112 protein-coding genes, 8 pseudogenes and 1 riboswitch are annotated in these 115,343 nt (G+C 33.9%); of the genes and pseudogenes, 33 read left to right on the top strand and 87 right to left on the bottom strand.

Annotated features, from left to right (window positions below; translation table 11 throughout):
• Positions 1 to 1,801 (bottom strand): Cna B-type domain-containing protein (locus VF726_RS16490; protein WP_440170207.1); only part of this gene is annotated, 1,801 nt, incomplete at its 3' end.
• A gap of 1,237 nt (positions 1,802 to 3,038) precedes the next feature.
• On the opposite strand from VF726_RS16490, the gene VF726_RS16495 reads away from it, so the two are divergent.
• Positions 3,039 to 3,623: a TetR/AcrR family transcriptional regulator gene (locus VF726_RS16495; protein WP_440171403.1), complete on the top strand. Its 585-nt coding sequence runs from the start codon at positions 3,039 to 3,041 to the stop codon at positions 3,621 to 3,623.
• 353 nt (positions 3,624 to 3,976) lie between these two features.
• On the opposite strand, the gene VF726_RS16500 is transcribed toward VF726_RS16495, so the two are convergent.
• From VF726_RS16500 to VF726_RS16515, 4 genes are read right to left on the bottom strand one after another with little or no spacing between them, the layout of a single operon-like run.
• On the bottom strand, positions 3,977 to 4,555 hold the full coding sequence (locus tag VF726_RS16500) for an HAD-IA family hydrolase (RefSeq protein ID WP_440170209.1): 579 nt from the start codon (positions 4,553 to 4,555) through the stop codon (positions 3,977 to 3,979).
• Positions 4,556 to 4,578: 23 nt separating this feature from the next.
• Positions 4,579 to 5,160 (bottom strand): kinase, encoded by a 582-nt coding sequence (locus tag VF726_RS16505; RefSeq protein ID WP_440170212.1) that lies wholly within the window; start codon positions 5,158 to 5,160, stop codon positions 4,579 to 4,581.
• Entirely contained in the window at positions 5,160 to 5,702 is a 543-nt protein-coding gene (locus VF726_RS16510; protein WP_440170214.1) for a GNAT family N-acetyltransferase, read from the bottom strand. The genes VF726_RS16505 and VF726_RS16510 overlap by 1 nt, the downstream gene beginning before the upstream one ends.
• A 14-nt stretch (positions 5,703 to 5,716) precedes the next feature.
• Positions 5,717 to 6,100, bottom strand: coding sequence for a VOC family protein (locus VF726_RS16515; protein WP_440170216.1), 384 nt, complete (start codon positions 6,098 to 6,100; stop codon positions 5,717 to 5,719).
• A gap of 283 nt (positions 6,101 to 6,383) precedes the next feature.
• Between VF726_RS16515 and VF726_RS16520 the strand changes: the two genes are divergently transcribed.
• Entirely contained in the window at positions 6,384 to 6,632 is a 249-nt protein-coding gene (locus tag VF726_RS16520; RefSeq protein ID WP_440170219.1) for a DNA alkylation repair protein, read from the top strand.
• A 333-nt stretch (positions 6,633 to 6,965) separates the two neighbouring features.
• Here VF726_RS16520 and VF726_RS16525 read toward each other — a convergent pair whose 3' ends face one another.
• Positions 6,966 to 7,502, bottom strand: a complete 537-nt coding sequence (locus VF726_RS16525) for a DUF2812 domain-containing protein (RefSeq protein WP_440170222.1) — start codon at positions 7,500 to 7,502, stop codon at positions 6,966 to 6,968.
• A gap of 7 nt (positions 7,503 to 7,509) precedes the next feature.
• A complete protein-coding gene (locus VF726_RS16530) occupies positions 7,510 to 7,827 on the bottom strand; it encodes a PadR family transcriptional regulator (protein ID WP_440170223.1) in 318 nt (105 codons plus the stop codon).
• Between the two features lie 204 nt (positions 7,828 to 8,031).
• Between VF726_RS16530 and VF726_RS16535 the strand changes: the two genes are divergently transcribed.
• From VF726_RS16535 to VF726_RS16545, 3 genes are read left to right on the top strand one after another with little or no spacing between them, the layout of a single operon-like run.
• A complete protein-coding gene (locus VF726_RS16535) occupies positions 8,032 to 8,961 on the top strand; it encodes an AAA family ATPase (protein WP_440170225.1) in 930 nt (309 codons plus the stop codon).
• Positions 8,958 to 10,124, top strand: coding sequence for a DUF58 domain-containing protein (locus VF726_RS16540; RefSeq protein WP_440170228.1), 1,167 nt, complete (start codon positions 8,958 to 8,960; stop codon positions 10,122 to 10,124). Before VF726_RS16535 ends, VF726_RS16540 begins: the two co-directional genes overlap by 4 nt.
• Positions 10,096 to 11,205: a DUF4018 domain-containing protein gene (locus VF726_RS16545; RefSeq protein WP_440170230.1), complete on the top strand. Its 1,110-nt coding sequence runs from the start codon at positions 10,096 to 10,098 to the stop codon at positions 11,203 to 11,205. The genes VF726_RS16540 and VF726_RS16545 overlap by 29 nt, the downstream gene beginning before the upstream one ends.
• 56 nt (positions 11,206 to 11,261) lie before the next feature.
• Here the strand turns inward: VF726_RS16545 and VF726_RS16550 are convergent, their stop codons facing one another.
• The 4 genes from VF726_RS16550 to VF726_RS16565 form a co-directional block, all read right to left on the bottom strand.
• Positions 11,262 to 12,719, bottom strand: a complete 1,458-nt coding sequence (locus VF726_RS16550; RefSeq protein WP_440170233.1) for an MFS transporter — start codon at positions 12,717 to 12,719, stop codon at positions 11,262 to 11,264.
• 549 nt (positions 12,720 to 13,268) lie between these two features.
• Positions 13,269 to 15,659, bottom strand: a complete 2,391-nt coding sequence (locus tag VF726_RS16555; RefSeq protein ID WP_440170235.1) for a glycosyltransferase — start codon at positions 15,657 to 15,659, stop codon at positions 13,269 to 13,271.
• Complete coding sequence (locus VF726_RS16560) at positions 15,643 to 17,160, bottom strand: glycosyltransferase family 2 protein (protein ID WP_212958016.1); 1,518 nt, start codon at positions 17,158 to 17,160, stop codon at positions 15,643 to 15,645. Before VF726_RS16560 ends, VF726_RS16555 begins: the two co-directional genes overlap by 17 nt.
• A gap of 334 nt (positions 17,161 to 17,494) precedes the next feature.
• Positions 17,495 to 18,712 carry an aspartate aminotransferase family protein gene (locus tag VF726_RS16565; RefSeq protein WP_440170237.1) on the bottom strand — a complete coding sequence of 406 codons (1,218 nt, stop codon included), beginning with the start codon at positions 18,710 to 18,712 and terminating at the stop codon, positions 17,495 to 17,497.
• 234 nt (positions 18,713 to 18,946) lie between these two features.
• Between VF726_RS16565 and VF726_RS16570 the strand changes: the two genes are divergently transcribed.
• Positions 18,947 to 20,356, top strand: coding sequence for a catalase (locus tag VF726_RS16570; protein ID WP_440171405.1), 1,410 nt, complete (start codon positions 18,947 to 18,949; stop codon positions 20,354 to 20,356).
• Between the two features lie 123 nt (positions 20,357 to 20,479).
• On the opposite strand, the gene VF726_RS16575 is transcribed toward VF726_RS16570, so the two are convergent.
• From VF726_RS16575 to VF726_RS16585, 3 genes and pseudogenes are all read right to left on the bottom strand, one after another.
• Positions 20,480 to 21,007: a hypothetical protein gene (locus VF726_RS16575; protein WP_440170239.1), complete on the bottom strand. Its 528-nt coding sequence runs from the start codon at positions 21,005 to 21,007 to the stop codon at positions 20,480 to 20,482.
• A gap of 113 nt (positions 21,008 to 21,120) precedes the next feature.
• Positions 21,121 to 22,875: an adenine deaminase C-terminal domain-containing protein gene (locus tag VF726_RS16580; RefSeq protein ID WP_440170241.1), complete on the bottom strand. Its 1,755-nt coding sequence runs from the start codon at positions 22,873 to 22,875 to the stop codon at positions 21,121 to 21,123.
• Positions 22,876 to 23,158: 283 nt separating this feature from the next.
• Positions 23,159 to 24,036 (bottom strand): annotated as a pseudogene (locus VF726_RS16585) (LysR family transcriptional regulator).
• A gap of 125 nt (positions 24,037 to 24,161) precedes the next feature.
• On the opposite strand from VF726_RS16585, the gene VF726_RS16590 reads away from it, so the two are divergent.
• The gene (locus VF726_RS16590; RefSeq protein WP_440170244.1) at positions 24,162 to 24,737 is read left to right on the top strand and encodes a sugar O-acetyltransferase; all 576 of its coding nucleotides are present in this window, start codon (positions 24,162 to 24,164) and stop codon (positions 24,735 to 24,737) included.
• 144 nt (positions 24,738 to 24,881) lie between these two features.
• Here VF726_RS16590 and VF726_RS16595 read toward each other — a convergent pair.
• The 9 genes and pseudogenes from VF726_RS16595 to VF726_RS16635 form a co-directional block, all read right to left on the bottom strand.
• Positions 24,882 to 24,983: pseudogene (locus VF726_RS16595) on the bottom strand (DUF3902 family protein); the annotation flags it as partial.
• A 104-nt stretch (positions 24,984 to 25,087) separates the two neighbouring features.
• Complete coding sequence (locus VF726_RS16600) at positions 25,088 to 26,254, bottom strand: serine hydrolase domain-containing protein (protein WP_440170247.1); 1,167 nt, start codon at positions 26,252 to 26,254, stop codon at positions 25,088 to 25,090.
• A gap of 232 nt (positions 26,255 to 26,486) precedes the next feature.
• Positions 26,487 to 26,993, bottom strand: a complete 507-nt coding sequence (locus VF726_RS16605) for a DUF3902 family protein (protein WP_440170249.1) — start codon at positions 26,991 to 26,993, stop codon at positions 26,487 to 26,489.
• 255 nt (positions 26,994 to 27,248) lie between these two features.
• Positions 27,249 to 27,977: a signal peptidase II gene (locus VF726_RS16610; protein ID WP_440170251.1), complete on the bottom strand. Its 729-nt coding sequence runs from the start codon at positions 27,975 to 27,977 to the stop codon at positions 27,249 to 27,251.
• Positions 27,978 to 27,992: 15 nt separating this feature from the next.
• Positions 27,993 to 29,102 (bottom strand): DUF58 domain-containing protein, encoded by a 1,110-nt coding sequence (locus VF726_RS16615; RefSeq protein WP_440170253.1) that lies wholly within the window; start codon positions 29,100 to 29,102, stop codon positions 27,993 to 27,995.
• Positions 29,099 to 30,031 (bottom strand): AAA family ATPase, encoded by a 933-nt coding sequence (locus VF726_RS16620; protein ID WP_440170256.1) that lies wholly within the window; start codon positions 30,029 to 30,031, stop codon positions 29,099 to 29,101. The genes VF726_RS16615 and VF726_RS16620 overlap by 4 nt, the downstream gene beginning before the upstream one ends.
• Positions 30,032 to 30,176: 145 nt before the next feature.
• A complete protein-coding gene (locus tag VF726_RS16625) occupies positions 30,177 to 30,470 on the bottom strand; it encodes a putative quinol monooxygenase (protein ID WP_440170258.1) in 294 nt (97 codons plus the stop codon).
• Between the two features lie 46 nt (positions 30,471 to 30,516).
• Positions 30,517 to 31,155, bottom strand: a complete 639-nt coding sequence (locus tag VF726_RS16630) for a nitroreductase family protein (RefSeq protein ID WP_440170261.1) — start codon at positions 31,153 to 31,155, stop codon at positions 30,517 to 30,519.
• An 18-nt stretch (positions 31,156 to 31,173) separates the two neighbouring features.
• Positions 31,174 to 31,602, bottom strand: coding sequence for a MarR family winged helix-turn-helix transcriptional regulator (locus VF726_RS16635; protein ID WP_100910167.1), 429 nt, complete (start codon positions 31,600 to 31,602; stop codon positions 31,174 to 31,176).
• 264 nt (positions 31,603 to 31,866) lie between these two features.
• On the opposite strand from VF726_RS16635, the gene VF726_RS16640 reads away from it, so the two are divergent.
• A complete protein-coding gene (locus VF726_RS16640; protein ID WP_440170265.1) occupies positions 31,867 to 33,810 on the top strand; it encodes a GTP-binding protein in 1,944 nt (647 codons plus the stop codon).
• A gap of 46 nt (positions 33,811 to 33,856) precedes the next feature.
• Here VF726_RS16640 and VF726_RS16645 read toward each other — a convergent pair whose 3' ends face one another.
• Together VF726_RS16645 and VF726_RS16650 are read right to left on the bottom strand one after the other, a co-directional pair.
• The gene (locus tag VF726_RS16645; protein ID WP_242275700.1) at positions 33,857 to 34,501 is read right to left on the bottom strand and encodes an alpha/beta hydrolase; all 645 of its coding nucleotides are present in this window, start codon (positions 34,499 to 34,501) and stop codon (positions 33,857 to 33,859) included.
• Positions 34,502 to 34,522: 21 nt separating this feature from the next.
• A complete protein-coding gene (locus VF726_RS16650; protein WP_410491001.1) occupies positions 34,523 to 34,990 on the bottom strand; it encodes an NUDIX hydrolase in 468 nt (155 codons plus the stop codon).
• A 193-nt stretch (positions 34,991 to 35,183) separates the two neighbouring features.
• On the opposite strand from VF726_RS16650, the gene VF726_RS16655 reads away from it, so the two are divergent.
• Entirely contained in the window at positions 35,184 to 35,975 is a 792-nt protein-coding gene (locus VF726_RS16655; RefSeq protein ID WP_000449122.1) for a DUF4240 domain-containing protein, read from the top strand.
• 59 nt (positions 35,976 to 36,034) lie between these two features.
• Here VF726_RS16655 and VF726_RS16660 read toward each other — a convergent pair whose 3' ends face one another.
• Positions 36,035 to 37,072, bottom strand: a complete 1,038-nt coding sequence (locus VF726_RS16660; protein WP_440170270.1) for an SDR family oxidoreductase — start codon at positions 37,070 to 37,072, stop codon at positions 36,035 to 36,037.
• Positions 37,073 to 37,299: 227 nt separating this feature from the next.
• Here VF726_RS16660 and VF726_RS16665 point away from each other — a divergent pair, with 227 nt between their 5' ends.
• Positions 37,300 to 38,055 carry a CPBP family intramembrane glutamic endopeptidase gene (locus VF726_RS16665; RefSeq protein WP_440170272.1) on the top strand — a complete coding sequence of 252 codons (756 nt, stop codon included), beginning with the start codon at positions 37,300 to 37,302 and terminating at the stop codon, positions 38,053 to 38,055.
• A 220-nt stretch (positions 38,056 to 38,275) separates the two neighbouring features.
• Here the strand turns inward: VF726_RS16665 and VF726_RS16670 are convergent, their stop codons facing one another.
• Genes VF726_RS16670 through VF726_RS16685 form a run of 4 tightly spaced genes read right to left on the bottom strand, consistent with a single transcriptional unit; the run spans position 38,276 to position 41,073 of the window.
• Positions 38,276 to 39,214 (bottom strand): serine hydrolase domain-containing protein, encoded by a 939-nt coding sequence (locus VF726_RS16670; protein WP_440170274.1) that lies wholly within the window; start codon positions 39,212 to 39,214, stop codon positions 38,276 to 38,278.
• 24 nt (positions 39,215 to 39,238) lie between these two features.
• The gene (locus VF726_RS16675) at positions 39,239 to 40,129 is read right to left on the bottom strand and encodes an AraC family transcriptional regulator (RefSeq protein ID WP_440170277.1); all 891 of its coding nucleotides are present in this window, start codon (positions 40,127 to 40,129) and stop codon (positions 39,239 to 39,241) included.
• Positions 40,130 to 40,177: 48 nt separating this feature from the next.
• A complete protein-coding gene (locus VF726_RS16680) occupies positions 40,178 to 40,648 on the bottom strand; it encodes a GNAT family N-acetyltransferase (protein WP_440170279.1) in 471 nt (156 codons plus the stop codon).
• 17 nt (positions 40,649 to 40,665) lie between these two features.
• Positions 40,666 to 41,073, bottom strand: a complete 408-nt coding sequence (locus VF726_RS16685) for a DUF3980 domain-containing protein (RefSeq protein WP_440170282.1) — start codon at positions 41,071 to 41,073, stop codon at positions 40,666 to 40,668.
• 96 nt (positions 41,074 to 41,169) lie between these two features.
• Here VF726_RS16685 and VF726_RS16690 point away from each other — a divergent pair, with 96 nt between their 5' ends.
• On the top strand, positions 41,170 to 41,622 hold the full coding sequence (locus VF726_RS16690) for an NUDIX hydrolase (protein WP_440170285.1): 453 nt from the start codon (positions 41,170 to 41,172) through the stop codon (positions 41,620 to 41,622).
• A gap of 33 nt (positions 41,623 to 41,655) precedes the next feature.
• Here VF726_RS16690 and VF726_RS16695 read toward each other — a convergent pair whose 3' ends face one another.
• Entirely contained in the window at positions 41,656 to 42,567 is a 912-nt protein-coding gene (locus VF726_RS16695) for a DMT family transporter (RefSeq protein ID WP_440170287.1), read from the bottom strand.
• 124 nt (positions 42,568 to 42,691) lie between these two features.
• On the opposite strand from VF726_RS16695, the gene pdxR reads away from it, so the two are divergent.
• Positions 42,692 to 44,134: a MocR-like pyridoxine biosynthesis transcription factor PdxR gene (gene pdxR, locus VF726_RS16700; RefSeq protein WP_429602100.1), complete on the top strand. Its 1,443-nt coding sequence runs from the start codon at positions 42,692 to 42,694 to the stop codon at positions 44,132 to 44,134.
• 81 nt (positions 44,135 to 44,215) lie between these two features.
• On the top strand, positions 44,216 to 44,656 hold the full coding sequence (locus VF726_RS16705) for a YaiI/YqxD family protein (RefSeq protein WP_440170290.1): 441 nt from the start codon (positions 44,216 to 44,218) through the stop codon (positions 44,654 to 44,656).
• A 76-nt stretch (positions 44,657 to 44,732) separates the two neighbouring features.
• Here the strand turns inward: VF726_RS16705 and VF726_RS16710 are convergent, their stop codons facing one another.
• The 10 genes and pseudogenes from VF726_RS16710 to VF726_RS16755 form a co-directional block, all read right to left on the bottom strand.
• Positions 44,733 to 45,047, bottom strand: a complete 315-nt coding sequence (locus tag VF726_RS16710; RefSeq protein WP_440170293.1) for a DUF3892 domain-containing protein — start codon at positions 45,045 to 45,047, stop codon at positions 44,733 to 44,735.
• A 63-nt stretch (positions 45,048 to 45,110) separates the two neighbouring features.
• Positions 45,111 to 46,106 (bottom strand): sensor histidine kinase, encoded by a 996-nt coding sequence (locus VF726_RS16715; protein WP_440170295.1) that lies wholly within the window; start codon positions 46,104 to 46,106, stop codon positions 45,111 to 45,113.
• Positions 46,103 to 46,774, bottom strand: coding sequence for a response regulator transcription factor (locus tag VF726_RS16720; RefSeq protein ID WP_440170298.1), 672 nt, complete (start codon positions 46,772 to 46,774; stop codon positions 46,103 to 46,105). Before VF726_RS16720 ends, VF726_RS16715 begins: the two co-directional genes overlap by 4 nt.
• A gap of 34 nt (positions 46,775 to 46,808) precedes the next feature.
• Positions 46,809 to 47,795: an alpha/beta fold hydrolase gene (locus VF726_RS16725; protein ID WP_440170300.1), complete on the bottom strand. Its 987-nt coding sequence runs from the start codon at positions 47,793 to 47,795 to the stop codon at positions 46,809 to 46,811.
• Between the two features lie 105 nt (positions 47,796 to 47,900).
• Complete coding sequence (locus VF726_RS16730) at positions 47,901 to 48,725, bottom strand: DUF2785 domain-containing protein (RefSeq protein WP_440170302.1); 825 nt, start codon at positions 48,723 to 48,725, stop codon at positions 47,901 to 47,903.
• Positions 48,726 to 49,002: 277 nt separating this feature from the next.
• On the bottom strand, positions 49,003 to 49,545 hold the full coding sequence (locus VF726_RS16735) for a GrpB family protein (RefSeq protein WP_440170304.1): 543 nt from the start codon (positions 49,543 to 49,545) through the stop codon (positions 49,003 to 49,005).
• A gap of 44 nt (positions 49,546 to 49,589) precedes the next feature.
• A complete protein-coding gene (locus VF726_RS16740) occupies positions 49,590 to 50,258 on the bottom strand; it encodes a hypothetical protein (RefSeq protein WP_440170306.1) in 669 nt (222 codons plus the stop codon).
• Between the two features lie 105 nt (positions 50,259 to 50,363).
• On the bottom strand, positions 50,364 to 51,107 hold the full coding sequence (locus VF726_RS16745) for a metallophosphoesterase family protein (RefSeq protein ID WP_440170308.1): 744 nt from the start codon (positions 51,105 to 51,107) through the stop codon (positions 50,364 to 50,366).
• A 13-nt stretch (positions 51,108 to 51,120) separates the two neighbouring features.
• Positions 51,121 to 52,059, bottom strand: a pseudogene (locus VF726_RS16750) (aminoglycoside phosphotransferase family protein).
• 14 nt (positions 52,060 to 52,073) lie between these two features.
• Complete coding sequence (locus VF726_RS16755; RefSeq protein ID WP_440170311.1) at positions 52,074 to 52,871, bottom strand: VOC family protein; 798 nt, start codon at positions 52,869 to 52,871, stop codon at positions 52,074 to 52,076.
• A 98-nt stretch (positions 52,872 to 52,969) separates the two neighbouring features.
• Between VF726_RS16755 and VF726_RS16760 the strand changes: the two genes are divergently transcribed.
• Entirely contained in the window at positions 52,970 to 53,980 is a 1,011-nt protein-coding gene (locus VF726_RS16760; RefSeq protein ID WP_440170314.1) for a sulfite exporter TauE/SafE family protein, read from the top strand.
• A 39-nt stretch (positions 53,981 to 54,019) separates the two neighbouring features.
• On the opposite strand, the gene VF726_RS16765 is transcribed toward VF726_RS16760, so the two are convergent.
• Positions 54,020 to 54,469 carry a GNAT family N-acetyltransferase gene (locus tag VF726_RS16765; RefSeq protein ID WP_440170316.1) on the bottom strand — a complete coding sequence of 150 codons (450 nt, stop codon included), beginning with the start codon at positions 54,467 to 54,469 and terminating at the stop codon, positions 54,020 to 54,022.
• Between the two features lie 385 nt (positions 54,470 to 54,854).
• A riboswitch (Lysine riboswitch) is annotated at positions 54,855 to 55,046 on the top strand.
• 112 nt (positions 55,047 to 55,158) lie between these two features.
• Here VF726_RS16765 and VF726_RS16770 point away from each other — a divergent pair.
• From VF726_RS16770 to VF726_RS16780, 3 genes are all read left to right on the top strand, one after another.
• Positions 55,159 to 56,625 carry an amino acid permease gene (locus VF726_RS16770; RefSeq protein WP_440170319.1) on the top strand — a complete coding sequence of 489 codons (1,467 nt, stop codon included), beginning with the start codon at positions 55,159 to 55,161 and terminating at the stop codon, positions 56,623 to 56,625.
• A 114-nt stretch (positions 56,626 to 56,739) separates the two neighbouring features.
• On the top strand, positions 56,740 to 57,045 hold the full coding sequence (locus VF726_RS16775; protein ID WP_440170322.1) for an iron-sulfur cluster biosynthesis family protein: 306 nt from the start codon (positions 56,740 to 56,742) through the stop codon (positions 57,043 to 57,045).
• Positions 57,046 to 57,078: 33 nt separating this feature from the next.
• Positions 57,079 to 57,849: a DNA alkylation repair protein gene (locus VF726_RS16780; RefSeq protein WP_440170324.1), complete on the top strand. Its 771-nt coding sequence runs from the start codon at positions 57,079 to 57,081 to the stop codon at positions 57,847 to 57,849.
• 156 nt (positions 57,850 to 58,005) lie between these two features.
• Here the strand turns inward: VF726_RS16780 and VF726_RS16785 are convergent, their stop codons facing one another.
• A complete protein-coding gene (locus VF726_RS16785) occupies positions 58,006 to 58,779 on the bottom strand; it encodes a MerR family transcriptional regulator (protein ID WP_440170326.1) in 774 nt (257 codons plus the stop codon).
• Positions 58,780 to 59,119: 340 nt separating this feature from the next.
• Here VF726_RS16785 and VF726_RS16790 point away from each other — a divergent pair, with 340 nt between their 5' ends.
• Complete coding sequence (locus VF726_RS16790; protein WP_440170329.1) at positions 59,120 to 59,881, top strand: class I SAM-dependent methyltransferase; 762 nt, start codon at positions 59,120 to 59,122, stop codon at positions 59,879 to 59,881.
• Positions 59,882 to 59,924: 43 nt separating this feature from the next.
• Here the strand turns inward: VF726_RS16790 and VF726_RS16795 are convergent, their stop codons facing one another.
• Positions 59,925 to 60,788 carry a PhzF family phenazine biosynthesis protein gene (locus VF726_RS16795; RefSeq protein ID WP_440170331.1) on the bottom strand — a complete coding sequence of 288 codons (864 nt, stop codon included), beginning with the start codon at positions 60,786 to 60,788 and terminating at the stop codon, positions 59,925 to 59,927.
• A gap of 209 nt (positions 60,789 to 60,997) precedes the next feature.
• Positions 60,998 to 61,171: a hypothetical protein gene (locus tag VF726_RS16800; RefSeq protein WP_440170334.1), complete on the bottom strand. Its 174-nt coding sequence runs from the start codon at positions 61,169 to 61,171 to the stop codon at positions 60,998 to 61,000.
• Between the two features lie 251 nt (positions 61,172 to 61,422).
• On the opposite strand from VF726_RS16800, the gene VF726_RS16805 reads away from it, so the two are divergent.
• Positions 61,423 to 62,055, top strand: coding sequence for a cephalosporin hydroxylase family protein (locus VF726_RS16805; protein ID WP_440170336.1), 633 nt, complete (start codon positions 61,423 to 61,425; stop codon positions 62,053 to 62,055).
• 34 nt (positions 62,056 to 62,089) lie between these two features.
• Here VF726_RS16805 and lepB (VF726_RS16810) read toward each other — a convergent pair whose 3' ends face one another.
• A complete protein-coding gene (lepB, locus tag VF726_RS16810; protein WP_440170339.1) occupies positions 62,090 to 62,611 on the bottom strand; it encodes a signal peptidase I in 522 nt (173 codons plus the stop codon).
• A gap of 83 nt (positions 62,612 to 62,694) precedes the next feature.
• Entirely contained in the window at positions 62,695 to 64,848 is a 2,154-nt protein-coding gene (locus VF726_RS16815) for a peptidoglycan D,D-transpeptidase FtsI family protein (RefSeq protein WP_440170341.1), read from the bottom strand.
• A 248-nt stretch (positions 64,849 to 65,096) separates the two neighbouring features.
• On the opposite strand from VF726_RS16815, the pseudogene VF726_RS16820 reads away from it, so the two are divergent.
• A pseudogene (locus VF726_RS16820) lies at positions 65,097 to 65,679 on the top strand (hypothetical protein).
• 55 nt (positions 65,680 to 65,734) lie between these two features.
• On the opposite strand, the gene VF726_RS16825 reads toward VF726_RS16820, so the two are convergent.
• From VF726_RS16825 to VF726_RS16865, 9 genes are all read right to left on the bottom strand, one after another.
• On the bottom strand, positions 65,735 to 66,472 hold the full coding sequence (locus tag VF726_RS16825; RefSeq protein WP_440170343.1) for an NAD-dependent protein deacylase: 738 nt from the start codon (positions 66,470 to 66,472) through the stop codon (positions 65,735 to 65,737).
• A 181-nt stretch (positions 66,473 to 66,653) separates the two neighbouring features.
• Positions 66,654 to 67,352 carry a YaaW family protein gene (locus tag VF726_RS16830; RefSeq protein WP_440170346.1) on the bottom strand — a complete coding sequence of 233 codons (699 nt, stop codon included), beginning with the start codon at positions 67,350 to 67,352 and terminating at the stop codon, positions 66,654 to 66,656.
• A gap of 250 nt (positions 67,353 to 67,602) precedes the next feature.
• A complete protein-coding gene (gene pcp / locus VF726_RS16835; RefSeq protein WP_440170349.1) occupies positions 67,603 to 68,250 on the bottom strand; it encodes a pyroglutamyl-peptidase I in 648 nt (215 codons plus the stop codon).
• Positions 68,251 to 68,265: 15 nt separating this feature from the next.
• Positions 68,266 to 69,228: a DUF979 domain-containing protein gene (locus tag VF726_RS16840; RefSeq protein WP_440170351.1), complete on the bottom strand. Its 963-nt coding sequence runs from the start codon at positions 69,226 to 69,228 to the stop codon at positions 68,266 to 68,268.
• 1 nt (position 69,229) lies between these two features.
• The gene (locus VF726_RS16845) at positions 69,230 to 69,925 is read right to left on the bottom strand and encodes a DUF969 domain-containing protein (RefSeq protein WP_440170353.1); all 696 of its coding nucleotides are present in this window, start codon (positions 69,923 to 69,925) and stop codon (positions 69,230 to 69,232) included.
• A gap of 21 nt (positions 69,926 to 69,946) precedes the next feature.
• Positions 69,947 to 70,708 (bottom strand): 5-oxoprolinase subunit PxpA, encoded by a 762-nt coding sequence (pxpA, locus tag VF726_RS16850; protein WP_440170356.1) that lies wholly within the window; start codon positions 70,706 to 70,708, stop codon positions 69,947 to 69,949.
• Positions 70,709 to 70,726: 18 nt separating this feature from the next.
• A complete protein-coding gene (locus VF726_RS16855; protein ID WP_440170359.1) occupies positions 70,727 to 71,716 on the bottom strand; it encodes a biotin-dependent carboxyltransferase family protein in 990 nt (329 codons plus the stop codon).
• Positions 71,707 to 72,420: a 5-oxoprolinase subunit PxpB gene (gene pxpB / locus VF726_RS16860; RefSeq protein ID WP_440170362.1), complete on the bottom strand. Its 714-nt coding sequence runs from the start codon at positions 72,418 to 72,420 to the stop codon at positions 71,707 to 71,709. The genes VF726_RS16855 and pxpB overlap by 10 nt, the downstream gene beginning before the upstream one ends.
• Before the next feature lie 14 nt (positions 72,421 to 72,434).
• Positions 72,435 to 73,187 (bottom strand): IclR family transcriptional regulator, encoded by a 753-nt coding sequence (locus VF726_RS16865; RefSeq protein ID WP_440170365.1) that lies wholly within the window; start codon positions 73,185 to 73,187, stop codon positions 72,435 to 72,437.
• A gap of 252 nt (positions 73,188 to 73,439) precedes the next feature.
• On the opposite strand from VF726_RS16865, the gene VF726_RS16870 reads away from it, so the two are divergent.
• Positions 73,440 to 73,850: a hypothetical protein gene (locus tag VF726_RS16870; protein WP_440170368.1), complete on the top strand. Its 411-nt coding sequence runs from the start codon at positions 73,440 to 73,442 to the stop codon at positions 73,848 to 73,850.
• A 74-nt stretch (positions 73,851 to 73,924) separates the two neighbouring features.
• Here the strand turns inward: VF726_RS16870 and tnpB are convergent, their stop codons facing one another.
• The 4 genes from tnpB to VF726_RS16890 all read right to left on the bottom strand — a co-directional run bounded on the left by tnpB (position 73,925) and on the right by VF726_RS16890 (position 77,858).
• On the bottom strand, positions 73,925 to 75,052 hold the full coding sequence (tnpB, locus tag VF726_RS16875) for an IS200/IS605 family element RNA-guided endonuclease TnpB (RefSeq protein WP_440170371.1): 1,128 nt from the start codon (positions 75,050 to 75,052) through the stop codon (positions 73,925 to 73,927).
• Between the two features lie 560 nt (positions 75,053 to 75,612).
• On the bottom strand, positions 75,613 to 76,446 hold the full coding sequence (locus VF726_RS16880) for a DNA alkylation repair protein (protein WP_440170374.1): 834 nt from the start codon (positions 76,444 to 76,446) through the stop codon (positions 75,613 to 75,615).
• 159 nt (positions 76,447 to 76,605) lie between these two features.
• The gene (gene lepB, locus VF726_RS16885; protein ID WP_440170376.1) at positions 76,606 to 77,157 is read right to left on the bottom strand and encodes a signal peptidase I; all 552 of its coding nucleotides are present in this window, start codon (positions 77,155 to 77,157) and stop codon (positions 76,606 to 76,608) included.
• A 23-nt stretch (positions 77,158 to 77,180) separates the two neighbouring features.
• The gene (locus tag VF726_RS16890) at positions 77,181 to 77,858 is read right to left on the bottom strand and encodes a copper homeostasis protein CutC (RefSeq protein WP_440170379.1); all 678 of its coding nucleotides are present in this window, start codon (positions 77,856 to 77,858) and stop codon (positions 77,181 to 77,183) included.
• A 174-nt stretch (positions 77,859 to 78,032) separates the two neighbouring features.
• Between VF726_RS16890 and VF726_RS16895 the strand changes: the two genes are divergently transcribed.
• On the top strand, positions 78,033 to 78,509 hold the full coding sequence (locus tag VF726_RS16895; RefSeq protein WP_440170382.1) for a hypothetical protein: 477 nt from the start codon (positions 78,033 to 78,035) through the stop codon (positions 78,507 to 78,509).
• 56 nt (positions 78,510 to 78,565) lie between these two features.
• On the opposite strand, the gene spoIIP is transcribed toward VF726_RS16895, so the two are convergent.
• Together spoIIP and VF726_RS16905 are read right to left on the bottom strand one after the other, a co-directional pair.
• Complete coding sequence (spoIIP, locus tag VF726_RS16900) at positions 78,566 to 79,696, bottom strand: stage II sporulation protein P (RefSeq protein WP_440170384.1); 1,131 nt, start codon at positions 79,694 to 79,696, stop codon at positions 78,566 to 78,568.
• 255 nt (positions 79,697 to 79,951) lie between these two features.
• A complete protein-coding gene (locus tag VF726_RS16905) occupies positions 79,952 to 80,644 on the bottom strand; it encodes an ArsR/SmtB family transcription factor (RefSeq protein ID WP_440170386.1) in 693 nt (230 codons plus the stop codon).
• A 69-nt stretch (positions 80,645 to 80,713) separates the two neighbouring features.
• Between VF726_RS16905 and VF726_RS16910 the strand changes: the two genes are divergently transcribed.
• On the top strand, positions 80,714 to 81,184 hold the full coding sequence (locus VF726_RS16910) for a DinB family protein (protein ID WP_046959855.1): 471 nt from the start codon (positions 80,714 to 80,716) through the stop codon (positions 81,182 to 81,184).
• 197 nt (positions 81,185 to 81,381) lie between these two features.
• Here VF726_RS16910 and VF726_RS16915 read toward each other — a convergent pair whose 3' ends face one another.
• From VF726_RS16915 to VF726_RS16950, 8 genes and pseudogenes are all read right to left on the bottom strand, one after another.
• Positions 81,382 to 82,530 (bottom strand): acyl-CoA dehydrogenase family protein, encoded by a 1,149-nt coding sequence (locus tag VF726_RS16915; RefSeq protein WP_440170390.1) that lies wholly within the window; start codon positions 82,528 to 82,530, stop codon positions 81,382 to 81,384.
• Positions 82,531 to 82,682: 152 nt separating this feature from the next.
• Complete coding sequence (locus VF726_RS16920) at positions 82,683 to 83,315, bottom strand: YdcF family protein (protein ID WP_000662223.1); 633 nt, start codon at positions 83,313 to 83,315, stop codon at positions 82,683 to 82,685.
• Between the two features lie 331 nt (positions 83,316 to 83,646).
• Positions 83,647 to 84,234: a GNAT family N-acetyltransferase gene (locus VF726_RS16925; protein ID WP_440170394.1), complete on the bottom strand. Its 588-nt coding sequence runs from the start codon at positions 84,232 to 84,234 to the stop codon at positions 83,647 to 83,649.
• A gap of 428 nt (positions 84,235 to 84,662) precedes the next feature.
• Positions 84,663 to 85,991, bottom strand: coding sequence for a YjiH family protein (locus tag VF726_RS16930; protein WP_440170396.1), 1,329 nt, complete (start codon positions 85,989 to 85,991; stop codon positions 84,663 to 84,665).
• Between the two features lie 112 nt (positions 85,992 to 86,103).
• On the bottom strand, positions 86,104 to 86,982 hold the full coding sequence (locus VF726_RS16935; RefSeq protein WP_440170398.1) for an aminoglycoside phosphotransferase family protein: 879 nt from the start codon (positions 86,980 to 86,982) through the stop codon (positions 86,104 to 86,106).
• A 3-nt stretch (positions 86,983 to 86,985) separates the two neighbouring features.
• Positions 86,986 to 87,498, bottom strand: coding sequence for a GNAT family N-acetyltransferase (locus VF726_RS16940; protein ID WP_440170400.1), 513 nt, complete (start codon positions 87,496 to 87,498; stop codon positions 86,986 to 86,988).
• A pseudogene (locus VF726_RS16945) lies at positions 87,479 to 87,948 on the bottom strand (DUF2691 family protein). The gene VF726_RS16940 and the pseudogene VF726_RS16945 overlap by 20 nt, the downstream one beginning before the upstream one ends.
• 159 nt (positions 87,949 to 88,107) lie before the next feature.
• Entirely contained in the window at positions 88,108 to 89,289 is a 1,182-nt protein-coding gene (locus VF726_RS16950) for a YhgE/Pip domain-containing protein (RefSeq protein WP_440170402.1), read from the bottom strand.
• 170 nt (positions 89,290 to 89,459) lie between these two features.
• Here VF726_RS16950 and VF726_RS16955 point away from each other — a divergent pair, with 170 nt between their 5' ends.
• Positions 89,460 to 90,077: a TetR/AcrR family transcriptional regulator gene (locus VF726_RS16955; protein WP_440170404.1), complete on the top strand. Its 618-nt coding sequence runs from the start codon at positions 89,460 to 89,462 to the stop codon at positions 90,075 to 90,077.
• A gap of 21 nt (positions 90,078 to 90,098) precedes the next feature.
• On the opposite strand, the gene VF726_RS16960 is transcribed toward VF726_RS16955, so the two are convergent.
• Both VF726_RS16960 and VF726_RS16965 read right to left on the bottom strand, forming a co-directional pair.
• Entirely contained in the window at positions 90,099 to 90,809 is a 711-nt protein-coding gene (locus VF726_RS16960) for an NAD(P)H-dependent oxidoreductase (RefSeq protein ID WP_440170406.1), read from the bottom strand.
• Between the two features lie 19 nt (positions 90,810 to 90,828).
• Positions 90,829 to 91,704: a DMT family transporter gene (locus VF726_RS16965; RefSeq protein ID WP_440170409.1), complete on the bottom strand. Its 876-nt coding sequence runs from the start codon at positions 91,702 to 91,704 to the stop codon at positions 90,829 to 90,831.
• A gap of 120 nt (positions 91,705 to 91,824) precedes the next feature.
• Here VF726_RS16965 and VF726_RS16970 point away from each other — a divergent pair, with 120 nt between their 5' ends.
• Entirely contained in the window at positions 91,825 to 92,691 is an 867-nt protein-coding gene (locus VF726_RS16970; RefSeq protein ID WP_440170411.1) for a LysR family transcriptional regulator, read from the top strand.
• Between the two features lie 52 nt (positions 92,692 to 92,743).
• Here VF726_RS16970 and ppsA read toward each other — a convergent pair whose 3' ends face one another.
• Positions 92,744 to 95,350: a phosphoenolpyruvate synthase gene (ppsA, locus tag VF726_RS16975; protein ID WP_440170414.1), complete on the bottom strand. Its 2,607-nt coding sequence runs from the start codon at positions 95,348 to 95,350 to the stop codon at positions 92,744 to 92,746.
• A gap of 446 nt (positions 95,351 to 95,796) precedes the next feature.
• Here ppsA and VF726_RS16980 point away from each other — a divergent pair, with 446 nt between their 5' ends.
• From VF726_RS16980 to VF726_RS16990, 3 genes are all read left to right on the top strand, one after another.
• A complete protein-coding gene (locus VF726_RS16980) occupies positions 95,797 to 96,459 on the top strand; it encodes a DUF1796 family putative cysteine peptidase (RefSeq protein WP_440170416.1) in 663 nt (220 codons plus the stop codon).
• Between the two features lie 193 nt (positions 96,460 to 96,652).
• Positions 96,653 to 97,510 (top strand): MBL fold metallo-hydrolase, encoded by an 858-nt coding sequence (locus VF726_RS16985; protein ID WP_440170418.1) that lies wholly within the window; start codon positions 96,653 to 96,655, stop codon positions 97,508 to 97,510.
• Positions 97,511 to 97,798: 288 nt separating this feature from the next.
• Positions 97,799 to 98,275, top strand: a complete 477-nt coding sequence (locus VF726_RS16990) for a YndM family protein (RefSeq protein ID WP_440170420.1) — start codon at positions 97,799 to 97,801, stop codon at positions 98,273 to 98,275.
• A 34-nt stretch (positions 98,276 to 98,309) separates the two neighbouring features.
• Here VF726_RS16990 and VF726_RS16995 read toward each other — a convergent pair whose 3' ends face one another.
• Positions 98,310 to 98,825: a DUF3231 family protein gene (locus VF726_RS16995; protein ID WP_000512133.1), complete on the bottom strand. Its 516-nt coding sequence runs from the start codon at positions 98,823 to 98,825 to the stop codon at positions 98,310 to 98,312.
• Between the two features lie 293 nt (positions 98,826 to 99,118).
• Positions 99,119 to 99,331, bottom strand: a complete 213-nt coding sequence (sasP, locus tag VF726_RS17000) for a small acid-soluble spore protein, SasP family (RefSeq protein ID WP_000184021.1) — start codon at positions 99,329 to 99,331, stop codon at positions 99,119 to 99,121.
• A gap of 246 nt (positions 99,332 to 99,577) precedes the next feature.
• Between sasP and VF726_RS17005 the strand changes: the two genes are divergently transcribed.
• Together VF726_RS17005 and VF726_RS17010 are read left to right on the top strand one after the other, a co-directional pair.
• Positions 99,578 to 100,711: a zinc-dependent alcohol dehydrogenase gene (locus VF726_RS17005; RefSeq protein WP_440170423.1), complete on the top strand. Its 1,134-nt coding sequence runs from the start codon at positions 99,578 to 99,580 to the stop codon at positions 100,709 to 100,711.
• 222 nt (positions 100,712 to 100,933) lie between these two features.
• Positions 100,934 to 101,777, top strand: a pseudogene (locus VF726_RS17010) (manganese catalase family protein).
• Between the two features lie 65 nt (positions 101,778 to 101,842).
• Here VF726_RS17010 and VF726_RS17015 read toward each other — a convergent pair.
• Positions 101,843 to 102,069, bottom strand: a pseudogene (locus VF726_RS17015) (YolD-like family protein).
• A gap of 186 nt (positions 102,070 to 102,255) precedes the next feature.
• Between VF726_RS17015 and VF726_RS17020 the strand changes: the two are divergent.
• Both VF726_RS17020 and VF726_RS17025 read left to right on the top strand, forming a co-directional pair.
• On the top strand, positions 102,256 to 102,909 hold the full coding sequence (locus VF726_RS17020; RefSeq protein WP_440170426.1) for a CPBP family intramembrane glutamic endopeptidase: 654 nt from the start codon (positions 102,256 to 102,258) through the stop codon (positions 102,907 to 102,909).
• A gap of 423 nt (positions 102,910 to 103,332) precedes the next feature.
• Positions 103,333 to 104,283 carry a nucleoside hydrolase gene (locus VF726_RS17025; RefSeq protein WP_440170428.1) on the top strand — a complete coding sequence of 317 codons (951 nt, stop codon included), beginning with the start codon at positions 103,333 to 103,335 and terminating at the stop codon, positions 104,281 to 104,283.
• Between the two features lie 119 nt (positions 104,284 to 104,402).
• On the opposite strand, the gene VF726_RS17030 is transcribed toward VF726_RS17025, so the two are convergent.
• The 9 genes from VF726_RS17030 to VF726_RS17070 all read right to left on the bottom strand — a co-directional run bounded on the left by VF726_RS17030 (position 104,403) and on the right by VF726_RS17070 (position 113,139).
• Positions 104,403 to 104,582, bottom strand: a complete 180-nt coding sequence (locus tag VF726_RS17030) for a hypothetical protein (protein WP_440170431.1) — start codon at positions 104,580 to 104,582, stop codon at positions 104,403 to 104,405.
• Positions 104,583 to 104,709: 127 nt separating this feature from the next.
• Positions 104,710 to 105,075 (bottom strand): YxeA family protein, encoded by a 366-nt coding sequence (locus tag VF726_RS17035; protein ID WP_440170432.1) that lies wholly within the window; start codon positions 105,073 to 105,075, stop codon positions 104,710 to 104,712.
• 130 nt (positions 105,076 to 105,205) lie between these two features.
• Entirely contained in the window at positions 105,206 to 105,541 is a 336-nt protein-coding gene (locus VF726_RS17040; protein ID WP_440170435.1) for a YxeA family protein, read from the bottom strand.
• Between the two features lie 38 nt (positions 105,542 to 105,579).
• Complete coding sequence (locus VF726_RS17045) at positions 105,580 to 107,409, bottom strand: ABC transporter permease (protein ID WP_440170437.1); 1,830 nt, start codon at positions 107,407 to 107,409, stop codon at positions 105,580 to 105,582.
• A gap of 16 nt (positions 107,410 to 107,425) precedes the next feature.
• A complete protein-coding gene (locus VF726_RS17050; RefSeq protein WP_440170439.1) occupies positions 107,426 to 108,187 on the bottom strand; it encodes an ABC transporter ATP-binding protein in 762 nt (253 codons plus the stop codon).
• Between the two features lie 437 nt (positions 108,188 to 108,624).
• On the bottom strand, positions 108,625 to 109,647 hold the full coding sequence (locus tag VF726_RS17055) for a sensor histidine kinase (RefSeq protein ID WP_440170442.1): 1,023 nt from the start codon (positions 109,645 to 109,647) through the stop codon (positions 108,625 to 108,627).
• Positions 109,644 to 110,315, bottom strand: coding sequence for a response regulator transcription factor (locus VF726_RS17060; RefSeq protein ID WP_423117840.1), 672 nt, complete (start codon positions 110,313 to 110,315; stop codon positions 109,644 to 109,646). Before VF726_RS17060 ends, VF726_RS17055 begins: the two co-directional genes overlap by 4 nt.
• 81 nt (positions 110,316 to 110,396) lie before the next feature.
• On the bottom strand, positions 110,397 to 112,382 hold the full coding sequence (locus VF726_RS17065; RefSeq protein ID WP_440170445.1) for an FtsX-like permease family protein: 1,986 nt from the start codon (positions 112,380 to 112,382) through the stop codon (positions 110,397 to 110,399).
• Complete coding sequence (locus VF726_RS17070; RefSeq protein WP_440170447.1) at positions 112,372 to 113,139, bottom strand: ABC transporter ATP-binding protein; 768 nt, start codon at positions 113,137 to 113,139, stop codon at positions 112,372 to 112,374. The genes VF726_RS17065 and VF726_RS17070 overlap by 11 nt, the downstream gene beginning before the upstream one ends.
• Positions 113,140 to 113,389: 250 nt before the next feature.
• Between VF726_RS17070 and VF726_RS17075 the strand changes: the two are divergent.
• Positions 113,390 to 113,645, top strand: a pseudogene (locus VF726_RS17075) (alpha/beta hydrolase); the annotation flags it as partial.
• 273 nt (positions 113,646 to 113,918) lie between these two features.
• Here the strand turns inward: VF726_RS17075 and splB are convergent.
• Positions 113,919 to 114,947 carry a spore photoproduct lyase gene (gene splB / locus VF726_RS17080; protein WP_440170449.1) on the bottom strand — a complete coding sequence of 343 codons (1,029 nt, stop codon included), beginning with the start codon at positions 114,945 to 114,947 and terminating at the stop codon, positions 113,919 to 113,921.
• A complete protein-coding gene (locus VF726_RS17085) occupies positions 114,944 to 115,207 on the bottom strand; it encodes a transcriptional regulator SplA domain-containing protein (protein WP_087981106.1) in 264 nt (87 codons plus the stop codon). Before VF726_RS17085 ends, splB begins: the two co-directional genes overlap by 4 nt.
• Positions 115,208 to 115,343: the final 136 nt, after the last annotated feature.

Raw genomic sequence — 115,343 nt, forward strand, 5'->3', positions numbered from 1 at the left:
TTGGTGCATTATTATCGTTCCATGTTTTTGTTCCTTCTACTTTCGTTTGGCCTACCTTCGTATTTGTGATGTCATAACCGTTTACTTCTGTTTGATATCCATCTACTGGTTGTTCTTTCACTTCATACTTGTAGACTTTTCCTTCCCCATCATACGCAGCTAAATTTGTAAATGCGTATTTCCAACTTGTTGCTTCACTTACTTCTTGCGTTGTGATGACTTGATCATTTTGTAGAAGATCTACTTGAATTTTTTCCGGACGATCTTTTGCGTTATTGTCTTTCCATGTTTTTGTTCCTTCTACCTTCGTTTGGCCTACCTTCGTATTTGTGATGTCATAACCGTTTACTTCCGATTGATATCCTTCGACTGGTTGTTCTTTCACTTCATACTTGTATGTTTTTCCTTCTTCGTCGTATGCCGCTAAGTCGGTAAACGCATATTTCCAATTCGTTGCTTCACTTACTTCTTGCGTTGCGATGACTTGATCATTTTGTAAAAGGTCTACTTTGATCGTTTTCGGACGTGCGTGTGAATTATTATCGTTCCATGTTTTCGTTCCCACAATGGATGTTGTTTTCATTTCATTCGAAATTGGCAACTTAACTCCATTTACAGCATTTTCTTTAACCTCAAAGTTTACCTTTACTTGTGGATCAAACGTAACATAGTCCGGTGCCGAAACTTCTTGTACATAATATTTACCTGGTTGTAAATTAGAAATTTCAATTATCCCTTGACCATTTGTTGTATGTTTATCCCCAATTTGTTCTCCCGACTCTTGAAACAACTTAAACGTAACATTCGGGATTACTTTTTCTTCATGACCTTTAATGTACTTAACAATTCTTAACGTTCCTTTTCGAGGTAAATCACCTTGAGCGCCGCCTTCTGATGTTATGTTTTTAACCTTAGCACTTCCAGATTCAGAAACTGGTTGTTTATATAACACTTGATAATCCACTTGATAATCATTCTTAAAAAACTCTTGTGCTTTCCCGCTATCCGTTATAGTAGCTTTATAAAAAACTCCAAAAGATTTAGCACTGCCAGCATTCTTATAAATTACGATTTTAAATGCATTACCCCCGTTAAATTGAACAAATCCATACCCTTGCTCTTGAAACTGCTGAACCGATAGTCGTTCGTTATTATTAACTGTTATTTCAAAACTATCTTTAATTAATGTTTGTCCCTCTTCTAAACTATCAGAAACAACAATATCGCTACCTAAGTATTCTTTATTTGAGTTAATCCCTAGAAACCAACGTACCCTATCAGTAGCTTCCGGAAGAATATCACCTGTTTTATAAAAAAACGGATACTCTCCAGGACTTGTACCACCACTTGGTCCTTTAATTGTAACGGATTGTTTCTCTAGATTTGTTCCTAAATTTGTTTCAATTTCTTTTGTTTGATCTACTTCTACATTAGTAGCTTGAACTGTAAAGTTAAAATGGCCTCTAATATTATGAAGTTTCTCAACCACATCATTAAATGAACATGTAACATTACTAGAATTAACTTTACACGTAGCAAAATTATTACCTTGCTCATCATTTAATGGGATCGTTGCATTAAACCCTTTTAGTTCTTTTGGAAGTGCTAATGTTAAAGTATCTCCAGACTTCATATTATTTCCCGATTTATCGCTAAAGGTTACGTTTATTCCAGTACGTTCTCCATATCTTAGTTCTGTTTTGTTAATTGTAAAATTATCTACAAAACCTGTTGTATTTAACTCTTGTGCATTTGCTATTATAGGTAATACACTCTGACCAATTGTGAACAGCAATATCATCAAAATCGAAAAAATCGACGTTACTTTTTTAAAATAATAGTAATAGGTAAACCTTTGATACTATCTCCAGCTTTTCCCCTACCCCACACCGTGCATGCAACTTTCATCGCACACGGCGTTCCATCTAATAAAAGAACTGCCTATCACGCTCTTTTTATTAGACTTAGGGCCTTCCCTCCACTCTTTATTATCAGAGTTTCATTGGTAATACACCCCTACTGCCATCCCTATTCATAACTCTTTCACAGCTTAATATATATCTGATTCCCAAGTTATTACTAAATCGTTAGGGACTTCTGACGTTCCGAAACTGTTAGGTATATAAAACTATACTTAGATTCTACCTTTACCCCGATTACCACTTAAAATTCAGTTAAAACAACCCTTTAGCTTTATCCATCACAAACCGTATGATATTTGCTTTGGAGGTAATATATTTTTACCCATTTCTAGGAATTGATTTACGAGGTGTACATTCGGTAGTTCGTCATTGATTACTCAAATTCTAATCATATATAGCTCCCTATCCGCATCACTTTCGCAGTATGTTTAACCTTTCCTCAGCATAATCTGTTAGGGCTACTCGATGCGACTTCCCCCCGCTTCACACACATTTGTTGCCAATCATGCATGAGGGAGTATTAATAGCCATCTAGTCATGGGATTTGTTTGGGTATCCCACCGTGGTCTCACAGTTCCAGTTGTAACTGACAACCGTTAGTCCAGACAATCCCTCGATTATGAAATCGATTTCTGCCTAACGTCACGCACCATACTTAATCTCTTCTCCTATTTCTTGCATCCTTATTTTAATTTAAAGTAGCAATTGTTATTTAGCTCATATTAGGGGAGTTTTTAGCCCCTAATCAAAATATTAAACTCTTATCCTAAAATTAAATGAATCGTTTCATTCGTTTTCATTGTGATTACACTATAAATACCAAATATTAATTCTGTATTTTTTTATACTGATTATTCACATATAGTAATACCTCGAGAATATCCAGATTTTCAAAATTGTTATACCATTATTCTATTATTTTGGTATTATAGTTAAGGAATTACAAAACTATTTTATTTAAAGCAATAGCTACTGCTTTTTAAATTACTCTATTGAAATTAATATATTTTTATATAAAGCGCTTTATACCCCAATAGTATATATTGCTTATTTTGAAAAAAGAAGATTCAATTCTGGCTAATTGTATACTTAATCTACAAAAAAGGAGAATTGTCGATGAAAAAGGAAGGAAAACAAACCGATTTACGTATTAGACGGACACACAAATTATTAGTAGAGGCTTTAGTTGAATTAATGATACAACCTAAACAAAAATATAGTTCTCTTACTATTAATCAAATTTGTGAATACGCAATGGTACATCGAACTACATTTTACAAACACTTTGAAGATAAAGATGCATTATTGGCATTTACATTGAAGCACTATCAAGAGGAGGCTTTTAAAATACCACTTTCCGTTCGGCTAACTAAACCTTTTCAAGTATTAGAACAAATTTTTAACCACGAAAAATTTGGTAAAGTACTTGAGTCACAAATGAACGATGAATTATTTATAAATAGGATGTATTATCATAATCGGGATATTCAGATACAAGAAAACCAAGAATTAAAACGCCTTTGTAAAAATCATACAATTCCAATTGAATTAATTATCACTTATCATTCAGGTGTACTTACAACTTTAACTGCATGGTGGTTCCAAAATAGAAATAGTGTTTCAGCAGAAGAAATGGATAAATACTTTCATCAATTAATTAGCCAAGATATTTTTCAACTAGATAAATATAAATTATTATAAATAAAAATACATATCCAATTTAACAATTTCTTATACTAATTAATTCTTTCTGTAATTAAAAAAATAAGTCAATTCGAGTATTTGATATGCTAAAAAGAATGAGAAAATTAGTTACAGATATAGAAAAGTAGTATTTCTACAAGTTAGAAATACTACTTTTCTTCTTTATATTGCTACATAAATTTATTAAATTTATTCTTAGTTTTTTAATATTAAATCAAGATTAATAACTTACATATAATAATAGATAGGGCAATTCCTTATAAATATGAACCCGAGTGATTAACATTACTTTTTATGCTTTATTTATACATAGAAAAGAATTTTGATAGTAGAAGCAATTATTACCCAATCTATAAAATAAACTCTCTATCACTCACTACCTTAAAAAATTCCGAGTAATGCGATAAAGAATAATCCGCTACATCGCAATTCCCTTGAAACATGCATGTTGAAATACCTAATTCTTTTGCAGGTATTAAATCTAATTCTCTATCACCAATAGCTAAATCAATATTGTGCTTTTCATGCAAATAATCATAAGATAAAGCATTCGGTTTTCGGGGAAAACCATCGTCAATTGTAACCATGTCTACGAAGTATTTGTCCCAGCCGTAATGATTTAATATAGATAATACCCCCGCTCTATCTTTATGAGTCATAATTACATTTTTATCGGCAAACTTTAAAACCTCTTCCACTTTTTCAAATGGTTTTATATCTTCTATCATAATGCGACTCTCTAATACATCAATTTCACTCAATTGCTTTTTAGTTATTTTATAATAATTAACTGCGTGTGAAAATGAGATCTTTAACTTTGTATAGATTTCTTCTTTACTTATTTCCTTCCCTAAAACTTGAGAAAGAATCTTTGTATAAACTGGATACGTATCAAATAACGTCCCATCAAAATCCCATAAAATATTCATTCTGCTCACCTTCTATTTTCCAATCATTGTATGACTAAATCCGCCCGATCCTTCGGCAATTCCGTTTCTAAATAATATTCCTCTGCCTTCCAATACCTATTCTCAAACTTTGAAAGGTTTTTCTGCGTTTCCTCACTCTCGCGTAGAAATCTTGTCTCTCTTGGACAATCCAAATACACCATATAATGAAAGAAATCTTTCCATTCTTTTCGCTGAAGAAAAACCCCTTCAATTACAATTACGCCTACTATAGGAATCTGTACTTTTTTTATTTCGCATGAGTCTGTCTCATCACTATAAAACGGTAAATTTAGTTTTGTTTCATTTTGTAACTTTCTAAAAAACTTCTGCCGAAGCCACTCAATATCCCATTGCAAATAATAATACTCATACCACTCTTCAAATCCTGTATCATAGCGTCTATTTCGCTCCACTATATGATCATCAATATGAAAAATATGAAACGGAATGCTTTCCTGTTTCATTTTTTCTTTTAAGTTTGTTACAAATGTTGTTTTTCCTGAACGACTTAAACCATCTATACCTAAAATAAATCGATTTTCTTTATGTTTCTTCATAACATTTATAATTTCACTCATACTCATTATTTCTTCCACTCTTCTTTTAATATCGAGTATAAATTCGTATCATGAGCCATTCCATTTTGAATCATATGTTTTCGAAGTAATCCTTCTTCTTGAAACCCTGCTTTACTTAATAATTTTTGAGAAGCTTTATTTTCTACATATACAACAGCAGCAATTCTTATCAGTTGCAGCGTATCAAACCCGTAAGTTAAAATCGCCTGTAACGCTTCCGTTGCATACCCTTTTCCCCAATATGTATCGTCTAATTCATAACCAATTTCAGCTCGCTTATGATGATTATTTATTAAATGAAATCCACACGTTCCTATTAATTGGCCCGTCCCTTTTTTCTCTATTCCCCAGCGAAATACACTGCCCTCTTCATAACGATTTTTAAACGTTTGAATTGTTGTTTTCGCTTGCTCAATATTTTCGAAAGAATCCATTCCGAAATAACGTATAACAGGTTCTTTCGAAAAATAACGGAACATCGCTTCTGCATCTAACAATGTTAGTTCTCTTAATACTAAACGTTCTGTTTCTAGTTTCGGAAACCCCATCACTTTTTCTCCTTTTATTCTAATAAACTGCAAATTTCAATATAATTCCCATCTGGATCGGCAATATATGCGATGGTTTGCCCCCACGGTTTCACAATTGGTTCAACTAAAATCTTAATACCTTGTTCTCTAAATTGTTCGATTGTTTCTTGTACATTTTCAACAACGAATCCCAATTCAAAATGGGAAGATTGTAACTCGCCTTCTGTAAGTGGTAGTCCCGTTAATTCTTTCACGTCTTGCCGCGTATTCATCGCTAATATGGTAGTACCCGTATTAAATTCAATATATGTACCATGCTCTGCTTTTATCGGTAACTGTAATACATCTTTATAGAATCTTAGACATTCCTCAAACTTTTCTACATATAAAATGATGTACTTCATTTTCAAATCCATTATTAATCCCCCTTTATATCCATCCCTAAAATTTCGACAAAAGCCTCATAAAAACCTTGTTTCCTATAGTAACGAGCACAAAAAAATGAGGCCGATTTCTCGGCCTCCCAGCTTATTGGCATAAAACAGGAGATTTGGTTTGGACATAACCAGTTCGTATCTTTATTATATTTTATTTTTTCTGAATTTTAAATACTTTAAATACCCATTTATATTGAGAAAGTTTTTTTGCTTGCATAAAATTAAAGAGTTTAAGAAATGCTACAAATGGAGGTGTATACATATGGAACCAATGCTATGTCCCAGTTGTAAAACGAACCGTACTCGCTTTAATATTCTTGAGCAACAAGTAAAACCAGTCAAAATAAATCCACAAACTGGTCAAGTAGAAGAAGAATACACAAATGAAACGATGAATGCTTTTCATATGGCCTATCAAGGACCAACATACAGAGTTCAATGCGCTGTATGCGGACTCGTTGAAAACCCGGAACAATTTATTAAACCTGCGCAAAATCAGTCTTTTTCTTAAACATTATTATTACCCCCTACCGATTTTTTGTAGGGGGTTTTTCGATTTAATATGTTAATTAAAAAATGTTTTTCTTCCTTATTATAAGTTACAGCCCACACCTCTTTAGTCACCTTTTATTTTTTTAATCTTCGATATGAATCATTTTTTCTTCATTTATTATTTTTGGGTTATCTTTGTGAGGTTGATCTTCGTAACAGTTAATTCTGTACCTTTATATAGATTTTTATTATATAAAAAAGAGTCAACAAAAATGCAATTATATAGAAACAAAAGAAGTTAGTCCCGGTATTTCTCCCTAAAACATTAACTTCTTTTTAACTCTACTTTTTATTATAATATTTCACTTTTTAATTCCTTAATTTTCCAAGAGAGTCTTATAAAGAAGTATATCCACATACAACTTGTAAGACCTGTCATAACTTTCGCCCAAATTGGCACTCTTGATTCCATTGGGCTTAAAAATAGGTTATACATTGATGGTAATATACTTGCTGATATAATAACAAGGAATAGCAATAACTCATTTAGTTTTTGTACTCTCGTCTCCTTTTCTGAGTAAATATCAGGCAATTCATTTACCTCTTCTACTTCTTTACAAAAATAATTCCAACTTGTGAAACTCGTTACGCGTTTCCAACCTGACATTTCATATATTTCGAAGTACTCTTGTTGTTGTTCTTTTGAATCTCTATAAACCAATCTAAAATCAGCTTTATATATTACATCTTTTGGCTCCGTTTTCTTAAACGTATACATTACATTATACTTTTGTAGCGCCCAGCCTTGTTGATGCATCTTTCTTAAAAAAGCTTCCTCTTTTTCTAAACTCCATCCCGCAAAAAATTTAAATACCCTTTTAGTCTCCATCTTCCATTCACTCCCCTAATATACTATTTCCATTCCTTACAGATCTCTGCAACCTGTTATACTCTAGCTCTAACACTTCTCTACCAAATCGCGTTAACTCATAGCACTTCTTTCTATCTGTAGAGGCCACTTCAACTATTAACTTCTCTTTTAGTAACTTTGTCGTATTCCCGTATAAAGTTCCAGGACCGAGCTTTACTTCCCCATTTGTCATCTCTTCTACCATTTGCATAATTCCGTATCCGTGCATTGGTTTCACTAGTGATAAGAGTATGTAATACGTTGCCTCTGTTAACGGAATATATTTTTTAGCTTTCGCATTCATTATAACCACCTCCGATACATCGCTTTATGATATATCGACTCGCGATACATCGTATATCGATATTGTATAATTACATTCCAAAATATGCAAGTATAATTTAATAATCGGATATTTATTTCTTTGAATTGAAAAATCATATCAATTTTCTGAATAATTTGTTAAAATATAGAAATATCCGTTTATATTTTGAAAGGAATGATACATATGATACATAAATTGAAAGAAAATATAGGATCCGTTTTTGTCGGTAAAGAAGATGTTATAGATTTATTACTCGTTTCATTGCTTGCTGATGGACATGTACTACTTGAAGATGTGCCTGGTACGGGGAAAACGTTACTTGCGAAAACACTTTCTAAAAGTATAGGTGGTAAGTTTTCTCGCGTTCAATTTACACCGGATGTACTTCCGAGTGATGTAACAGGTATCGAATATTTCAATCCGAAAACGAGTGAATTCGAGTTAAGACTTGGACCAGTCATGACCAATATTTTGCTTGCGGATGAAATTAACCGCGCAATGCCGAGAACACAGTCTAGTTTATTAGAATCAATGGAAGAACGACAAGTAACGCTTGAAAAGCGATCTACTCCTCTTCCGAAACCGTTCTTTGTTATTGCGACGCAAAATCCAATTGAATCACAAGGAACGTTTCCTCTACCAGATGCACAGCTTGATCGTTTTTTAATGACCATTTCAATTGGCTATCCGTCTCCAGAGGATGAACTGCAAATGATGCGACGTTTTCGGAGTGATGTACCACTAGAAAGCGTCAAACCTGTTATTTCTTTAGAAGAGATTTTAGAAGCACAGAAACGAGTAAAAGAAATTTTCGTATCAGAACCGTTAGAACATTACATTATTAAACTTGCTCATGCGACAAGAAATCATGATTACATCGCTAACGGTGTAAGTCCACGTGCCACACTTGCTTTAGTGCGCGCCGTACAGGCGTTAGCTTTTTTACGAGGAAGAGAATATTGCACACCTGAAGATATACAATTTTTAGTTCCTTCTGTTTGGAATCACCGCATTGTCTTATCAATGGAAGGCGCATTACGTACGACAAAAAATGAAATTATACAAAGGATTTTAAAAGAGATTGACGTACCAGTGGAGATTGAGCAAGCATGAATGGACAGCGCGTTGTAACTGTACCGTTATTTTTCCAACTCCATATTATTCAACTAACTGTCCCAGGCGCTATACTATTTACATTTTTCATGCCACAACGAATCATTATGTTTTTCTTTTTCTTCTACTATTTATTTGCGATTTTCATTTATAAATATGTCGCTTACATAGAGAAAAAGTTTCAAGTGATAAACGAGAAACAAACAACTCGGTTATTCCCTAATGAATCTGGACAGTTTTTCATTCATTTAAAAAATGGAGCAAATATACCACTCGTTAACGGTGTTTGTTATTTTCATTTAAATCCGTCCCTTCTCCCACAAAAAGATCAAGGGATTGAACAAATATCAAAAACGTTATTTTCTTTCCCGTTTTCACAACCTGCACATTCAGCGCAAAAGTGGGATTTAACATTAACCGCAACGAATCGTGGTGTGTTTCAAATTGAACAGTTCGAATGTGTCTTGAAAGATCCTTTTCACCTTCTAACTGTACATTTACCCATTTTTGATAAATTACGGACTGAAATTATTGTGTACCCTTCGCCTAAAGAAGTAGCAGGTTTGCAAGAACTTCAGCAACTTTTAACAGGATCTTATCGAACGAATTTTTCTTTTTACAATGATGAAACATCTATTATCGGTGTTAAACGATATGAGCGTGAATCTTTCCGTTCTATTCATTGGAAAGCATCTGCTAAAATGCAGGAATTACAGGCGAAGCAATATGAACCTGTTAAAAATTATAGTTGGACAATTTGTCTTTCATTAGCTGCTGATCGCGGATTTGGTTGGAAAGATAATATAGAAGACCTGATTTCATTTGCAACATACATTTGCCAATACGCAACGAAGCATCAAATACCATTTGAATTATTTATTAGTGTATTAGCTGAAGGTGGTCCTCTGCATTTACCATTAAACGAAGGGCAAACGCATTACGGAATATCTTTAGAGGAATTAGCGCGTATTTCAGATGATAGTACGTTACTTCCAAAACAAGGATTCCTTCACTACGTAGAGAGAAAAAGGGAACGATCTTCTACAATGATATATATTGGTTTACAAAGAAATGAACTCCCTCTTCTCTCTCAGCCTACGTTTCTCATTACTAACGAAGGGATGGTGGAAAAGCTTGAAAACTTGGCTCTATCACGTTCATGACTTTATTCTGCTGCTCCTACTTTCGTTATTAACAGAAAGGGATGAACTTGTCGCTGTTACTATATTTTTAGCAACAGGATATGTAGGAGTACTTCTTATCCATAAACTAATGAAGAAAAAAACAACAGGTTTTGTCATACTGTTAATGACTCAAATAATCGGTTGTTCACTCTTTCTCCCTTTCTCTCTATTTGGCACAATTATGTTACCGCTTTTCTTCTTTATCGTACATGTAGTCGGGCCTGGATATCCAGTTCAAAAATCGTTAGGCGGTATTATATGGTTTGGTATTTCAGCTATATTTCATGCGCCCTTTCCACCCTTGTGGAAACTGTTACTATTAGTCTTACACATTATGATTACGTTTTGGTTAACTGGGGCAAATCGTAATCAACAGTTATTACGTTTCGCTTCTCTTATTACGATTGGAATAATTAGTGCTTTCCTCATTCCTATTTTCCCATACATTCGGCTTCTTTTTTCTTATGCCGTACAAGTAGTTGCTTTAGGATTTGGATACGCCATTAATCCGTTATTTTCGGCAGCTGAATCAAAAGATACTGACGATTTTTGGTCGAATAAAGGGAATTTAAAGGATCCTCAAATTAAGGATGAGTTTGGACAGCGTGATTTTGATCCAACTCTCATAAATAGCATTACAGTAATAGTATGTACAACCATTGCTATTTACGTCGTTTGGAAAATAATAAAAAGACGAAAACAATTCAGTTTACCAAATATGCCTGCCTTCGAATCTACTATCATTACTGATAAAGAAGGAATGAGCCAAAAACGTTTGAAACGAAACAAACCGCCACATAACGAAATTCGAAAAGAAATTTTCAAACTTGAAATTAAGTTAACTCCCCCTTTAAATAGAAATCGAGGAGAAACTATTGAAGCATGGTTAGATAGAATAAATAGCGAAGAAGATATAAATATTGAGAGTCATATTGTTATAGATGCTTATAATACAGTGCGTTATTCAAATGAGGAAAATACAGTACAGTTACATGAATTTAAGGAAGAGATTCATAAACTCTATGCATATCAGAAGAGTTTGAAGAAAAGAAAGAAATAACACAATAAAAAGACTCCTATCTTCATAGGAGTCTTTTTGTACTTCTACGTTACTTTTTAAATTGAAGCGTTTTTCCCTGCTTCAATTTCTAATGACTCTTCATGCCACCAAAGTGTTTCTTCAGGATCTTCTTTAGCAATTTGGTGTGCTTCTTTTTTCGATTCTACTGTAGGATATGAACCTTTTAGCGCACGTCCTGATGTTGTAACGAATAGTACACTAAACACGACTAATCCAATAATACTTACACCTGTTAAATAAAATGCCGGTGCAAGCGGGTTACCAGTCGCATGGACTAAATATGAACATACGAGCGGTGTTGTTCCACCGAATATCGATACAGAAATATTAAATGAGATCGAGAGTGCTCGATAACGTACATCGGTGAAAAAGAGTGATGGTAATAACGAAGGTAATGTTCCTTCATATACACTTAGGAAGAATCCTAATACGAAAATACCTGCAAATATAGCTGCAATATGTCCGTTACCTATTAGTAAAAATGCTGGAATTGCAAATACAGTTAAACCGAGTAAGCCGATTTGCACGACGCGTTTATTACCAATTTTATCACTTAATTTACCAAAATAAAGTGCTAGTGGAATCATAAGTGCCATCGTAATAGAAATAATTAGTAAGCCAGTTGTTTCTTCGACTTTAAGTACTTGAGTTAGATAAGAAGGAATATACGAAAGAATCATATAGTTCGTAATATTAAAGAAGGCGACAATTACTGTGCTTAATAAGAAGTCTTTTTTGTGATATTTTATAATATCCATAAATGAAAATTGTTCATTGTCTTCAGATTCCTCTTGTGCTTTTTCCATCTCTTCAAAGATGGGAGATTCATCTAAATGACGGCGTAAATATAAACCGACCAAACCAATTGGTGCAGCTATTAAGAAAGGAATACGCCAGCCCCAGCTGAGCATTTGCTCATCTGTTAACAATAACGTCAAAATGGTAACAATTACCGATGCAGCAATGTAACCTGAGAGTGTTCCAATTTCAAGACCACTACCGAGTATACCACGCTTTTTATCTGGAGAAGATTCTGCGATATAAACCATTGCACCTGAATATTCTCCGCCTGTAGAGAAGCCTTGAATCATTCGGGCAACTAAAAGTAGTATTGGTGCCCATACACCAATTTGTTCATAGGTTGGTAGTAATGCGATGAATAATGTAGAAAGTGCCATTAAAATAATAGTAGTACTTAACACGATTTTTCGGCCGTACTTATCTCCTATTCTACCAAAGAATACACCTCCGATTGGTCGAACGAGAAAGGCTGCTGCAAATGTACCGAATGTAAGTACAAGTTGCAATCCACTATTATCAACACCTGAGAAGAATAATTGACTTAAAATTACCGCTAAATACGCGTATAATCCGAAGTCAAACCACTCCATTGCATTCCCAATACCAGTAGCAACTACTGCTTTCCTGGCTTGTTTAGGATTGACAATATTAACGTCTTGAGGTTCAAAATTTAAATCATTATTTTGTTGCATATAATAAAACAGCTCCTTATTTAATTTAACTTCTTTAAGCACACCTTCTCTTATTGAATAAAATTAATTCGAAGCACTTAAGGAAAATCAACGTCTCCTTATCTGTTATTATTATTTCACATAATTAATTATTTGTCCAATTAAATGCTATTTTTATATAAAACTACACCCCATTTAACTTTTTGTAAAATGAGTTGTAGGCTATATAATATATACCTTTACACCACAAATGAACCTTTCATTTATTTATATTTATTACGTTTCTATCATCGCTTCCTCCAACCTATAAATTAGTAAGCTTCACTAACTATTTGCATATACAGCTTTATTTACTCTTTACTTATATACTTCAAATAAAAAAAGTAAAAACTACTTCATTTATTTGAAGTAGTTTTTACTTTTTAATAACCTTTGCACTTTCTCTCAATAAACATTCAAAACTAACTCATTTCATACTCAATTTCTTGCTATTCAACGCTTATTAAAGGTGTGGCTTCCATATTAAAATAAATTTCTTTAAGTTACTCATATGATTAGCAGAATATCCTGTTATAAAAAATCTTTGAAATTTCTATTCTTCAATAAATAAGAAAACCCTTCTATATGATCTCCTGTAATTCTCAATACAGCTGGTGGATGTCCTACTGTTGCAAAGTGCTCGTTTGGACGAATACGATTTGGTTTCATAACATCTACAAAATGGACACATTCAACTTTATATCCTTCTAATATTGCCTTTACTTGCGCAACACACGCTGTGTGAAGAGTATCCCAGCCGATACCCTCTAAACATTTTCTACTAATTGCGTGGGGAACAGCAATTGTGGATCCCACACCTAAATCTTTACGATTACAAGCAATATTCAACATATATTTATATAAACTTACAATATATAGAGGAAATCTAAGATTTAAATTTAAATCATTTAAAACCATATCAACACCATCCGCAACAGCCTGCGTTAACGGATGAAGGTCTTTTGCTGGAATAGCAAAATCAGCATCAATAAAGAGAAGTATATCCCCTACGGCTTCTTGTGCACCAATTGCCCGTCCTACATCATGCCCTAATCTTTCTTGATAAACAATTACTGTTGCCCCTAATTGCTTAGCAATTACTTCTGTCTGATCTGTTGACCCATTAATGACAACAATTATTTCTTTCGGTTCAATTTTTCTTGCCTCAAGAATAACTTCTTTAATCGTTGATTCTTCATTTTGTGCTGGTATAATAATTGATAACTGTTTTCCATTATAAATTGATGAATTCATACCCCATCCTTTATGGTAACGTGAATAATTCTTTTGTTTTTTTAGTCGCTCTATAATTTCTCTTTTTCTTCCTCCATCTGTATAGTTACCTCTATCATCTTTTCGCTGCAACCAACTCTCCAAAGCTTTTACATTCTCTTTCATCTCACATACTTCTAATTTAGTTAATTCATCTCTATAGAAAGAAATTTTGTTTACGGGTATATCATTCAACAAAGTATTAGTGATGGCTGACGAGGATTGTAGTCGCCACCCTTTCTCAATAAGAGTTATTTGAGAAAGAATGGGATTTTGCAAGGTGTCATATCCAATGTCTTCAATTGCTTTTTTAGTAATAGCATATGGCATAGATAACATCGAATCATATTTTAAATCTATACGCCCCAATACATCGTTTACTATTTTTCTATACACCATAGCAATACTTGGCCATTCTACTCTCATCTTTTCAAAACATACGGAGTCTATGTTATTCAAAATTACATCCTGTTCCTTTTTTAGTAGCGGTTCTATAAATCGTTCTAATTCTATCGAAAAAATAACATCTTCTCCATCTAAAAATAAAACTACATCTCCATTGGCGGTTTTTGCCCCATGAACTGGTGCTTTCCATTTATTTTTCTCCTCAATTACAACAACGTTACTTTCAATAAAAGTAGGTATAGATTGTATCGCACTCATTCTATCATTAGCTACTATAATAATTTCTAGTGGTTTTATATGCTGCACTTTATTTAAAATTTGATTCAATTTCGATTTATCTTTTCCTAAAACGATAACGACTGACAAACCAACTTCTTTTTGTTCTTTTCTCACAGTCTGATTAGGCTTTACTTTTTTTATATATTCAATTGTTTCACTCTTTCCTACAGCTGCATGCCCTGCTTTTTTATCGAAATATAGGTCTATTACAATTTGATTTACTTCAATATCCTCATCCAATTGTTCTAATTCAGAAATAAATGGTAGTAAATGATTTTGCACATCAAATTCACACGCGAAATTTTGCAAAAAATAAATGTTCGGTACGTATTTAATGTGATTAAAAAATTTTACTACATTAATTCTTTCTTCAAATTTTTCTTCAACTTCTTCTCTTGATAAACCTGGATAAGATAAATCGAAAACTAGATTTATTGGTACAGGTATCCATTTTAATAAATTTGTTTGAGGATTATTAATTAAAACTGTGGAGCCCTTAACGAATCCAGCTAAAATTAAAGACATAAACCCTCCCCCGGAACTACCATAAAACAACACATTTTTTGAATCAACTTTTAACTTTGTAAATACTATTTCTAAAATATTAGCTATATCCTGTAAATAAAATCTATCTAACTCCCCTTGTCCCCAACCTAAAGATAATTTTCCGAGATATAAAGTAGGATCATTAAAATATATAACAGTATCTTCAAATTCTTCCATCCACGAATGTCGATGAAAAATTGGTGGACCAATTGGCTGTTCTTGAAATCCACCTGCTCCAGATCCAAAAACAATAGTGTTAGAAGCGCCGGGCTTAATACGAATTAAAAATTCATACGTTACTTTATCCCAATCAACCTTGAGTATAAATGGTTCCGTAGTTTGAAAATCTATTTGCCATAATTCTTCATATGAAATGTTAATTTTTTTGTACTGATCTAACAGTTTAATCACCCTTTCCATCCATTTCGAGATGTTCTATTAAGTAAGAGAGAGCTTCAACGTGATCACCAATTATTCTTAATACTGCTGGAGGATGTCCATTATGACTTACATTCTCCATTAATCGAATTCTGTTTGGTTTTACAACATCAACATAATGTACACATTCTACTCTATACCCTTGTAATATAGCTTTTACTTGCGCAAGACTAGGGCATAGTAAACTTTCCCACCCTATTGCATCTACACATGATCTACTCATAGCATGTGGAATTGCTACTAATGAGCCATTACTTAATTCTGGACGATTATATGCTAAATTAAGCATATACTTTACGACGTCTACAACATAAAACGGAGGATGTAACATCGGATTCAAATCATTTAATGCTATGTCTACGCCATCGGCAACTGCTTTTGTAAAGTGATGCAAATTACTTCCTGAAACACTAAAATCACCATCAATAAATAAGAGAATATCTCCTTTGGCTTCAAGCGCTCCAATAGCACGTCCAACATTATGACCAAGCCGTTCGTTATATTTAATAATAGTAGCACCAAGTCTTTTAGCGATATTGGCCGTACTATCTGTCGAACCATTTACAACGACAATTATTTCTAGCGGTTCTATTTTTCTTGCCTCAAGTATTACTTGTTCTATAGTTTCTTCTTCATTTTGCACTGGTATAATGACAGAAAGTTGCATCCCGTCATAAATTGATGAATGCATACCCCATCCTCGATGATAAGAAGGATATCGCTTGCATTCACCTAACTTTTGAATAATATCTCTTCTTTTTCCTGCATCAGTAAACCCTACTCTTTTTCCCTTTTTCTCTATCCATTTAGAAATACCGATTAAATATTTCCCCACTTTCTCCTTCTCATTTTCTGACAATTCTTTTTTAACTAAATAACCTTCCTCTTCTAACGTTTCATCTCTAGATAACGTTTTTATTGCATATTGATCGTTAATCCGCCAGCCTTGATTCAATATATTCATATGGGCTAGAACGATATTTTTCATATAATCAAAACCGATATTTACCACTACTTCCTTCGTAAGTGCATATGGTAATGAAAGTATTGAATTGCTTTTTAAACCTGGTCGACATAAAATTTCATTTAACATTTTTCTCCATACAATATCCATATTTGGACATTTACCAACCTCTATAAATTTATCTATTTTGTTTAATACTACATCAGCCTGATTTGTAACAACTGGTTCAATAAATTTCTTCATCTCATTTGTAGATAACGAAAAATTACGATCTACAAACAACAATACTTCTCCTTTTGCTTCCTTTACAGAAGCTTCATACCCATCATTATGGGTACTATATTTATCCATCAAAACAATATGACATTTATGTTTCTTTGCTATTTCATACAAATTACTTCTATCATTAGGAAGCAAAATTATAATTTCAAGAGGATTTAGCTTCCATATAGATTGAATTGACTCTTCTAATATGTTCGCTCTTTCACTATACAAAATAATAACCGTTAAAGATTTCATTACACGCCCCCTTTACACATCATGTGACATAAAGTGAAACTTTAATCAGTGGGGGTTTTCTTCGTCCCCCACTGATTATTAGTTGAACCAATCGGACTTTAATGGGCAGCCCGCCCATTAAAGCGGGATAAAATATTAAGTATTACCATTCCTTATGAGTTTTCTACTTTATTAACATATTCAAAAGTGAATTATACTGTGTAAAAACAACCGTCTATTTTTGAAAATATAAATTCTACACTTTCACCAAATTCTAATATAAAAAGTGCACCCCAATTGTAAAAATATTACTAACAATTAGGGTGCACTTTATATAAAATATAGCTTTTAATTTTTAAGCACTTACTACAGCAGCAACTTTATTCATACAAAAAATAAACTGATTAATAAATGCATCAATTTCTTCTTTTGTAATTATATATGGAGGAAGTAAGCGAATGATGTTCCCTTTTGTGACATCAACTAATATCCCATTCTCCATTAGCTCTACCTGTAATTTCTTCACATTTTCATTTGTATCATTCAAACTAATTCCAAACATCATGCCAGCATGACGTACTTCCTGAATATAATAAGAATTTTCTTTCTGAATTTCTTGCAATTTATCATTTAAATATAGTGACGTTTCATACGCTTCTTGCATTAAACCATCGTCAATTAATGTGTTTAATACCGTTAATCCTAAAGCCGTTCCCATTGATGAATGAGCAAATGTTGTGCCGTGATCTCCTGGTGCAAATACATCACATAACTTTTCACCAACAATAATTCCACCTAATGGTATCCCGCCACCTGCTCCTTTACCAATTTGAATAACATCCGGTGTAATATTGAAATTTTGATAAGCAAATAGTTTACCAGTTCTCCCCATACCACTTTGAACTTCATCAACTATTAGAAGTACATTGTATGTATCGCAAAGATGTTGAACGCTTTGCAAATATTCACTTGATAAAGGGTATATCCCCCCGCTACCTAATACAGGCTCTAGCATAATCGCAATCGGATTTTCATGAATAATTGTTTCTTCTAATTGCTCAATATTCTCACGCTCTACTTCATATATCGGAATCGATGTTTTAGGAAAATTTTGATATACACTTTCTTGTCTCGTAAAATGAAGTGCTCCTAATGTTCGACCGTGGAAACTATTTTTCAGCACCACAATCCCTTCACGTTCTTCATGTGTAATAGCTCTATATTTATCAATTAATTTTAATGTCGTTTCTGTCGCTTCCGTACCAGAGTTTGTAAAAAAGACTTTTCCGTTTTTTAATGAGCAATCCACTAATTTCTTTGCATATTCAATCGCAACTGGATTTAAAAAATGAAATGGGAGATGTAACGATTTTGTAACTTGCTCCATTGTCGTTTGCACGATTTTCGGGTGATTGTATCCTAATACGTTCACTCCCACACCAGAAAATAAATCTACATACTCTTTACCATCCACATCATAAAGGTTGCATCCTTCTCCTCTTTCTATTGCAACCTGCATACGACAATACGTAGGCATCATATATTCTTTATCTAATTGAAACCAATCTGACATTTTAAATTCCTCCTAGTTACTTTCCCTGTTTATTTATGTTTATTCTCTATAAAGTCATGTATAATTTCATTTTTAAGATTGTAATTTTAATAGTAATTTTCTTCTCGATATCCATTTTTCCATAATTTCTTCTATTTCAACAGGTCCACTACATGTGCGTTTTTTTCATCTAGCGGTCTGTTACTATTTTGCATGGCATACATAATCAAGGCTATGAAATCATATTTAGTAACAATGGACAAAAAAGATTTGGAGGCAATATCGATGAATGAAAACTATAATAAACAGGGGCAATCTTTACTGGGGAAAGGCTGTAATGCAAATGAAGAACGTAATGAACAAGCTACACTTCACTCTCAAACAGTTGGTTCGCGTGGACCTGTTCTAGAGCAAGATAGTGTACTTAACGAGACGTTACAAGAATTTATTCACGAAAAAATTTTAGAAAGACCTGTTCATGTAAAAGGATTTGGTGCGTTCGGTTATTTTCAAACGATCTATCCAATGTCTGAACATACGAAACTAAGTTTTCTACAACATTCTAATGAGAAAGTTCCTGTTATGGTGCGATTTTCATTAGCTGTTAGTACGAAAGGAACACCTGATACTTCTAGAAATGTACGCGGTTTTTCTACAAAGTTTTATACAAAGGAAGGTATTTTCGATCTTTTATGTAATCACATCCCTGTCTTTTCCGTTCGTGATCCAATACGCTTCCCGGAAACGATTCACGCGTTGTCACCTTCACCTAAAAATAACTTACTAGACCCTAATAGATTTTGGAGTTTCGTCGCTAAAGCACCTGAATCCATTCATTTCGTTGTCCATTTATATTCTGATGCTGGTACGGCCAAAAGTCTGCGCCACATCCCAGGACATAGTGTTAATACATATGTTTGGAGAAATGCAGAAGGTAACCGCAAATATGTAAAGTATCATTGGTACCCATTTGAAGGTGTACAATTCATTACTAGTGAGGCAGCAAATAAACTGGCTGCCGAAAACCCTGATTATAGCGGGAAAGATTTATATGATGCAATTGCAAATGGTAAACCAGTGGAATACGGATTATATGTCCAGCTCATGGATCCGAAAGATGAAGAACATCTTTCTTATGACCCTTTAGATGATACAAAAGTATGGGATGAAAAGTCATATCCTCTTATACCAGTAGGCAAAATGGTATTAAATAAAAACCCTGAAAATTATATGGAAGAAGTAGAAAAAGTCGCCTTCTCCCCTTCTAATTTACTTGACGGTGCTGAATTATCAGATGATAAAATGTTGCAAGGACGTGCGAACATTTATAGTGATTCTCAAAGAAGAAGAATTGGTCCCGAATTTCGGAAATTAACGATTAACAAGCAAAAAGATTGGACGCCTGCTAATCAAATAACGAGCGGTGACGGAAGATACGTTGAAGGTAAACTTGAAAGAACTTCTATAACGAAACAAGATGACTTTACGCAGGCTGGTGAATTTTATGCAAAGTTAAAACCGATAGAAAAAGAACATCTTGCTGAAAACTTAGCTAGCGATTTGAAAGTTATATCCAATGATATTAGAAAGATCGTTTTAGGATATTTTCATAACGTGTCAGCTGATTTGGTGAATAAAATTGAGAGTGCCATGCAAAAGCTTTAAGAATAAATAAAAACGTCATTTTAAACTTTAAAAATGACGTTTTTTACGGCGGAATTACCAGGGATTTCCATCTCTTCATTTACAATGAGTAACAATTTTTTCTCCTTCAAAATCCCCTTTTTTTCATTCTAAATTATGGTACTCATTTCTCTTTTTTAAATAATCTTTTTCACATTGTAACGGCTTAAATTTCACTTTTTTCCCTTTCTTCTTTTTCGTTTTTATAACGAGCCATTCCCCTTTTTCAACGTCTAGTTTTAAGCGTTTCATTACATTGATATTATCTTTTTCTTTATAAAGTAAAAATGCTTCTTGCGCCCTCACAAATAAGCTGGGCTGCTCGCTAAATCCACCACTATCATAAATTTTAGTTAGCGAATTATAATAAGAATCATTTTCCTTTCCACCATACATCAAATGGGCTGCCTCCAGATCTCTTTTACTTACTTCCCAAAAACTATGTTCATCAATATTTAAATTAAATGTGGATTTAATGTCCTGTATTATATTCTTCACATACTTTTCATCTCGAACTTTCCTTTCTTCAAGACAATCCGAAGATAACCTGGGTGCATCTGATTGGGAGTGTACAACGTGTTGTATTGATACACACAGAATAAATACGCTTAAAATGTATAATATTTTTTTCATATTTACATATCACCTCAAATGATTTAGATACTATATCATTTGAGCCTTACAATCTTCTTATGCTAGAAATGAGAAAGATCCTACAAAATACATCTTTTATAGGATCTTTCCGTCTAATATTTTTTTATTACATTCACCGGCATAGCAACTACCTTTCCACTTTTCACATCATATAGCCCTATAGGCGTTACCCGTATAAAAGGCAAGTGCGTCGCAGAAAAGAATAAAATTGTAAATGCTGGATCATCATACGCGTAGCCACGCTCTTGTAGTAATTTCACCATCTGTTTCTCTTCTTGTATTAATTCACTCATTTTTAAATTAGACATAATCCCGAGCAATGGCAATGCTATTTCGTGTAATACTTCATTCTTTTCAGCTATTACCATTCCCCCGCCAAGCTCTTTTATCCTATGAAAAGCTGTAAGCATATCTCCTTTACTCTTTCCAATAAGAATGATGTCACCCGTACCAGAATAAGAGCTAGCAATCCCACCTAGTTCTTTCGCAAAACCTTTAACGACTGTATTCACTCGCCACGTACCGTCACGAGCAATCATTAAAAGAAAACACTCATCATGTTCTAGAGAAAGTTCATCACTGTTTAAATCAATATCAGTCGTGTATGGTTTTGTTATAACGTTATTTAATAATTGTATTCCTATTTTATTAGTAAAAACCATATCCTCTTTTTCTATAGACCAGTCTAATAATAATGGAGTTACTTTGAATTTACTCCAGTCTATAAGTAAGGATTCATTTTTATTTATTCCGTCACGCTTCACCCATTTCCCCTTTGCAATTACGCTCGTTGGCACTGGGTTTTCTTTACTTTCCAAAATATTAATATTAGCTATTCTGCCTGTCGCAATTGAACCATGTACATGTTCCATATTGTAATAACGAGCGATATTATAGCTTGCCATATGATAAGCATCTATTACTGGCACTCCTTGTTTTATCGCGGTAGATATCATTACGTTTGTCATTCCATTTTCATAAAACGAAGGATGTGAGCCGTCTGTAGTAAGAATGAATCTATCAAACTGTTTTACTCCTATTTCCAACAATTCTTTCAGTAACACTTCTAAATCTGGGCGGATTGAAGAATTCCTTAAGGAAACCGTGTAACCTTGCATAAGACGAGCGAAAGCTTCTTGCCCTGTCATTGCTTCATGATCACAATCTGTACCTAGCAGTTTTAATTTCGCTAAAGTCGTTTCAGATGCACCTGGAAAATGTCCTTCCACTTTTTTATGTAATCGTTTCGTTTCCTGCACCCAATGTAACATTTCATCATCGCCATGTAATAACTTTGGCCACGCTGTTAGCTCGCCGCCTTGAAGAACTGCTTTATGCTTAAGCCACTCTATTATTTCTTCACGATTAAATAAAGATTCCCCGTTTTGCAATTCAGTTTGTCCATCAAAACGGCACCACCAATACATACTAGCTGGAATCTTTTCAAATTCATCTAATAAACGAAATGCTTCTTCACGTTGTAATGTGAAAAATAAAGTTAAATTATCGTTAATAAAAGTCGTCGTCCCAAATTGCATCGCATAATTCGCTAAAGTTTCTGGATTGTATAATTGATAAGGATGTGCATGCGGTTCTATGTAACCAGGAACTACATACTTTCCATCACAATCAATGACTTCACATTCTTGTAGTTGCGCCGGTAGTTTTTCTCCTACATAAATAATACGATCATCATAGATCCAAATATTTGCTTGTACCCACTCGCGCATATAGGTATTTAAATATGTTGCATTCCTTAATACAATGTGCGGACTTCTCGTTCCGTCTATTACTTCAACATGTTCTCGTAATTGCTCGTTACTCCATCTGAAATACTTTTGTTCCACTGTATTCAACTCCAATGCTATATTATTTAAGATGAAAAACAATTAATAAACTAAACTATTTTTCATTCAAGACCACTCGATATGTACCCCTATTATATTTAACAATCATAAAAATTACAATTTTCAGAATCCATATCATTTTATTATTCACTTCTTCCCCATTTGAACATAAACACTTCTGTGAAGTTGTTTTACTGGAACCTTTGAAAGGATATTGAATATTTCGTAAGGGCAAAAACGTGTCACCTTAATACGATGGCACGTTTTGCATTTTACATTATGATTAGTTCATACTATTTCGGAGCTGATTGATAAATGCATGAGCTGCATTTGAAAATACTTGATTCTTTTTCCAAATAATATTTAAGTTTGCTTCTAATTTAGGTTGTAATGGTTTAAAGCAAAGTTTGCTGTTTCCTGACGTGTTGATTATTTTATCTATACATAATGCATATCCAATACCTTTTTCAACCATAAGTGTTGCGTTATAAAGCAAATTATAGGTTGCGATGATATTTACATTATCTATATTTTGTCCAAACCATCCTGTTAATTCATTACTAACAGTAGCTTGTCGTGAAATGAATAGTGGTTTATCTATTAAATCCACTGGGCTAATAACTTGTTTATCAGCTAAAGGACTATCTTTACACATTAATACCCCCAAGTATCTTTTGCTGGCAATTGTAAATATTCATATTTTTGCTTATCTGTTGGCTCTATAACGACACCAAAATCTAATAATCCACTATCTAATTTATTCTTAATGTCATCAGCATTTCCACTGTACAAATGAAATCGAATACTTGGATAGTCTTTTATTAATACTTTTAATGTTTTTGCAATAAGATGCATCGCTTCCGTTTCACCAGCACCAATATAAACTTCCCCGCTTATCATTTCTTTTGAATCTTTTAAGTTCGCTTTCGTTTTGTCTGCTAAATCAACAATTTCCTTCGCCTTCTTAAATAAGTATTTCCCCTCTTCTGTCAATGAGATTTTTCTATTTCCTCTTATAAATAAATCTGTTCCTAATTCCATTTCTAAATCTTTCAGTTGCCTTGATAATGTAGGCTGCGACAAATGTAATTGTTTTGCAGCTGCTGAAATACTCTCTTCATTTGCTACAGCAATAAAATAACGTAACACTCGAATTTCCACAAAAGTCTCCTTTTTCATATAGCTAATAAGCATATGAATGTATTTAATATAGGTATTTGATATCGGAATCGTATCATTTTATGATTGCATTGAAAAGATTAATTCATTAGAGGAGGAGTAATATAATGGATATGAAAGATTTTATAAGTTTTTGTAAGGCAGGCAATCCGATTTCCGGCGAGGATAAAGACTTACATGATCTACTAGTTCAATGTAGTTATGAAGCTCAGAAGATAACAATGAAATTAAATACATCCCATCATCCTAAGGAAGAAATTGTAGCGCTTTTTAGTGAATTGACAGGTAACAACATTGATTCATCTTTTATGTGCTTTCCGCCGTTTCATACAGACTTCGGTAAAAATATTACGATTGGAAAAAACGTATTTTTTAATACCGGATGTTCCTTTCAAGATAGAGGTGGAATTCATATAGGAGATAATTGTATGATCGGTATGAATGTGACAATTGCCACACTTAATCACGGACTAACTTTAGAAACTAGAAACACAACATACGCCTCCCCTGTTACAATTGGTGAAAATGTATGGATCGGTTCTAGTGCAACCATACTACCTGGTGTGACTATAGGAAACAATTCAGTTGTTGCTGCAGGTGCAGTTGTTACGAAAGATGTGCCTGAAAATACTGTCGTTGCCGGAGTACCTGCAAAAGTTGTGAAAGTCATTCAGAACGATTGAAATTAAATTCTTATTTATATCAAAAAAGAACGTGTTTATTAATAAACACGTTCTTTCAAATATTTTATAACTTATATTCACTTTACCAATCTGCACTTGCATTCTTACCATTTAAATGAATAGCGGCCATAATACTGGTTCTTACGTAAGCAGTATATTTAGAAGTATGAGTATACTATATCCTCCGGTAAAATTAAGATTTTTACGATTAACAAATATGAGACGAACTAATGATATTATGGTCGTTTAAAATCATACGAACACTAGCAATTAATACCGAAATATTCCGCCTCGTTAATAGCTTCCTATATGATCCAACTATAGTTAATTCCCATTCACTTTCTTTTCATCTATTTATTAAATTCAACTTGCATCATTTTATTAAACTGTGTAAGAATATCAACCGGACCTAAAGAATTAGCATTGACAGCAAATGTATGCTTGCCTCCAATTACTCCACCAGCAAAAGTCATAAACCCAGGAATTGATCCTCCGTGCCCCCATACTGAGACACCATTTGGAAGTTTAGTCTCATAGATTCCAAGACCATATCCATCCCCAACCCCCTTTCCTTCTACAGGAACTGTAGTAAGCATTTCTTTTAGCTCGCGTTCCTTCAGTAACTTACCACCGAGTAAAGATGAAAAGAACTTGTTTAAATCATCCGCATTAGAAATCATATCTCCAGCTGCATTAGCTAAACTCGGATTATAATACGTAATGTCTTTCAACTCGCCTGTTTCTTCCATTTTCACATATCCACGAGCATGATTCTTTCCTGGGATGACGGGTGAATTTCCTGGTAAAAACGTATTTGGCAAGTCCAGAGGTTCAATAATTCGCTTTTCAATTTCTTCCGCATAACTATTACCAGTTATTTTTTCAATTAGCATTCCCAATATTACATATCCTGTGTTTGAATACAACCAGTCTTTGCCCGGCGAGAAATCTGGAGGCAGAGAAAGGCCTATTTTCACTATTTCTTCTGCTGTATACGTTTTTTTCGAATTCATTACGTCCGCGTCTTTTGAATTTAAATATTCAGCGATACCACTCGTATGATTCAAAAGTTGTCGTATCGTAATTTGATTTCCATCATACCCATTTCCTTGCACGAGACCCGGCAGCCACTTTTCAATTGGATCGTCAAGTTGTACGCGATTTTCTCCTACTAATTGCAGAACAGTCGTGGCAGTAAAAGTTTTCGTCACACTACCAATCCGAAAGCGAAAATCCGATTTCACCGGTTTCTTTGTAATTAAATCCGCCACGCCAGCAGTATAACTATTAACTTTCCCTTTATTAGACGTCTTAGCTAATACCCCTGGTGCCCCAATTTGTATTGTTTCCTGCATTACTTGTTTCCATCCATTCCGATTCTTTTGATTAGGTTCTTGTGACGAATTAGAAATATTTTGAGTAGACTCTGCTTTCACAGTAAAACCAGGTGTAAATAGAGTAGTACCCGCTAATAAAACTGTCAAACTCGCTAACTTCATTGAATTACATTTTTTCATAAGGTTTTCTCTCCCCTATTCATATCGTATTGATTCAAGCTATACTTTTATCCTATATGATAAAACTCTCTTTTTTCTTATCCATTCCTTACGAAATACTTACTTTCAAAATTAGACAACCAGATGGGAAAAAATCATGTATGAAAATAAAAAAAGAACGTGTTTTCAATTTATCAAAACACGTTCTCTTACATACTTAAAACCCTATATCAACTTTTTAGTTCCTTCATTTTTACCATCCTGCACTAGCGTTCATGCCATTCCCGATAATAGTAAGAAGTAATGGACACAGCACTGGTGCTAACGTAAGAAATAGATTAAACAGTATAAGTATTCTATATCTCCCAGGGATATTATAATTTTTACGATTAACAAATAATACAAAAACTAATAATATTATGGTCTTTACAAATAAAAGTAACACTAACAACCAATACCAAACCATTAAACTGAGACTCCATGGCTGTAATAGTTCGTGTACAATACCAAATGTAATTCCCAATACTGCAAAACTAAAGGTAGTAATTGTTGCTTTGATAAACAATTTACTTAATTTTTTATCGTATGTATACTTACAATATAAATCTATTAACGTGTATAAAGATAAAAAGGCCATTATTACACCTATCCAAGACAATAACCAGTCTCCGCCTCCTCTAACTAACATAAACAGAAACCAACACATCCCTGCTGTAGAAAAAATAAAGGAAAGGAGTATGTTTTTCAATACCGGTTTCATTCTATTTTCACACCCTTACAAAAATTTAAATATAAATTATATTTTTTATTTACATGATACCCGTAATTGATTCATCTCTTTTTCATTCTATATTGATGAAACGAAGATAAACTCATATAAAATTAACGTGAAATACTCTAATAAGAAAACTTTTTCCATTGATAAAGATATAAAAAAGTAAGTATACATTACCATGTAATTAAATATAAGTAAATGAAATTAATTTACAGTTAATTTCATTTACTTATATTAATGTCACGCTTTCCCGTCTCGCTCTATCCATCGTACAGTCTTCTCTACATCTAACTCCGTATACGTCTTTTCTCCATATCGGACAGACTCATATATCGGAATAATATCTCTCGTTCTACAAATTCTCGTTAACCATTGTTGCATCGTTTCATAGGACCTTCTCTGTTCGTGAAATGGTAAAGTTCTTTCCCATTCAACTAACGTTCTCCTTATCGTATCTTTAGGTAACGGCTGTTCAAACTGATGCTTCACTTTCTTGTTCTTTTCGGTTCTATCCATATTTTCTTTTGTTATCGATTGTTTATCCTGTTGTATTTCTGATTTCGTTACCTTTTTCCTCATTAATTTATAAAAAGCATATAGAATGACCACTGCAATAATTACATAAAAAACGACACTAATCCATGAATTTGAAAGAACAGAAAACACATCAGTCCATGAATTTTTTCGTACAAAAAGTGGAATTTTCCTATCTATTTTTGTTCTTGTATCTACAACTCCTGTTTCTTCATCTATAATTCTTTCTGGTTCATCAAACTGTGCGTCTACACTAGTAAAATCATAATTTCTTTCCGATATTGTCTCCGTCTTACTAGAAAAAAGCCCTTTTACTATGTCTTGTACATGCACAACACCTTGTGATAACGTTATCGCACTAACCGTAAAGAAAAGTAGTATTAATACTCTAACACTCCACAACTTTACTTTCACATGTCTCTCTTTATTAGCCATGACATAAACCCCTTCTTATTCTTTAATTACAACCCATTTATTTGTTCTGCTGTATTTCCTTGGGGAAGTACCAAGAATTAAAGGAACTGCATCCAATTCTTTACGACGAAAACCTGCTGTGTAAAAGTAAGTAGAAGATACAGGAGTATCTTGGTCCGATATCGCGGCAAGTACTTTTAATACATTTTGCAAATGTTTCCGGTTATGACCGTTCTTTATATGCAATAATCCATTATCTTTTACGCTATTGATCCATACTTCAAATGAACAGTTTTGCATGAGCAGCTGTTTACATATGCCTGCCGTTAATTCGATTAGTTCCTCTGTATCATTTCGCAAAGAAACACCACTTTTATTTTGCAAGTTGAGATAAATCGCGTATTTATCTGATTGCGTTCGCTCGTACTTTTTCGCAGTTATCGCCCCTGTTTTCGCTGTTGCACTCCAGTGGATCGAACGAAAATCTTCATTTTCATAAGACTTCACTCCCATTACTTTCGTTTCATCATATAAGGGTGATGACATCGCTTTTCGAAATCCCCGTGACCATTCTTGTAATTCAGGAACTTGTATTTTCGGAACAGCTGGTAAAACTAAATAGGACGGCGTTTCAACTTGTTTATAGGTTATATGATTCGTTATGAATCCAAAGGGATCCGTAATGACAATTTCAACTTCTTCCCATTTCGCAATTCCTCTTTTTACAGCTACAGCTTGCAAATCAAACGAAACTGACTCTCTTCCTTTTATATTAAAATTCATATAATAATTTGAACCTGTACTATGATTTTTGTTTATTTCATCATGATTCCAAGTTAGCTTATTTTCACACTTAAATCGAAATACGATATTGAAAATAGGAAATATCGACTTATTGGAAATTTTTATTTTGCACACACTCGTTTCACCTATAAAAACGTTTGAATTTCCTTGGCTATATTCCCATTCAACACGAGATACTTTACGTATATATGCATACATAGCACCTATTAAAATTACAAACAAAAATACGAGAGATAAAAACAGTAGATTACTTGAAAATATACATAAAATAACGGCTACAACTGACATAACTCCCATTACGAAAGGCTCCGCTAAAGGTGTATACACAAGCTGTTGATTCATCGTAAATTCTCCACTGGCACACTAATCGTATGAATAATTTCTTTCATGATTTGTTCTTTCGTCGTTTTCATCTCCCCTTCAATCGTTAACGTTAAACGATGAGCGCAAATGGATGCAGCGAGTTGTTTTATATCATCTGGCGTACAGTAATCTCTTTCATTTAATATAGCCCTTGCTTGAATCGCCCTCATAAATGCCAAAGTCCCCCGCGGGCTTACACCAATTTCAATTAGCTCATGCGTGCGTGTTGCCTCAATAATTTCAAGAAGATAATCTTGCACATCATTTCCTACTAACACTTCTCTTGCACGCTTCTGCATCATAATAATTTCTTCACTTGAAATAATAGAATGTAACGTTTCTAACGGATCATTCATTTGAAACCGATTCATCATTTCCTTTTCAGCTTCTCTCGTAGGATAACCTTGGCGTATTGTGAGTAAAAATCTGTCTAACTGAGCATCTGGTAACGGAAATGTGCCAGCAGATTCAAGAGGATTTTGCGTTGCAATTACTAAAAAAGGCTCAGGTAATGAATGTGTCTGTTTCGCAATTGTCACAGTACGTTCTTCCATAACTTCCAGTAACGAAGATTGCGTTCTCGGTACAGCTCGATTAATTTCATCCACTAATACTATATTTGCAAAAATAGGACCTATCCTCGTTTTAAATTCCGATTCCTTCACATCAAAGTATTCGAGACCAATAACATCTCCAGGCAAAGTATCCGCTGTGAATTGAATTCTTTGAAATTTAGCGTCTACACTTTTAGCCAAACTTTTCGCTAATGTTGTTTTTCCTGTCCCAGGTACATCCTCTAATAAAATATGCCCTCTTGCTATAAGAGCTATAGCTGCAAGTTCAATCGCTTCATCTTTTCCTATAATAACCTTCGAAATATTGTTCATAATTTTCTTTAATGTACTCATATATGTATCTCCTAACTTTATTTATTCTGAAAATTTAGAATTATTCATTTCCAAATTATAACACATTTAGTTAGAAGTAAATATATTCCTATCAAAATAATAAAAGATACCCATAGCAATCGCTTAGGGTATCTTTTTCATCAAGTTATTTTACTAAATCTCCATTGTAAGCTTTTATATCTAGAGGAGCAGTTAAAAACTGTTTTACTTTACTAACGAAAGATGTGAAGTGTTCACTCGTATTATGACTCGCAACTGCTGCTTCATCTTTCCATACTTCTACCATCGTATATACATTTTCTTTTTCTGTATCTTTATAAAGGTCATAAGATACATTTCCACTTTCTTCTCTTGAACTATGAATGAGCGGACGAATTTCTTCTAAAAATGATTGTTGTTTTGCTGGATCTCCCTGAAATATTGCGTGAATTATAATCATGGTGTTTCCCCTCTCATATCTCACTTATTTCTATCTTGTTATAAAATTACTTCCACTCAGCAACTTTTTCAACTGGAAGACGTACTGATTGGTAACCACTGTCAGCAGCTTTTCCGATTGAAATTAACATAACTGGTACGTGACGGTCTTTATCTAGTCCGAAAGCTTCTGCGATTTGATCTTTCTCAAAACCACCAATTGGACAAGTGTCATAGCCGTGAGCACGAGCTGCTAACATAAATTGCATTGCTACAAGACCACCGTCAATTAGTACTGTGTCTTTCATTACTTCTGGTGTAACCATTGAGAAATAAGCTGAAAGTTTTTTCATTTGATCTTCTTTTACTTCAGCTGGCATAAGTCCGCGCTCTACTGCTGTACCATAAATTTCTTCTGCGTTATCAAAGTTGTTTAAGTCACCGAATACAGCGATCATTGCTGAAGATGTTTCTACTTGAGATTGATTGAATTTCGCAAGTGGTGCAAGTGTTGCTTTTGCTTCGTCACTTTCAATCACAAGGAATCTCCATGGTTGCATGTTTACTGATGATGGTGCAAGTGTTGCTTCTGTAAGAATTTCTGTCATTTCTTCTTTGCTAATTTTCACCGACGGGTCGTACTTACGAATTGAACGACGTCCTGTTAAAATTTCGTTAAAATCATTTGTTTTTACTGAGTTAGTCATAGTTGTATTCTCCCTTTTTTATAATTCTTTTATATTTTCTTGAATGTGATTTAACATAGTTAAAAGATTATCGCGCTGTTCTTCACTTAATCCTTTAAATGCTGAAGCTGCAAAACGTTCTTTTTCCTCTTGAAACGCCTGAATTTTATTTCGTCCCTCTTCAGTAAGAGAAACTAACGTAATTCTGTTATCATCTGGATTTTTACGTCTTACAATCATTTCATTTGCCTCAAGCTGCTTTAAATGCCTTGTAATCGCAGCATTATCAATATTCACTTCTTGCTGAAGTGCTTTTTGACTAATTTCACCTACTTCATATAACTGAAGTATAAGCTCTAATCGAGACTGGCTCATACCCGTACAACCTTCAAACTTCGAACTTACTTCTTTATTTAGAAAGTGTAATTTATATAAAATAATCGCTTCTTTTGAGCATGAACTTGTCAAACTATCCCTCCTTTACATACAAAACAAAAACGTTTGATGTATCAATAGTTGATATGTCAATTAATATAATCTATATCGATTTAGAATGCAAGCATTTTGTTTTCATTTATATTTTTCCAAATTAAGGCGCTTTATCGCGTTACAAATAATGTTAATTGCACTATAATAATACTAATTTAAATGACTGGAGAGTGATCGTAATGCGGCAATACACAAATAGAAATGAGGAATTAAAAATGGAAAATGAAATGAGGATATTCACATATGACAACAATAAATATAGGGATTGTCGCGCACGTAGACGCTGGCAAGACGAGTTTGACTGAGCGTATTCTTTATGAAACGAATGTGATTAAAGAAATTGGTCGAGTAGATAGTGGTAATACGCAAACTGACTCAATGGAATTAGAGAGACAACGCGGAATTACAATTAAAGCATCTGTCGTTTCTTTCTGTATAAATGACTTAAAAGTAAATGTCATTGATACACCTGGACACGCTGATTTTATTGCTGAAGTGGAGCGATCATTCCGCGTTTTAGACGGTGCGATTTTAGTTATTTCTGCTGTTGAAGGTGTGCAGGCACAAACGAAGATTTTAATGCGGACATTACAGAAACTAAACATACCGACAATAATTTTCGTAAATAAAATTGATCGTAGCGGTGCAAATACTGAAAAAGTTATGAAGCAAATAAAAGAGGTTCTTTCAAATGAAGCATTACCCTTCCACTCTGTCCATAACGAAGGAACAAAGGAAGCTCGTATTATTGAATATAAATCATATGACGATTGTATAGAGCGATTAGCGCCATATAACGAATCATTGCTTGCATCATATGTAAATGACGAAATCGTACCGGACATACTATTAAGAGAAGAACTCATTAAACAAATAGCGCAAGCAAATGTGTTCCCTATCTTTTATGGTTCAGCTATGACAGGTATAGGTATAACCGAACTGCTCGAAAACATTTCAGAACTAATTCCAGCTAATAAGTCTGATGAAAATGAAACATTATCTGGTGTTGTGTTTAAAATTGAACGTGAACCTTCTGGGGAAAAGATTGCATATGTAAGAGTTTTTTCTGGTCATTTACACGTTAGAAAATATGTTCATATACAACGTGATAATGCTCTGGCACATAAAGAAAAGATTAAGAAAATATGCATGTTTCATAACGGAAATGCGGTTCAAGCTTCTATCGTTCCTAGCGGAGAATTTTGCAAAGTGGGGGGACTGAATGATATTAAAATTGGTGATATTATCGGTGAACGAACTGATTATATAAAAGACATTCACTTTGCCGAACCACAAATGGAAGCAGCCATTGATGCAGTACCTAAAGAACGAATTCATGATTTATACGCTGCACTTATGGAACTATGTGAAGAAGATCCACTCATTCAAGTGTGGAAAGACGATGTTCATAATGAACTATATATTCGCCTTTTCGGTGAAGTACAAAAAGAAGTAATTGAAACTACACTTTATGAGAAATATAATTTGCAGGTTACTTTTTCAAATACACGAGTTGTATGTATTGAGAAACCAATTGGCGTAGGTAATAGCGTTGAAGTAATGGGTGAAAAAGCGAATCCATTTTACGCAACAGTCGGATTCAAAGTTAAGCGTGGTGAACTTAATTCTGGCATAACATATAAATTAGGCGTTGAACTTGGCTCACTACCTTTAGCATTTCATAAAGCGATTGAAGATACTGTATTCCAAACGTTAAAACAAGGTTTATACGGTTGGGAAGTTACGGATATTATCGTCACTCTAACACATACAGGTTATGCTAGTCCTGTCACAACAGCGAGTGACTTTAGAAACTTAACACCGCTCGTTTTAATGGATGCTTTAAAGCAAGCTGAAACATATGTATATGAACCAGTAAATGAGTTTGAATTAACTGTACCGGAGCACGCAATTAGTACCGCGATGTATAAATTAGCTGCTATTCCAGCAACTTTTGCAGAGCCTATATTCAATAATGATTCTTACCAGCTAACTGGATCATTACCTGTTGCGAAAACAGAGAATTTTAAGCGCATGCTTCATTCATTTACTGAAGGAGAAGGTATCTTTACAACAAAGCCAGGTGGTTTCATAAAACTGACGGGTCCCTTTCCTATTCGAAAACGCGTTGATTATAATCCGCTGAATCGGAAGGATTATTTGCTTCATGTGTTGAAGGCTTATTAAAGTAAAAGAGGTGCAAATTGCACCTCTTTTTGCATGTATTGATAAGTTATTTTTTCCTAACAACTTCTTGAAGCTTTTCTATTATATTTGCTATCGCTTCAATTGAATTACCTGTTTCATATCCTCCCACATTTACAGAATGATTTGCATTTTTGATAACATCGATTGTTAAATTCGTTTTATATAACTGCTTAACTTGATCTGCATTATATTGATGATCTTTATCCCCAATAACTAAAAGCCCTTCGTGTTGACTATGTAAAATGGAGTCGAAAATAGATTCAAATGTTAGTAAAGGTGTAAGTAGTATCATTTTTGACTGTAAAAACTCTTCTCTCTTCATTACATCATTTGCAATCGGAATCGTTCCGAGTGACTTCCCTAAAAACAAAGTCTCGTTGTATTGCTCACCTTTTAATACTTCATTCATTATAGGATAAATATCATCCATCATTACTTTCGTTAGTTCTTCTATTGGTTTATTCATTACCTGTTCGTCGTAAGAGTAATGAATATGTACAACATCAATTTTATGTTCAAGCATAAGCATCGTCGCGTAATAAAATAACGGCTTATCGTAATTGTATCCTGAACCTGAAAACATAAAGCAAACCGTACTAGAACCTTTTTCGATATGTGTGTAACGAATTACTTTGTCATTTATATGTACCTCTTTTTTAGTCCCCTTCACCCTTTTTCCCTCCGAATACGTTTATTTTTGTAAAACGATATGTTCTGTATGTACTGCTATATCCTTTACTTTCTCTTTTATAAATGCAGGCTGTAAATTATATGCATGTAACTTTTCTACCGGCACCCACTTAAACAAATACGTTCTACCCTCTTCTTCCAAAATATATTGATCCGCTCCATTTGCAGGTAATTCATGTAGCTCTACTTCATAATAAAAACTAATCTCATGAAACTTTCGCTCAGAAAGTGTAAAGAAATTTTCTACTGACCATATTAACCTTTTCCTTTTAATAGGAACACCTATCTCTTCCGCAAGCTCTCGTTTTAATGCATCTTCACTATTCTCTAGCATTTTCACCCTTCCGCCGGGTACATACCAAAAATCTTCACCGTCACCTTGCAGAATGAGTATTTTACTATCGTATTTACAAATTGCTCCGACGCGGTAATTAAAACATGTTTCCTCAACTTTAAATGTAAGATCCATCCGTAACGCCCCTTTATATAAATATCGAATTATCACAAAATAATTATGTAATTACTGTACAAATAAGGTTACTAAATTTATCCACTTCATTCAATCATTTTCGAATTTTCCAAACTTTTGTTTTTCATCATTACAAGTATATATACATATGTTACAATCACATTGCACACTAGAAAACATTATGGGGGTACGGATGGAAACGTTATTAATCCAGCAAACTGAGAAATCAAATAAGTTTTGGAAAATCGTTGTGAAAGAAAAAGACTACGTTGTGTTTTACGGAAAAATTGGCACAGCTGGTAGTGTAAAAGCGAAAGAGTTTGAAACAGAAGAAGAATGTATGAAAGAAGCTACTAAACTAGTTGCTTCCAAACGTAAAAAAGGATATATAGACCCTATTCAAGGGGAAGATTACATAAAAGAAAAGACGATAACCGAAGAAGAATTTTGGGAACTACTCGCTCGTGCAAAAACGAAAGGTGAGGACCAAGAAGAACAAATAGAATGGCTTACTTCCCACCTTGCTAAACGTACAGTACATGAAATTGTTGCTTTTGATACGCATATGCATCGTATTTTGAAAGATTCCTATACCTCCCGTTTATGGGCAGCCGCTTATATTATTATGGGTGGCTGTTCAGATGATCCTTTTGATTACTTCCGTGGATGGTTACTATATCAAGGAAAAGAGACATACGAAGCTTGTATTGAAGATCCAGAACGATTAATTCCTGTATTAGAAAATTTGAGTGAGTATGACGTTCCAGAAATAGAAGAACTTTCTTTATATTTCGGTTTCACTGTATATGCAGAAAAAACTGGTGACGAAGATGATACTTACTTTACACTTTACCATGTCTTATCTAATGAAGAATTCGACGATGTTGATTTTGAATTTGACTGGGATGAAGACGATGAAGAAGGTTTAAAAAAGATGTTTCCTAAGCTATGGGAGATGTATGGGGAAGAACCGATTGAGTGGTAGATTCATATTAGGACTCTGTTTAACCAATAAACAGAGTCCTTTTTTCATAAGATTCCTATTTAAGCTCTCTTTATTTCATACCACTTATCCAATAACATCTTTTCTCTTTCCCTTGAAATACCTGCTTTTAATTCCCATTCGTCCACACTCTTCATCCACTTATACATATCTGTAACTGTATGTTCTAACCTTCTAAAAGTAAGTCCTTCTTTAACAGCACTTTCAATACTAATTGAAAATCCACCTTTCCACGGCTTCGTTTCCCCTTCTAATGGAAAAGTTTCCGGAATCCATAAAGGCATTTCTGTCCAAGGCTGCACATTATGTTCACTCATAAACGATTCGTCTACCCAAACAAATTCAGCATCACTATTCGTAACCTTTTTACACGTATTTAATAGCTCTTCCATCGTCAATTCATCATTCGGACCTGTTATATTAAATGTTCCTGCTTTATTATGTTCTGCCATATCGAGTCCAAATCTCGCGACATCTTTTATGTCAACTAATTGCACTGGACGATTTTTTCTTCCTGGTACTAACACTTTTCCGCCCTTTGCTACACGCTGAACCCAGTATGGAAGTCGATCTGTATAATCAAACATTCCTGAAAGAAGTCCTGCTCTTACGTGTAAAACACGCCCCGGCCAATACTTCTCTGCTTCTTTTTCGCATAATACTTTCAGTGCACCATAATGCTCATAAGGAGATATTTCACCATTTTCTACAGTCTTTATTTGCTCAGCCGTCGGTTCAGGTTGTAATATATAGTCTTCTTTTATGTCATGCGGAATCCAATCTTTATATACGGAAAGGCTTGAGATGAATATATAGTGTTCAATATTATCTTTAAGTACTTCTCCAACATTTCTAATGTGATGTGGAGAAAACCCACATGTATCCACGACAACATCCCATTTTCGATTTTCTAAACTGGATACATCACCATTTCTGTCCCCGATAAGCTGCTCCACTTCAGGAAAAATCCCTTTGTTTGTTCCGCGGTTAAATAATGTAACTTCATGCCCTCTCTGTAAAGCCTCTTCTACGAAAGCTCTGCCTAAAAATCGTGTACCGCCTAGTATTAGAATTCTCATGGTTCTCCCCCATTCGTGATAAAAAATCTATTCTTTTGTTTAACGATTTTTTGTTGCGAAAAGTTACGGGGGATAATTTAATTTTTTCTACAAGTTCAATATATGTAATTTCGACACTTTTTCTATGTTAAAAACAATAATATGGAAATATTCATTCTGTCGATTTCCATTTCATATATAATTAAAATATCGGATATTCGATTAACCACTTATACATACTTAGGCAGGTGAAAAATATTAATAAACACATAGTTTATCATTCAACATTATGTATTTATTTTCTCACATCACTTGTATATATCATCTTGCTGAACATAGAAAATGGTCGTAATTATTTGGGGTTTACCATGGTTGTTCCACTTTTAGCTGTTATTTTATTTCAAAAATTATTTAAGAAACAAAACTTAGTTCACACATTTGGATTTTCACGTCCCAAAATAAAAACACTAATTTTCTCCATATTATTGCCACTACTTCTAGGACTATGTCTCCATTTCTATTTTTATAATGATGATATAAAGTTCTTATATCATCATTGGAATGAATTAGGATTTCTCTTGCTCGTTGGTCTTACAGTCGGATTTTTATCTGCATTATTTGAAGAGATTATATGGCGTGGGAATTTTCATTACTATTTACGAAAAAAATATTCATTCAAACAAACAGCTATTATTATAGCTTTTCTCTGGTCTTTATGGCATATTCCAGTAGCAATCTTTTATAAAAACTATGAGTTTTGGTTTGTAGGAATATTAAGTTATCTTGCTTTATTATTTATATTATCTATCATTTTGACGTACACAAGGGAATATGGTGGTTCCGTAATATCACCAGCAATTTTACATGGTATGTTTAATGTATTTTATTTAACAGATGTAGTACAAAACAAGTGGGATGCCAGCCTAATAGAATTAATTAAATTTACCTTACTAGCAATTGTGCTGGGCACGATGTATCTTATACTGCACAAAGTTAAAAAATAGTTAAACAGCTAAGAAAAAAGATGTTTCTTCTTTTAGTTGAAAGCAGCCTTAATAGATTAAAAAGTACTTCAACACCTTGCAATTATTTAATAATCGTATAGGTGTTGAAGTTTTATAATCTTAGTTACATAACTTTGTTAACACCACACTTTTTTCTATCATGAAGTACAAAACAAGTTTAACTAAACCTTTCATTCTTATTTTCATAAAAATACCCATATTAATCTTTTAAATAAGGAAGTATGTATCCTTTAATTAACTCCCATCTATCCCGTGCATTCGGCATAACTTCAGAAGTAATTACTACAACCAATTCCTTCTCTGGAATACAACAAATCATATTCCCACCATCACCCATTGCACAGTATGAAAAGATTCCATCTTCTCGTAACCACCATAAGTAACCATATTGATTTTGGTTCATTTCTGTTGATTCTTTTATCCATGATTTTGATAGTATTTGTTTTCCATTATGAATACCTTCATTCAAATACATCTGTCCAAACTTAGTCATATCCCTAACTGTTAACGTTAGTCCCCATCCGCCCGTCGAAATACCATTTGGATCGTGAACCCATCCTTTTACATCTTTTCCGAATAAGTCATCAAATCCAAATGCTTTCATATTATAGTTTGGAATTTCGCTCATGCCGAGTGGTTGAAATAGGTACTCATTTGCAAATTCACGCGCACTTTTTCCTGTTACACTCGTAATAATTGCTGATAATACATGGGCTCCTGCAGATGAATACTTAAAAGTCCCAATTTCTCCGCCTTTTCCTATCCTATCTAACGTATACTGTACCCAATCTTGTTGCGTACATAGTTCTTCTAACGGTTCCTGCCAGCCTACGAAAGGATGTGGAGCTGTCATTGTCAATAGATGTCGTACTGTTATTTCAGATGACTTAATGTTATGTTCCGGGAAAAATTCCATTACCTTTTGATTAACACTTTTTATATAACCTTTATCTACACATATCCCAATTAACGCAGAAATAATCGTTTTTGTGGCTGATGCTACATGAAACGCATTATCTGGACTGTAACCATTATAATAATTTTCAAAAACAACATTACCTCTCTGCACTACTAACATACCATTCATATTTTTGTATTCTTCTTTTATAATCAGATCTAACTTTTCAGCAATTTTCATTATTCTTTCCCCTTTAACCTATAATTAAAAAGGTTCGATAGGTACATATATATCAACTATATGTTTATGCTCGGGATGCTGCTTTGGATCATTTCTATATACTTCAAAAGGATACGAGTCTCTCGGTTTATATCCGCTATTTTGCAGCCACTCACCATATATAAAGTCCCACGCTCCCTTATATTCATCTTGGAATATTTCAAAATGCCCTACTGCATACTTTCCAGAAGGTATTACCATTATTCCAATGTCGCTCGGTTCTACTGCGGACTCATTCGGAATTGTTATACATAAACTTGTTCTTAAATGATAGTTCTCAGTAAATTCATGATGATCGTGGTAAATGGTTAATACTTTCGTATCCTCAAATACATGATAGTTTTGCTTAGCTGCGTAACGAAATAATTTTTCTATCATTTCTGGAAAAGCTATAGCTAACTCTTCATATGTACCTGTATGTCTTATGTATGCGACGTTTATATTATCCGCTGTTACAATTTCAACATTACCTCGAACCTTCTTACATTCATTGTATTGAGGAATTCCCTTTACGTCTTTGCAATTCTTGCTATTGTCGTTTCGATATTGAGATGGACTTATTCCGTAATAACTTTTAAATGTTCGAGAGAAAACTGCTGAATCTGTGAAACCAAAATGGTAAGCGATATTAGTAATCGTCATATCCGATCGATATGTAAGAAGGTTTGTTGCCCTTTCTAGTTTCAATCGATTTACATATCGTGATAACGGCTCGTCTACTATTCCTTTAAAAATTCTATGAAAATGATATTTTGAAAATCCTGCGACATTGGCTAAATCTTCAATGGATAGTGAATCATTTATGTGTGACTCTATATAATCCTGTACTTTATAAATGCGCCTTATGTACTCATTTCTACTTTGAGAACTCTCCATATTCATACCTCCTCACAACAAAAAGGCTAACTTCGCGCTAGCCTACTTTTACACATTTTTCAAAAATAACACTCTACTACCGCCGTTCCCATCATAATTTGTATGTACCGATACACCCTCTATCTCATCATCTCCAGCCTCAATTCGAAAGCCAATCTCCCTATGAAACTGTATCGATTTTTTATTAACTGGTGATGTAATTGCTTTTACAACTTTACGATTATTTGCACGAGCGATATCAAAGAAGTAAGAATACAATGTCGATGCGATTCCTCTTCTTCTATACCTCGGATTCACACCGATAAAATGAACGTATGCTTCATCTTTATATGTTTGTGAAAAGAATCCACATAAGAAACCTAACGTTTCGCCATCTTCTTCAATGATAAAACTCGTTTCTTGAAAGTGAACGAAAAATAATTTTGGCAGCATAGCAGCCATGTCTCTCCCGCCCCACCAATCATTTAAAACAGAATGAATCTTTACATAATCTTCCCCTTGGATGTTTCTAACTTGCATATGTTTCTCCCTCTCACTCACTTCATTTTTTCATAAATTTTAATTACGGTTTCTACTAATAGAATGAATACCCAAATCCCGCAAAATACAAGAACAGACTGGAATAAAGAACCTAGCATAACAATACTTATTAAACCTAATTCTGGGCCTGAAATGGACATTTCATTAAATCCTATATTATGTATAAATGGACCGGTTGAAAAAGCCATAAAAATAGATGCTATTAAATAAATCACACTCATTATTTTTAATATTTTTATAGAAAGATACGAAGTTTGTTTTTCTTCCACTTGTGATAATTCGATTTCTCCGCTCGCAATTCCTTTTTGCAAACAGTCTTCACATAGAAATTCTTCCTTAATTTTTTTACCACCGTGCAACGCACCTGTTATCTCTTTACACCTTGAACATTTTCGATTTATCATGTTGTTATCACTCCCATCTCATAAGATTATACTTATATAATTCTATTTTTACCTTAATATTCCTTTTATGTATTTTATAGAGAGGAGACTTGTTTTATGATATCTAAACTTACTTTTGGTTATAAAAAGCCTACTGAGCAATATGTATTACGACCTAGTTGTTATGCAATTATTTTTAACTCAACTTCTTCAAAAATTGCTGTTATCCAAAAAGGAGACCGTTATTTTTTACCTGGTGGCGGTATGGAAGGTACCGAAACAAAAGATGAATGCTTACATCGTGAACTACTAGAGGAATTAGGATGGGCGATTGAAATTAACCAGTATATCGGTAATGCAATGCGCTATTTTTATGCTGAAGAGGAAGATACATATTATTTAAACGATGGGTTCTTTTATATTGCGAACATGGTGCAGAAACAAACTGAAAGCTGCGAGGAGGATCATGTTCTAAGGTGGATGTCCCCATTACATGCTATAGAATATTTACTTCATGATCATCAAAAATGGGCTGTTGAACAAGCGCTTTTATTACGAAACAAAAAATGATCTCCTTCTATATGAAAGAGATCATTTTTACTGTTAGCTTACTTTTTTCAAATTGAGAGCTGGCTTTTTGATTCCGCCTTTTTTTACAACATATAAACCGATAAAGATTATAAGCCCGCCAACGAGTTGCATCATGTTTATTTGCTCTCCAATTGTTACTGCTGCAAAGATAACTGCGAACAATGGTACAAGATACATATAAACCATTACTTTCGTTGAACCTATTTGACTAATACCAACATACCACATTGCTAGCCCAAAGATTGTCGCAAAGACGATTGAATATGCTAGTGAGCCCCAGCTTGGCGTATCTACTGGCCATGTTAATGTGTTTACGTTGAATAAACAGTATATAACGAGAGGTACAATTCCAATTAAAGTAGACCATGATGTGACTCTCATTGCAGAATATTTTGTAATAAGAGGTTGCGCTAATATTGGATACCATCCCCATGCAATTGCTGCGACTAATCCAATTATATTTCCGAGCCATGCATACTCGTAAGTAGCTCCTCCCGTATGTCCTGTTAATAGGACAAATGCTGCACCAATAAATGCTACTATTGAACCAATTTGTACTTTCATCGAAAAGCGTTCTTGTTTGTGTAATACTGCTAATATCCCTGTAAATATAGGTGACATCGCAATTAATAATGAGGCGTTCGTTGCTGAAGTATATTTTACAGATAGCATAAACATCGTTTGATACATTGCCGTACCAACGATACCGACTGCTACTAATCGTAACCAATCTTTTCTTTCAATACGTAATGAGCGTTCCATTAAAAATGTAATAAGTAATAATACCGGTGATGCTACTAAAAATCGTAAACTATTAAATTGAATGGATGACATATATGCCACGCCATACTTTCCAATTGTATAATTTGCTCCCCATACTAATGCAACTGATACTAGGAGCCATTCCATTTGCCATCGTTTCATCCGAATCTCCCCTTCCATATTTAGCATAGTAAAATTGGCTGGATATAACACCGTCCAATTGGCTGTTTTTTTACCCAGCCAATTTGTTATACTGAATATATATAAGAGATGCGGAGGCGTTTGTATGGAATGGAAGTTAGATAACGACAGTAAAATCCCTATTTACCAGCAAGTTGTTGACTTTATTGAAAAACGTATTACATTCGGAGAACTTCCTCCAGGTAGCTTCCTACCTTCCGAACGGAAATTAGCTACGCAGTTAAATGTAAATCGAAGTACGGTAACGACTGCTTATAATGAATTACGTGCTATGGGGATTGTAGAAAGTACGACTGGTAAAGGAACACGTGTGAGTACACATATGTGGGGCGTTTCTCCAACATTAACGCCGAACTGGAGAAATTTCGTAGAAGGCGGTACGTTCTTACCAAACTTGCCGTTACTTCGCCATATTCGGGCAGAAGTACAACAAAATGAAAACATTATTGATTTTGCAAACGGAGAACTCGGTTGTAATCTCTATCCTCACGATCAACTACAAACGATTTTACGAGAACAACCGTTAACGCATTCATTAAGTTATGATCACCCGCAAGGCTATCTCCCGCTAAGACAAGCGGTAGTAAAATATATGAAGGAATATTTAAAAGTGGAAGCGACTGAACAATCCATTATGATTACTTCTGGCGCACAGCAAGCACTTCACCTTATCGTGCAATGTTTATTAAATCCAGGTGATGCTGTTGCTTTCGAAAGTCCATCGCACTGTTATTCCTTGCCGTTATTCCAATCAGCAGGTATTCGTATTTTCCCGTTACCCGTCGATGAACACGGTATTAATCCAGACGATGTGCAAGAATTATATAGAAAGCATCGTATTAAAATGATCTTTTTAAATCCAAACTTCCAAAATCCTACGGGAACGATGCTTCATCCAAATCGCCGAAAAAAACTATTATCACTTTGCGCAGACTTACGCATTGCGATCGTTGAAGATGATCCGTCTAGTCTACTTACGCTAGAAAAGAAACAACCTTGCCCTACTTTAAAATCGATTGATGAAAACGGAACAGTCATTTATGTACATTCCTTATCAAAAATGATCGCACCAGGTTTACGAGTCGGCTGGCTTGTCGCCCCTCAATCTGTAGTCGAACGATTATCAGATGCACGGCACCAAATGGAATTAGGTATGAGCATTTTCCCGCAGTGGCTTATGCAGCAGTTTTTTGAAACCGTACCATTTCAGTCACATATCGTACCGTTACGAAAACAACTAGCAGAAAAAAGAGACGTTATCGTTCGCGCCTTAAATGAGCAACTTCACGATAAAATCTCTTTTTCAAACCCGACCGGTGGTATATACATATGGGGAAAATTAAAAGAACCGATAAACGAAAAACAACTTATTATGCAAAGTTTAAAACAAGAAATCGCCTTTATGCCCGGTAGTATTTTCGGTGCGAAAGATGGTTATATACGTTTATCTTATGGAAAAGTGAATATTAATCAAATTGAGGAAGGTATTTCTCGTTTGCGAGAAGCTATTTTAGTTTGTGGAAAATGACTTTACATAAAGCTTTATCGTTTGACAAAAGAAAAATCTACCATTATTATCAACACGAACCTAGTTATAGGAGTGATAAAAATGAAAATTTACGTTGATGCAGATGCTTGTCCTGTAAAAGATGTAATTATTTTTGAGGCTACGAATGCAGAAATCCCTGTAACCCTCGTTACTAGCTTTTCTCATTATTCTAATGCTCAGCAACCAAAAGGTGTGGAAACAATTTATGTTGATTCTGGAGCAGATGCTGCCGATTACCGAATTATACAGTTAGCCAATAAAGAAGATTTAATTGTAACACAAGATTACGGTCTTGCTTCGCTTGCATTAGCAAAAGGCTGTATCGTACTACACCATAAAGGCTATAAGTATACGAATGATAACATTGAACAATTGTTACAAACACGGTATTTAAGTGCAATGGTTCGAAAAAGCGGTAAACGTACAAAGGGACCGAAACCATTTACAGCAGAAGATAAAGAGAAATTTAGAGCTCTCTTTAAAAGTGTGATTGCACTTTAAAAATGAACCTTCTATTTGTAGAGAAAGAAAAGAAGAGAATATCCAAATGAACATTCTCTTCTTCAGGTTTACCCGTTTAAAATGAAGGTAAATTATCTAAATTATTTTCTTTTATTCCATCAGGTTCACTACGTATAATATCTCTGCCATACTTATGAAATACGTCCACATGATTTAACTTCCCAGATTTCGCTTCACTAAGAGCAGTCATATAATCTAACTCTCTTCCGCCACTTGTTTTAAAAGCAATCAAATCCCCGTCATCATTTTTACGAACTGCAACTATTTGTTCTGCCCCCGAAACAACCTTCTGAGCTACTTCAAATTGAGCTTGCTCTTCCCCTTGATGTAAGTAATCATTATACACTTTTTCAAAGTCTTTATTGTCCATAACATTCACCTCCAACACATTTTATTAGTATGGTTGGGATGTGTTGGTTTTATGTAATTTGCTCTAAACTTTTGTATTTTCAAATGAAAACATAGTACCCTCACTATTTGATTGTAAAGTGTATTTTATATCGAACATCTTTGATATATCTTCAATATTTTTCAAACCCAGTCCCATACCTTTACTATTTATATCAAACCCAATCCCATTATCTCTAAAAGAAACAATATCTTCATCTATATTAATTTTGAGTTTTTTAGCTTTTGAATGTTTAAGGACATTTTGAAAAATATTATCAAATAACCTTTGAATCCATAACTCATTACTATTCCATATCAACTCTTTATCTTGTGGATTATATACGAATTCAATTTTATGAATGCTATACAAATAGCTCCATTTTTTAATCATATTTTCTATTAAATTATGTATATTAACTTCATCATTCACAATATAAGTATTCTCTAAGGTCTCTGTAGATTGAATATTAAATTCGTTAGTTAAATCACTTATATATTGTATCTGCTCATACATTGATTCAAGTACTGGTGCTTGTTCCTTGTACTCACCTTCTAAATAATATAATTGTAATCTGACCGCTGTTAAGGGTGTATTAATATCATGCCGTAATTTATTTAATAGTTCCTTTTTTATTTGTTCCTGTTGTTGTAGTTCTAATTCTCGATAAGTTGTTCTTTCTATAAGCAAGTTCACTGATTTAATCAGCTCTCCCATTTCATCATCGCTTTTAACATTTATAATATTAGGGATTTTTTTATCACTAGCTAACTCTCGAATCGTTTGATTTAACACATTAATTTTATTTAATACTGTGTTAATCGATTTTGAAAATACAAAAGCTAATATTAATAGTGATAATAAAAATATGATTAACATCGTAGGATATGCATAGGATTCGTGAAAAGGAATGTTCTGATTTTTAGTTTTAAAGACAACATTATAAATAACTGATACAAAGATACTAATTGACAACAATAACAGTGGTACGCTAATAATAGCGGAGAATAATAGTAACTGATATTTTTTCTTTAAGTTCATTTCTTCATATAGGTATTTAATCTATACCCTTCTCCATATATGTTCTGAATAATATCACCTGTTTTATCATCAATTTTGGTTCTGATTTTCTTTATATGTACGTTCATGATATTTTGATTTCTATCTTCGAGTTGCCATAGGTAATCATAGAAGTGTTCTTTAGATAAAGTTCTATCTCTATTTTCATATAAATAGAAGAATATTTTTCGTTCAATTGCTGTCAAAGCAACTTCATTACGCAAATCATTAATAAAAACTCTTTTATATTCTGCATCTATAAATAAATGGTTAATTTGCGTGAACGTACCATATTGATTATCTAACATTTTCTGAATCCTTAACAACAACTCTCTAGGGTCAAAAGGTTTTATCATGTATTCTTCTCCAATGGTCAAACCTTTTAGTTTACTATCCATATCATTCCTTGCTGATAGAAATATAATTGGAATATTTAATCCTAGATTTTTTATTTTCTTTGTAATTTGATAACCATCTTCGCCTGGTAACATAACATCCATTACGACTAAATCTATTTCATGAATTATATCAAGAACTTTACTTCCCTCTTTCTCCCAACACACATTATACTTCTCACGCTGTAAAATTTTTTGTAATAAATCTCCTATAATCAAATCGTCTTCAACAATTAATATGTTATATACTTTCATTATGTAAGCCTTTCATCGCTAAAGTTACAATTGTTTAATTCTTCACTACTTTATTCTTAATAAAATCCATAGCAATTTTGTATATTTCATCAGGAGCATATAAATAAATACTATGTGTACCTTCAATTATTTTTACATCAGTTATTAATAAGTTGCTAGCAAACTCCTTATAATCTTCATTTTTTTGCTTTGTATACTTCGAATCTTTATATTGCCTAGCAATCGCATCTATAAATAACATAGGTGTTTCTTTTGGGATCGATAAAGAATTTGATTTTTTACCGTTATTGTAGCTTTGTAAAAGTTCTTGCTTCATATCATCATTAAAAGCCCTCTTATACGTAAGCGCTTTATAAATATCTTTTTCCTGTTCGTTTAAAAAAGATTGACGAATGACTTCGGGATTATAAGTAATAGAGGGAGCTAATCTCTGAAAACCAATTTTCGTTAAAATATTCATCCCTTTTATTTTTAATGAATCAACCATACCTATTTTATTAGTCACGTACTGTTTAGGTAAACCAATATCTAACGCAATAATCCCTTTTACTTCACTTGGATATTTTTGTGCCCAATAAATAGCCTCTATACCCGATAAAGAGTGTGGTACTAAAATGTAAGGTGGTTTATTTCCACTTCGTATAAGCGCTTCTCTCGTTTGTTCTAATATCGTATCAATATCTCTATCATCTTGAAAAACATCACTGTATCCATAACCAGCTCTCTCAATTACAGAAATCTTGTTTTCTTTCGAAAATTTACTATATAGGCCTTTCAATTCATAAACAGGAGCGGCAATTCCAGATCCGGCCATAAATACAAACGTATCCTCCCCGCTCCCCTCATTATAAACATTCACTTTTTTATTATCGAAATTAACAAATTCGCCTTCATTCTTCATTAATTTCGATTCCATTTTTAATTGATAGTTATGATATATAAATACAACGCCTGTTACAAAGAAAATCATACTAACACTCATTAATAATATTATTTTCACTGACTTTAATAATTTTTTCATTTGACACCCCTTTCAACCTATAATGAAAGGGTACAATATAAAAATAAATTTCTAATAAATTTTCAAAATTAATATCTATTCATTGTTTCTAAGGATGGACCATTTTTAATACCTACGCAAACCCTTCAAAGTCTCCAATATATCATCTGTAAAGGCTGTACTACCTTCTGTCTCTAAAACTCTGAAATAAAAACTTCTTAAGAAAGTTCTAATATTTTGTACTAAAATAGCATGCTGCGGATGTCGGATATCTTCAACAGTTGCTATACTATGTAACCAATTGCTCCACTCTTCTTCAGTTAAAAGATTTTGGTTACGTAAAGACATAATTGGCTTTACTAATCTCTCATCTTCAAAGTGCACATATACGTAATCACTTAATCGAACCTTCTGGCGAACAGCAGCTAATATTGCATATGAAAACTCACGGTTTTGTATCGTACGTGCTAAAGCATCTAGTGCATCAGCAGCGTGTGCTGTAGAATGTGCCCATCCTTTTCCTTCTACGTAGCCTCTTACATCTTCTTCTAAATATACATATTCCAGCACTTGTTCTGCCACACTGTACAGTTGTTCTTCAGATAACAATGATTCTCTTTCATGAACAGATAAAATAAGTGGCGGAATTAATACTGAGAATGCACGTTTAAATACAGAGTCTGTTCCCTTTTCACCAATTTTATAAAATAAATAATCAGGACTAATTGCTTGTAACATTAACCCTCGTAATTCTTTTTGTCTAAATACATCATTTGTAATCCATGTGTGAAGCGTACTATAAATTAAATCATCACGTAATTCAGAATCAGGTGAACCGATATAATCTAGCATCCACTGCGCATATGGATATGCATCTACGTCTTCTGGTACAGCATAATTATTATTTTTAATTTGTAGTAGTTCTTCTTTTAGTTCTAGTACTTCATTCATTATATTTCCTGTCCCCTTTGTACTTTATTAACATATTTCCGCCTTATTCCCTTTAATTTTTTTCATAAAATCAAGTCAATTTTTAAAATCGTTTTAGTACCTATCTTTCTATGAACTTGATTCAATTATATATAATTTATCATGATAAATAAAAGGAAATACATTAGAACATCGCAGTCTCTCACTTTTGTTTACATGCATTTCATGTCAGTTTAAGTTGTAAAATAAAGTATGTTTTTTCTTTTATATTCAAACGTAATTACAATTAAAAATTAAATCATTTTAGAACTTGTTTAATAAATTCTGCTTTAGCTTTTGTGTAGGCTTCTCTATCTTGGTTAAATCTTTTAGCTAAATCTTGTTTAAGATTTGAATACTCATAAACTAATTGTGGATTTTCTTGTAAGCGGTTACGAAATAAAAGTTGTTGCTCCCATCGCTCAGTTCCTTTAACCATCAAATGCAGGTGCGCTACACGCCTATTATTCTTAACTTTCACAAAGAACCTTCTCCAAGGTCTTTCATCTAATTCTGGGCTTACATAATGCCAATTATATTTGGCCAATTTCGCTGAAATATGTTGTACTCTATCAAATGAGTCTATTTCAGCCATTAAATCAATGATAGGTTTTGCTGGTAAACCAGGTATGGATGTACTTCCTATATGTATTACTTTGCTTATACCGAGAGGAGCAAGCAGTTCATATAGTTGCTGTTCTTCACAGCGCCCTTTATCTTGCCAATCAGGATTTGCATTAACTATCTCTACTGACTCATTCGCCCACACAGGCCGATCGTTCGGATTATCTTTTTTATCCATCCAAAGCATCTCCTTTCACGATTTTTTTTGATATATAAATGGTTTTATATTCCTTTAAATACAACTACCGGATCTCCAAAATCACTATTCCGAAATACAACATCCGCACACTCTTTCGGATTATGCACATCTATATACATCTTACAGGCCGCATGATATCTGTTTAAAAACATTTTCTCAGCTTCTTCATAACTTCCAAAAGCCTCAGTCTCGCGCTTTGCACCACGTTTTCTCGCAATCTCAAAATCTGTATCTACAAAGATTTTGTAATCGAATAAATGCGCAACGTCTTTTTTCAATAGAAACGTTCCATCTACTATCAATATCATATTTTGCGTGGCCACTAGTGGCTCATTATGTACAGGAATATCCGTTATTAAGTTATGAGAAATCGTTTCATATTGTAAATTCCCGTTAGGCCCTAAAGGCTTTAATAATCTTTCTTTGAAAGCTGTATAATCGTGTGCATCTTCGTAATACCCTCTTGCAGATTCTTTTCCTTGCGCGTATCGAATTGCTCTCGGATTATGAAAATCGTCAATACTGGCACTTGTTACTCGTACTCCTCGTTCTTTTATTTCTTCCACTAGCTCGTTTGCAAATGTTGTTTTTCCTGAAGCTGTAATACCACTTACTCCAACTCTTGTTGGATGAGTTAAGTTTAGCTTTAATATGTGATCTGCAATTTCTGTGATTCGTTCTTTTCGGTTCATGATATTCCTCCTCACAATTAGTTTACATAACATAATTACGAGTAACAATTCGTGTAACCTTTTGTCAATAACTCTATCCTTTGTCGAATCGTTGATATGATTGGCTTACTTTCCCTTAAACCCTCGATATAAAGCAGTCCGTAATTCTTGTTTGTATTCTTCAATTTCTGGCATATCTAATTCTTCTGCTAGCCTAATAGCTAATTCAATATCATACGGTACACGTACTAATTGAATAGAAAAGCTTGCGGCTTCTTTTTCATTGTATGTTCCTTCAAATATTAAATAGGAAGCTTGTGTAATTTCAAGAGGATTTCCTACGCTACCAGCATTACATAGCGTTTTCCCTCTGAAATTTTGAACGAATGCTTGGTGAACATCACCATAACAAACGACATCTGGTTTTCTTTCCCCTTCTATATTCTCTGTGAGCTCACTGTTTTCGAACATACTAATACGCTCTTCTCTTGCAGCGTGTGGTTGAATTCTTTCATATAAACTTCTAGGTGAAGCGTGGAACATACGAATCAATTTGCCGCTCATAAAAAATTCGATTGAAAATGGTAAGCTTCTTAAATAGTCATTTTGTTCTTCCGATAATTGTTTTTGATGCCATTTTAACGCTTCAAATTCAGTCGGTTTTGTAATAAAATCATCCCAGTTCCCCATTACAACTTCATCACATTCTTTACGAATGATTTCAATCACTTCACTAGAATGAGGACCTTTTCCTACTAGATCTCCAAGACAAATGACGCGCTCAATTCCTCTTAATTTAATATCTTGCAGCACAGATTCTAATGCTGGAATATTACCATGTATATCTGAAATTACCGCTATTTTATCCAAATGAATCCCTCCATTACTTATAGTTTATTATATCCGCATGTTGTGATTGATACCATTTTGGAATATAGGATGAAAAATGATTATGATCTTCTAAAATCCCGTTCAATCTTTCCTTCATATCATCTACTAAATGCGGTGTGCTTCGGTTTGTCCATACGATATCCGCTGGGAATGTCATTGCTGCATATAATGAGTACAGTTGCCAAAAATGAAGCGACGGTTCGCCTCCGCAATAACCGTGAACTTGTCCAATCGCAAATGGTTTACTTATTCTTGTAGTAAAAATCGCTACGTTATAAAAATCGTGTATGGGATCACCAAAATCATATCCACCAAAATCGATAACGATAAACTCCTTATTATGAATCATACTATTTGCTGGATGGAAGTCATCGTGTAAAAATGTGATTGGACGATTTTTCAATAAATACTTATGATTTTCTACAAAGGTTAATACGGGCTTCAAATCTAGAAAGTTTACCTCGTAACCTGCTAATGCTTCTATATATCTTTCATACTTATTCCATCGAATCATTTCCCATTTATTACTTGCACTTTCTCTTTCAATTGAGTGAATCCTCTTTAATACTTCTCCTCCTTTTCTTCCTGCATGATACTGTTCTTCTACCTATAGCTTTCCTAAACCTTCTTCACCATTTACACCTTGGATCCATTCAAATACTTGAACACATTTATTTAATTCCTCAAGTTTTATGAAATGAATTAAGTTTGGTGTTGGAATATGTAATAACTCTAATTGTTTCATATACGTATATTCTTCTTGTTTACGTTCAAAATGAACAACATCACATACTTTTACAAAATATGTTACTCTATTTTCTAGCTCTATTTTATATTTCTCTTCATGTGAAAAACCTTTTGAAATAGCTGTACACTTTACAATACGAGGCCATTCTAGTTTTCTCTCTATCTCTCTAAGCATTTCTTCCACAACGTTCACCTCTATTAATATATGTACAAACTACCTAACACTTCATGCTCTCGTTTATTTTCCCCTTTAAACTCCACCGCAAAAGGATATTCGCCATGATGATTCAAATGTTCTAGTACTAGCCCTTCTCCAATTGGTTCACAAAACTGTACTTGAATGTCACCGAATGATACACTTTGGCACTCCGCATTCCACTCTTCACTTTTTACGACTGAGCTTGCAGTTAGCTCCATTACTTCTTTCCATTTCCGTACTGTTTCTCGAACATTTTTCACTGCGTAATGAATCGTTTCAATTTGTTGTACTTTATTTTTATGTTCAGTGATTGTCCCTATATTACGTAAGTCGTTTCTTCTTTCTTCGTCCGTTTCATTCCACTGTATAAAGAAAGGTAATTTCGGTCCGTTTTTCTCTTGCTTTACAAATAACATTTTCCATTCTAAAAGGCGGCCATCTTTTCTCATTCGTTTCCCTTCAAATGGGCCTATCGTATGTAAACCGTGTTTACTAAACTTAACTGCTAGCTCTTCAATGGCATCTGTTCGAATTGCAATTTGTAACATTCCTTCTCCGTCTTGTAATTTCACTACTGTTTCTTGTACTAATGGATTTTCTGCTTCTTTCGCTTTTTCTTCATGTTGAACTGCCAGAAATTCTATGTATGATAAATCAAAATAACTTAAACTATTCCAAGTACCCCAAGTAATATGCTCTCCGCCTAATACAGTATGAAATCCAAGTTCCTGCATTTGTTTTGCTGCTTCCTCCGGTGTACCATGTACTGCGTGTACGAGATGATCAAATCGTAACATGTCATTTCCCCCTTTCTCTCCATCCTTTTATTGTATATTTTATTTTTCTTTCATTCAATTCAAAAAACTTTAAAACCTAGTTGATTTATACGATTAATATGTATTATAATGAAACAAATTTAATTATTGCTGATTGGAAAAACCAAAGGCACTTTTCTCATACGGGAAAAGTGCCTTTTTCATTTATTATTACAGGGGGATTATTTATGCAGAAATTAATTGTCTTTGCTATTATTGGATTTTTCGCTCAATTGATTGATGGAGCACTTGGAATGGCGTATGGAGTAACATCTACCTCACTATTATTAATGTTTGGTATCGCACCGGCTGTAGCTTCCGCATCTGTTCATTTAGCTGAAGTTGTTACAACTGCCGCTTCTGGTGCATCTCACATCAAATTTGGAAACGTCGATAAATATACTGTTTCCAGGCTTACATTACCAGGAGCAATCGGCGCATTTATTGGGGCATGTTTTTTGAGCAATTTACCTGGCGATGTAATTAAACCGTATATTTCCGTATTTTTATTTACTTTAGGGGTTTATATTTTATTACGATTCATCATTCAAAAACAAATTGTTACTTCAAAGAAACGCATGTCTGCTAAACAACTTGTTCCGCTTGGCTTATTCGCTGGATTCGTTGATTCAACTGGTGGTGGTGGCTGGGGACCGATTACGACACCAGTACTTTTAGCAAGAGGAAATGAAGCTAGAAAAGTTATCGGATCTGTAGATACGAGTGAATTTCCTGTTTCACTTGCTGCAACAATTGGCTTCTTCATCTCACTTGGCTGGGAACAAGTAAGCTGGGTTTGGGTATTTGCGTTAATGCTTGGCGGTATTGTCGCAGCTCCAATTGCTGCATGGTTAGTACGCATCGTTCCAGCACATTTACTTGGCGTATTAGTTGGTGGCCTTATTATCTTTACAAACATTCGTACACTGCTCACTACATTTAAAGTGGATCCAACTATTATTTCACTTTCTTACGTGGCAGTTGGCCTTGTCGTTATTATTTCTATTTTCATTGCTGTTCGCAATCATTCCAATCGTTCTAACGCATCGACAGCCAAATATCCGAATGATCAAAAACAAATGCTACCATAACGATAAAAATACCGCCCGATATACTTCGAGCGGTATTTTTTATTTTTCTATTTTCCAATTGATCATTGTTTCTGTAGTGCCTACTCTTTTCATATGTAATTTCTCTAATACACGAATCGAGCTAATATTTTCAAGAAGTGTCTCCGCAATAATCGTTTCTACCTCTCCTGTTTGAAAAGCCCAATTTATTAATTCTCTTACAGCTTCTGTCGCATATCCTTTATTCCAATATTTCTCAATAAATCCGTAACCAATTTCTACTGTATGTTCCTCATTTGGTTTTCCTTTAAATCCTATATCACCTAGAACGATGTCATCTTCCTTGCGAATGACATACCACGCCCCCCAAGGTAATAAAGCCTTATTTTGTTTTATATTTTCTACATACCCTACAATATGTGGACCACTATTATATCCTTGCTCATTAGCAACGTGAATACTCTCTTCTGTACACGGCACTATATAGAGTCTTTCTGTTTCTAATTTCATATTGATTTCCCCTTTTCAATTAAACAATACCTCAATTTTATCAGGAATAAAAAGAATATTCATTCTATTTATCGGATTTATACTTATTCTTTGAAACGAATTTAAGGAATAATCCTCTTTTGATAGTTATGTCGAATTATATTTTCTGAATTTTCTTTTAATTTTAAAGGGTTTTTCAATATTTTTTGCGAAACATTTGTATAACAATTTTTTCTTTGCTTATTGTTACATAATAATAGGTTCGGGTGGAGTTTTGCAAACGTTTCCTAAACAATAACCGATATTTTTTGACTTTTCCTAACAAAATATCTTGCAATATATTCAGAAAGTCATTACAATTGCCATATATTAAAAATCTTAGCAATATATCAAATCCTCATCAATCCGATGAGGTAGAGGTTGCGACTTTTAAGAGTAAAACGGACGAGACATAGAGAATGTCACCGACTCCGTTTGAAAGGAAAAGTTGCCGAAGTTTATATTTCTTCTCTGGAAATATGAGCTGGGGCTGTCTCCGAAAGGAACAGAACTGTCACGTTTACAAATTACCGTGTAAACGTGGGGTGCTATCTTAACGGAAGGGTATGATGGGGTGGTTATTTGTGAAACGTTCCGCCAAATTCCTTTGGCGGTTTTTTGTATTTTTCTCCCCCGCTCCTTCCTATCTTACAAGAAAAGGAGTGTTGAACATGAATAGCGCAACGAATCAAACTACCTCTAAAACAGAAACTACAAATGGAAAAGGTGAATTAAAACGTAGTTTAAAATCACGGCACCTTACGATGATTTCTCTCGGTGGTACAATTGGTACCGGACTATTTCTTGCCAGTGGTGGTGTCATCCACACAGCTGGACCTGGTGGTGCATTAGTTGCATACGCCGCAATTGGAATTATGGTTTACTTTTTAATGACAAGCTTAGCTGAACTCGCAGCTTACATGCCTGTTACTGGATCTTTTAGTACGTATGCAACAAAATTTGTTGATCCATCACTTGGCTTTGCACTTGGATGGAACTATTGGTATAACTGGGCAATTACGATAGCTGCTGAACTAGCGGCTGTAACATTAATTATGAAATTTTGGTTCCCAGATACCCCTTCCCTCATTTGGAGCGGATTATGTTTAGCTATTATTTTCCTTTTAAACTACTTATCTGTTAAAGGGTTTGGTGAATCTGAATATTGGTTCGCACTTATTAAAGTAGTTACGATTATTATCTTTTTAATTGTCGGCTTTATGATGATTTTCGGAATTATGGGCGGCGAAACTGTTGGCTTTAAAAACTTCACAGTTGCAGATGCACCATTTAACGGCGGCATCATGGCAATTATCGGTGTATTTATGGCAGCTGGTTTCTCATTCCAAGGAACTGAATTACTTGGGGTAGCTGCTGGTGAAACTTCTGATCCAGAACGTAATATTCCGAAAGCAATTCGTTCGATCTTTTGGCGTATTCTTTTATTCTATATTCTTGCGATTCTCGTTATCGGTTTATTAATTCCTTATACAACTGAAAGCCTTGCCGCAAGTGATGTAACAGTAAGTCCATTTACACTTATTTTTGAAAAAGCGGGTGTTGCCTTTGCTGCTTCTGTTATGAACGCTGTTATTTTAACGGCAGTACTATCTGCTGGTAACTCTGGTATGTATGCATCAACTCGTATGCTTTGGGACTTAGCTCGCCAAGGAAAAGCACCAAAGTTTCTTGGTAAATTAGATAGCCGCGGTGTACCTGTTAACGCATTAATCGTAACGTCAATTGTCGGTAGTATCGCTTTCATTGCTTCTTTATTCGGTGACGGCGTTGTATACATTTGGTTATTAAACGCATCTGGAATGTCTGGCTTTATCGCATGGGTCGGAATCGCAATTAGTCATTACCGTTTCCGTAAAGCATATATCGTACAAGGTAAAGATTTAAAAGACTTACCATATAGAGCAAAATGGTTCCCGTTCGGTCCAATCTTCGCATTTGCACTTTGTGTCATCGTAATTTTAGGTCAAAACTACGGCGCATTTATGGGGGAATCAATTGATTGGAACGGTGTACTCGTTTCTTACATCGGTTTACCACTCTTCTTAGTACTATGGTTAGGCTATAAATTCACGAAGAAAACGAAAGTGATTCCACTTGATAAATGTGAATTGAAATAAACGTAAAATGAGCAAACAAATTTGTTTGCTCGTTTTTTATTGCAATACTTCTCCCTTCCCTATTGCTCTTGTTTTTGCAATAATAAAGGAAATATACATAAAGGTTGGGATACGATGAACATTCGCATTACTGATGAAGCAAAAGCAGCTATACATAGACTAGAACGTGAAGATAAAAAAATCATTCGCATTAGAGGAACAATGACAAACTCTTGTAGTATTTTCGTTGATGTCGATTTAATTTGGGATACATATAACGCAGATGATGTTGTATATGAAGATGAAGATCTTATTGTACAAATGGATTCATTTACGAAAGACTACACTGGTGATACAGTGAAACTTGATTATAAGACGACAGGTTTTAGTATTACAACTCCGAGTGAAACTTTAGTTTATGGATTGTCGATAAAAAAATAAAAATTGCTTTTAACTGACCACCGAGGTGAAAAAATGGGTAAATATGTTCCGTTAAAATTTTTATTTAATGAAGAATTGGCAGAAAAAATGGCTGATTCTATTTGTAAACATGATCCTACTTTCTCTAAAAGAAACTTTGTATCTTCCGTAACATGTAAAGTTGAAAATTTAGAGTTAAAGCAGCGTATTGAAGTAATAGCAGATGAATTACACAATACTTTACAAAAAGATTTTAATGCAGCAATACATATATTACTGAAAACATTGGGATCAGAAAACACAACAGAAGTAGGCACATTTACAAACGGATATATGTACATGCCTATTGCAAAATACGTTGAAAAATATGGACTTAACGACTTTGAAACCTCATTCAACGCCATGTATGAAATAACAAAAAGAAATACTGCTGAATATGCCATTCGACCTTTTCTTGAAACATACCATGAAGACACACTGGACATATTGCAACAATGGATTCATGACGAAAACAGCCACATTAGAAGATTAGTTTCTGAAGGTACAAGACCAAGACTTCCTTGGGCTAAAAAAATAGGAGCTCTAAAAGGTGACTTTAAGAACAATTTACAGCTTCTTGAGCCATTAATAAATGATCCGTCTAAATATGTCCAAAAATCAGTAGCCAATCATATTAACGATATTACGAAAGAAGATAAAGAAATCGTTTTTCAATGGTTGCAGCAATTACGTGATAAACAGCATCCTGTTAACCCTTGGATTATAAAACATGGGTTACGAACGGTTATTAAAAATGGTACTTTGCCAAAAGATTTTTCTTTTTGAGTATTTTAAACAAAAACGCTTATACTTCAAAAATGAAGTATAAGCGTTTCTTTCTTTTGAATAAAGCAATAACAAACGTAACTTCCCCCCCAATATTCCCCTCCTTCAATGAAAGGTCTATAGCATTATTTCGATGAAGGTAAACACTCATAAAATCTATTCCTTTTCCATTTCTACTTGCTTCACATAATATTCCATCGCTTCGTTAAGCCATTTTTGTTCATCTTCTGTGAAAGGCGAAGGTATCATATTTTCAAGTTCTTGCATATCCAGTTCTTCCACACTAGTATTAGCTAACTTTTGTATCAGATCCTCATTAAGAAATGAAAAAGACTCTTCTATATATTCCTTAACCATCTCTTGTACTTTCGAATCCTCGACTGGTTTACCATATAATTGTTTAACCTTTTTAGATAATTCAATAAACGTTTTATCCAAGGCAATTTTATCTTCTTCTGATTTCTTTGATAATTCTTCCACGATATCCGTTAACTTATGGCATTCCATCCATTCTTTATGTGTATGTTCTGTATTCATACCGTAAATAAGACTAAATAATACTGTACTATCTATTTCACATTCCTCTTTGACTAACTTTATTACTCTTTTAATTGCTTGCATTGATTGCTCAATTTTTTCTTTTTCTCTTTCTAACACTTGCAAATGGAGAAACAAACTTTCATTTAAATCAACACCAAAACTTGATTCGTATAACAAATTAGCGACTTTATCTAGACTATAGCCTAGAAATTTTAAACTTAGAATTTTTTGTAAGGTTATAATATCCTGATATTTATAAATACGGTGCCCTGAGGACGGATTCTTTTCAGGTTGTAATAACCCGATTTCATCATAATAGTGCAAAGTAGGAATTGGTATTCCCGTTTTTTCTGAGAATTCTCCGATAGAAAACTTTTTATCTTTTTTCATCTAAATCCCCCTATTAAAATTATAAATTCATTATAAAACCTAAAGTAACTAGAGGTTCAAGAGGAAATTAAAGAAAATTCAAAAATATAAAATGCATATAATCAATATGTATTGCGCTATCCCATTTTATGGCCCGATTATTGACTATCATAATCTTCCCTCACAAATTCAAAGGACTTTCACTTACTTATCCCGAATATATAAATAACCATTCTCACAAGGAGCGAATTTATATGAATCTATTCGAACATGAAACGTAAAACCGTTCCCTTTTAATAAGAGGTCCTCCTTTTTTCTTTTCTAATCATACCATTTACTTACAAAATAGGAGGATACAATTATGAAACGTGATCTATTATTTTTAACTTTATTAGAAAGTGCAAATACAAATTTTAGCGGCTGGGATTTTTCTTTCATTTCAGAAACGGGTCGAATGAAGAGCGAGCCTTTATCGTGGTCGTACGGCAGCACTGCTTTCCAGCTTATGCAGCATGCAGAATCAATGCTCGATATGGGCACTGGCGGCGGAGAGTTTTTATCTATGTTACAACCATTCCCCCCAACTATTTATGCGACTGAGGGTTATGCTCCAAATGTGCCAATTGCTCGGAAGAAATTAGAGCCTTTAGGGGTTACAGTTATAGAGGTAACGGATGATACTGCTTTACCATTTCAAGATGGTCAGTTTGATTTAATAATAAACCAACATGAATCATATGCTGCCTCTGAGGTAAACAGAATCCTTTCTCCAAATGGAGTTTTCCTTACACAACAAGTTGGTGGTCTCGATTGCGCGGAACTAAATGAGCAGTTTAACGCACCGCTAAATAGCGAATTTGCAAGTTGGTCGCTCGAAGCGGCATGCATTGAGTTAGAGCGGAATGGATTTACTATTTTAGAAGCAAAAGAAGATTTTCCTTTCCAACGTTTTTATGACGTTGGTGCGATCGTCTATTATTTAAAAGCGATTCCGTGGCAAATTCCTAATTTTACTGTCGAAAGGTATTATGAGGAATTATATCGTATACATGAAATCATTTTGCTAAAAGGATATTTTGATGTGAAGCAACATCGTTTTCTGATTAAGGCGATTCGCATTTAATCATGGAGCATATGAAAAAGAGATGGATCTACCATCTCTTTTTTTATTTCCACTCAATATTTTCTATATTTAAACACTTCGTTTCACAGTAATAGCCTTTGCCGCCAACATAAACTTTTTCTATTTTATTCTCGCTATTGGTTGCTAATTTAACTAATATTTCAGAAGGCGAGTGTAAAGAATAACCTTGTTCAAATACATAGACTTCTTTTTGTAAGTGGTGCTGTTCATAAAGGTAGCAAGCTAATGCGCCATTTGAAGTTCCAGTCGCTGCTTCTTCATTAATATCGTATAGCGGAGCAAAGTTTCTGCATATAATTCGATTGTCATTAAAAGTATATAGATGCATCCCGACAACATTATAATACTTGCTGATTTCTTTAATTTTTTCAAAATTAGGTTGCATTGTATGTAATTGTGTTTCGGTTTTTATAGGAATTAAAATATCTTTTAAGCCCGTGGAGACAATTTGAATTGGGTATTTATTGTCTATATCTTTAATGTCAAAGCAGTCGATAAACTCATTTGAAGATATAACATCATAGAATATCGGTTCGTTTTGTTCCATGAATATGATGTCATCTTTTATGGTAATAGTAAGAACACCACTGTTTGTTTCAATTGTATAGCGATTCTTGAAAAGTTTATTTACATGCATCAGTATCACGAAAGAGCCAATTGTGGCATGACCACATAAATCAACTTCCTCTTTTGGTGTAAAATACTCAATTTTATAATCAGCAATTTCAGATTCTGATATAAATGCGGTTTCCGCATAGCCCAGTTGTTTGGCTATTGCCATTTTTTGAGTAGTGGTCAATGCATTCTCCATAAATACCACTCCTGCTTTATTTCCGCCTTTATGATCCTTGCTAAATGCACTTGCAACATAAACGGGTATTTTCATAAGACACCTTCCTTCCTCACTTATAGTAAATTGTAGCATAGAACGTACTACGTATATATATTGTTGGATAAATTCGCCATAAAGCAAGAGACAAACTATTTTTTAGCATCTGAACTCTCCAAAAATACTTTGTCTACAGCCTGAGAGTTGGATCTACCATCTCTTTTTCCCCGTTTATTTAGCAAAAGTTTGTGGTAGCTTCTGAATCATTAAGTAAGTTCGCGTCTCGCAATCGCATCAGCTAATGCGATAAATTGCTCATACGTTATCTTTCCTGTTACCTTCGCTTTAATCATCTTTTCCATTTCTTTTGTAATAATCCTACCCTCTATCGCTAGACTTGCTTTAGCTTCATTTAGTTCTTCCTCACTTTTGAACGCCATAATTTAAGTTATCTCCTTCACATCATTTTCATTTCCTTTTCTAATGAAGCAAATTGTCTACTTATACATACGTTCCTTTTCCTCTCATCTACATATTTAAATTGCATTTTGATTAGAACTTGCTGAATTAAGTTTTTTATTATACAGACAATTGGTTTTTAATGAGGTATTTTGCTCATTTTTATTAAAAAACATTCTCCTTATAATTATATTTCACATATTATATTGTACAACTTTCGTTTCAGAAAGGAGTGTTCAAAATCGATAACATAAGTAGCGAGTTTTTAAAACAATATTACGATAGTCGAGTTTGGTTATATGATACACATTGGCTTGGTGTCCCCATTCTCAAACTTCCCACTGATCTTTTTTTGTATCAAGAAATTGTTTACGAATTAAAACCCGATTTAATTATTGAATGTGGTACTTGTTATGGTGGTAGTGCATTGTATTTAGCTTCTATATTAGATTTAATCGGAAAAGGTCATGTTCTTACTATCGATATATTCCCTCAACCAAATCGTCCATCTCATGACCGAATTACGTATTTAACAGCTTCCTCTGTTTCTGTACAGGCCGTCCAAACAATATTAACTATGCGCAAACCTGATGATGTGATTTTAGTTATTTTAGATTCAGATCATAGTAAAGAGCATGTCGCAAAAGAACTTTTACTTTATAAATCTATCGTTACTACTGGTAGTTATATTATTGTAGAGGATACATCTATTAATGGAAATCCTGTTTCTCCCGATTGGGGCCCTGGCCCGATGGAAGCTGTAGAAGAGTTTTTAACTAAAAATAACAATTTCATAATCGATGAGTCTAAGCATAAGTTTTTCATTTCATTTAATCCAAAAGGTTTTTTAAAGAAGATAAAGTGAAACTTTAATAAGTGGGGGTTTTGTATAACCCCACTTATTCTATAATCTTCATTTTTGAAAAAGGATAATATACAAATTCTACTTTGCCTATTATATTATCTTCTTCAATATATCCTAAGCCGTTTCGACTATCTCTACTAAGCTCACGATTATCTCCCATTACAAATAACTTATTTGGCGGGATTTTTGTCTTTTGAAAGTTATAAAACACCTGCGTATTATTGAATAAATCTTTATTTGTATACGGTTCTTCTTGCTTTTTATCATTCACATATACTGATCCATTCGTTATGTTAATTACGTCACCAGGAAGTCCTATTACTCGTTTTACATAATATTTCGACTCATCCTCTTCCTTTATAATGACAATTTCTCCGTGCTCTAAATTAGAAAAATGTGCCGCTGCTTTATTTACAAATACGTAGTCTTCTTCATATAAAGTCGGTTGCATCGACTTCCCTTCCACTTTACATAAAGTAAAAGAATGATAGGCTACTACCAAAACAAAAACAAACAGTATGTATTTTCCCCATCCTCTTTTAATCTCCTCTTTCATATCCATTCCCACCTTATTTAAACGCTTTTTAACTCAAAAAATATATCACTGCACAATTTGTCTCCATGCAGTGATACTATTTTTTACTGGGCCTTGTTCAGTTGTTCGACCGGTACTGGATTTCCACCGGCTCTTTTCGCTTTCAATTCAAAATACGCGTCCAAAATCTCTTTTCCAATCGCGGAATTAATTCCTGATTTGTCATCATTCACCCAAGGTACAACAACTGAAAAAGCAACTTCTGGATCAGCATCATATGGTGCATAACCGGCAAGAGTTAAATTATAACATTTTTTTCGGTTATAGTTTTCATCTCTTCCAATATCACTTTCTCCACCATATACAGTTTCAGCTGTTCCTGTTTTTCCAGCTGGTTTATACGGTAATCCTTTAAACGTTGCAGTACCTGTCCCGTCAGTTTCTTGAAAAACTCTTCTAAATCCTTCTTTTACATGATTAATGTATGAAGTGTCCATATCCACTCGATTTAATATAACTGGTTCAATAGACCGAACAACTTTTCCAACATCCTCTGGTCTATGTGGTTGCTCTCTCACTTCTTGTACAATTTGTGGTTTCATTCGGTAACCGCCGTTTGCAATTGTTGACATATATTGAGCAAGTTGAAGCGGCGTATATGTATCGTACTGTCCAATCGCGTAATCAAGTAAAAAACCAGGTATGTCATCCGTTCTACCCATTTGACCAATCGATTCATTCGGCAAATCAATACCAGTCGGTACACCTAATCCGAACTGTCTAAAGTAGTAGCGCATTTTATTAAATGTCTCTTTTTTAATATCTAGTGGATTGTTTGGCACATAATTTATACCTGCCATTTTTAATGCTGTATGAAACATATAGACGTTTGATGAAACTTGTAAAGCTCTTAAATCATCAATATCTCCAAAGTCTTTCCACGATTTCTTTGGCTTAGTACTTCCTTTAAAATACATTGGTGCATCGAAGAAATGCGTATACGGCTTAATTGTTTCAGTTTGATATCCGGCTAATAACGTAGCCCCTTTCACAGTTGATCCTAACTCATAAGAACTTGTCATCGTTCCTAAAGCAAAGTCTTCTATTTGCATCCCGCCATCTTTATTTACTATTTTCTTTCCAGCCATTGATAAAATTTGTCCATTTTTCGGGTTCATCATTACGACGAACGCGCGATCCATCATCGGCTCTGCAGAATGAAATGCTCGTAAATTCTTCTCAAGACTTTCCTCTACTTTTTTCTGTAACTCCATATCCACTGTTAACATTAAATTATTTCCGCTTTTTCCTTCAGTCACTTTTTCTGTTCGAATAATATTTCCTGCTTTATCCGTAATATTTTTAGACTGTTCTTTCTTTCCATGTAATGCATCTTCGTACTGTTTCTCGATATAACTCTTACCAATACGGTCATTTCTGTTATAATCACGCACTAAATAATAATCTAACTGTTCTCTTGGTAATCCCTCATTTTCAGTAGAAACGCTACCAAGGATAGAACGAAGTATTTTATCATTTGGGTATTCACGTTCCCAGTCTACTGTCGTATCCACTCCTGGCAAACTTGCCAACCTTTCACTTACGACTGCATATTCATTTTGACTTACATCTTTTTTAACGATTTGCGGCGTCATTTTATATCCCGCATTCATCCTACTTTTAATTGCTAATACTTCTAAATCCTCTTTTGAAAGTTCACTTAATTCTTCTTGCGTAATTCTTTCCCTACGTAACTCTTCTACTTTTTTATCTAATTCTTTCCCTTCCATCTCTTGCTTCCTAAATGTATTCTCATCTTCTTTTGTCACTTTTTCTGCGGCACGTTTTTCATTTAACTGCATCCAAAAATCTTTCTTATCTGTTTCTGTCAACTTATCTATATCTTCTGGTGACATTTCTATTAGCTGTGCTAACTGTCTTGCTACTTGTAAAACTTCTTTTGAATCTACCCCTTTCATTTTCGTGTATGTAACGGTTCGTAGTGGTTTGTTATTTACAATCACTTGACCTTGCCGATCAAACATTTTCCCTCTAGGAACAGGAGTGCTTACCGTTACATCTTCCTTTTTGTTCACTTCATTTCTATACGTTTCTCCATCAATGATTTGAACCTTACCTAATTGAATTATAATAGCTGAAAATAAAAGAAAGACGATAAAAAATAGTACATTTAACCGAAAAGGAATATGAGTCTTTTTCTTTTTCGATTGTTTTTTCTGCTCCTTTTTCTGTCTCATTTCGCTCCCTCACTTCATTCTATTAACATTTCTAAATAGAACCATTATGTATCAAATTTATTTATATGATATATATAGAATTTTATATTAATTACTAAAGAAATAAAAGATTTAATTTTCAGTTTTTTAATTTTATAACCTAGTTATTACCATTCCCTTATTAAGGAATAACATGAATGTTATTCTAAAAGAAAGGTTGTATACTTAAGAAACAAATCAATAAAAGACATTACTAAGGAGAAAATGAAATGACAGATTCATTCACAATTCATACTAATACGTCACATTGTTTAAACTTTATGATTTATATTCAAAATATTTATCTCAACCAAAAAGAGAAAAAAGAAAATGTAAGATTTCCTTACATAGCAAGACAATTCAATTTCTCTACTAACTTTGAAGCAAATTTCAAAGAATTATGGCATTCACTTCGCAAACAAATTGCTAATGACAGGTATGATTCGCAAATTTTTTATGATGAAAATCATATCTTTTATGAGAAGCTTTTTGATAATCATTTATGTAACGAAGAATTATTCAAAGAATTAATATGTAGTTTTAAAAGTATGGTGGACTAGCATAGCAGGTCAGCATTCATTAGAATCGTCTGTAAGTGAGTATAGTACGCAACTTTATAATGACTTGGTTTTATACTTAAAACAAAACGAAATAGAACCTTTACAACAGCTACAAATTAGCTTACTTTATGACGATTGTCTATTCGTTAAAGACAACATTTCTTTCTATTCTGCTATTTTACCGACTAAAACCTTTTTTATAAGCTATAGAAATGTAGTTACTACATTATCGACATGTTTTCATGTTGCTTAAAACAGCAATTACTCAATTAAAAAACTGAGGCAGATACCTCAGTTTTTTCGATAACTTATTTCCTTGAAGATAAACCTTCAACAAATTCACCAATCTTATTTTGAAAAACAAAATCAAAGTTATATTCTTGCCCTGTTAACTCTTCATTTACTAAAATTGTCGTTGCCCCTATTTCCCTCTTTGCGATTTGTGGGAATGAAGCGACGGGTTGCACTTTTAATGACGTTCCCATAACGATAAGTACATCTGTTTCATATAAACGTGTTATCGCATTTTGATATTGCGGCAATGTATCTCCGTATAAAACAACGTCTGGATTTAAGATGAAATTACACTTCTCGCAGCGAGGCACTTCATGATCAATCATATACTGCAAATCATACCCCGCTTTACACTTCGGACAATGTGCTGTTTGAAGCGTTCCATGTAAATCAATGACATGTTTACTACCACCTAATTGATGTAAACCGTCAATATTTTGCGTTAAAATCGTAATGTCTTTCCCTTGTTCTTCTAATTCAGCTAAAAAGTGATGCCCACGATTTGGTTTATATTGATGAAACGTATTAATTTGAAAGATTTCCTTATAATGCTTCCAAAATTCTTTCGGATTTCTATTATAATATCCTCTTGATAAATACATCTCCACATTCGCATCAGCATACAATCCATTTGCTGAACGAAAGTCTGGAATACCACTTTCCGTACTTGCACCAGCACCTGTTAACACCGTAATTTTCTTCGCTTGCTCTAAAATTGAACGTACTTCTTCGAATTGTTGCACAAAAATCACCTCTATGTATTTTCCTATTCTTATTATACCAGTTGTTTACAGGAGGTGTTGTACAATATCCACTCCATTTGCAACTTGAATTGCAAGCTTTACTCTCTCTTTACGTAGTTTTTTACGATTTTCTTTATATGAAGGGTTATCTAATAAAACTTTATTTATTGAGAATAGTTTCTTAATACATTCAATTATTCATTTTTTGTTTTTGGCGTAAATAAGCTATATGCACAACAGACGGAATAGTTTTACGATAAGCTGGACCAGCTATATCAATACCTAACCATCCTAGGTTAAGAATAATTCCTATTGGTCCTAAAAATATTGATAATCCTTTCGTCAGTACTCGATTCATAACAAGAGTTAGTCCCCTGTTTAAAATAACTTGTGCTATTGCATTGGCAACAATGACAGCAATTTGATATGTCATAAATCCTCCTACCCTAGCACCCAAAATCAGAAATAAATTTGCTATCGGAAATCCCGCTGCCCAATCTATATTTTTTATACCCATTTCATCAAACATTGCCTTTATCTTTTCCTTTTCTATTTCATCAGCTTTTTCCCAATGCTTCTGCAAAATTGTTATTAGTATCTTTACTTCTAACTCTTCTTCCCCCTCAAAATCGTTCCATTTTACATTTAATTTATCACATACATCACGTACAATTTCTAAATAATGTACTCCAGGAGTATCACTTGAAAATATATTTCTAAACAAGTAGGCTACATCATTACTTCCACTATATTGTAATTCCGCAATGATTTCCTCCCTTGATTTTAAAGCTTCTCCCTTCCCGAATATATATTCATTTAATTCTAATAAGTCCGTATCATCACATGTTTCCAGTAATTTTTTTAATCTTGTTGTAGATTGCTCTAACATATCGCTCAACTCCAATATCTATTATTCAGTTAATTCCCTAACATACCGAATATTATATAATAACATTTCAATAATATACAATTATTACGGTATAAATACCCTCATATTTATACCAGTTAACTTCATCTTTTCTCCATATATGTTAGACCGCCCCCAGACATCTTCCTCTCTATACTCTATACTGCATCTTCAATTATAAAATACTAACACAAAAAGAGGGCCACATCAGCCCTCTTTAATCTACTGTTATTTAATGCGTCGTACCCCCAACTTCCACAATATCTACCTCAACTGTCGTCGTTACCTCAACTGCCAATTCTATTCCTTTACTAATAGTAGAAAGTGACATACTCGGTTGGCCTGGATAGTTACTCGCTTGTTCTGGTAAGAACGGAATATGAACAAATCCACCTTTTACTTTCTTATCCTGTTTCTTTAGTTCATGCATGAGACCATAGAATAAGTGATTACAAACGAATGTACCTGCTGTTTGTGAAACGGTAGCCGGTATGCCCTCTGCTTGTAGTCTTTTTATAATTGCTTTCATCGGAAGTGTAGACCAATAAGCAGCTGGTCCTTCTTCTACGACTGGTACATCTACCGGCTGGTTTCCTTCATTGTCAGCAATTCTTGCATCATCGATATTAATTGCGACACGCTCTATCGTAATATCTGGTCTTCCCCCAGCTTGTCCAATACATATAATCATTTCAGGATTTAGTTCTTCTATATACTCTTTTAATACGCTGATTGATTTTTGGAATACAGTTGGTACTTGTCTACTAATAATCTTGTATTCTCCGATTGTTTTTTCATGCAAACTTTTTGCAACTTCCCAAGCTGGGTTGATACTTTCTCCACCGAACGGATCGAACCCTGTTAGTAATACTGTTTTCATAATTTTCCCTCCTAATTAGAAACGATATACAAGGCCGTACATAATAAACATATTAATAATAAAGATTGAAAGAGCAATTGGTACTTGTGCTTTTATAACTGCATTTTTATCCTTTAGTTCTAAAAGCATCGCCGGAACGATATTAAAGTTTGCAGCCATTGGCGTAATGAGCGTTCCGCAATATCCAGCAAACATACCGAGCGCTGCCATAATTGCTGGATTCCCGCCGTGCATTTGAACAATTAAAGGTAAGCCAATTCCGCCAGTAATTACGGCAAAGGCTGCGAATGCATTTCCCATTACAACTGTGAAAAGCATCATCCCTAAACAATATGCCATAACAGCAACGAACGGATACTCTGTCGGTAATACTTGGCCGACTAAATCAGAAACGACTTGTCCAACGCCAGACTTCGCGAAAATACCACCAAGTGCAGCTAACATCTGTGGTAAAATGACAGCCCATCCGACAGCTTGTAATAGCCTGCTACCTTCTTGTACAGGCGTTGTTATTTTCGATTTTGTAATACGCATCGCCGCAACGAATGCAAGTAGTGCCCCAAGTGCTAAAGCAACTAACGTTACTTTATCTGGATCAACAAGAGAAACATTTCCCCATTTGATTTTGCCTAATGTTAACGTACCGATAATTGTAAAAATAGGAATTAATAGTGCAGGCATAAAAATTTTATTTTTTAATTTCTCCGCATGTTTTACACGTTCTTGTACTGGTACTTCTTTCTCATCTGATTTTGTTACTTTGTTTAATGAAGCTAACACGACCATAGCGAGCACGATACAACCAACGTAAAACGAAGGGATTACATTGCCGAATATAAATGTAACTGCAAACAATGCCCAAAATAAGCTAGAACCCCATCGATTTGGATGTTCACGATCAAACGCAATACGAACAGCGATAAAAGCAACGATTATACCTAATACGTAATAAATTGTATCCATTGTGATGATGTTCATTTTATATTGCCTCCTTCTCTTCTTTTTCTTTTGCTTCCATCGTTTTCGCTATATATTTATCAAATCTTCTAAATCTGATCCAGCTTACGATAAGTGCTGATATTGCAGTTGGAATACCCCAAAGCGCCATATCCCATACACCGACGTGCATACCTACTGAATCGAAGAATCCTTTCATTAATAAAATAGCACCAGTCGCGATAAATATATCCTCTCCGAAAAACCATGCTGTATTTTCCGCCGCTGCTGCGTTTGCTTTAATTTTTTCTCTTAACTTTTCTGGGATTTTACCATATCTTCCTTGCGCAGCTCCCTCTGCCATCGGTGCAACGAGCGGTCTTACTGTTTGTGCATGACCACCAATATTCAGTCCAAGCGCCGCGGATGATTCTCTTATCGTAAAATATGACATTAATACTCTTCCAGTTGTTGCGCCTTTTGATTTCGTAATAAGTGCTTCTGCTCTTTCTTTTAAACCGTAACGCTCTAAAATTCCGATTACCGGTAAGGTTAGTATAATCGGCATAGACATATATCTATTTTCTATGAAAAATTTACCGAACATGCTGATCACATCATAAAAACTTAATCCTGAAACCATACCAGTAACAATACCTGCAACCATAACGACTAATAGTGTATTTAATCTAAATAAAAAACCAACTGCAACAAGTAGTATCCCGATTAATTTAATCATTCCAGCACTTCCCCCTATTTTTTATTTTGGTGCACAAATAGAAATACCTTCAAGTTTGAATGTTCTGCATATTCTTTCCGCAAATTGCACTGCTTTTTCTCCATCACCATGTAAACAAATTGTTTGTGCTTGAACTGCTACTTTCTCTCCATTTACCGAATTTACATAGCCTTCTTTCACCATTTGAATCACTTGTTTTATCGCTTCGTCTTCATTTTTTATAAGTGCATTCTCTTCTGTACGACTTGTTAATGTTCCATCTTGCCTATACGTACGATCTGCAAAAGCTTCTTGTACGAGAGTTATTTTGTATTTTTCTGCAGCCTGTATAAACGCCTCGCTATTTGCTAATCCGTAAAGTAATAGATTGCGATTACTATGATAAATTGCTTTTGCAATTGCATCTGCAATTTCCGGGTTAGTCGCGGCCATATTATATAGAGCCCCGTGCGGTTTCACATGATGCATCTCGCCGCCAGCTGCTTTCACAAAAGCGTCTAATGCGCCAATTTGATATAAAACGTAATCGTATACTTCACTCTCTGAAACGTTCATATTTCTTCTTCCAAATCCAATTAAATCAGGAAAACCAGGATGCGCGCCTATTGCTACATTGTGCTGCAGTGCCTTTTCGACCGTTTTCCTCATTACAGTCGGATCACCCGCATGAAAACCGCAAGCAACGTTTATAGAGGAAACGAACGGAAGAATTTCATCATCATTCCCCATTTTGTAAGCTCCAAAACTTTCTCCTAAATCACAGTTTAAATCGATTGTCGTCACGATGTTTCCCTCCTAATCTCAGCTCCGTAAAGCGATGAATTTCTTTAATAGATTCATATTTACTTCTTGTTCTATGTACAATTGTTCCGCTTCTTCAAGCGTAATTTGCTCAAATGAAACATAGTCTCCTGGTTTTAGCTGGGCAAGAAGAGGAAGATCTACTAAAATAATATTTCCCATTCTCGGATAGCCACCTGTCGTTTGCCTATCTGCCATTAATATAATCGGCTGTCCACCATTTGGAACTTGAATCGTTCCGAATGTAACGGGACTCGATAAAATCTCTTTTTCTTCCACTCTATTTAAAATTTCTCCTTCAACCCTATAGCCCATGCGATCAGCGTAATTAGATACTTTATATTCTTTCGTAAAAAACGCCCCTATACTTTCTTCTGTAAATTGATCATATTCAAAATCAGTTATGACACGAAGCTTAGGATGTTTCTTATATTTTGACCTTACGCTGCTGCTAATTGCCCATTTCGTTTTGATTCGCTCATCCTTTTGTAAATCTTGAATGAAACGATGAGCCATTTCTGATCGTTCACCAATTTGAAAATAATCCCCTTTTTTCAGCATTCTTCCTTCCATACCACCAATCGCTGCACGTATGTAAGTACTTTTACTTCCCATTATGCGATCAATATGAATACCACCTGCAAAGGTTACATATGCCCTACAACCACTTTTCACTTTTCCGAAACAAAGCATGCTACCTTCTTCTGCTAGGATAGGACGCCATAACGGGATGCGTTCTCCATTCAATAACGGTTCCATATCCGCACCGCCAATCGCAAGTAAAGTCGTTTTCTTTATTAACAATTTAGGTCCCATGATCGTCATTTCGAGTCCTGCTTCATTCTCTTCATTACCGACTAACATATTGATCATCCGAAGTGCACTTTGATCCATAGCCCCGCCAACAGGTACACCATATTGTTGATAGTGAGATCTCCCTAAATCTTGGACTGTTGTAAACATTCCTGCATGTAAAACCTCTACATCCATTCTTTAGCCCCCTCAAGTGATACGTACTCTTCCTTCGTTATTGGGATAAACCGTAAATACATACCGCTTTGAATATAGGTTGGTGTTTCTTCTTTTGGATTAAATAATGAAATAGGAGTTCGGCCAATAATATTCCATCCTCCTGGTGTTTCAAGCGGATATATACCTGTTTGATTTCCGCCAATCCCTACTGAACCAGGAGAGATTTGCAACCGTGGTATTTCTTTTCTAGGTGTTTCTAGTTCTTTTGATAGTCCTCCTAAATACGGGAACCCTGGTGTAAAACCTAGCATATATACAAAATATGTTGTTTCACTATGTATTCGAATTACATCTTCTACTTGTAAATCGTGATAATGTGCGACCTCTTCTAAATCAGGTCCATATTCTCCCCCGTAACAAACTGGTATAGAAATATGTTTCACTTCTCGTTTCAGCTCTTCCTTATACGTATCGAACATTCCAGTTATGTATTGGCATACGTAATCGTACGGTCGTATCTTTCTATCATTTTCCTTCCATACTTCATATAAATTGTAGTAAACGGCTAATGAGGTGAACGACGGAACGCATTCAATCATTCCTGTAAACGGATGTTGCTGCAACGCTTGAAACAATCGCTGCACTTTTTCGTATGTCTCCATCCCCATTTCTTCACCAAATGTAACAATAATTGCTTGATCCCCTAACGCAGAAAATTTCATCCCACTCCCTCTTTCTATGCTAAAAAGCCGAGTTCTTTCGAAATGCGATTTGCTGTCTCTTTCACCTTCGCAATAAAATATGATATATTGCTTTCGCTGTACTCAATTGCTAATCCCGAAATACTAATGCCTGCTACAACGGTTCCATCATTTGCAAAAATAGGAGCTGCTATCGCCGCTGTATGATTTTCTAACTCAGAGTAGCTAATCGTATGTCCTTCCTTTTTCGCCATTTGTAACACTTCTAGCAATTGTTTCTTATCCACGATTGTTCCATCTGCAAACTGTTTTAAATTCGTTTCCTCTATGTATTTCCTTTTCTCTTCCTCTGAGAAATACGATAGTAAAATTCTCGGACATGCACCCGCATAAAGTGGCGCTCTTCTTCCAACCGCTGTATACACGCGTACAGGCTGAACACCTTCCATCTTTTCAACATAAATCGCGTCATTACCATCTTGAATAATTAAATTAACTGCCTGCCCTAAACTATCTCTAAGCTCTTTCATATAGGGAATCGCAATATTTCTTACGGATAATCTTTGTGAAACAAGTTGACCGAACCGTAAAAAAACGACACCTAAACGATATCTCCCCTTTTCATTTTTTTGTAAAAACTCCATTTCTTCTAACGAGCCAATTAAACGATAAACAGATGTTTTCGGCATACTCGTAAGCTGAACCATCTCTGTTAAACTTAACTCTTCATGCGCATAAAACAACTCTAAAATATCCATTGTTTTAACTGCCGTTTTATTTATACTCATTTTATCTCCCTCTTATTCCGAATTTCGGAACTTAAATTCCGTTTTTCGAAACAAACATATAATTTAAAATTATAAAATATTCTTTCAATTCTATCAATATTTTTTTAAGTACATGACCCGATATATTTTGTCAGTAATTTAAAAAACATAAATAATGAAATGCATTTATAAATTTTCACATCAAATTATTACATTTCTAGTATATTTAAATTATCATGATATATATAAACCAAAATATAGGAAGTGTTTCTTTTGAAAAAGCTACTAGTGATTCTTGCTATTATGTTATCTTTTTGTATAGGTTATAATGTGACATTTGCAACAAACGAGGATACGAAGCTAAACTCTCAAATTGAACAACGTGCCATAACTAACGAAGACGTTGCATTTTTCGGATCAACCACTTATAATTTCAACTATTTTAATGGAGATAACTTAAGCGTTCTTGTACAAAATACAGGTGATTCTCCTTTTAGTTATACTTTGTATAGTGCTAAAGGTGCTTGGATGATTGACGGAACTTTAAAACCTGGGGAACAAGCAATAAGTGAATTCGATATTCACTGGACTGATTGGCTTCCAGACGGTGAATATAAAATTATTTTTAGAAATAGAGACGGTTCACTTTCCAAAGTGCATGTTTCCACAAAACTATTAGATTGAACTACGCCCACTTAACACTCTAACGAGCTATTTGAAGTGGGGGATTCCTACGAACACCAAGGTATCCCTCAGCTTTATGAGTAGGCAATCCCCGTAATCCCTACGGTTAGGAGCCTTATGGCCTCTTTTCTCAGATTTTCCGCTGCATTCACATCTCTATCATGATATATACCACAAGAAGGACACTTCCATTCACGCAGGTTCAGGCTTTTCACATCTTTATTTTTGTAGTCGCAATGCGAACAAGTTTGGGAACTAGCGAATGTTTTCGACACCACAATCACTTGTTTCCCATACCAGGGTGCCTTATACAACAACATCGCTTTGAATTGTGACCATGATACTTCTTGAATCGCTTTCGCTAGTTTGTGATTCTGTAACATATTCGATACTTGCAAATCTTCTACCCCAATCACATCGTGGTTTTTGATGATCCTTGTAGAGAGTTTTTGCAAGTAATCCGTTCTTGCATTTTTGATTCGTTCATGAATACGAGCGACTTTCATTCGCTGTTTATGCCAATTCGCTCCGCCTTTTGTACGTCTAGATAGAATACGCTGGGCATGAGCGAGTTTCTTTTCTAATACCCGAGACCATTTTGGATTACCGAATACCTCACCCGTTGAAAGAATAGCAAAGTTTTTCACACCAACATCTATACCAACAGCGGAATCGGTCTTCGGCAATTCTTGTACTTCTGCTTCAGCAAGAATCGAGACAAAATATTTTCCACTTGGATTCCTTCTGACAGTAGCACTCAAAATTCGTCCTTCTACCTCACAACTTTTGACAAATTTGATAAGACCAAGTTTCGGTAACTTCAATTTATTATCTATAATCGCAATGTTTCCATTTGTATATTTCGTTGTATAGGATTGGACTTTATTGTTCTTCGATTTAAACCGAGGTGCTTTGTTTTGTTTTTTGAAGAATCTTGCATACGAGTCAGCAAGGTTGTGAAGAGAAGATTGAAGAGCGATACTGTCCACTTCTTTTAGCCATACAAATTCTTTTTTGAGAGTAGGTAATTGCGAAGAACAAGTGCCATAGGATAACCCTTTTCCTGTTTCTTTATATCTATCATTCCACTTTTCCAAAAAGTAGTTAAATACAAATCGTGAACAACCAATTGTTTTCGTAATAGCTATTTTTTGTTCTAAACTAGGATAGATCCGAAACTGATACGCTTTATGGATAAGCATCGCTTTTCACCTCACTTCCTTTTTCTATTTGTTTACAATCTTTTTCAAGATATACATGAGAACGATATCATGATGTAGAAAAAAATACTAATCACGTATCATTTCTTCTTTTTTGTCGAAAGTCCTCTGTCCCTTTCAAAAAAATATACAAATGAAAGAAATTTTACAATGAAACCATTTCGTAGATGTAAAAGTGCCTCGGAGCTATAACATTTTCTTTCTATAGGAACGAACTGATTAGAATACCGGTACCTCATACTGATTCTTCACCAAAAAGAACCTTTAGGCTTTTTCCTAACCGTCATTCAGCTCCCACCTACTCATTGGACCATGTCCTACCCATTCCTTGAGGTGCAGTTTTCTGTCGGGAAATGATGAAAAGTACAAAAGTTTAGATTTGAACTAATATTTGATCACCTTTCATTAATAACACTAATATAAAAGAAAATATAAAGAGCATGTATTGATCAATACATGCTCTTCTCATAGTTATTCAAAGTATTCTTTTTTTACATGATTGATTGTTTCTTCGTAGAACTAGCAAATCTATTAGTTACATATTACTTATTTTTCAAAATCGTTCTTTTAGCTTTTTTAATAATTCTACTAGTTGATTGTATGTCAGTATCCTTTACCCATTCTTCACACAGGTTCATTACCCAATCTGGTTTCGTTTTACTTGCATCATTTAACCAGTTTCCAACCGAATCTTGTACATATTTTGATGGATCTGATTTAAGTAAATTAAGAATGGGAAGTGCTTTTTCAGGTTCTTGTTTTAATATTTCAATATGTTTACTCCATACCCCTCGAGGACGAATAGATTCTACAGAGAACCTGCGAAGATTCTCATCTTCACTTTTTGCCCATTCTACTAACAATTCCACACTTTCTTCTATATTTTGTGAAAGATCTTCTCTAATAGACATCCAAGCAATTTCTCGAACACCAAAATGATGATCCGCCGCAAAAGGCCGAATGTACGTTAATGTATCTTTTAATGTGTTATTTGATTTCTTATTCATAAACGCTGCCCAACATCGTACACTATCTGAAATATGATTAGATAACTTTAACAGTACATCTTCCTTGTTCCCTTCATTCTCTTTGAGTATAATTTCATCCAGTAAAGTTCCTGTTATTCGTATGACTTTCATACCTGTTTCAACGTTTTGTTTTTCTAATTCAGCTACTATACATTCCAAACTATCCTTGAGTCCTATGGAAGGTAAGACATTTTTAAGTAGTTCAATATGATTTATAGCTAGCCATTCTGTTAGATTAACACTTTCTACTTTCCCTTGCTGTAGTAATTGTAAGACCTCTTTAGGAATTTCGTTTACTTTCCTGGCTCCTTTCCTGTTTAAGATAGCTTCTACTTCTTTCGTTATCATTTAAAATCCCTCCTTGCAATACTATCTTCAAATAAACAGAGGTCATTTTGAAAAATAATAATCAAAATGACCTCTGTCTGTCTTTCTTAAATGAACATTCAGTTTCACAAAAAATGTGATTTAAATCCACCGGAAGAATATTTCTCCCATACTTTTTCTTTATAACGCTCTTACTTGTTTCAACGGCCAGAAAACAGCTTGTCCTTTTCCGACAATTTCATCTTCTGAAATAAATCCAAACATACGACCGTCCTTAGAAACTTCACGATTATCCCCTAACACAAACACTTGACCTTCTGGCACTTTCGTTTTTCCTGTGATTTGTTCTAACGTAAAGTCTGGAGTTAATACACGGCCTGCTGCTTTTTCTTTAAACTCTTTTAAATATGGTTCTTCCATCGCTTTTCCGTTTACATATAACACATCATTTTTATACTCAACTGTATCGCCTGGTACACCAATTACTCGTTTTACTAAATCGTATCCTTCTTTTCCGTGGAAGACGATAATATCAAAGCGCTCTAATCCACTTATACTATAACCAATTTTATTCACGAGAACTCGTTCGTTATTTTCTAAAGTGGGCATCATCGATTCACCTTGTACTAGTGAAGGTGTAAATAAAACACCGCGAATAATAGCAATTAATACAAGGGTAAATCCTATCGTTTTAGCCCATGACAATAACTCTTTCTTCGTATTTTCCTTCATCGTTTCTCCTCTTTCTTATGTGCTTATTTTATTATTTGAACTAATTGTTGTACTAAATTAGGATCAATATTAGAAAAACATGATTTTCCTTCTCTTACCGCTGTACCGACATGCGCTTGCGTAATTCCAGTTTCATCTAGCAAATGCTTTATATTTTCTTTCGTCACGCCAGCTCCAGCAACAAGTTGAATTTGACCACCGCTTACTTTTTGCATTTCTGCAAGCACCGGAATATTCTCTACTATATTTCCTTGTCCACCTGAAGTTAAAACGTGAGTCACTTTATGAAACTTCTTTAAAGTTTTCATCGCTTCTACCGGATTTTCTATATCATCTATCGCACGGTGGTATGTTACATTTATTCCATCTACAACAGATAGTAGATCGGCTAATTTCTCTTCATCCACTTCATTTTGTTCGTTTAATACACCTAATACAACACCAGCTGCACCTAACTTCTGTGCGATGATAATATCTTCCTTCATCATTTCAATTTCTTCTTCCGTATATGTAAAAGACTTCGCATGCGGGCGAATCATAACGTGAATCGGTATATGTACTGCTTCTACCGCTTTTTTAATAAATGCATAACTCGGCGTTAAACCACCTTCTGTATAAGATGAAATTAATTCAATTCGCTTCCCGCCAGCTCGTTCAATTCGTTTCACATCTTCTAAACATGTTGCAATAACCTCTAGCATGAGATGACCTCTTTTCGTGCTTTTTTCTTATTATAACATTAGTAAAAATAAGAAACCTAGCTTTCTCCTATAAAACTGTAAAAAGAAGAATGAAAAGAAAGATTTTTTAATTGATAACAATTATTGGCACTGGTATATTCTTCATATATTATACAATTAAAAGGAGAACAAGTTATGCTTCTTACAAAAAAACATTTCATTATTTCTAGTTCATTTATTCTCATCGCATCACTTTGCACAATTACTTTATTAACAAAACAAAATACACAACTAGATTCCACTCCTTCTAAAGTAGAAGCAAATGAAACGATTACTCTTTCATCAAGTGAAACAAATGAACTCCAAACATTTCGTTCGTTATCAGTTAATGATACACATACATTCCGCGGGTCAGTCGGTACCGGATTTGACTTTAGTGGTCTTGGTGATTTAAAAGTCACCGTTAAAAATATCGGTACAAATGCATTTACATATTCAATCAAATCACCAGATGAAGAGCCACTAGTAAAACATACAATACAACAAAATGAAAGTAAAACCATTACTTTACGTTCATTCATTTCCACTCCTCGGCCAGGAACATATTATTTGTCCGCTTATAATGAAGATGGATCTGAGAGTAGCATGGGACTTGAGGTACAGCCTGAATAACAATAGAAAAGGAGTAACCCCCTAGCTCTTCTGACTGGGTGTCACTCCTTTTTATTTTAATTATTTTTCTTAGTTACCTGATTATAATATTGGCTAAATGCTTCTACTAATGCGTCAACAGAAGCGTATAATTCTTCCGGTGTATTATCTACCCCTCCCATTTCAATAAGTAATGCATTTGGAGATAGATCTTGATTATATACTCCGTTTCCGCTTTTACGATCTTTAATAAAAATCCCCCGGCTTAAACCGTAATACTTCTCATCTAAATATGAATTGATTGCCGTTACTATTTTTTTATTTTTTTCAAAGTTAGGATTTTCTCTTCCTAAAATAAAATAGAGCCGAGCATAATTCTTTCCGTTAATATTTTTTGTTGTAATATTTTTTCGTGCATCATCTCTATGAAGGTCCATTGGAAACATAATATTTTTATCTTGTGCTAATTTATCTTGTAATATTTGTCGGGACCCTTTGTAAGATTGAGCCCAATTTAAATTTTTATTTCGTAGAAAATCCCTCATATTTGTCGTATCATGTGAAACACCTATTCCTTTTTCTTCTAACTTTTGTTTTAAATAGTTTCCAACAAACGTAATATTCACTTCATTATTTGTACTAGAGGCATCATTAGGTTTAGTAGCACCTGGAATGAGAGGAATAAACGCCTCCCAACTATGTGTATGATAAATAAAAACTTTATTTTCACCGTTATTTTGTGTATTTGAATTGTTTTCTTTCTCACTCTTTGGGTGCTCAATAGCAGTACCTTTATCTTTAATATTCTCTAAAGGAATACTGGATTCTTCAGGAATGTTCGTATAATCTGTTCCTTCCCCTGCAATTAATATTTCTGAATAAAATTGATTCATATTCGGAAGTTCCCTGGTTAATAAACTTCGAAGGTCATTTACATTAATATTTGTAGAAAGTGAAAGTAAAAAAGATTCCAAAGACGCCTGTCCTTTTTCTTTATGAAATTCTTCTGCAAAATAACGATTTTCACTTCCTATCATATACATAAGGCCTTTAGTAGAATTCGTTCCTAATAACTGATTCATATAATATGATTTAAATACGCTAGAATTACTAGAAATGAAGAATGAAGTGAGGATACATATAATCGTGAATAAAATACATATCACTACATATCTTACATTTAATACTTTCAGTTTCACTTTATTCATTTTATATCTCCCTTCATTTACTATATTCTTACGCATAATTTTTAAGTAATATGATTAATAATTTAATAGAATTGACTCAACTACTATTTTTTCATTTAACCTCTTCCTATAAAGCCAATGAGGTTAAAGTTTCCTTGCGCAAATATCATCAAAGATTTTAAAAGAAATTAAATAACCTGAGTCTATATAAATATAGAACTCAGGTTATTTCATACCGCTTACTCGACAGGAGGCACTGTATTTTGATGGACTTTTTTATTTATCCATGTCAATACCTAATTGATCTTTCAATAATTTCATACCTTTTTGTGTAAGATGGACAGCCCGACTCTTATCCGTTTTTGTAATCCATTCCTGTTCCAAAAATAGTTTTGCGATTGCAGATCCTAACCAGCCAGAAATATGGTAGCGTCGTTCACTCCAATCGAGACAAGGTTTTGCAAATATTCTCCTCTTTATATTTGCCGTTTCAATATTTATCCCAAAATTCAGAAACCACTGCTTACCTTGTTCCGTTACAACATATTCTCCTTCCTCTAAAATTAGAAATTCCTTATGTAGTAATTTTTCGGTTATCTCTACACCGAGTTTGCCTGCAAGATGGTCATAGCAAGTTCGAGCATATCGAACTCTTTTTAATTGATCCGATTGTTTTAAAGAACGAACTTGGACTGTTGGTGCGATTGTTCCCAACTTTTCAAGAACTTCTGCTACCTCTTGATTAGCAAGTCGATAATACCGATGTCTACCATGTTGTTCAACCGTAAGTAGACTCCCCTCTACTAACTTAGAAAGATGAGAACTAATCGTTGGGTGTGACACCTTTGCCATATAAGCCAATTCGCTAGCAGGTAGTGCCTGATTATTCATTAAACAATCTAAGATAATTGCTCTTGTAGGTTCAGCAATTAGTTTAGCTATATATGAGATATTCGGATATACATTCATATTTCGATGATACCCTAACTGTTAAATTGATACAATTATTTTAAGTTTAATAGTAAAGGAGAATGTATTATGAATGCAATTGATCTTAGTATATTAAATTTGAAAGAAACGAGAAGGCGCTCAGAAAAATTATGGAATTCTCTTCCCGATAATTTTCTTAATTGGAAGCCTGATCATGAGGCCATGTCTTTTGGTGAAATGATTCGTCATGTTTGGACCTCAACTTTTTACTATCATATGATTTTAAAGAACAATGGCTCAATAAATGACATACATATCCCATATGATGACGAGCCAATTACTTGTGTAAAAAAAGAAATTGAATTGGCACAATCATACTTTACTGATTTCATAGAATATGTTCAATCCATAAGCATAGCTGAGCTAGATTCAACCCTTATTGATCGAAGCGATGTTGGCTATCAAAGATATTTAGGCGACATGCTATTACGAATTGCCTATCATGATGCGGTCCATGCTGGTCAATTTTTACAATATTTACGAATGATAAACTTGGAAAGACCTTTAATTTGGGATTAAAAGTTGTCAAACTAACATTGCAATAAATATTCTTTCAGCCAATAACAATCCAAAATCATGATAACCATTTATATTAAAAATCTACATCTCAATTTGGTACGTCGTACACATAAAAAGCACGTGTTTGATTAGTAATCAAACACGTGCTTTCAAAACAACTATATTGTCCATAAACAATAAAATGTAAGTTAAAAAAACTACGACCGAAACGCCGCATCCGCTAACATAGACAGTGTTACATCGTCCATCGGGGGATTGTGTAATCCTGCTCTGACGTTTAAATAGTAACGGTGAAGCGGATTTTTTTCTGATAAACTTTTTGCCCCTACGATGCGCATTGCTTTATCTACAATTGATATCGCTGCATTCGTTACGGCATATTTCACTGCTGCTAATTCTGCTTGCAATGATAGTTTATCCTCTGCTTCATCGTACTTTTTCGCAATTTGATATAAAAAGACGCGAGCTTGCATAAGCTCGAGTTCAAATTCTCCAACTAATCTTCTAACATTCGGTAATAAACTAATAGAATGGTTTAAACTATTTGGTTTGTATGATCCCGCAAACTGAACTGCATAATTTCTTGCTGATTGTGCAATTCCTAAATAACATGCTGGTATATGTAGCAACCAGCCAATACCCTTTTGTTTCACTTTCCCGCCTTTTACATCCGTAAAAAAACGGTTGTCTATCTCTACATTTTGTAAGACCAGGTCGTGGCTAGCAGTCCCTCGCATTGCAACGCTATCCCACGTTTCTTCAATGGATACACCGAGTGTATTTCTTGGAATGACAAACTCACCAACTTCTTCTTGGCCTTCCATACTTGCTGAAATAATAAAATAATCAAGTACTGGCGCCATCGTTGTAAAAGTTTTCCTTCCATTTATAACCCACTTCTCGCCTTGTTGAACCGCTATTGTTTCTGGTTTACCGCCACGCGTCGGGCTCCCTGTTTTCGGTTCTGTTGCTGCCCTGTTAAAGAGCGCCCCATTACGAACTTCTTCGCAAAACCATTTGAACATCTCATCATTCCAAGAACGATTTTCCGCCAGCTCTTTCACAATACCAAGATGCCAGCCAATCGATAATGCAGTAGCTCCGCAGCCTTCCGCAATTTTCTCTTGAAATAAAACGAAGTCATATAAAGAAATCGCACTACCACCAAATTCCTTCGGTAACGTTAATTTCGTATATCCGATATCTTTTAAATCATTTATATTTTCATACGGAAATGATCCTAATTCACTTAGTTGATGCTCCCTTTCCATGAACTTCGGAATCAATTTATTTATTTGTTCAATAATGAAAGATTGTTTTTCTGTTTCAACAAATGAGAGTGCCATACTATAATCTCCTTTATGTTCGATTCATGAACCGTTCATTTTGTCATTATGATTATATGAAGCTACCTCTCTATTGTTTCACTATTCCGATAAAAATACAATGTTTTTGACTAATAAGAAAAGTTCCTATTTAAAGATAGGTTCTTTTCTTATTAGTCTCCCTTCAATGCCTTTAATGGCAACGAGGTTACATATCCAATATACGAGAATAATTCTTTAAAGAAGAATGGTATTTCTGTATCTAACGTTTTATATGCTGATGTCGGCGTTGGTGAAGCATACGCTTCAATATTAATATGTTTTGCGATTCTCATTGCGCGTTTCATATGAAGTGGATCACTTACAATCGTGTATGTGCGTATTCCGTTCTCTATTCCAACTTCCTTCGCATTCTTTAAATTTTCTTCAGTGAAAAGGGATTTTGTTTCAATTAAAATATCTTCCTCTTTTACACCTTGTTTCATTGCATATACTCTTGCAGTACGTGCTTCCTCGAGCTCTGCCTCGAACTTTGTGCCACCTGTAAAAATAATCTTTTTAATATTTCCGTTCTTATATAAAGAAATCGCATGATTAATTCTTTCTTTAAATACAGGAGATGGTTTTCCGTTCCAAGAAGCTGCTCCTAGTACGATACCAGCATCCGTTTTCACGCTATCATCTGTTTTAAAACGATAACTCCAAATATCGTAAGCTGCATAACTTACATATAAAATAGCAGAACAAATCATTAGTAAAAATACTTGAAAGATTCGTCTTTTCTTACTCTTCTTATTTTCTTTCATTTGTAATTGCCTCCGTACATCATCCATACTTCTATAAAAAAACATTTATATCAAAATCGTTTTGTTTGAGTTTATTTAAAAGAAGGAACTTTACTTGTTATTTATGTATAAAAGGGTTTTCATTTAAAATTGAGGATTATCAATTCATTTTCATTTGCGGTTTTCATTACATGTTTTAAATTCATAAGTTTATTACCATACAACTACATTGTAACGAATTTTTTCTCAGAAGGGAACGACGAAACAAAAGGAATTAAAATAAAGTAGCATTTTGTAAGAAAAAAGGTATATTTTTCATGTATTACAAACAATATACCTTTCAAGACACGAATTATAGCTTTTCTTTATACAACTCTAATTTTTCTAACAATTGTTCTTTCACGTCTGGCCATTCACTCGAGATAATACTGTACACAACTGCATCTCTCACATAACCATTCGGTAATTTTCTTTCATTTCTAAGCACGCCCTCTTTTACTGCGCCTAACCTTTCAATTGCTCGTTGTGCTTTTTCATTTCTTGCATCCGTCTTAATTTGCACTCTCAGCATATGCAGCTTTTCAAAAGCATACTGGAGAAGCATATACTTACACTCTGTATTTATACTCGTACGTTGCACACCTGGATGATACCACGTTTGTCCTAACTCGACTGTTTTATCTTCTACTGAAATATTATATAGACGTGTACTTCCTACAATCGTATTCGTCTGTTGATCCACTACAACGAAAGGTATTTCATTACCCCTTCCATAACCCTTTATCGCTTTTTGAACATATTGCTGCATATCTTGCACAATATCCATTTTAGAGATTAAATACGCCCAAATATCCCGATTTCCTTCTACAATCGAAAACAAAGTTTCGACATCATCACTATCTATTAACCGTAACTTTGCTCTTTCGTGAATGATTTCCATTTGTAAGCCCCCTTTGTTGTTACTATATCATATAAAATAAAAACGTTTTATATGAATAATAGAATATTTTTTTAAAGAATTCCTTTTCAAATATAGTCTTCTCGTATAGGGTGGGAAGGTTCATCCACAACCTTAAAAAAAGAAATTTTTGATAATTTCCAATAAATTCTATATAATAATAAACGGGAGGGGATAAAAATGCTAGATCAAATTACTTGGGGAACGCCAGGCAGCTTATTATGCTTAGGATTCTTTTTTGCAGGACTAGGAATTTTCTTAAGAAGCATTACGTCATATACGAAAGATAAGTAAAAATATCCCAAGACGTGGTAGTTGTATATTTTCACGTCTTGGGATATTTGATTTCCTTAGCTTAATAGTGATATGGAAATCCCCTGCTTTTGTTATAGCTCTATCTTTTAAAAACTTTAAAGCAACAAATAAGCAATCGGCGTAATAATAAGCAATGTTAATATCGTTCTTTGTACATAGAGAATAATAAGTTCCGATACTTTTAACGGAATGTCTGTCGATAATATACACGGAATGGAAGCTGAGAAGAATAATATAGATGATACCGAAACAACCGCAATGACAAACTTTGTCACAAGTGGTGCACTTACAACTAAAAGAGAAGGTAAAAACATTTCTGCGATACCAACGGATGCCGCTTTAGCAGCTAGTTCTGCTTCTGGTAGTTGTAACGCCCACGTAAATGGATAGAAAATATAACTGATCCAATCAAATATTGGCGTAAACTTTGCCAATACGATACCAAGTAACCCTACTGACATAATCGATGGTAAAATTCCCATCGTCATAATAAAACCGTCTTTTAAGTTCACTGCGATATTTTTCATAACGCTCGGTGCAGATTTTGATACTTCTAATGCATCTTCCCAAGCACGTTCTAACATTTTCTCCTTATAAACAGGCTCTGGAAACCCTTCTTCCGTTATGTATGTATCTGGCTTTCTACTAAGTGGCGGGATTCTTACGGTGATAGCAGTGACGATGAATGTTACAACGAGAGTAGTCCAAAAATAAACATTCCATAAATGCATAATGTCTAATGTTTTTGCGATTATGATCATAAATGTTGCGGATACTGTAGAAAAACCTGTAGCGATAATCGCTGCTTCTTTTGTCGTATACTTTCCTTCTTTGTACACGCGATTCGTAATTAATAAAGCCAAAGAATAACTCCCCACAAAGGAAGCAACCGCATCGATTGCTGACCGTCCTGGTGTTTTCCATAACGGCCTCATAATTGGACGGCAAAACGTACCGATAAATTCAAGTAATCCGTATCCGACTAATAATGCTAAAAAAGCCGAGCCAATTGGAACGAGTAAACTTACCGATATGACTAATTTTTCATACAAAAACGGCCCTACATCTGGCGCAAAGAACCAAGCTGGTCCTACTTTCAAACAATATAATACACCAAAAACGACGCCAACTACTTTTAAAATAGAAAAACAAATGTCTACGATGGATGTATTCCATTTTTTTGTATAAAACGGATAAATCGCCCCCATTATCATAACGAGTAGAGCGTAATAAGGTACTACGCTCGGAACCGAAGTCCGAATCCATGATACGATATGATCAATCATAATGGAAGAAGCACCGTTTATCGTAACTGGTACGAAAAACATAAACACCCCAACTAGACTAGCGAGTATAAACCGAAGAATAATCCTCTTGTCACTCCCTGTCTTAATTACATTCCTTTTTAATTCAATTTCACTCAAAATTCGACACCTCCTATTATCTAAATATTCTGTATAATTATGTTGGATTCCTTCTTTCATTTTCTAATATTTAATCATATGAAAAAGCCTATTTTAAAATAGGCTTTTTCTACTAGCTCTCATAATCATCCACAATGACTAGAATGACACGATACGATTCTTCTGCCACTTTCTTATTACTAGTCTTATTCTCATCATATGTAATTAACGCTTTCCATAGTGCCCATCCTCTCGCTCTATTCCACGTTTCTTCACCTATTTGCAATACTTCTTTAAATATTTTTCTACTACTTTTATCAAAAAATGTCCATGCCATCGCTGCATCACAAGCTGGATCTCCTACTCCTAAAATACCAAAATCAATTACAGCACAAAGCTTTCCGTCCTTAACGAGTAAATTTCCTGGTGCAACATCTCCATGAATCCAAACTGGCTTACGCTCCCATGTTGACTGAAGTGCTACATCCCAAAGATGCTTTAATACTATTTCATCAAAAACATCCTTATTATTTTCGATAGCACCTCTCGCCTCTTCATCATATACAGATATAAGCCCACCTCGGTAAAAATTATGTGCTCCAGCTACCGGTCCGTTACTCGCATCAATAGATTGCAATTCTACTAAAAATGATCCTAAGTCTGCTGCAAATTCACTTAAGTCACGAACATTTTGTCTCGTAACTGTCTCTCCCTCTATCCACCTATTAATAGACCAAGGCCATGGATACGCTTCAGATGGATTCCCTTTCGCAAGTGGTGTAGAAATCGGTAAAGAGAGCTCCTTACTTAATATAGGTAGCCACTTATTTTCCTTCTCTACTTGCGGTGCATATGCCGCATCACTTGGCAATCTTACACTCATCTCATCACCTAGGTGAAATGTTCTGTTATCATGCCCACTAAACTTTACAGGTTTCACTTCTAAATGTGCCCATTCAGGAAACTGTTCCCCTATTAATCTTTTAACTAAACCAGTATCAATTTGATTCATTCACTATCCCCTTTTCTTTTGAAACTTACTAAGTCCATCTGTACTGCCAACATATTCAAAACCATTTCTCTTATAAAAGTCATTCAATATGCGATTATGCCCTACACAATCTAATTTTAAAAACTCTTTGTCATGTTGCACATTCTCTTCTATCCACCGTAACATCCATTCTCCGATTCCGTTCCCCTTATACTTCCGGTTCACCGCAAATCTATGAATATACAACGAATCAGAAACTTCCTCTTTACCAAAAATATATTCATCCCATTCATTTTGTTTAGGAGAAACTGTAACCGTACCGACAATTTCATCTTCTTTCATAACAACATATGTATATTTCTCTCTTATAGCTTCTAATATTTCAGCTGTAGCTTCTTCTCCTAAAAGGTACTGCCACTGATCTACTTCTTTATGTTGTAGCCACTGTGCTATCTCTTTTAATAGAGTAATAATGCGATTGATTTCCTCTTCAGTAGCGGTTCGAATTGTGTATTCTTTAATTGTAGTTCTCTCCATATTGCCGTTCTCCTTCATTTTCATCTGTAACGTATTCCACGTAAAACCCTAAATCATGTGCATTTTCATACATCAATTCAATCGCTTTTTGTTCTTTTGCATAAATTTGTATGTACTAGCATCCACTGCTAATACGACTACCTCACACTTACTTTCTTTAAACTCTTCATATGTTTCAATATCTATTGCTTCTTCTCCTTTTGGATATGCCTTTAGATCTGCAAAAATAAGATAATATATGTTGTCTTTAAATAACCTGTTCAAATCCGATCCTTCCACTACACTTGGTTCTTCTGGAAATAACGCTTCATCCAATCCACCACGTGCTACTAAGTATAACTCCTCACTCCCTGTCCACCAATCATATGAAAAAATATCAATCGGCTTTAGCACTTTCCAAAACAGATTATCATATTCATTTGGAATATCTACTGTAATTCCTCTTTTCATTTGTTCGCTCCTTTCTTGTGTATTGGCGTTTTTATTTTATACATTATATAACACAATTAACTACTACATCTTAAATATCTCTTCTATGTTACCTAGCTTATATCTCAACATGAAAAAACCGCCCCACTACTAGTGAAACGGTTTTTCCTCTACTATTTTTTAAGTATTTACTTCCGTTTTATGTTCCTTTACTACACTACGTTTTAAAGCTGTTCCAAGTATGATAACCATGCTTACTATACCAATCCAAACGAGTACAGTAAGCGGAGCATTCCAAGCCAATCCTTTTCCGAAGAAGAAGATTTCTCTTAGACCTTCTATCATGAATCGCATCGGTAACCAAGAGTAAATCCAGTCTTGGTAAAATGGAGACAACATTTCAGGCGCTAATGATAATAACGGTGCACCAAAGAATAGTAAGAGAGCAAATATACTGATTCCCTTTAGTCCGACTATTGAAAGTACCGCCGATATCATTAAGAAGAAACTAAAGGACGTAATAGTTAAAAACAGTGCCGTATCAGTGAAATTAGAAATATTTAACCCTACCATTCCATCCGCAATCCATGTAAGAGCGAACCCAATGACAAATGCTGCGACAGCCCCTGTTATGATTTGTTTTAGTTTTAATACGAATTTTTCTTTTCTTGTACCTACTGGTATTTTACTTATCGCAATAAAGATAATTGCTGCGCTCGCTAAACTTGCAATCCATAACGGTTGGAATAAAGAAATTGGCGAGTTACCGTTCGCACTGTTTTTGCCAATTTCATTTACATTTGTTACTTTCTTTGCAATCGGTGTGACTACATTTGAAACTTGATCTGCTGTTAACGTAACTCCTTTTGCTTTATATCCTTCTAATAGTTGCGCGCGAACAGTATTGTTCATATTATCAACTACCCCATTTAACATTTGCCCTGCCATAGTTGATGCTGCTGTATTCATTCCTTGATTTATAAATATTTCTACCTCTGGCGAAGATGGCTGTGGTGTTCGTAATGATGATTGTTTTGCGCTAAAGTCTTTCGGAATGACTAATGCTGCGTAATACTCTTGATTATTTAAACCTTGTTGCACAGATTCCTTATCTTTTACTTCTATCCACTTGACCGCAGGTTCTTCCTCTGATTTTGATGTCTTTTTCATATTATCAACAATCGTTTGCCCCATGTTCATTTTCGGTTGATTCGGGATTTCTACTCCTTGGTCCTCATTTACAATTGCGATTGGTAAGTTTTTCGGCTGAGGTTGAACGGTTGGAAATAACGTTAATGAAAAAATAAAAACTACGAGTAGTGCAATAACTGGTGAGAACAATAAAAGTTTATTTTTAAACATTTTCTTTTCTCCTCCTATAATTTGATTTATAATAACCAACAACGTGTTGTTTATTTATATTTGAATTATATGTTCGAGTTGAACCTTATACAATAATCAGAAATCGTGAATGTGTCGGTTATAAGACACATTCTTGAAAAGTGTTGAAAAAAATTAAGGAGGGACATGCTTTGCGCGATAGTAATTTAGATTTGCGTGTTATTCGTACGAAAACTGCCATACGAAATGCATTGGTGGAGTTAATTGAGGAAAAAGGTTTTGACGCCATTACAGTGAAAGATATTACAACGAAAGCAAACATTAATCGCGGTACTTTCTATGCGCATTATCAAGATAAATTTGATTTAATGACGAAATGCCAAGAAGAAATTATGTATGAGATGTCTAGCATTGCCAAAAAGAAATTTCCAGAAGTGATTGCGGATCTTGGATCAAACCCTTCTTCAACAATGCCGTTTCTACTTATCACTTCTATTCTTGAATTTCTAAATGAAAATAGTGGTTTTATAAAAGCTGTACTGAGCCCAAAAGGAGATTTATCATTCCAAACAAAACTGAAAGAGTTTATGTGGAAAACACTATTTGAAGATACGAACGGTGCTCTCATTAATAAAGAAAATTTACTTGTTCCAAGTCAATACTTAGCTTCTTATATGGCATCTGCTCATATAGGTGTCATTCAGCAATGGTTAAATAGCGGGCAAAAAGAATCACCTGAGGAAATTGCTCATATTTTATCAACAATCGCAGTTCATGGACCTTTTTATGCGGCTGGCTTAAAGAAATAAGCCAGCTGCATAAGATAGATATTATCTATACTCTATTTTCAGTTGATGATTTTCATCATAATGAGAAGCTGGATGATATGAGATAGACGGTATTTCAGAAATATTTTGCAAACGTTTTTTATATTCTTCTAAATAACACTTTCGTTCTTCTTCATTATGCGACGGAGTCCATGCTATAAATGGTTCGACAGGTTGTAAACCAGAAAAGTAAAGCATGCCATGATTAATATGGTAAAGGATCTTCTCATGAATATCCCCATCCATTCCGTATGGCGTATAAGCATGTTTAGGAGAACCGGTTGTAGTAGACAACATCGCTTTTCTCCCTTTAAGTCGACCCGTATCATACCTTTCATCTCTTGAATAAATAAATCCTGAAGCAAATACTCTATCAAACCACCCTTTCAAAATAGCAGGAACAGAATACCACCATAACGGAAATTGAAAAATAACAAAGTCTGCCCAAAGAAGCTTTTCTTGTTCTTCTCGAATATCAGTAGAAAAATTGTTTGTGTTAGTTGCATGCTTTTGTTCTACTGCATATTTTAAAAACTCCTGATTTTCTCGCTTGATAAAATCTTCACTATCGGCAACTGCTTTAAAATTCATAGCATATAAATCTGATACTTTAACTTGATGACCTAGAGCTGTTAATTCTGAAACAGCAAGATCTTTTAAAGCTCCATTAAATGACTTAGGTTCTGGATGAACATAGATAATAAGAATATTCATAGTTTCATCTCCTCTTTCTTTAGTAATTCAAAATTTCATTTTCTTTTTTGGGTGTGCGGTTTGCTACAAAAACACCTATTAAAATAACTGATGCACCTACATATCCTTGCAATCCCATATTTTCATGTAAGAAAATAAATGCAAATATTGCTGAAAAAATCGGTTCAAGCGAAAAAATAAAGCCTGTACTTTCAGGTGTCGTATACTTCTGAGCAATTGGTTGCATCACAAAACCATAAGCAGAACAAATGAATGCTAAACCAAGTATTGCAAACCAATTCATTCCCCCTTCTGGTACAGTAGGTGTTTCAAATATAAAAATACCTATGCTTGCATATACAGTAGCGAACCCCAATTGGAAAATCCCCAAATTCAAGACGGAAACCTCTCGAGCAAAATGATCAGTCACTACAATATAGATTGCATAAAGAAAAGCAGCAGTCAGACAATATAACGACCCAGTAGCAAAAGAAAGCTCATCTTTAATTGTAAGTAACGCTAGACCAATACAAACAATCATAACTCCTAATAATATGTTCCTTTCAGGAGCCCTTCTTGTTATAAAAGTTTGTAACATAGGCAATAAAATTACTGTGGTACTCGTTAAAAAACCCGCCGAAGAGGCTGTAGTTGTTTTTATTCCATATGAAAGAGCAATAAAAATACCACATAACAGGGCACCAACGATTGCACTATATTTCAATGTTTTAATATCAACATTCATTACTTGCTTGTAGAATATTGTCACCATAACGATACATGCAATTCCAAATCGTAAAGTTACCATTGTAAATGGAGCAATAGCATCCGCACAAAGTTTCATAAAAATATAAGATGTTCCCCACCCCATTGAAACAGTTATTAAAATTAAATTTGCTTGTTTTTGTGTTAGCATAGTACGTTCCTTTCAACATTAATTTTAAGATTGGCTAAATCATATCATTCACATTTACATTAGTAAAACAAATGTTTATTATATAAACATTAGATATTCTAATGCAAAGGAGATACTACTTTGAATCAGTACTATGCGTTTATTCAAGTTATAGAGTCCGGCAGTTTTACTAAAGCAGCTGAAGCAATTGGTTATACTCAATCTGCTATTAGTCAACTTGTACATTCTTTAGAGGAAGAACTGTCTACAACTCTTATTTTGCGTTCTCGAACAGGTATTACGTTAACACCAGATGGTGAGGAATTTTTACCATATATTAAAAAAATCTATCACTCACATTTGGAGCTACAAGAAAAGAAAAAAGAAATGCGTGGCTTGCACAGTGGTCTAATCCGAATTGGTACATTTTCTAGCGTTGCATGTCACTGGTTACCTGGTTTAATAAAAGATTTTAAAAAACAATATCCAGCTGTTCGTTTCGAATTACACCAAGGGGACTATACGGTGATTTCAAACTGGATTAAAGAAGGTAGTGTAGACTTTGGCTTTGTGAATCCAGAAGCTGTATCAAAACTAACAGCAATTTCTTTACAGGAAGATGAAATGCTTGCTGTACTTCCAACAAATCATCCTTTAGTAAGTCAAAAGAAAGTCGCTCTTAAGGAATTAACAAATGAACCATATATACTTTTGGATGAAGGTGAAATAAGCGAACCATTAACTGTTTTTAACCAACATAATTTTGAACCTAACATTCAATATCGTGTACATGATGATTATGCAATTATGTCAATGATAGAGCAAGGACTTGGCATTTCAATATTACCGAAACTTGTCTTAAATAGATCTCAGTATAATATTGTAACAAAGTCCATTTCTCCACCTGTTGTTCGGACAATTAGCTTAGCATACAAAGACAAAAGGGTTTTGCCAATTGCAAGTAGATATTTTATTGACTTTATTATTGAAAAGTATAGTAACCAATAAGATTTAGAATAAAAAGATCATCCACTATAATAGCGGATGATCTTTTACTTAATTACAGCACTTCAATATACCCTTCTGTTCCATGTACACGAATTCGTTGACCGTCTTTTATTAATTTCGTAGCATTCTCTACTCCGACGACTGCTGGCAATCCGTATTCACGTGCAATCACTGCCCCGTGCGTCATAAGTCCTCCAACTTCGGTGACTAATCCTTTTATAGACACAAACAATGGTGTCCAGCCAGGGTCAGTAAAAGCAGTAACTAATATATCCCCTTCTTCTAAATTCGCTTCTTCCATGTTTAAAATAATGCGAGCTCTTCCCTCAACTACTCCAGAAGAAACAGGCAGACCAACAATCGCGTCAGCCGGGAGATTTTCTCGTTTATATTTACCTGTAATGATTTCTCCATCAGACGTCATAACGCGGGGAGGCGTTAGTTTTTTATATAATTTGTAATCATTTTTTTGTTTATGAATAACCTCGTAATCTAGCTTATTCGTGCGAACAACTTCATGAAGCTCTTCAAAAGTTAGGTAGTATATATCATCGACTTCATGAATGACACCGTTCTGCACAAGTTTCTCGGCTTCTTTCAGTAATGCCTGCTTATATATGAAATAACGATTAATCATGCCGTATTTTGGATATTCACGATAACCGATAAAATTACGGATATTACGAATCATTCGCTTCGTTTCTTCTACTTTTTGTTTACCATCCGGCAAATGCTGCAATCGATCTACTAACTCTTCTTCTTTTTTCAAAGCTTCCTGTAGTCCTTCTTCAAACTTCCGCTTACTCGCGCCAGCTTCAAAGTCTCTTATATTATTTAAAATCATTGGGATGATTGTAGTTGGCTTTTCACTCCAGCGCATTTTCGTAATGTCAATTTCTCCGCTACATCTCATTCCGTATTTATTTAGAAATGCATCGATTGCCTCTCGAGCTTTCTCCCCACCTTTAAACTGAACTAGTTCATCTAAAAAGCTATCATCTTCTACATGCTGTAAATACGCAATAACTTCTGGATATGACCGAATTACATCTGCAACGTCCAGTAATGCTAGCCCCATTTCAGACGTAATATTATTTTGTACCGATTGAGAAAGCGTGTCTGCTGCATTCTTTTCACCTAGCCATTGCTCCATCTTTTCATTAATCCATGTTGAAGCATTCATACCTGCCATAATGACAGCCATACTTTGCGGATGAAATAATATTTTCTTTAATTGCTGCATATCTTCCAAAATAAAATCCAGTACATCCACCCCTGATTTCGTTTGCATGTTTCGTTTTAACTCTTCAATTGATGCTTGATTCATTTCTATTAAATCCGTAACGATTGCTGGATTGTTTTCGACTTGTGGTTGCGAACTTGTAAGTGGTCCACTTTTACCAACACTCTTTTCTTTTTCATCATCTGGTAACAATGTAATAAAATCATCTCGCTCGACTACAGTCGTTAATGCATCTTTAATAAGCGGTTCCGAATTCCCTATCATATTTAATAAAAGTTCTCGACTAGTAGGCGAAGCCAATCTTTGTGCAACATCAACAAACAACCTTCCTCCAGCTTGAAACCTCTGTCCAAAAGATGTTAGCTGGAATAAAGACATTCCGAGTGGCTTCAAAGGATCGGTCATCATTTGCTGGTGACCAACCGATACATACACATGATTTTCCCCATCATTTACTTCTGGTATTGGATATAAAGTCGTGATTGGGCGACTTTGGACAATATAAAATGTATCATCCACTAAACACCATTCGATATCTTGCGGACAACCAAAATAAGCTTCAATCTGTCTTCCAATCTGTGATAGTCGTAAAATTTGTTGTTCAGACAATGTTTGAATTTTTTGCTGATCCGGATCAATCTGTTTCGTCTCCGTTCCGCCCTCTTTTAAAGCATAAATAGCTAATTTTTTAGTTGCTATCATCTTTCCGGTAATTTTTCCTTCTTTTACTTTATAATTATCAGCAGAAACGAGTCCTGATACTAATGCCTCACCAAGTCCAAAACTGGCATCAATTGATAATACCTTTCGGCTAGATGTAATTGGATCAGCAGTAAATAGAATGCCCGAAGCCTCAGGGAAAACCATTTTTTGAACGACAACACATATAGAAACTTGATTATGTTCAAAACCATTTTGCATGCGGTACATAACTGCTCGCTCTGTAAATAAAGAAGCCCAGCACTTTCTTACATGCTGTAAAATCGCTTCTTTTCCGATAATATTTAAATACGTATCTTGTTGACCTGCAAACGAGGCATACGGTAAATCTTCAGCCGTAGCACTAGAACGCACGGCATACGCATGTTCATTTCCAAAACGTGAGAGATAATGAGCTACCGCTTCCACTACATCAGAAGGGATTTGTACTGCCATAATGACTTCTCTAATTTCCTTACTCATTTCACCAATTTGAGCTCGGTCTTCAAGTTTCAACTTGGTTAGCTGCTGCAACAAAGTTTGAAGATTTTCATTTTGCTCGATGGCCTTTTCATATCCTACCGTTGTCACACAAAATCCTTCTGGCACCTCTATACCTTGAATGTTAGATAACTCCCCTAAATTCAAACCTTTTCCGCCGACGAGTGAAAGCTGCCCCTTTTCTATTTCCTGAAAATCGAGAACGAAAGAACTCATATAACATCTCTCCTTACTATGCATGTGTTCTTGATTGTAGCAGGAGTAAATGAGAAGAAACAGTCTATTTCGAATTTGATTTACATGATATAATTAAGTTAGGAAGAGATTAAATAATGCCCTAGTTGCATAATGAAGCAACTAGGGCTTCTTATTTCCTCTCAATTTTAAATTACAATTTGTTCACAACTAACTTCAATGTATTTCTGTTTTTCCCCTTTATTATAGAAACGCCATGAATTATCACTCACAATTCTTACCTCAACAAATGGTACATAACTCGAAATACGCCTTAGTTTAACCTCCTGTGAGCCTTTTCACAGGAGGTTTTATACATACATATATTATTTATAATTAACCCGTTCTCCTATTTTTCAAAAGCATATTTTGTGTCATAATAACGCTTTTTAGAATTTATATATACCTTCTAATTTTTCTAAAAAAGGATGATTGTATTGGAAATGAAAAAGCTTCAAGGAATGTATGATGATGTTATTAGTTTAGGGGAAAATTGTTATACTGCTATTCATCTAAAAAAATATAAGCTGCGGAAATATTCAGGTCCTCTAGATTGGTTTGTATCACCGAATCTTTCTTCTATCAACAAATTATTGAAAAATAATTTCGTAGACTTTATGGATTTAAAAAACATGCACGCAATGCCGGAGCAAAATGTCGTGTTTAATGATGGCGTGATACAACCTGTTTTTTCTCATATTATAAAAGATGCAAAATATAACGTAACATCTTATCACGATTTCCCTGTTATTCCGAATGAAGATTGGTTCATCACATACCATGATTTTAAACAAAAATTAGATCGAAGAATTGATAACCTTTACGAAAGAATTCATAATTCTCAATCCATTTTATTTGTTAGATGGGGCGGAAGCTTGACTGAAGCGCTTGAATTACAAACAGTTTTATCAAATATTGTTAAAAATAATTTTAAGATCCTTTTACTCTATCCAACAGGACTTGAAAATGAAATAAACGAATTAGAATGGGGGCTTGATCATGTTTTTCCCGTTCAAGTTTCAAGTAATTATCTAAATAAAAGAACTTGGTATATCCTCTTAAAAGATATACACTTAAACTCAAAAAAATAGTAGAAACTACGACTTTAAAATCAATATTTTTTGTTTGCAATTTATATAAATTGATATGTCTCCACCTTAATTCTAGGACTTAATTTTTGTTTTTTGTAATCCCCCACTCATTCTTTTTTCAAATCCTCCAAAATGGATTCGAGGAATTAGGGAACTATAATGTCGTATTGAAATATATTAAGGGGGATAAAAAGTGGACAATGAAATGAATTATGGAAGTGATTACAAGTTTATTCCGGCAACTTCAATTGAAAGTGGTCATGGCCTCGAAGTATTGCCTGATTTATTTTGTTACACAATTCAAATCGTCAACATATGTTTTGTTGGAAATCCGCATACCGATGATTTTGTTTTAGTTGATGCTGGAATGCCTAAATGTGCAAATGAAATTATCTCTGTCACTGAGAAGCGATTTGGTACAAATAGTCGCCCAAAAGCAATTATTTTAACTCATGGACATTTTGATCATGTTGGGGGAATAATTGAACTCATCAAGTATTGGGATGTTCCAGTCTATGCACATCAAATGGAAATACCATTCCTGACTGGACAACAAAGCTATCCTGAACCAGATCCAACAGTTGAAGGTGGTATGGTAGCAAAAATGTCCCCTCTGTTCCCTAATGAACCGATTGATTTAGGAAATAGCGTAAAAGTACTACCTGCAGATGGAACTGTTCCCCATATGCCAGAGTTTAGATGGGTGCATACACCAGGACACACTCCAGGTCATATTTCATTATTCCGAGAAAAAGACCGAACTTTAATTGCTGGGGACGCTTTTGTTACGGTGAAGCAAGAATATCTATATAAGGTAATTACTCAGGAACAGGAAATAAGCGGTCCGCCTCGTTATTTAACAACAGACTGGAATGCTGCTAAAGAATCCGTTATTAAATTAGAAAAATTAAAGCCTCTAGTCACTGTTACTGGACATGGAATACCAATGTCAGGTGAATTGCTATCAACAAGCCTCAAAACACTCGTTAAGGAATTTGATAAAATTGCTGTACCCGATTACGGGAAATATGTAGATAAAAAGATACATTAAGCACAAGAAACTTTGGCTTTTATATTAAAGAATTAAAACGGTAAAAATTATTAAGTTTAGTAAAAAAATACTGGACTTAGGCAACATCTCGATTATAAGAGTGGAACGCCCCTTTGTGAATAAAGCTCGATATTCCGCAAATACTATCCATAGTATAAGCCTGCTTCTTACCCGGCTTGTACTTCTTACCATTTAAGGATGATTAAAACGGGTTACGCTATATAAAAGCATAACCCATTTTTAATGAAATATTTTATTCCATATACGTTTAAACAATGGAGGAAAATGATGAAACATATTGTTGCTTTATTAATTAAATACACAGCGATAACTGCAGTATTACTAATTATACTTAGTATCTTTAAAGGCATTTCAATTCCTAAAGTATTACTAATTTCTCTTTTCCTTACAGGAGCTGCCTATTTAATCGGAGATCTCTTCATTTTACCTAAGTACGGAAATATGATTGCTACAATAGCAGATTTAGGCTTAAGCTTCTTTGGAATTTGGTTACTAACATCCTTTTTTACTGATTTAGATGCTACTCATAATATTGGACTTTCTTCATTTATAGCCGCTTTAATTATTGGTGGAACAGAAATTTTCTTCCACATTTATATGAAGAAGCTAGTACTGCGTAACGATGATAATTTAAGAAATCACAATCATATTCGTCATGATAAATATGCTATGGAAATGTCAGATGAATATATAGATTCTTCCACAATAAATAAATCCAAAATTGAGGATAGATTTAAAAAATAAAAAGTGGCCAACGCCACTTTTTTATTTTTGTTTATTAAGCTTGATCTGAATTTCTTACATGTAACGGAGGTGGAACTACCCACCCTTTTTTCTTACTTAAACGTAGCAACGTTACACCTGCCTGCGCTTTTTTCATATGAAATTGTCCAAATAACATACCTACATCTTCTCGAAGGCATTTTCCCATTACTTGACTACATGTGACAAGTCCAGCTGCTAATCCTGTAGAAACAGCTGCTGCAATTTCTGCATCATTAATACGTGCTCCCGGAGGAATGTCTTCGATAGATGCAACTGGTCGTTCTGGCGGAGCAGGCGGTAAAGCTACACCATTAACCTTTAAAAGAGTTTTTAACTCTTCTATTTCCGAATTCATATCATTTTCAATTAAGCTTTCTAAAAACTTCTTCAAATCTTCGTCACCTGTATGATTCATAAATACTTGATGGCTTGCGATTGCACCTTGTGCAGCTAGAAGATAACTCCAAATATCAAATACTTCTCCGTAATGTAACGGTTCATTTTGAGGATTTCCACTTAATATACCCATTTTCAAATTCCTCCCTTTCGAAAATATAATAATAAATATTGATTTTAATATTAAAATCAAATTTTTAAGTATGCTTTTTCCTGCAAAAGCTTTTCTACTATGCATGGAAAACACCTTTCCAACACTGGGTGTTTATTGTTTAGGAAAGTCGTTTACAAATAAAATACCCAAAGATTATGAAAGAAGATTATCAATAATCTTTGAGTGAGAATTCATTTACTATAAGGGTTTGTTTTTTATACATATACAAAAGAAATTGATTTACATATTCGCTATATTTTATACTAATTTCCTTAACGGTTAGCTCTACCACCAAGTTGTTGTTCAGCCATTGCTACTAAACGTTTTGTAATTTCACCACCAACAGATCCATTTGAACGAGCTGTTGTATCTGCACCAAGTTGTACACCAAACTCTTGTGCAATTTCATATTTCATTTGATCAAGAGCTTGTTCAGCACCTCGAACTAACAATTCATTACGACTTCCACTGCTATTGTTTGTCATATCGTTTCACCTCCGATGTTTTTAATATGCTACGAATCATGAAAAAATAATTATCCTTTTTGTGGGAATTAGATTATGAATAAATATTGAGTTTCTTCTTAAAATAGGGACAAAAGACATAAGAAAGAAGAGTTGCTATAACATACTTTCATAACAACACTATGTATAGGTTCCTCTTTACTAAAGATTTCTATTTTGTCAAGAGATACATATAAATTATAAAAATGATTCCTAAGGAGATATGAGATGAAAGCTGTAACCTATCAAGGACCAAACAAAGTGCAAGTTAAACAGGTGGATGATGCAAAGTTAGAAAAAAAAGATGATATTATTGTAAAAATTACTTCAACCGCTATTTGCGGTTCTGATTTACATTTATATCAAGGCAACATGCCGTTACCTCCAGGGTACATTATTGGTCATGAGCCAATGGGAATTGTTGAAGAAGTTGGTCCAGATGTTACTAAAGTAAAAAAAGGAGATCGTGTTGTTATTCCCTTTAATGTTGCTTGTGGACATTGTTTTTATTGCCAACATGAAATGGAAAGTCAATGTGATAACTCCAATCCTCATTATGATTCTGGTGGATACTTTGGTTACACAGAGAAATTTGGTAACCATCCAGGTGGGCAAGCAGAATATTTAAAAGTTCCTTTTGGAAATTTCACTCCATTTGTTATACCAGAATCATGCGAACTTGAAGATGAATCTCTACTGTTTTTATCCGATGTTTTGCCAACAGCCTATTGGAGTGTAATAAACGCAGGTGTTAAGTCAGGTGATACTGTTATCGTTCTTGGTTGTGGCCCTGTTGGATTAATGACACAAAAATTTGCCTGGATGCAAGGTGCTAAGCGCGTAATCGCAGTCGATTACTTAGATTATCGGATAAATTATGCAAAAAAGATTAACAATGTTGAGGTATTTGAGTTCACAAAATTTCCTGATATGGGAGAACATTTAAAGGAAATTACGCATGGCGGTGCCGATGTAGTCATTGATTGCGTGGGCATGGATGGAAAAAAATCACCCCTAGAATTTCTAGAACAAAAATTAAAATTACAAGGTGGAACTCTCGGCCCTATTCAAATTGCTACGAAAGCCGTAAGAAAATACGGAACCGTTCAAATGACTGGTGTTTATGGTGGTAATTATAATGCATTTCCACTCGGGGCATTTTGGGTTAGAAATATTAATTTAAAAATGGGACAAGCACCTGTCATTCATTTTATGCCGGAACTATTTAAAAAAATAACAAATAAAGAATTCGATCCAAAGGAGATTATTACACACAAAATTCCTCTTGAAGAAGCGAGCTACGGTTATCAAATTTTTAATAATCGTGAAGATGATTGTATAAAAGTCATTTTGAAGCCTTGAAGATATAATTCATCATTCTTAATGAAAAGATAGGATTAAATTTTTTAATCTTATCTTTTTTATTAAACACTAAGTACCTCCCCCATTTTCATCTCACATCGAAAATAGTTATTTCCAAAAACTTTGCATTTTGAGATAGCAATCTATTAGTAAAAAAATGAATTTAAGTATTTAATAACCATATACTGGACACGATAACTAAGTTAAAAAGAAGTGTACTTCATGTTTTATTATAAAGAGGAAATAATTAATATTATTAAGCCAGACAAACCAGATCCAGCTGTTGCAAAAGTTTTACAAGAAATATTAGGTGGGCATTATGGTGAAATGCGTACAATGATGCAATACTTTTTCCAAAGCTCAAATTTTAGAGGTAAAGAGAAGCAATATCGTGATTTACTTAGAGGTGTTTTTTTAGAGGAAATAAGCCATGTAGAGCTTGTACAACATACAATTAATCAACTATTAACTGGATCTGGTGAACATATGCCAGGAAATGCCGGTATTGACACAGCACCACTTGATGAAGCGGTTAAACATGCAAATCCTCACCACTTTATTGTAGGTACTCAAAGTTCATTGCCTGTTGATGCAGCTGGAAACCCATGGAATGGATCTTAGGTATATAGTCATGGAAACTTAATTAGCGATTTACTAGATAATGTCGTACTTGAATCTACAGGTGTACTTCAAAAAAATAGAATTTATGAAATGAGTTCTAATCAAACATGTAGAGAAACTCTTGCATTTTTAATTGTACGTGATAACGCACATCAAAATGCTTTCGCAAAAGCATTAGAGACATTGGGTGTTGAATGGGGAAAACTCTTCCCTGTGCCGAACTATGGTATTAATAAATACCCAGAATGTAGAAATGGGATTTCATAATGCACAATTTAATTTTAGATTGGACCCAACAAGAATGGGAGAAATATTCCAAGGTGAATCACCAAGTAGAAAAAAAGGGACATTAACAGTAACTGACCCACCAAAAGGCTTTCCTGTACCAGAGCTTCCTGAAATGCCAAATGAGCATAGTCCCGGATTAAAAGATATGGACCTTTAAGATAATTATGGCCAACTATTGATTCATGGTTGACCATAAACCTTTATATGGATTTAATTCACACTTTAATCGACCTCAATTACATCACCAAACTTAAACGTTCTTTGATTATCAAAAGCATCTCGGTACAAATAATTGTCTCATTTAATGGATTTTTATCAGCTACTGTTATGTAATTTTTATATAGATAGCTATTTTTATAATATGTAAGTAAAACCTGTTCCTCACCTAAATAGGAAATTAACGGCTTATTTTCAATCCTTTCTTTAATACAGGCGAACTGCTCTGGCATACTAGCAACGATAAAAAGTAGGTATGCTAAAGAAGCCGATTAAGTTTGTTAAAAAATCGTTTTACTGCATGTATACAACGATATTACACAAAAGGTATTGTCCCCTTCTGAATTACCATTAATTCGGATTAATATATGTTATTATATATTTGTAATTAATGAAATAATAAGAAAGAAGGGGTTGTTGTGGAAACAAAGATTATAGAAACAGAAAAGAAAATTGATTCAAAATCTCTTTTGGCTTTAGGATTATTAATTATTTCAGGAATTGCATATCAATGTATCGCACTTATAGTCAGTCATATACCTGAATTATTAGCAATGATTCTTGAAGCTTCATGGAATCTTGTATTATGTGGAATTATAGGATACTATTTTTTAGGGAAAATATCTTTAGAGCAATTCAAACATTTTAAATTTAAGACATTACTCTGGGGTTTGCCTTTAACGATTATCGTGGGCATGGGTTCAGGCGCACTATATAGTTATATTTTTGAACCCCCAACTACAAATTCTGTTGCTCAAGTAATAAGTGTTTCGATGATTTTAATCCGTGTACCATTCATGTTAATGGGTGAAGAATTGCTATGTACTAACATAATCATCGCATTACAAAAATTAGGATTAAAATTTAGTACAGCATCAATAATATGTAGCGTTCTGTTTGCCTTATGGCATATTCCTGCTTATGGTTTCGTGCCAATGCAATTATTGATAACTATAGTCCCTGTTAGGTTATTCCTGAATTATATATGGAAAAATTCAAAGAGCGTTTGGGTAAGTTGGATTTGCCATCTCACTTTCGACATTATTGGATTTTTACCGATGCTTTTTAAATAAAAAATTCTACTGTACTTATACGTAACAAACAATAACATAAAACAAAAAGAACCTTAGGGTTCTTTTTTTACTTAACAGAAAATGATTCATATTGAATTGTACAACCCGTTTTTTTGCTAGGATATGTTCCACAAACATTATGCCGCCCACCTCCAACGCGACGTACAAGGTTAGAAACACGTATATAATTTATGAGTTTTTGGTTCATTCCGAATCCTTAAGTTGATGGGCATGAGGTAGCGCCACATACCAATCAACTTAAGAACAGAAACTTACGCTTGACATAATATCAAATTTAGATGAGCAAAGCTATTACAAATGAATAGAATCCACTCTTTAAGAATACATAAAATACATACAAGCTTAGTCTGACCACTACATCATTAGTGAAAGTAGGATTCTATAGATTTGGGAGGAAGAGATATGCAAAAAAAGGTTCTTCTGTTTACAGATTTGGGGATTGATGATGCGTTTGCTATACTGTACACCTTTTTTCGTAAAGACATTCAACTTGTAGGAATTGTAGCCGATTATGGAAATGTATCAAGAGAAAATGTAATAAGAAATATTAACTATTTGAAGTATATTGCGGGAAGAGAAGAGATACCTGTATTCCTTGGTGCTTCTGTACCGTTGACAGGTATATTGATCCAGTATTTCCCTGAGGTACATGGAAAGGTCGGATTAGGCCCTATTATTCCCCCTGAAATTCCATATCCAGTTTATCCTTTAAATGATATTTATCAAATTATAGAATCAAATTTAGAAGATCTTACAATTATCAATTTAGGAAGACTTTCTTCGCTAGCTACGACTTTTGTATTGAATTTAGAAACAATGCGAAACGTAAGAGAATGCATTTGCATGGGGGGAGCTTTTTTCTATCCAGGTAACGTAACTGCTGTGGCTGAAGCTAACTTTTACGCAGACCCTTATGCAGCAAATTTAATTCTGCAGCATGCAAAGAATTTGACAATTATTCCTTTAAATGTGACTCAACATGCGATTGTTACACCCGAAATGGTCCAGAAAATCGATGCATTTCATCGAAATACACAGGATCCTGTAGGGCTCATCATCAAACCTATGTTAGATTATTATTATAATTTCTACTCCAAGTCTAATCCTGGTATCAGTGGAAGTCCTATGCATGATTTTGTAACAGTGTGGTATTTGCTGAATCAAGAGTCCATTGGCCTTTCAAAGGTACCCATTAAAGTAATTCCTGATCAAGGAGAAGGATTTGGTCAAAGTATTGCAGACTTTCGTTTTGTTACTAATCCAGGCTATAAAACGCATAATGTAGCTTTTCAGTTTGATTATGAAAAATTCAAGACGGATATTATGGAAACGTTCCTACAGAAAAGAGTGTAACAAACTTTATTAACTTCAGATAATACGGATTTTGTGAATGAAATATTCCTGCACTTAACGTACAGGAATTCGACTAGCATACAAAACTTCTGAAATGTTTTGTATCATTCGTATGTTTGTTAACCATCAATTTTTCTTTCCTCTCCTATATATTCACGTTTATGTTTAGGCATACCGAAAATCCCAATTTCATTTTTCAATGAATCTCTAATTTCCTTATACTTATTAAGTTTTGGTTTAATCAATTCAATAGAACGACTACGACCGCTAGTTTGATATTTTATAATATCCTCTTCCATCTTCGATATCTGTACATTATAGTAATAAAAATTTTGAAAGAAAGTACATGATTCACAGTCATTTCAGAAGAAGATTTTGAAAATAAAAAAGGATTTGACCTTTAGGGCCAAATCCTTTTTATATTTATTATTTCGGAGCTAGTTTTTCTTTCACTTTCGCAGGAAGTTCTGTTTCCTTTACTTCTTCGTAATTCTTAACGAAGTGATTCCCTTCAGAATCTGTTGATTTTAGTACATTTACACGAAGAAATACAGGCTTTTCAAGCTTCTTATCAAATAAAGAAAAAGTAATTCTTTCTTTCTCACCATCTTTATTATATGCATTTAATGTATACTCATTTGTTGTTGGATGCTGTTGTTTATCTTCATTACCTTGAATTTGCACATAATATTCTTTTGCTGTCGCCTTTTCATATAAACCAACTAGTGCATTTTTTTGCCATACTGCAAAAAAAATAATAAACAATACAAAAATCCCTAAATATTTTTTCATAGTAATATTCCTCCGTTTTCACTTGATTACATAATGGATTCATTTTTCTTACATTAACATTATGATTTTGTAATATCTAAACGTACAATGGTATTGCGAGACTTCTATATTAGAAGTCTTTTTATTTTCATTATTTTACTGCTAATTTTTCTTTCACTTTCTCAGGAAGCTCGTCCTTCTTCACTTCTTCCCAAGATGATACACCTTTTTCATCAGAGTAGTAGACACATAAGAATGCATCTTTACGAAGTTTTTTTTGAGCATCGAATTCTAACTCTTTTTCTTTACCGTCTTTATCAAATCCAGTTACCTTATACATATACTTAAAGTTTTTATCAGTTGTTTCAATTCCATCATTTGTAATTTGAACATAATATTTATCTTTCCCAAAATGATTTAAATTGCAACCTGCTAATAGGCTTGCAAATACGACTAAAATACTAAAAAGTGCGATATATCTTTTCATTTCCATCACCTCATATGTTTTTTGTTATTTTTTAATTCTTAGTCTTCTTTAGGAAGAACAATACCTTTATACAATTGAACTGTAACAAAATAATAAATTGCGTAAATGACTACAAAAATAACAATCGGAAGCCAAATACGGAAGTACGGATCGACTAGGAATGCCGAGAATATGTTCATACCAACTAGTACGTGTACAATCCCGACAATCGCTGGGAATAAGAATACTAAGAATAATTCTTTATAAATTGATTTTGTTAATAATTCACGGCGTACACCGATTTTACGAAGCATTTGATAACGCGTAATATCGCTTGATGCACCAGATAGAATTTTAAACATTAAACAGCTTGCCATCATTGCTAAGAAAGCAATTCCTAAGAAGAAGCCCATAAATACTGTTCCACTCGAAAAACCGTAAATTTCAGTATACACCGCGTATTTACTTATTTCAGAACTATGCACATTTTTATATTTAATTAACTGCAACTCGTCAATTTTTTTCCATTCTTTTTTGTATGTTAAGAAATCATCTGTTTTTCCAATGAATACAGTACCTTCTGTACCTTTCAAGCCGTTATACATTTTCTGATCGACGATTCTAATTGTTCGATTAGTATGCACATAAGATGGCTCCAGCGTTTTGAAAGCATCCTTCCACTCTGGCGAATTTCCAGAAAAATCTCCTACTGGTAGTTCTTCAGAAACTCTTTTTTCCACCTTAGCAGGATCTTTTATTCCTGCTTTAATCTTTTTCATATCTTTTACGAAAGGACGATTTTTCTCTAAATCTTCTTTTACATAATAAACGTATTTATCATCTGTTTTATAGCGGTATTCGCTTTTTTCTTTAAATGTAATACCATCTAAGATTTTCTTTTCTTCTGCTGTTGGATTATGAACCACTGCATCATATAGTGCAAAACTATCTGTCATTTTGATAACGTTATTTTTAAACGCCATACCACCTGAAATTGCTCCCGCTCCAAGCGCAACTAACATCGCTACTGTCGCTAGTACTTTTGTTAAGCTGTTAATACGGAAATTTAACTGCGCAAATGTAAAAGCATTCAGTCCTTTTTCAGTACGTTTTTTATTACTTTTCAGCTTTTTAATAATAAGAGGTAGGAACGTTCCAAATAACAGATAAGTTCCGGGCGTTACAGTAAATAACGCAATAAAAATCCCATTTGTTCTTAACTTTTCCATGTAAATCATAGAAGCATAGCCAATTGCTAATAAAATCATGCCCAATACTGCAAAGATAACAGTCTTGGCACCTTTTACAGAAACACGGTCTGTGTTTGAATCTGCATGTACAAGTTGTAAAACTGTAATACTTGATAATTTGATACTATTCATAATTGCCGAGAATATAAATAGCACAAAGAAGAAGATGCAAGTAGTATTCATTGATGGGACATAAAATGCTTGATAACCGCCTCCAGTAAATTCAAGTTGCTTTATAAGTAATTGACCAATGCCTTGTGCAAGCCCTACACCTATTGCAATCCCAATTACTAGAGATGCTACTCCAATAATGATTGTTTCCATGAACATAAGCAGCGTAATCTTATGTTTTTTTGCTCCTAGCATCATATACATACCGAATTCTTTTTGACGAAGCGATAATAAGAATGAGTTTGCATATAGAATATAGAAGAATGTAATAATTGCTAATAAAATTGAACCAGCTTGGAATACTATTCCAAGGTCGGCCATAGTAGAGTTTGCCTTAAGAAAAGCTTTGTTTGTGGCTAATGTTTGGAACATATAAAAAATTGAAATGGACATGACAAGACCAACAAGTAAGACAATATAATCCTTCACCTTACTTTTTAGTCCTGACATAGAAAGCTTAAATAACATGCCTGAACCTCCTTTCTTATGCTTTTTGTGTACCTAAGTCCGCAAGTACATCTAAAATTTCTTTATAGAACTCTTCACGCGTACCACTACTATGAATTTCTTTATATAATTCGCCGTCTTGAATGAATAAAATACGCTGACAGTAACTTGCACTGTAGGGATCATGTGTAACCATCATAATAGATACACCTTGATCTTTATTTAAGTTTGTCATTGCATCGAGTAAACTTGTTGCATTTTTAGAATCAAGCGCTCCTGTTGGCTCGTCTCCTAAAATAATTGCTGGTTCATGCACTAATGCGCGCGCTGCTGCTGAACGCTGTTTCTGTCCACCAGATACTTCAGATGGATACTTTTGAAGTATTTCTGTAATTCCTAACATACCCGCTACTTTCTCGACTTTTGCTCCAATATTACGTGATGGAACACCTTGAAGTGAAAGTGGAAGTGCAATGTTTTCATAAACAGATAAGTTTTCTAGTAAGTTGAAGTCTTGGAAGATGAATCCTAATTTTTGAGAGCGGAAATCTGAAAGTTCGCCTTGCTTCATCTTTGTAATATCCGTACCAGCAATTTCAACAATACCGCCAGTTGATTTATCTAATGTTGAAATTACATTTAGTAACGTTGTTTTCCCTGAACCAGATGGTCCCATAATTCCAACGAATTCTCCCTCTTGAATCGAGAATGATACTCCCTTTAACGCATGTGACTGGCTTTCACCTTTTTTACCGTACACTTTTTGAACGTTTTTTACGTCTACAACTGGTTTGCTCATCGTTGTCCTCCTAAGCTTGTTTTTACTCTTCTTATTCTGCGCCTTTTCTACGGAATCTGCGATGGATTAACATAACATTAACATTACATTTTTGTTAGATAGTAAAAGAATCACATGTATAATCTTTTAAATATAATTATGTCATCCTTTTTGAAACAATCATTCTGTGCCACCAATCAAAATATACATAAATTCTAAATTCGGATAGTTTGTTACTGTTTCGTTAAAGCGTTGACGGTATACCTTATAAGAAAATTCCTAATTTACTACTTCATATTCCTTCATGATTTTATAAAAGGTGTTCTTCATATCTAAACTGTTTTTATTTACTAGGATAAAATAAAAAAAAGAGTTGACGGAACCAACTCTTTTTTGTTTTTTCTTTTATTGGTTTATATACTTCATCCACGATACGTGGGAAAATAACTACATCACTTTTATAAATAAGGCTCCAATGTTACCATACCTGATAAAGGAAATATTAATGTAACTCTAGTTCCTTTATTCACTTCGGATTCAATGCCAATTTTCAATCCTAATTTTGAGCACAGTTTTTCGCATAAATACAAGCCCATTCCTGTACTTTTGCTAAATTTCCTTCCATTCTCTCCAGTAAATCCTTTTTCGAAAACTCTATTTATATCTTTAGGTATTATCCCTACTCCATTATCCTCTATGGTTAGCATTACTGAGTTAGCTTTCTTAATTGAATATATACGTATCATTGATTCTTTGTTATTTAAGTACTTTATAGAATTTCCTATTATTTGATTCATAATAAATTCAACCCATTTTCCATCACTATATACAATTTCATCAATATCCTGTATATCTAATTTTATTCTCTTATGAATAAAATCCCTATAGTTTCTTTTAATTACATTCCTTACTACATTATCAAGGTTGATTGGCTTTATAATATAGTCTTTATTAACGTTATTGCTTCGAGAATAATACAGAACCTGTTCTACAAATCCCTCGATTCGATCCATTTGAGAGTCAATTTTATTCGTTACTTCATTTTGATTATTTTCAATTATTAGCTTTGTAGAAGCAATTGGTGTCTTAATTTCATGCACCCATGTCTCTATATATTCTCTGTAATCCATTTGCATATCTCTGTATTTTTTTACATTTTCATGCATATCCCTACTAATTTCTCTAAGTATAGAATTAGTTTTTTCCCCATGTATAAAATTTGTTTCCTCTATTACCTCCGGAAGTAGGTATTTTTTATCTAAATTTTCTAATATACCATTAATCTCATTATAATAATTTTTACACTTTATAAATTCCATAGCCATATATGAAATCAATGGAAAAAACCAAATACAAAAAGCAAAAAATATTATAATGAACTGAACATTCGCCATCAGCAATATACTAGCCAGTATAATAAATATCAGTACATTTGATATTATTACTACCATTTTATCTTTAATAAATTCACCTATATTCATGGCATTATATACCCTAACCTTCTTCTTGTTTCAATTGGGTTTTCTATACCTATCTCTTCAAGCTTCTTTCTTAGTCTATTTATATTAACAGTTAAGGTACTATCATCCACAAAATAATCGGATTTCCATAAGGATTCCATAAGTGAATCTCTTTTTACAATATTACCGCGATTATTTATTAAACATGAGAGTATCTTCACTTCATTTTTCGTTAACTCTACGGATTTGTCTTGATAAGTAACCGTTGCATTCGAAAGGTTCAAATTAAAATCTTTATAATGCAAGAGGTTATTCGTCTTTACGCCTCCATGTGCTCTTCTTAAAATACTTGTTACTCTTGCTAATAATATTTCTGTATTATAAGGCTTTGTTATAAAATCGTCTGCTCCTAAATTCATACTTATTAGTTCATCAACATCACTATCTCTACTTGTAACCATTATAATTGGAACATCTGAAGTTTTACGTATTTCTCTACATATATAATAGCCATCGAACACAGGAAGATTTATATCTAGCAATATAAGACTTGCATTTTCATTTTCCACATATTCGATAATATGATTAAAATCTACGGGAGCCTTTACTTCATATCCATACTTGTTTAAAAAAATTTGTAATTCTTCTCTTATAATTTCATCATCTTCAATAAGAATGATTTTTTTCATGACTGTTCCCTCCCTATATAGAATATAAGGCTATTACACCTTGAAAAACAAGATGTAATAGCCTTATTGAGCATTATAAAATTAACTATTGCTTTTTACAATATTTTTATACCCAATATATGTTGTGTAGAAATATCCTGCATAAATTACGATAAAGATTAACGCAGTCATGAACGCTGAAAAACTAATATCTGCATTTTCATACAAATTTATAAAATTATTGACTACATAAATTCCAGTTACTGAATGAATTAAGGCAAGAATAACTGGAAGACTAAAGTAAAATACAGTTTGAATGAAAATTGTTTTGTCAATCATTTTTCTAGTTGACCCAATTCTCTTTAAAGATTTATATCTCTCTATACTATCACTGGCTTCTGATAATTGTTGAAGAGCCAACACAGCCATACTCGTTATTAAAAATACAATACCTAAATACAAGCCGATAAACAGTATAATGGTTGATATCCCCTTATTTTTTTCAAAAACACTATCCTTTGATAAACCATATACAAATCTAATATTCATATGTTGATCTTTATTATAATAATTAAATCCCGCTTCAATTTGATCATATTTTTTATTGAAATTTTCTCTATTTCCATCTAAATAATTTACATTAAGTACAGATGTGGAAATTTTATGTCCTGATAAAACCTCATCATTGGTAACGATTGTGAATATAGTAGTTAACCTATTCATAGTTTGAAGATTTTCTTGTATAGCTTTAGTATTTTTTACTACATACTCTTTTCCTTTTATATTTATTTTATTACTATTTTTCAACTTTTCATTTATCGGATTATTCAACCTGTTAGATAAAAGTAAAACTTCATTATCTTTTAAATGTATTTCTTTTTCACCTTTAAATACTAAAACTTTATTATAATCAGATACTTTAATGAAATCCACATTGCTATTCTTATAATCTTTAGGTACTTCTGGTATAAAGTCAGCCACTTTCATCCCTGTTTCATATTGATTATAAGATACATATTTTTCGTTATTACTTATTTTAAAATTTAATGTCTTTAATACGTCTTCTATGTTGTAATTCTCATCTTTATTTACCAACATTACACTAGCATCAAATGGTGCTGCTTCTATAGTTCTTGCCTCTATATTTCCTTTAAAACTTATTCCTGTAGATAAAACCACCATTGTAATAAATAACATCAAACAGATTACAGCCATTGATATAAAGTTAGTATTCACTTTACTACTCATTTGCTTTAATATAAAAATATTTAACCCTTTAAAATAAATTTTTTTATTTTTCTTTACAACAAATAAAATAAATCCAGATAAGCTGAAGAAAAACAACAATGTACCTAATATGCCAAGAATGATTGCTACAATGAGCATACGATTTTCAAAATCTAATCCAATCTTTAGTACAATGCCATATGCAAATCCAAGTGATACTACACATAAAATACATGTTATGAAATATATAATAGGATTTTTTAATTTTATCTCTTCATTTTTTCTACTTGCTATCAACAAATCAATTATTTTGTATTTGGAAACAACATATACATTAAATAACATAACAAGTACAAACATAATTCCAAAGTATAATACAGTTTTACCTATAGCACCTGTTGAAATTGCAAATTTATATGTATTCATAGGCAAATCAAATAACTTTAATGCAAATGTAGATAATCCCTGTGATACTCCAATACCTAGTATAATCCCACTCACTAAAGATATAATACCAACTAGAAATGTCTCTGTTACCAATATTCTGGATATGGTATTTCTCCCCATACCCAAAGTCATGTATAGTCCTAATTCTTTTTTACGTTTTTTAATTAAGAAATTATTTGCATACAAGATTAAACTGCCTAATATTACAGATACAAATACGGAAACAAGTGAGATAATATTCATTAAAGTAGCGACAAATGATCTACCTGAAGTCTCAACTTCCATAAGTGCCTTTTGTGATTCTAATGAATTAAAGCTATAGAATATACAAACAGCCAGTGTTAGTGTTAAAAAATATATCGCATAATCCTTAAAGCTTTTCTTTACATTACGGGCAGCAACCTTAGAATACATTATTATCATTACCTCCGAGAAGGGTTATAACTTCGATAATTTTAGTAAAGAATTCTTTTCTGGAATCATTCCCTCTTACTAACTCGCTAAATATTTTCCCATCTTTAATAAAAAGAATTCTACAAGCATAGCTTGCTGTAAATGCATCATGCGTAACCATAAGTATTGTAGCTTTCAAATCCTTATTTAGACTTTCAAATCTTTCAAGTAATAACCTAGCTGATTTAGAATCTAATGCTCCTGTCGGTTCATCTGCAAGTACTAAAGATGGCTCTGTTACGATAGCTCTTGCCGAAGCAACCCTTTGTTTTTGTCCTCCTGACATTTGATACGGGTATTTGTTTAATACTTGTTCAATTTCTAAATATTTTGCTACTGACTTTACCTTCCCATCAATTGTTGAACTTTCCTCACCTTTTATCGTTAACGCTAAAGCAATATTTTCATAAGCGGTAAGAGTATCTAATAAATTAAAGTCCTGAAATATAAACCCTAATTCATTTTTTCTAAACTTATCTAGTGACTTTGATTTTAATCGAGTAATATCACTATTATTTATTATTATTTTTCCAGTAGTAACATGATCAATTGTTGATATACAGTTAAGCAATGTAGTTTTGCCACTTCCTGAAGGTCCCATTATCCCAACAAACTCTGCCTCGTCTATCTTAAAGCTAATATTATCTATAGCCTTTGTTACATTATCTTTATTACCGTAATATTTCTCGATTTTTTCCACACTTAATATAGTTCTCATGGATACTTCCCCTTTGTCATTATAAGAATGCTTTAACTCCTAATTATTTATGTAATTTATTTTATATAATTTCATTCATAGTGTCAGTTGAATTACATTTCATTAACATTACATTTTTGTCATATTGACTAATCAGGATGTTTTTTCTTAATATATCCATACTAAACATAATATGAGATGATCATTTTATATTTAATGTAGATGTAAAAATGAGAATCGGTATTACATATTTTGAAAAATATTCCCTTAAATAGAAATACACTCCAAATTTAAACACGTTACAAAAGATTATCCACCAACATTTATTACTGTTGGAAATACTGCATCATTCAAAGATCAAGCCAAAGCATTAGCTTATGTATTGTAAGGGAGTACCAGTAGATAAGCTTTTCTTTGATAAAAATGTTTCTGGAGAGTTGGGACATGAATTTCAATTTAAAATGAATACACTAACAGGCCAACAAGTTTTTTACAAAGCTCTTGGGTTTTTAAATCCAAACAAATAATATGTCTTACGTTGGTTAAAAAAATAAAGTATTAACTAATATAAACGTTCGTGAAACAAGTATTAAACAAATTCATAAAAACCTTGCTACACTTCATATGCAACAAGGTTTTTATGAATGAATGTAATTACTTAAATTTATATGCTCCTAAAAAATTGATGCGCTCCAACTAGCATGTAATTAATAAATAAGCTAATTGAACATACATGTAATTTTGACCTTTGAACGCATATTTTTTAATTACACTTCTTATATTAAGAATCTGAATTTATATTATGTAAAATATTCTAATTTTGCATTTGGGAAAAATTTTTTCATATAAGAATATAGATGATTTTTTATATCCTCTTCTTCTTCTTTTTGATAAATATATTTACCAATTCCGTACTTTCCCCATTTATATCTTCTTCTCTCTTCATCTAATTCTAATTTTGTCATAGGATAATTTTTTTCAATCACCCTCTTAGCAGGCTTTGTAAAACGATGCTGAATAAATTCAAATGTAATATCATCTCTTACATCAAGGGGTAATTCAGCGTCAAGACGTTCAAACATATGATAGTATCCCTTCTGCCAACCTTCATGAATATAGATAGGAGCCACAATAAAACCTAGCGGATATCCTGCTCTGGCTACTTTTCCTGCTGCTTCAATTCGTTTAGCTAACGGAGAAGTCCCAGGCTCAAAATTTTTAATAACATAATCAGCATTTACACTAAAACGAAATCTAGTTTTTCCGTTATGTTTTGCATCAAGCAAATGATCTACATGATGAAATTTTGTAACAAATCTCAACTTTCCATACTCAGATTCTCCAAAATGCTCAATTGCACGTTTAAGAGTATGAGTTAAATGATCAATTCCTACAATATCTGATGTACACGAGGCTTCAAACCTTGTTAATTCAGGTATACGAGCCTCCATATATTTGTCAGCAGCTTCTAGAATTTCGTCAACATTTACATAAGTACGGATATATGGCTTACTTCCCATCGTTGTTTGTAAATAACAATAATGACAATGTCCCATACACCCTGTTGCAAAGGGAATAGCATATTCCGCTGAAGGCTTTGAAGTATCAAATTTTAGTGTTTTTCTAACCCCTACGACAAGAGTAGATTTTGCTACTCGATATTTTTGAAAATCGTTTTCGCCTGGTAGGTCTCTTACTTGATTGTGGGAAGTAGTATGCCGAATTTCAACATCCATCTTTGAAAACTTCTCATAAAGCTCTTTCCCTAATGGATAATCTAATGCTTTGGGTTCAAAATATACAAGCTTAGGCATAAATGAGTTGTTCATTCTAACACCCCCTCTGAAGTATCCCCATAATAGTATGTGTAAGCTTGGTTTGCCTCTTCCTCAGTAGAATAAACAGCCATCTCATTTGTTAGTGGATAATAAGTTTCGTAAAGAAATAAAGCTAACTCATTTGGTCTCTCAGGATTATTTACAACTGCTGCGGCTTGTATATTTGCTACATCTTGAGCATGGGGATTTCGGTAAAAAATATAGACAATATCTCCAGCATGATAAGCTATACTTTCATTAGAAAATTCCATTCAATCACCTTTTCTTTTGACAAATTTCAATATGCAAAGTAATACATTCTAAATTTTTTCCTATATTCCATAAAAATATGTCTTCTTTTATCAAGGAGAATCTAGGTTCTAATAATTGCAATCTTATTTGAGATGG

Origin of the sequence: Bacillus sp. Brlt_9 (assembly GCF_051948935.1) — a bacterium.
GTDB lineage: Bacteria > Bacillota > Bacilli > Bacillales > Bacillaceae_G > Bacillus_A.

Bases quoted from the DNA above. Each gene is read 5' to 3' on its own strand.
- VF726_RS16520 (WP_440170219.1), top strand. From the start codon at position 6,384: ATGGAACCAATGCTATGTCCCAGTTGTAAAACGAACCGTACTCGCTTT.
- VF726_RS16605 (WP_440170249.1), bottom strand. From the start codon at position 26,993: ATGAAACCGGTATTGAAAAACATACTCCTTTCCTTTATTTTTTCTACA.
- VF726_RS16670 (WP_440170274.1), bottom strand. From the start codon at position 39,214: ATGAAAATTGCTGAAAAGTTAGATCTGATTATAAAAGAAGAATACAAA.
- pxpB (WP_440170362.1), bottom strand. From the start codon at position 72,420: ATGAAATTTTCTGCGTTAGGGGATCAAGCAATTATTGTTACATTTGGT.
- VF726_RS16780 (WP_440170324.1), top strand. From the start codon at position 57,079: ATGGGTAAATATGTTCCGTTAAAATTTTTATTTAATGAAGAATTGGCA.
- VF726_RS16655 (WP_000449122.1), top strand. From the start codon at position 35,184: ATGGAAACGTTATTAATCCAGCAAACTGAGAAATCAAATAAGTTTTGG.
- VF726_RS16755 (WP_440170311.1), bottom strand. From the start codon at position 52,871: ATGTTACGATTTGATCATCTCGTACACGCAGTACATGGTACACCGGAG.
- VF726_RS16705 (WP_440170290.1), top strand. From the start codon at position 44,216: ATGAAAATTTACGTTGATGCAGATGCTTGTCCTGTAAAAGATGTAATT.
- VF726_RS17005 (WP_440170423.1), top strand. From the start codon at position 99,578: ATGAAAGCTGTAACCTATCAAGGACCAAACAAAGTGCAAGTTAAACAG.
- VF726_RS16785 (WP_440170326.1), bottom strand. From the start codon at position 58,779: ATGAAAAAAGATAAAAAGTTTTCTATCGGAGAATTCTCAGAAAAAACG.
- VF726_RS16510 (WP_440170214.1), bottom strand. From the start codon at position 5,702: ATGGGGTTTCCGAAACTAGAAACAGAACGTTTAGTATTAAGAGAACTA.
- VF726_RS17050 (WP_440170439.1), bottom strand. From the start codon at position 108,187: ATGAGCAAACCAGTTGTAGACGTAAAAAACGTTCAAAAAGTGTACGGT.
- spoIIP (WP_440170384.1), bottom strand. From the start codon at position 79,696: ATGAATAAAGTGAAACTGAAAGTATTAAATGTAAGATATGTAGTGATA.
- VF726_RS16845 (WP_440170353.1), bottom strand. From the start codon at position 69,925: ATGATTAAATTAATCGGGATACTACTTGTTGCAGTTGGTTTTTTATTT.
- VF726_RS16690 (WP_440170285.1), top strand. From the start codon at position 41,170: ATGATATCTAAACTTACTTTTGGTTATAAAAAGCCTACTGAGCAATAT.
- VF726_RS16980 (WP_440170416.1), top strand. From the start codon at position 95,797: ATGATTGTATTGGAAATGAAAAAGCTTCAAGGAATGTATGATGATGTT.
- VF726_RS16615 (WP_440170253.1), bottom strand. From the start codon at position 29,102: ATGAATCAACAGCTTGTGTATACACCTTTAGCGGAGCCTTTCGTAATG.
- VF726_RS16505 (WP_440170212.1), bottom strand. From the start codon at position 5,160: ATGAGTATGAGTGAAATTATAAATGTTATGAAGAAACATAAAGAAAAT.
- VF726_RS17045 (WP_440170437.1), bottom strand. From the start codon at position 107,409: ATGTTATTTAAGCTTTCTATGTCAGGACTAAAAAGTAAGGTGAAGGAT.
- VF726_RS16855 (WP_440170359.1), bottom strand. From the start codon at position 71,716: ATGGATGTAGAGGTTTTACATGCAGGAATGTTTACAACAGTCCAAGAT.
- VF726_RS16540 (WP_440170228.1), top strand. From the start codon at position 8,958: ATGAATGGACAGCGCGTTGTAACTGTACCGTTATTTTTCCAACTCCAT.
- ppsA (WP_440170414.1), bottom strand. From the start codon at position 95,350: ATGAGTTCTTTCGTTCTCGATTTTCAGGAAATAGAAAAGGGGCAGCTT.
- VF726_RS16995 (WP_000512133.1), bottom strand. From the start codon at position 98,825: ATGGGTATATTAAGTGGAAATCCTCAAAATGAACCGTTACATTACGGA.
- VF726_RS16965 (WP_440170409.1), bottom strand. From the start codon at position 91,704: ATGCTAACACAAAAACAAGCAAATTTAATTTTAATAACTGTTTCAATG.
- VF726_RS16950 (WP_440170402.1), bottom strand. From the start codon at position 89,289: ATGTTTAAAAATAAACTTTTATTGTTCTCACCAGTTATTGCACTACTC.
- VF726_RS16775 (WP_440170322.1), top strand. From the start codon at position 56,740: ATGAACATTCGCATTACTGATGAAGCAAAAGCAGCTATACATAGACTA.
- VF726_RS16555 (WP_440170235.1), bottom strand. From the start codon at position 15,659: ATGGAAAGGGTGATTAAACTGTTAGATCAGTACAAAAAAATTAACATT.
- VF726_RS16685 (WP_440170282.1), bottom strand. From the start codon at position 41,073: ATGATAAATCGAAAATGTTCAAGGTGTAAAGAGATAACAGGTGCGTTG.
- VF726_RS16500 (WP_440170209.1), bottom strand. From the start codon at position 4,555: ATGAATATTTTATGGGATTTTGATGGGACGTTATTTGATACGTATCCA.
- VF726_RS17085 (WP_087981106.1), bottom strand. From the start codon at position 115,207: ATGGAATTTTCTAATGAAAGTATAGCTTATCATGCTGGAGATATTGTC.
- VF726_RS16925 (WP_440170394.1), bottom strand. From the start codon at position 84,234: ATGGAAATCATTCACGAAAGAGCAAAGTTACGGTTAATAGATAGTGAT.
- VF726_RS16735 (WP_440170304.1), bottom strand. From the start codon at position 49,545: ATGGATAAAAAAGATAATCCGAACGATCGGCCTGTGTGGGCGAATGAG.
- VF726_RS16620 (WP_440170256.1), bottom strand. From the start codon at position 30,031: ATGAGTACATTAAAGAAAATTATGAACAATATTTCGAAGGTTATTATA.
- VF726_RS16720 (WP_440170298.1), bottom strand. From the start codon at position 46,774: ATGAAAGTATATAACATATTAATTGTTGAAGACGATTTGATTATAGGA.
- VF726_RS16565 (WP_440170237.1), bottom strand. From the start codon at position 18,712: ATGTCAGATTGGTTTCAATTAGATAAAGAATATATGATGCCTACGTAT.
- VF726_RS17040 (WP_440170435.1), bottom strand. From the start codon at position 105,541: ATGAAAAGATATATCGCACTTTTTAGTATTTTAGTCGTATTTGCAAGC.
- VF726_RS16725 (WP_440170300.1), bottom strand. From the start codon at position 47,795: ATGAAAAAATTATTAAAGTCAGTGAAAATAATATTATTAATGAGTGTT.
- VF726_RS17070 (WP_440170447.1), bottom strand. From the start codon at position 113,139: ATGAGAACTATATTAAGTGTGGAAAAAATCGAGAAATATTACGGTAAT.
- VF726_RS16770 (WP_440170319.1), top strand. From the start codon at position 55,159: ATGAATAGCGCAACGAATCAAACTACCTCTAAAACAGAAACTACAAAT.
- VF726_RS16920 (WP_000662223.1), bottom strand. From the start codon at position 83,315: ATGAAAGAAAATAAGAAGAGTAAGAAAAGACGAATCTTTCAAGTATTT.
- VF726_RS16550 (WP_440170233.1), bottom strand. From the start codon at position 12,719: ATGCAACAAAATAATGATTTAAATTTTGAACCTCAAGACGTTAATATT.
- VF726_RS16515 (WP_440170216.1), bottom strand. From the start codon at position 6,100: ATGGATTTGAAAATGAAGTACATCATTTTATATGTAGAAAAGTTTGAG.
- VF726_RS16890 (WP_440170379.1), bottom strand. From the start codon at position 77,858: ATGCTAGAGGTTATTGCAACATGTTTAGAAGATGTGAAACGAATTGAA.
- VF726_RS16915 (WP_440170390.1), bottom strand. From the start codon at position 82,530: ATGGCACTCTCATTTGTTGAAACAGAAAAACAATCTTTCATTATTGAA.
- VF726_RS16590 (WP_440170244.1), top strand. From the start codon at position 24,162: ATGGATATGAAAGATTTTATAAGTTTTTGTAAGGCAGGCAATCCGATT.
- VF726_RS16830 (WP_440170346.1), bottom strand. From the start codon at position 67,352: ATGTTAGAGCAATCTACAACAAGATTAAAAAAATTACTGGAAACATGT.
- VF726_RS17060 (WP_423117840.1), bottom strand. From the start codon at position 110,315: ATGAAAAAAATCATTCTTATTGAAGATGATGAAATTATAAGAGAAGAA.
- VF726_RS16895 (WP_440170382.1), top strand. From the start codon at position 78,033: ATGCTTCTTACAAAAAAACATTTCATTATTTCTAGTTCATTTATTCTC.
- lepB (WP_440170376.1), bottom strand. From the start codon at position 77,157: ATGAAGGAAAATACGAAGAAAGAGTTATTGTCATGGGCTAAAACGATA.
- VF726_RS16695 (WP_440170287.1), bottom strand. From the start codon at position 42,567: ATGAAACGATGGCAAATGGAATGGCTCCTAGTATCAGTTGCATTAGTA.
- VF726_RS16560 (WP_212958016.1), bottom strand. From the start codon at position 17,160: ATGAAATCTTTAACGGTTATTATTTTGTATAGTGAAAGAGCGAACATA.
- VF726_RS16575 (WP_440170239.1), bottom strand. From the start codon at position 21,007: ATGAAAAAAATATTATACATTTTAAGCGTATTTATTCTGTGTGTATCA.
- VF726_RS17065 (WP_440170445.1), bottom strand. From the start codon at position 112,382: ATGTATTCTAAGGTTGCTGCCCGTAATGTAAAGAAAAGCTTTAAGGAT.
- VF726_RS16640 (WP_440170265.1), top strand. From the start codon at position 31,867: ATGACAACAATAAATATAGGGATTGTCGCGCACGTAGACGCTGGCAAG.
- VF726_RS16740 (WP_440170306.1), bottom strand. From the start codon at position 50,258: ATGAACCGAAAAGAACGAATCACAGAAATTGCAGATCACATATTAAAG.
- VF726_RS16905 (WP_440170386.1), bottom strand. From the start codon at position 80,644: ATGAATGTATATCCGAATATCTCATATATAGCTAAACTAATTGCTGAA.
- VF726_RS16715 (WP_440170295.1), bottom strand. From the start codon at position 46,106: ATGAACTTAAAGAAAAAATATCAGTTACTATTATTCTCCGCTATTATT.
- VF726_RS17055 (WP_440170442.1), bottom strand. From the start codon at position 109,647: ATGAATATAGGTGAATTTATTAAAGATAAAATGGTAGTAATAATATCA.
- VF726_RS16600 (WP_440170247.1), bottom strand. From the start codon at position 26,254: ATGAAAAAATGTAATTCAATGAAGTTAGCGAGTTTGACAGTTTTATTA.
- VF726_RS16675 (WP_440170277.1), bottom strand. From the start codon at position 40,129: ATGGAGAGTTCTCAAAGTAGAAATGAGTACATAAGGCGCATTTATAAA.
- VF726_RS16960 (WP_440170406.1), bottom strand. From the start codon at position 90,809: ATGAATATTCTTATTATCTATGTTCATCCAGAACCTAAGTCATTTAAT.
- VF726_RS17030 (WP_440170431.1), bottom strand. From the start codon at position 104,582: ATGGAAGAGGATATTATAAAATATCAAACTAGCGGTCGTAGTCGTTCT.
- VF726_RS16940 (WP_440170400.1), bottom strand. From the start codon at position 87,498: ATGGAGAGAACTACAATTAAAGAATACACAATTCGAACCGCTACTGAA.
- VF726_RS16710 (WP_440170293.1), bottom strand. From the start codon at position 45,047: ATGGACAATAAAGACTTTGAAAAAGTGTATAATGATTACTTACATCAA.
- VF726_RS16610 (WP_440170251.1), bottom strand. From the start codon at position 27,977: ATGGCTAATAAAGAGAGACATGTGAAAGTAAAGTTGTGGAGTGTTAGA.
- VF726_RS16990 (WP_440170420.1), top strand. From the start codon at position 97,799: ATGAAACATATTGTTGCTTTATTAATTAAATACACAGCGATAACTGCA.
- pcp (WP_440170349.1), bottom strand. From the start codon at position 68,250: ATGAAAACAGTATTACTAACAGGGTTCGATCCGTTCGGTGGAGAAAGT.
- VF726_RS16630 (WP_440170261.1), bottom strand. From the start codon at position 31,155: ATGACTAACTCAGTAAAAACAAATGATTTTAACGAAATTTTAACAGGA.
- VF726_RS16840 (WP_440170351.1), bottom strand. From the start codon at position 69,228: ATGAACATCATCACAATGGATACAATTTATTACGTATTAGGTATAATC.
- VF726_RS16790 (WP_440170329.1), top strand. From the start codon at position 59,120: ATGAAACGTGATCTATTATTTTTAACTTTATTAGAAAGTGCAAATACA.
- VF726_RS16570 (WP_440171405.1), top strand. From the start codon at position 18,947: ATGGACAAAAAAGATTTGGAGGCAATATCGATGAATGAAAACTATAAT.
- sasP (WP_000184021.1), bottom strand. From the start codon at position 99,331: ATGACAAACAATAGCAGTGGAAGTCGTAATGAATTGTTAGTTCGAGGT.
- VF726_RS16650 (WP_410491001.1), bottom strand. From the start codon at position 34,990: ATGGATCTTACATTTAAAGTTGAGGAAACATGTTTTAATTACCGCGTC.
- splB (WP_440170449.1), bottom strand. From the start codon at position 114,947: ATGAACAACTCATTTATGCCTAAGCTTGTATATTTTGAACCCAAAGCA.
- VF726_RS16525 (WP_440170222.1), bottom strand. From the start codon at position 7,502: ATGGAGACTAAAAGGGTATTTAAATTTTTTGCGGGATGGAGTTTAGAA.
- VF726_RS16495 (WP_440171403.1), top strand. From the start codon at position 3,039: ATGAAAAAGGAAGGAAAACAAACCGATTTACGTATTAGACGGACACAC.
- VF726_RS16795 (WP_440170331.1), bottom strand. From the start codon at position 60,788: ATGAAAATACCCGTTTATGTTGCAAGTGCATTTAGCAAGGATCATAAA.
- VF726_RS16625 (WP_440170258.1), bottom strand. From the start codon at position 30,470: ATGATTATAATTCACGCAATATTTCAGGGAGATCCAGCAAAACAACAA.
- VF726_RS16760 (WP_440170314.1), top strand. From the start codon at position 52,970: ATGTATTATAATGAAACAAATTTAATTATTGCTGATTGGAAAAACCAA.
- VF726_RS16730 (WP_440170302.1), bottom strand. From the start codon at position 48,725: ATGAATGAAGTACTAGAACTAAAAGAAGAACTACTACAAATTAAAAAT.
- VF726_RS16530 (WP_440170223.1), bottom strand. From the start codon at position 7,827: ATGAATGCGAAAGCTAAAAAATATATTCCGTTAACAGAGGCAACGTAT.
- lepB (WP_440170339.1), bottom strand. From the start codon at position 62,611: ATGAAAGAGGAGATTAAAAGAGGATGGGGAAAATACATACTGTTTGTT.
- VF726_RS16800 (WP_440170334.1), bottom strand. From the start codon at position 61,171: ATGGCGTTCAAAAGTGAGGAAGAACTAAATGAAGCTAAAGCAAGTCTA.
- VF726_RS17025 (WP_440170428.1), top strand. From the start codon at position 103,333: ATGCAAAAAAAGGTTCTTCTGTTTACAGATTTGGGGATTGATGATGCG.
- tnpB (WP_440170371.1), bottom strand. From the start codon at position 75,052: ATGCTTATCCATAAAGCGTATCAGTTTCGGATCTATCCTAGTTTAGAA.
- pdxR (WP_429602100.1), top strand. From the start codon at position 42,692: ATGGAATGGAAGTTAGATAACGACAGTAAAATCCCTATTTACCAGCAA.
- VF726_RS16910 (WP_046959855.1), top strand. From the start codon at position 80,714: ATGAATGCAATTGATCTTAGTATATTAAATTTGAAAGAAACGAGAAGG.
- VF726_RS16535 (WP_440170225.1), top strand. From the start codon at position 8,032: ATGATACATAAATTGAAAGAAAATATAGGATCCGTTTTTGTCGGTAAA.
- VF726_RS17035 (WP_440170432.1), bottom strand. From the start codon at position 105,075: ATGAAAAAATATTTAGGGATTTTTGTATTGTTTATTATTTTTTTTGCA.
- VF726_RS16815 (WP_440170341.1), bottom strand. From the start codon at position 64,848: ATGAGACAGAAAAAGGAGCAGAAAAAACAATCGAAAAAGAAAAAGACT.
- VF726_RS16880 (WP_440170374.1), bottom strand. From the start codon at position 76,446: ATGATAACGAAAGAAGTAGAAGCTATCTTAAACAGGAAAGGAGCCAGG.
- VF726_RS16935 (WP_440170398.1), bottom strand. From the start codon at position 86,982: ATGAATCAAATTGATACTGGTTTAGTTAAAAGATTAATAGGGGAACAG.
- VF726_RS16765 (WP_440170316.1), bottom strand. From the start codon at position 54,469: ATGAAATTAGAAACAGAAAGACTCTATATAGTGCCGTGTACAGAAGAG.
- VF726_RS16660 (WP_440170270.1), bottom strand. From the start codon at position 37,072: ATGAGAATTCTAATACTAGGCGGTACACGATTTTTAGGCAGAGCTTTC.
- VF726_RS16680 (WP_440170279.1), bottom strand. From the start codon at position 40,648: ATGCAAGTTAGAAACATCCAAGGGGAAGATTATGTAAAGATTCATTCT.
- VF726_RS16865 (WP_440170365.1), bottom strand. From the start codon at position 73,187: ATGAGTATAAATAAAACGGCAGTTAAAACAATGGATATTTTAGAGTTG.